We start from the raw sequence: 115343 nt of genomic DNA, 5'->3' as shown, positions 1-115343 counted from the left end.
TTAGTTATTGAAGCCATTTGCATATCATCAAGTTTCGCCTTTTTCTGCATTCTTACTAAAATTGGTTTCCACTCTTCTTTGCTAAATTGTTTTGGTTCGTACCATTTATGACATTTTGCACAATTGTTATCATACAATTGCTTTCCTTGTGCCAAAGCTGGATCTCCAAATACAAGATCTTTAGCAGATACTTCCTTTGAAGGAGGTGGTGGAGGTGGCGGAGGAGCTTCAGCCATTGATTGTTTAGCACCACACGCTACTAAAACTAAAACCGTTCCTGCCAAAATTAAAATTTTTCTCATTATAATGTTTTTTAGTAAATATAAAAAAAATCCCATACGCCACAGCGCATGGGATTATTATTTAAAACAATAGTAAATTGCTTCTAAAGTCTTATTTTACGTCCATTAATTCAACGTCAAAAATCAAGGTTGCGTTTGGCGGAATAACTCCTCCTGCACCTGATGGTCCGTATCCTAAATCAGATGGAATTACAAAACGAGCTTTGTCTCCAACTTGTAATAAAGCAATACCTTCGTCCCATCCTTCAATAACTTGTCCAATTCCTAATTTGAATTCGATTGGTTTTTTACGCGGGTAAGATGAATCAAAAACTTTTCCGTTTTCTAAAGATCCTTCGTAGTGAACAGAAACTGTTTTTCCAGCTTCAGCTCTCTTACCATCACCTTTTTGAATCATTTTGTAACGTAAACCGCTTTCTGTTTTATCAAAACCAGCAGCTAATTGTTCCATTTTTGCTTCAGATTCTGCTTTTAAAGCTGCTTCACGTTTTAGACGAGCACCTTTTAAACCAATAAAAGCTTCGATAGCATTCCATTTTTGAGCTTCTTCACCAACTCTGATGATTTCTACTGAATCCAGATTATCACCTTGAGCTACAGCGTCAACGATGTCTTGTCCTTCAACAACATAACCAAAAACACTGTGTTTTCCATCTAACCAAGGAGTTGGAACGTGAGTAATAAAAAATTGAGAACCATTGCTTCCAGGTCCAGAGTTTGCCATAGATAAAACTCCTGGGCGATCGTGTTTTAAAGTTGGGTGAAATTCATCATCAAATTTATAACCTGGATCTCCAGTTCCAGTTCCTTTAGGACATCCACCTTGAATCATGAAATCAGCAATTACTCTGTGGAATGTTAATCCGTCGTAGAATTTTTGTCCTTGAGGTTTAACTTTATTTTCCATATTACCTTCTGCAAGAGCTACAAAGTTCCCTACAGTTCCAGGTGTTAAATCGTGTGTTAGTTTTACTAAAATCGAACCTTTGCTAGTGTTGAATTTAGCGTATATTCCGTTTTCCATGTTGTTATTTTTAATTTGAACGCAAATTTACAAATTAATTTTTTAATCAATTTGTGCTTTTGCTTTTTTAGTCCCGACGTTTCGGGGTCGATTTATAAGTCAGTCCATAAACTGCCAATGAAATTAACGATAAAACCATACAGCCAATAGCGACAGCATGCCATCCTCCTAATTTCCATAATAATAATCCATATGCAGATCCTGCAGCAGTTCCTAAGAAACTGAAAGACATAAATACGGTATTCAATCTATTTCTAGCTTCTGGCAGAAGTGAATAAACTCTTGTTTGGTTTGAAATATGAACACCTTGGATTCCTATATCAATAAACACAATTCCAATCGCAATTCCGATTACACTTTCTATTGAAAAATAAAAAACCAAAAAGCTTATCAAGATCAGTAAACATCCATAACCCACTGCAATTCTTGAATTTCCTTTATCTCCAAGTTTACCAACCAAAGGCGCTGCCAATGCTCCAGATGCACCGACAATTCCGAATAATCCAATTGTCGCACTATTAAAGTGAAAAGGTTCTCCAGATAGCAGTAAAACCATTGTCGTCCAGAAAGCTCCAAACTGAGCAAAACTAAAAACATTAATTGCTGTTGCCTCACGCAAAACCGGCTGCGTTTTTATAAGTGTAAATAAGGATTTAATTAATTGGCCGTAAGTTCCTTGAAACTGTGGTTTATTAACTGGAAATTTACTTTGAATTACAAAAAAGATCAAAAGACAAATTCCTGCCGCGATATAAAACATTGATCTCCAACCTAGAACCTCTCCAATAAAACCGCTTAAAGTTCGCGAAAGCAAAATTCCAACCAAAAGACCACTCATAATTGTTCCAACAACTTTTCCGCGTTGTTCGGGAGCGCTCAAAGAAGCTGCTAAAGGCAGAATAAGCTGTGGTACAATAGATGTGATTCCGATTAGTAATGAAGCAATTTGTAAAATCAGAAAACTTTTTGCCGTTGCTGCAATCAATAATGCAATTACAGATGCAAAAGTGGTCATTAAAATTCTGCCTTTTTCTTTCTATTTTATCGCCAAGAGGAACCATAAAAAACAATCCAATAGCATAACCGGCCTGAGTTAAATAAGTTATGGTTCCGGCGCTGGCTTCTGGAATTTTAAATTCGTTGGCAATTAAAACAATCAAAGGCTGGCAGTAGTAAAGATTTGCAACTATAAGACCAGTGCAAACTGCCATAAAAAGTACATTTGTTTTAGATAAATTCATGCTGCAAAAATACCATCAATATTTATAATTAAAGTTATTTTTTGATAAAATCTGTCTAAATCTGCGTGTTCGCGATATCAAATCCGTTTAATCAGCGTCAATTTTTAAGACACAAATGATTCAGATTCACTATCGCGAAAACGCTCATACTTATTGATTTTCTATTTAATCTATTTCAAGAAATCTTCTCTCGCTGGGCCAAAAACATCGGTAAGCATACCGCTTTCCAAACAAACCACTCCATGCACTGCGTGAGGCGGAATGTAAAAACTATCGCCTTCTTTTAAAGTTTCTGTTACGCCATTTATTGTAACATCAAATTTACCGCTTGCCACATAAGTGACTTGTGTATGGTAATGATCATGCAAAACACCAATTCCTCCAGTTTCAAAATGCACATTTACGAGCATTACTCTATCATCATAAGCTAGGATTTTGCGTTTGATTCCTTCACCAACTACTTCCCATTCAATGTCATCTCCTTTTATAAATTCTTTGCTTGTTCCTATGTTCTGCATAACTTTAAAATTGATTTTTTACAAAAATAAGCATTTTAACGAGTTGTTTTAAAGCAATTTTTCGGAAATGAAATCACAGCTTTTCTTAATAGAATCAAAAGAATTTACGGCAAAATTATTTTCTTGTTCCACAAAAAAATGAACCATTCCAGATTGTTTTACTGCTGCAAACAATGGCTTAAAATCTATAGTTCCGTTACCAACTTCAGTATTTAAATCATTATTATTTTTATCCTTGTCTTTTACGTGCCACATTTTAAAACGTCCAGGATTTTCTTTAAATAACTTTAGAGGATCATTTCCAGAATGAATTACCCAGTATAAATCTAGTTCAAAATAAACTAAATCTTTATCGGTTTCATTTAATAAGATTTCAAAACCAGTAGCTCCATCATGTTTTTGAAATTCAAAATCATGGTTATGATAAGCCAGTTTCAAACCTTCTTTTTTGCACATTACAGCTGCTTCATTTACTCGGGCAGCGATCTTTTTATAATCTTTTATATTTCTTCTAAAAGGCTCATCGACCCATGGGATGGTTAAAAATTCACTTTTTAGATTTTTTGCAGCTTCTATTGAAGCTACTAGTTCTTCGGTATTTCCATCGTATAAAAAGCTCCCTAAATTATAATGGCCGCTTACTGCTTTCAGGCCGTTATCATCTAAAATCTTTTTCAATTCTTTTGGCGTTAATCCCCAAAACTGATCTTTAATAGAAAAACCATATGTTTCGACAGTTGTAAATCCTGCTTTCGCTACTTTTTCTAAAGTTGCTTTTACATCTTTCGGAAGCTCTTCACGAAGTGTATACAATTGTAAACCTATTTCTTTTTTATTCATAGAAAATGCGAATGACGGCGAAGCCAGAACTGCTGTTGCAGCCAGACCCGTATTAATTATAAAATTTCTTCTAGTAATCATTTTTTAGTAAATCCAAATAATTATAAATTGTTTTTTGTTGAAACAGCTTCAGCATCCTTTTTCATTGCCAAAAATTCGGGAGTCATATTATTTCGTTTAAAATAATCCTCTAAATCTGCCAGCCTCTTCCTGTCATCGTATTTTATACAAGAACTTAATTTTTGCTGACAGACAGAACATAATCGTATAGATTGTTTGTCTGTTTCGCTCATGCTGTTAGATCCATTCATTACACAATCGGCATTGATACAATGATGTAATCCAAACATATGACCTATTTCATGAGAACTTATTTTGAGTAATCGAGACAAACAAACATTAAAATTTTCAGAAGTCAGTTCTCCATCCTGCAGTCTGTAAATTGAACTCACACCAACTTTGTCGCGGTAAGAAGCCAAACCAAAAACATAGTTCCATTCTGGTTTAGGATATAGATCAAGTTCTGAAAGTCCCATTAACGCAATTCTATTTGCAGGTTTTTCTTTCTTTAATACATCATCTAAAAGATAACCAGCCAATAATTGTTCGTGCCCAAACATCATTCTTCTTGCAGAATTTGGCACTACATCATTTGAAATGGGTTCTAGAGTTTTTGTTTTTAATTGAAAGAATATTGCTAAATATTCATTTAATAATTCAATTTGTTTCTTTTGTAAAGAATTAAAATTCCCAATTGGTCGTATATAAATAATATTTTCATCCTTTGTCGGAACGATATGTTTAGATAAAAAGTATTGTTCAAAAGTTTGTCCTTTTTCTTTGCGGGAAAACAGCCAATCCCCATAAACAGGTTTTCCTAGTTTGACATCATTACCTTTGATCTGCGTAAAATATAATGCTGCTTTAGGAATATCTTTTCGGATCTCTTTTGCAGTATTTTTTAGTTTTTCCTTATTACAAGAACATAATAATATAAAAACAATAATAGCTATTTTTTTCATATACTTTTTGCTAAATATATTCAAAAAACAGCTACAATTTAAGTCAAATAAAAAATATTTTAACAATTTGATTCACCGTTAAAATATTTCAATTTTAGAATACCATCACTTCGAAGTTAACAATTTCATCCCTTCCATTTTTTGTGAGTCAAGAGCTTGAGGTGGGTAATTCTGTTTCTCTTGTCTTGTTGATGTAACTTTACCTTCTTTATTTACATATATATAATTGTAAGTCCAATAATTTTGACCAGCTCTTCTTGAACCGTCAGAATTATCTTCATTCGTAAAAACCTGGTCCGCATATACAAGAATTTGTCCATCTTGATTATCAGCCAAAGTCCGCACAGGAGTTCCCCAACTTTTTATCAATTTCGCTTTGGTTTCTCCAACAGAATTATTCATTGCGTTTTTCGAACTTGAGCATGAAAGCTGCAAAAGTATTGCGGTAAACAGTATTAATTTTTTCATATAGATACGTTTTTGGAATTTGTAAAACTTTAATTATATAATTAGGTAGTGTAATGGTACTTAAAATTACAAAATAAAAAATTACACAATTACATTTTAGTGTTATATAATTATTACATAACGAATTAAAAAGCAATAAGTTGTAGTATAAATATTTCTACTCAACACTAATAATGAGTTCATATTTAAAAACATTTCTAAGGATTTGAATTTTGTTTTTTTATTGCCAAATATTAACTTGTATCTTTGCAGTCTAGAATAACTACAGAAAAATGCGAATTGACATTATTACACTTTTACCAGAATTATTAAGAAGTCCATTTGAGGCTTCGATTATGAAACGTGCCATTGACAAAGGTTTAGTTGAAGTACATTTTCATAATCTGCGTGACTATAGCACGAATAAACAGAAAAGTGTAGACGATTATCCGTTTGGGGGCGGTGCTGGAATGGTAATGACAATTCAGCCAATTGATGATTGTATCACCCATTTAAAAAGTCAGCGTGAGTATGATGAAATAATTTATATGTCGCCTGATGGTGAAACTTTAAATCAAAAAATGGCCAATAAAATGTCTATGTACGAAAACATTATCATTTTATGCGGGCATTATAAAGGTGTTGACCAAAGAGTTAGAGATCATTTTATTACTAAAGAAATTTCGATTGGTGATTATGTTTTATCAGGAGGAGAATTAGGAGCTTTGGTTTTATCTGATGCTTTAATTCGATTAATTCCTGGTGTATTGAGCGACGAAACCTCAGCATTAACAGACAGCTTTCAAGATAATTTACTTTCTGGACCTATATATACAAGACCTGCTGATTATAAAGGATGGAAAGTTCCAGAAGTTTTAACTAGCGGCCATTTTGCCAAAATCGATAAATGGCGTGAAGATATGGCGTATGAACACACTAAAAACAGGCGACCAGATTTATTAGAATAAATTTGAAACTCAAAAAATCCCAAATCCCAAATAATCAGTTCGTTAAAAAATTTGAATTTGGAATTTTATTTCTTGGATTTTTATTTTTTTAATTTATCTTTGCACCCGAATTAGACTAACCTCTGGCGAAATCCGTGAATGTTACTCTATCTAAACTATAATAATAAAATTATCATGGCAGATTTATTAAAATTCGTTCAAAACGAATTCGTTGCTAAAAAAGATTTCCCTGAATTTGGAGCTGGAGACACAATCACAGTTTTCTACGAAATTAAAGAGGGTGAAAAAACTAGAACTCAGTTTTTTAAAGGAGTTGTAATTCAAAGAAGAGGTTCTGGTAACACAGAAACTTTTACTATTCGTAAAATGTCTGGAGCTATTGGAGTTGAGCGTATCTTCCCAGTAAACTTACCAGCTTTACAAAAAATCGAAATCAACAAGAAAGGTGCTGTACGTAGAGCTAGAATTTTCTACTTCAGACAACTTACTGGTAAAAAAGCTAAGATTAAAGATAAAAGAAGATAATCATTTATCGAATTGTTATAAAAAACTCGTTTCATATTATTTGAAACGAGTTTTTTTTATGTTCTATTTTCATCACTATCAAAACTGTAATTTTTTAATATCAAAATCATCAATTTAGCAATTTAAGGAGCTCGAATTAACAATCTGTTAATTTCTCCTTTTCTCAGGAAAACTCAACCGTTTTCGTTGTGATTTTATTATATTTGCTCCGCTCATTTTGAGCCGAATATATCTTTTACATCGTTAACTCCTGACGATACGATTATAAAAAAAAAAGAAAATGAATAAATCAAAAATTTTTTACACCTTAACTGATGAGGCGCCGTTATTGGCAACTTACTCTTTGTTACCAATTGTTCAAGCTTTTACAGCAACAGCTGGAATTGAAATCGAAACCAGAGATATTTCGCTGGCAGGAAGAATTTTATCAAACTTCCCAGATTCTTTGACAGATGCTCAAAAAACTGGAGATGCATTGGCAGAATTAGGCCAATTAGCAACTCAGCCAGAAGCAAACATTATTAAATTACCTAACATTTCAGCATCCGTACCTCAATTAAAAGCGGCTATTGCTGAATTACAATCTCACGGATATAATGTGCCAAATTTCCCAGAAGATCCTCAAAACGATGCTGAAAAGGAAATTAAAGCAAAATATGCAAAAGTTTTAGGTTCTGCTGTAAACCCAGTTTTACGTGAAGGAAACTCTGACCGTAGAGCTCCAAGAGCAGTTAAAAACTTCGCAAAAGCAAACCCTCATTCAATGGGTGCTTGGTCTGCTGACTCAAAAACTAAAGTTGCTTCTATGCCAAACGGTGATTTTTACGGAAGTGAAAAATCATTGACTGTTGCAGATGCAAATGATGTTAAAATCGAATTTGTTGCAAAAGACGGAACAACTACTGTTTTAAAAGCAATCACTCCGCTAAAAGCAGGCGAAATTATTGACAGCTCTGTTTTAAGTGTAAAAAAATTAAAAGAATTTGCTGCTAATGCAATTGCTGAAGCAAAAAAAGAAGGTGTTTTACTTTCTGTGCATTTAAAAGCTACAATGATGAAAGTTTCTGATCCAATTATCTTTGGCGCTATCGTTGAAGTATATTTTGCAGATCTTTTCAAAAAATACGAAACTTTATTTGCTGAGTTAAATGTGGATACTAAAAATGGTTTAGGTGATATCTATGCTAAAATTGCTGGAAGACCTGAGCAAGCTGAAGTTGAAGCTGACATTACTAAAGCGATCGAAAACGGACCAGCTTTGGCAATGGTTAATTCTGATAAAGGAATTACAAACTTACACGTTCCTTCTGATGTAATTGTTGATGCTTCTATGCCGGCAATGATTCGTACTTCTGGACAAATGTGGAACAAAGATGGTAAAGCGCAAGATACAATTGCTGTTATTCCAGACCGTTCTTACGCCGGAGTTTATACTGCAACAATCGATTTCTGTAAAAAACCACGGTGCTTTTGATCCTAAAACAATGGGAAGTGTTCCTAACGTCGGATTAATGGCTCAAAAAGCTGAAGAATACGGATCTCACGATAAAACTTTCCAAATGAAAGCTGACGGAGTTGTTCGTGTGGTAGATGCAAACGGAAATGTTTTAATGGAACAAAACGTTGAAACAAACGATATCTTCAGAATGTGTCAGGCAAAAGATGCTCCTATTCAGGACTGGGTTAAACTGGCTGTAAACAGAGCTCGTTTATCTAGTACGCCTGCTGTTTTTTGGTTAGACGAAAACAGAGCACATGATAGAGAATTGATCGTAAAAGTTCAAAAGTACCTTAAAGATTACGATACTACAAACTTAGATATCCGTATTTTAAACCCAGTTGCTGCCACTGAATTTACTTTAGACAGAATCATCAAAGGTTTAGATACTATTTCTGTAACAGGAAACGTGTTACGTGATTACTTAACAGATTTATTCCCAATTTTAGAATTAGGAACTTCAGCAAAAATGTTATCTATCGTTCCATTAATGAATGGCGGTGGATTGTTCGAAACTGGTGCTGGAGGTTCTGCTCCTAAACACGTTGAGCAATTTACAGAAGAAGGATATTTACGTTGGGATTCATTAGGAGAATTTTTAGCTCTTGGTGCTTCATTAGAGCATTTAGGACAAACTTTAGATAATTCTAAAGCAATTGTTTTAGCTGAAACTCTTGACGAAGCAAACGATAAGTTCTTAGCAAACGATAAATCTCCTGCTCGTAAAGTTGGACAAATTGACAACCGTGGTTCTCATTTCTATTTAGCATTCTATTGGGCTCAAGCTTTGGCTGCTCAAAACAAAGATGCTGAATTGAAAGCAATCTTTACTCCAATTGCTGCTGATTTTGAAGCTAACGAAGCAAAAATCGATGCAGAATTAATTGGTGCTCAAGGAAAACCTCAAACTCTTGGCGGTTATTACCAGCCAACTCCTGAGTTAGTAAGTAAAGCAATGCGTCCGAGCGAAACATTCAACGCTATTATTGCAAAAATTAAATAATTGTCAAAATGTACTAATAGTGCATTTTTCAATGATATTAAAAAGGACAACTCAAAAAGTTGTCCTTTTTTTATCTTAACTTATGTTTAACAAAAGTTCCGCTAGAATTTAAGTAAGAATTGTTAACTATGTATATCAAAATCAATGTAATGATTACAAAAAATACCGGCGCATTTTTTCTTTTTATTTTAACGATTTTCACATCCTTTTCACAGGAACGATTCACTTTAAGCGGTACTGTCAGCGACAGCAAAAACAACGAAACTTTAATTGGAGTAAATATTTATATTCCAACTCTTAAAATTGGAACCACAACAAACGAATACGGATTTTATTCTATTTCTATCCCAAAAGGAGAATACGAAATTGAGATTAGCTATGTTGGCTACCAAACCATTCAAAAAAATATCCTTTTAAATCAGAATACCAAAAATAACTTTTCTATCAGCGAAAACGGTGAAGAACTTCAAGAAGTTGTCATTACAGATAACAGAAGCAAAATCAACATCAAATCGCCAGAAATGAGCGCCAATAAACTTTCTATTGCCACTATAAAAAAAATGCCGGTTGTTTTAGGAGAAGTCGATGTACTTAAATCTATCTTATTACTTCCAGGCGTTACAAATGCCGGAGAAGGCGCTTCTGGATTTAATGTCCGCGGAGGCGGCGCAGATCAAAACTTGATTCTTTTAGACGAAGCCACAATATTTAATTCATCGCATGTTTTCGGCTTCTTTTCTGTTTTTAATCCCGATGCAATCAAAGATTTAAAATTGTATAAAGGGGGAATTCCTGCACGTTACGGCGGAAGAGCTTCTTCTGTTTTAGATATTTACCAAAAAGACGGAAGCAGTAAAGATTTCCACATGAACGGCGGTATCGGATTAATTTCAAGCCGTATACTTGCCGAAGGTCCCATTGTAAAAGACAAAGGCTCTTTTTTAATTGGAGGAAGAGCTTCTTATGCTCATTTATTTTTAAAACTTTCCGAAGATGACAAAAATAATGCTGCTTATTTTTACGATTTAAACACCAAATTAAGTTATAAACTCAACGATAATAACAGTTTATATTTATCAGGTTATTTTGGCCGTGATGTTTTCAGTTTGAATAAAAGTTTCACCAATATATACGGAAATTCGATCTTGAATTTAAGATGGAATCATTTATATTCTGATAAATTATTTTCAAATCTCTCTTTGATTTACAGCGATTACTACTACGGATTAGATCTTGATTTTGTAGGTTTTAAATGGGATTCTGGAATTAAAAATTATAACATCAAATACGATTTCAAACATTATCTTTCGGATAAATTAAAACTTAATTATGGCTTAAACGCAACTTATTATGAGTTTAATCCAGGAACCATAAAACCAAGCAGCACAGATTCTGGAATTAACCCCGATCAATTAGACAAAAAATATGCTTTTGAACCATCTGTTTATCTAGATGCGGAAAGTCAGCTTTCAAATAAAATTACTGTTGCTTACGGATTACGCTACAGCCTTTTTTTTAGATTAGGTTCCTCAACTATTAATTATTATGACAATGATCAAGCAGTCGTTTTTAATAGCGATATTCAGATTTACGAAAAAGGAACACCGACTTCTACACGATATTTTGGCAAAAATAAAGTGATAAAAGATTATAATAATTTTGAACCTAGATTTTCAGTTTCTTACCAATTAAACGATGATCAAGCCATAAAAGCAAGTTACAATCGTATGGCACAGTATCTTCAATTAATTTCAAATACCTCATCTCCTACTCCATTAGATGTATGGATGCCAAGTGACAAGTATATTAGACCTCAGCTTGCAGATCAAGTTGCATTAGGCTATTTTAGAAATATCAGCAGCGGAGCATATTCATTTGAAGTTGAAACCTATTACAAGGAAGTTAAAAATAGACTCGATTATATTGATGGAGCCGACTTAATTGCTAATGATGCTATTGAACAAGTAATTTTAAATGGCCGTATGAGGGCTTATGGTTTAGAAATTATGGTTAAGAAAAATACAGGCAAGTTTAATGGATGGGTTTCTTATACATTGTCAAAATCAGAACAGCAGACTCCTGGCAGAACACCAGAAGAAATTGGAATTAATAACGGAAAATGGTACGCTTCGGCTTATGACAAAACACATAACTTAGCTATTACGTCGGCTTATAATTTAAATGAAAAATGGTCATTTGGAGCTAATTTTGCATTGCAGTCTGGACAGCCGGTTACGTATCCGAATGGACAATACGAATATTTAGGAATTACCGTTCCAAGCTACGGATTACGTAACGAAAACCGACTTCCTGCTTATCATCATTTGGATATTTCTGCGACTTTAACTCCAAGAAAAAATAAGGATAGGAATTGGAAAGGCGAATGGGTTTTCAGTATTTACAATCTCTATAATCGTATGAATGCTGCGTCTATAAATTTTAGACAAAATGTAGACACTGGTGATAACGAAGCTGTTAAAACATCCATTTTTGGAATTGTACCAGCCGTTAGTTATAATTTTAAGTTCTAAAAATACTTTCTGTCAAAGAAATAAAAGATATATTATGAAAAAAGCAACCTTATTAATCGTGTTTTTTATATCATTCTTCTTCGCAAGTTGTGAAGAAGTGGTTGATGTTGATTTAGATACAGCGCCTCCAAAATTAGTAATAGAAGCTGCCATTAATTGGGAAAAAGGCACAACAGGAAATGAACAGACAATAAGATTGACCACAACAACTGGTTATTTTGAAAACACAATTCCAACGGTTTCTGGTGCAATTGTCTATATAACAAATAGTCATAACGAACAATTTAATTTTATAGAAGTTAAAAAAACCGGCCAATATGTATGTATTAATTTCAAGCCAGTTATCGACGAACAATACACGTTAACTGTAATTAGCAGAGGCAGTAGATATATCGCAAATGAAACCTTAAAATCAGTAGCCCCCATTACCCGAATAGATCAAAATAATGAAGGCGGTTTTACAGGAAAAGATATTGAAATAAAAGCGTTTTATAATGATCCTGCCGATGCAGATAATTATTATTTATACAAATATGTTTACCCTAATAAAGTCAAATCAACTTACTATGTAGATGAGGATAAATTTTTCAACGGTAATGAATTTTTCAGTCTTTCTGATGATGATGATTTAGAAATTGGAAATGAAATTGAAATCACACATTCTGGAATCTCAAAACAATACTTTAATTATATGAGTATTTTAGTAAGTATTGCTGGTAGTAATTTTGGAGGACCATTTCAATCTCCTCCGGCAACTGTAAAAGGAAATATTGTCAATGTAACTACTAAAGAAAATTATCCTTTAGGCTATTTTTCACTTTGCGAAACGTACACAGTCAAGTATAAAATAACTTCAAAATAAAAAATGGAAGTACAAATTAAAACCTTAGCCGAAAAAAAACTTATCGGTCATTCTATTGAAATGTCTTTCATAGAAAATAAAACATTTCAATTGTGGAGTGGTTTTATGCCCAAAAGAAAAGAAATAAAAAATGTAGTAAATTCTAATTTATATTCTTTAGAAGTTTATCCTAAAAATCATTTTGATAATTTTGATCCTAATGACAATTTTCAAAAATGGGCGGCTGTAGAAGTATCAGATTTTGATGATCATCCTACACCAATGAAAACACTAATTGTGCCAAGTGGGTTATATGCCGTTTTTCTTCATTTAGGACCAGCAGCAGAAGCGCATAAAACCTATCATTATATTTTCACAGAATGGCTTCCAAACTCCGAATATGTTGTAGACGAGAGACCTCATTTTGCTGTTATGGATGAAAAGTATAAAAAAGATGATCCCGATTCTGAAGAAAAAATCTGGATTCCCATAAAAAACAGAAATTGATATGCTAATCGAAACACTAAAAATACTTTTCAATAGAGATTTAAATAAACTCAAATTTGAAATTGAATCGTATGAATATGAAAATCAAATGTGGACTATTAATAACGACATTTCTAATTCTGGCGGTAATCTCTGTCTTCATTTAATTGGCAATTTGAATACTTACATTGGAGCAGAAATTGGAAAAACAGGATACATTAGAAATCGTCCTTTAGAATTTTCATTAAAAGACATTCCAAAATCAGAATTAATTCAGAAAATTGAAAATACTATCATAGTGGTAAATAATGCCCTTGAGGTTTTAACTGAAGAAGATTTGAATGCAATTTATCCACAAATTGTTTTTGAAAAAGAAATGACAACTGGTTTTTTCCTAGTGCATCTTGCTACACATTTAGCCTATCATTTAGGTCAAATTAATTACCATCGAAGATTGATTTGATTTTTATTTTTTTTGCCACAGATTAAAAGAATTAAAGAGATTAATCCTTTTAATCTATGAAATCTGTGGCAAAAAACTAGAAATCTAAAATTCTAAATGTAACTTTAGCACCACATTCAAAAAAAATCACATGTCATCACACCATATAGTTCGAGACGATCAGGAACCTGCTTTAATAATTGCAAATGGAGCCGCCTGCGACCCTGAATTATTAGGACAATTGTTAGAATGGTCTCCACTAGTTATCGTTTTAGATTCTGCTATCGAAAGAGTGATTGAATTGGGCATAAAAGTCGATGTTCTACTAGGCGATTTTGATCGTGGTTTTGATCCTGAGATTTATAAAACTTCTCAATTTCCTATCGAAATCGTTCATACGCCAGATCAAGACAAAACAGATTTGGAGAAAGCATTTGATTATCTTGTCGATAGAAAAATTCCTGCTGTAAATGTTGTTTGGGCAACTGGCAGACGTGCCGATCATACGATTACCAATCTTACCAATATCGTTCGTTACCGCAATTTACTTAAAATTGTAATTCTCGACGATCATTCGAAAATATTCCTTTTACCATCAAAATTCGAAAAATGGTATACGGCAAAAACTCCAATTTCCCTTATTCCAATTGGAGTTGTAAACGGAATTAATTCCAGCAATTTAAAATACGAATTAAACAACGACACCCTAACAATGGGTTATCGAACTGGGAGCAGTAATTCTGTCGAAAAAGACGGTATTGTAACCATAACACATCGCGAAGGTGATCTGCTTTTGATGGAATGTTTTGATTAGAAGCTGATCCTGCTGTCATTTTCATAATATCTTTTTGTAAAAATGTAATCCCTATCTTTGCATAGAAATAAAGAAAAATGAAAGCAGAAAACAATTCACAAAAAGACAATTTACATCCAAAAAACCTTCATCGTTCAAGATATGATTTTGAACTTCTTATTTCAAATTGTCCCGAATTAAAAGCTTTCGTTTCCATCAACAAGCATGGAATTGAAACTGTAGATTTCAGTAATCCGCTTGCTGTAAAAACTTTAAATAAAGCATTACTACAGACATATTACGATATTCAAAACTGGGATATTCCGAAAAATTACCTTTGTCCGCCAATTCCCGGACGCGCAGATTACATTCATTACATTGCTGATTTATTGGCAGAAACCCATAACAATCAAATCCCACAAACATCCAACATATTAGGTTTAGATATCGGAACAGGTGCAAATCTAATCTATCCGATATTAGGAAAATCGATTTACAATTGGAGTTTTGTAGCAACAGATATTGATCAAAAAGCTATCGAAAACTGCAGTAAAATCATTGAAGCAAATCCAAAACTAATTGAAGCTATAAGTCTGCAGCAGCAAACAGAATCTCGTTTTATATTTAAAAATATTATAACGCCAGAAGATCGATTTACATTTACAATGTGCAATCCGCCTTTTCATGCCTCTGCAGAAGAAGCCAATAAAAGTACCTCTAGAAAAGTTTCCAATCTAAATCCCAAAGAAAAAAGAAACACAAATCCTGTTTTAAATTTCGGAGGTCAAAATGCCGAATTATGGTGTAATGGCGGCGAAATTGGTTTTGTAACCCAAATGATTTACGAAAGTGCCAAATATGCATCGCAGGTTTTATGGTTTACAACCTTGGTTTCTAAAAAAGAAAATCTTTCTTCTATTTATAAAATTCTGAAAAAAGTAAATGCCGTTTCTGTAAAAACAATTGAAATGTCACAAGGGCAAAAAAACAGCCGTATTGTGGCGTGGAGTTTTATAACCGATGCAGATTATAGCACTTGGAAATTTTAAGAATTTCAAAACTCATATATCCTTTTTGTTTTGTAACTTCGATAAAATTATTCAATTATGAACACTCTTCAACTCAAAAATATTCTAATTTCTGAAATCGAAAAAATTGATGACGATACATTTTTATCTGCATTAAAAACAATCTTGGAAAGTCGTAAAACTTTACCTAAAAATTATTCTGAGCGATATAATGAAGATCTAAACACTGCAGAAGAGGAAATTCAAAGTGGAAATTTTTATTCCCACGATGAAATTAAAGATAAAATTGAACAATGGAAAAAGAAATAATTTGGTCAAGAACTGCTCAAAATCAGCTTGAAAAAATTTAATCTTATTTATACAAGAAACCAAAAGTAAAAATATACCTAACAAAGTAATTGACAGCATTTATAATTCCGCTGTTATCTTAAGTACTAATTGGGAAACTTATGAATTGGATGAAATGAAAATTCCTAATGACAAAAATTATCGTGCTTACGAAATTTATAATTATCGAATAACCTATAAAATTACCCCAAAAGAAATTCAGATTTTAAGAATTAGACACACTAGTCAAAATCCTAAAAAAATATAATTTACTTTTTACTTCAAACAAAAAAACATTTTAAACACCTGATTTCCAAAACAAAATCTTGATTATATAATTTGCTTTCGCTACATTTATTGTAAGCAATTTAAAATCAAGATCATGGCAGAATATATTGGTTATCTCGCATCAGTATTTATTGTTGGCGGTTTCATGCTGAAAAACCTTAGAACCATCCGTTTCATTAATATGTTTGGATGCATTTGTTTTGTAATCTATGGCATTTTTTTAATCGACTACCGTGATTTTAGCAAATGGCTTTTACCAGTTATTATTCCTAATGCCATTTTAGCATTTGTCCAAATTTATTATCTCACTTTGAAAGATGATAAATCGTAAAATTATGATACTTTAAAATAAAATTCTGATACACTATTCGCTTACCATACCCGTAACTTTAAGCTAAATTGAATTTTATAACTATGTTGAAACTATATTCTCGTTTGGTAATCGTACTATTTTTAATTACAAGTTGTGCTTCTAAAAAAGCAAAATTTGAAGATTATGTTTTTAAAACCAAAAGCGAAGAGCTGAAATATGAAACCGCTTACGATAAAGCTTTAAAACTCTGGAACATCCCTTATACAGAGGAAAACGTTAAAACAACTTTTGGAACAGCACACGTAGTTATTGCAGGCCCAAAAAACGGGAAAGATTTAGTTTTACTTCACGGAATGGATGCAAGCTCTACCATGTGGTATCCAAACATTCAGGCTTTAGCCAAAAACAACCGTATATATGCTATTGACTTTTTGATGGAACCCGGGAAATCTAACTTAACTGCAAAACCTCTTTCGTCTGAAGAAATTGCGATTTGGTATAACGAAATTTTCGATCATTATAAATTAAAGAAATTTGATATTATCGGAGCTTCTCGAGGCGGTTGGATTGCAACATTATTGGCTACACAAAAACCAAATTCGATTGATAAAATCGTTTTGTTAAGTCCAGCGCAAACTTTTAAATTTATTGATAAAGTTGGAAAAACAACGTCAGCTTTGATGCTGAAATTATTTCCAAGTGAAAAGAAATTTGGCAAAACATTGACCACATTTTCTACGCATCCAGAAAAAATAAGCCAAATCTATAAAAGGCAGTTTTATCTCGCCAACAAATATGCAAAATCAAATTCGAGCATGCTTAAAATGCATCCATTTTCAGATAAAGAATTACAATCAATTCAAAATCCTGTTTTGGTATTAATTGGTGATAGAGACGTAATTAACTCTGACGAAAGTCTAAAAAGAGCACAAAAATATTTAAAAAACAGCCAAACAAAAACTATAAAAGATGCTGGTCATTTTTTATCGATAGACCAATCTAAAATCACCAATGATGCAATCATTAATTTTTTAGAATAGCATTCAAACTTTGTATCTTTACAAAACCAAATTTTCAGCGTAAACACATGAAATTTCAAGTTTCCTCAGAATATAGTCCAAAAGGAGATCAGCCTCAAGCCATACAGAAACTGGCACAAGGTGTAATCGACGGAGAAAAATATCAAACTTTATTGGGAGTTACAGGATCTGGTAAAACATTTACTGTGGCTAATGTAATTGAAGAAGTACAAAGACCTACTCTGGTTTTGGCACATAACAAAACCTTGGCCGCACAATTGTACTCTGAATTCAAGCAGTTTTTCCCAAACAATGCCGTTGAATATTTCGTTTCGTACTACGACTATTATCAGCCGGAAGCTTTTATGCCGGTAACTGGTGTTTTTATTGAAAAAGATTTATCTATCAATGAAGAATTGGAAAAAATGCGTTTGAGCACTACTTCTTCCCTCCTTTCTGGTCGTCGAGATGTTTTAGTAGTTGCCTCAGTTTCTTGTTTGTATGGTATTGGAAACCCTGTCGAATTTAAAAAGAATGTAATTGAGGTAACCAGAGATCAGGTAATTTCGAGAACTAAACTGCTTCACAGTCTGGTACAAAGTTTATACGCCAGAACAGAAGCAGATTTTAATCCTGGAAATTTTAGAATAAAAGGTGACACGGTTGAAGTATATCCAAGTTATGCCGACGACGCTTACAGAATTCACTTTTTTGGAGATGAAATTGAGGAAATTGAATCTTTTGATGTTAAGACTTCACAAGTCATTGAAAAGTTTAAAAGACTGACTATTTACCCAGCTAACATGTTTGTGACTTCTCCAGAAGTACTGCAAGGTGCAATTTGGGAAATTCAGCAGGATTTGGTTAAACAAGTTGATTATTTTAAAGAAATAGGCAAACATTTAGAAGCCAAACGTCTGGAAGAAAGAACCAATTTCGACTTAGAAATGATTCGGGAACTAGGTTACTGTTCTGGAATTGAAAATTATTCTCGTTATCTAGACGGCAGACAGCCTGGAACAAGACCTTTCTGCTTATTGGATTATTTCCCAAGTGATTATTTAATGGTTGTTGACGAAAGTCACGTTACCGTTTCGCAGGTTCATGCGATGTACGGAGGTGACCGCTCGCGTAAGGAAAACTTAGTAGAATATGGTTTCCGTTTACCTGCCGCAATGGACAACCGTCCTTTGAAATTTGAAGAATTTGAAGCTCTTCAAAATCAGGTAATTTACGTTTCTGCAACTCCTGCTGATTATGAATTACAAAAATCAGATGGTATTTATGTTGAACAGATTATTCGCCCGACTGGATTAATAGATCCTGTTATCGAAGTTAGACCAAGTTTAAACCAGATTGATGATTTAATTGAAGAAATTCAGGTTCGATGCGAATTAGACGAAAGGGTTTTAGTAACTACTCTAACCAAAAGAATGGCTGAAGAATTAGCCAAATATTTGACAAAAGTAAGCATTCGCTGTCGTTACATCCACTCTGAAGTCGACACTTTAGAGCGTATCGAAATCATGCAGGATTTGCGTAAAGGTATTTTTGATGTTTTAATTGGAGTAAACTTACTTCGTGAAGGTTTAGATTTACCCGAAGTTTCGCTTGTTGCTATTTTAGATGCCGATAAAGAAGGTTTCTTAAGAAATCACAGATCTTTAACTCAGACTATTGGTCGTGCGGCAAGAAACTTAAACGGAAAAGCAATTTTGTATGCCGATAAAATTACTGCCAGCATGCAGAGAACAATTGACGAAACTGAATATCGAAGAACGAAACAGATTAATTTCAACGTTGAAAATAACATAACTCCTCAGGCTTTAAATAAAAAAATCGAAAGCGCTTTCACCAAAAATCCGTTGGTAGAATACGAATTAGGACATCCTATCCCTGTTGCTGCTGAACCTGAAACAGCTTATTTATCTAAAGGTGAATTGGAAAAAATGATTCGGGAAAAACGTAAAACGATGGAAAAAGCAGCTAAAGAATTAGACTTTTTACAAGCAGCTAAACTGAGAGACGAAATTAAAAAATTACAAGAACAGCTGGCTTAATTATGCTGTTCTTGAAAAACTTGTAAAACAACAGTTGGATTGATAACGGTTTTAGGGGCTTTTTTCATCATTTCCAAAACACGTTTTACAGCAGATGGATTTAGCCCCATTTCTAATGCAATCTGCTGAATTGCTTTGAATTCCCTTTCGTGTAAAACACCATCGCAATGCATTAATAAAGCAAATCTATAAAATTGGTTGATACGCTGCATTTCAGATTTGATAGGAATCGTTTTGGTTTCCTGATGAAATAAATCTTGAAATTCTTCTTCGCTAATACTCAATTCCAAAGCCACAAGTCTTAAAAATTCAAGCTCACGTTTATGCAAATGTCCATCGACAGTAGCGAACATAATCATTTCTAAAAGTAAACTTCTTTTTTCTGCTTCTGTATTCATCAATTTATTATTTTTAGCTAAAATATTGCTTTTAAACAAAAATACAAAACACAGAAAATGAAGAGGATTTTCCTAGCAGTTTTACTTCTATTTGCTCTTATCGGAAAAGCACAAAGTACAGCTTCAAAAAATGTATCGACTTTTACAATTGAGGCTCCTCAACTCCATACTTCAAAAAAAATCTGGATTTATCTTCCTGAAAACTATTCAAAAAATATTCAAAAAAAATACAGTGTTATTTACATGCACGATGCGCAGAATTTATTTGATGCTAAAACTTCTTTTTCTGGAGAATGGAATATCGATGAAAAATTAGACAGCTTAAAAGCTCCCGTAATTGTTGTGGGAATTGAACATGGAAATGAAAAACGCATCGATGAACTTACTCCGTTTAAAAACGAAAAATACGGCGGCGGAAACGCTGATAATTATCTGGAATTTATTGTAAAAACGCTAAAACCGCATATCGACAAGAATTACAGAACCAAAACAAAACCTAAAAACACCATTCTTTTCGGAAGTTCGTTGGGCGGTTTAGTTTCTTATTACGGTGCTTTGAAATATCCAGACGTTTTTGGCAAAGCAGGTGTTTTTTCTCCCTCTTTTTGGTTTTCTAATGATATTTATACTTTCACAGAAAAACAATCCAAAATCAAAACTAAAATTTATTTTCTGTCCGGTGATAAAGAAAGTGACGATATGGTAAAAGATTTAACTAAAATGAAACGTTTACTAGATACCAAACGTTGTTACTGCCTCCATCTGGACAAAACCAAAATTGTAAAAAATGGTGAACACAATGAAAAACTTTGGCGCGATCATTTTGCTGAAGCTTTAATTTGGCTGGGTTATTAATAAAAAAATACTTTTATAAAAATGAAATTAATTTTAAGAGAATACAATCTCAAACTAAAACATACTTTCACGATTTCAAGAGAATCAATTGATTTTCAGCCTTCGCTAATTGTAGAATTACAAAGCGATGGTTTTTCTGGTTTTGGAGAAGCAACTTCTAATCCGTATTACAATACAACGGTTCCGATGATGATGCAGGATTTAGAAAAAATTAGAAACATTATTGAAAGTACAGAAAATGAAACTCCGGAGGTATTTTGGGCAAAAATCCATCCATATTTAAAAGATGACATGTTTGCTTTGTGCGCTTTAGATTTGGCTTATAATGATTTGTATGCCAGAAAAAAAGGTAAAAAGTTATACGAATTATGGAACTACACAACCGAAAGAAACCCGATGACAGATTATACTATCGGAATTGCTTCTATCGACAAAATGGTTTCAAAAATGCAGGAACTTCCTTGGCCGATTTATAAAATTAAACTCGGAACAAAAGAAGATATTGAAATTGTAAAAGAACTACGAAAACATACCAATGCCGTTTTTAGAATTGATGCCAACTGCGGCTGGGGAGTTGAGGAAACAATCAACAATGCGGTTGAATTAAAAAAACTAGGGGTCGAATTTCTAGAACAGCCCATGAAAGCTGATAATTGGGAAGGACATAAAGAAGTTTTTAAACATTCTGTTCTTCCTGTAATTGCAGACGAAAGTTGTATTATTGAAGAAGATGTTGCAAAGTGCTTCAATCATTTTCATGGCGTGAACGTTAAATTGGTAAAATGCGGCGGCCTAACTCCTGGAAAACGCATGATCGAAGAAGCTAAAAAATTGGGATTAAAAACCATGGTAGGCTGCATGACCGAATCTACTGTTGGAATTTCTGCAATCGCACATTTACTGCCTCAATTGGATTATGTGGATATGGATGGCGCACTTCTTTTGGCTGAAGATATTGCAACCGGCGTCACTATAAAAGACGGTGTTGTAAGTTATTCTGATCTTAACGGAACTGGAGTTACACTTTTATAAAAATGATAGTCGAACAATTTCCAGATCGAATTATTGAAATTGACCAAGAACAATATTTGTACTTTGGCGGAACTGCCTATTTAGGATTACCAACAAACAAAGAATTTCAAGATTTAGTAATCCACAACATTCGCAATTGGGGAACTACATACGGAAGCTCCAGAACTGCCAATGTCAAATTAAGAGCTTATGATAGCGGTGAAAAGTTTCTAGCATCGCATATTGGATCAGAAAATGCTGTCACGGTTTCCTCAGGAATGCTGGCTGGAAAATTGGTCATAGATTTAATGAAAAAACAAACGGATTGTTTCTTTCATTTTAATGATACACATGCTGCAATTAGAATTGAAAACAGTCTTTCCTTATTTGAAAATGGTAAATTAAATGATCGATTACTGAATCCGAAATCTGAAAAAATAACGATTCTAACGGATGGAGTTCCTTCTTTTGAAACAAAACCTGTTGATTTCTCTTTCTTGAAAGAAATCCCCGATCACAAAGAAATCACACTAATTGTTGATGAATCCCATTCTTTCGGAATTATTGGAAAAAATGGCTCAGGAATTTTCAATTCAATTCAATATCCAATTAAAAGAAAAATCATGGTTTCTTCTTTGGGGAAAGCTTTTGGTTTAACCGGAGGTCTTATTGCAGCCGATGCTGCCACTATCAACCAAATAAAAGAAATGGAAGTTTTTACAAGCGCAGCGGGAATGAATCCTGCTTTTGTTCAGACTATTTCTGATGCTTCCGAAATTTATGCTAAGCAGCATCAAAAACTTAGAGATAACTTAAGTTACTTAGATTCGATTTTAAACGAAAGCATCAATATTAAATTTGATAAAAACTATCCTTTAATTTATCTTCTATCAAATGATTTAGTAGAAAAACTAAAACAGGAAAAGATAATTATTGCCAGTTTTAAATACACAAAAGATGCCGAACCTCTCAATCGTATTGTAGTTACCGCTAATCATCTTAAAGAAGATTTGGACAAATTGGCTGGCATTTTAAATGAATTTAATTCTCAATTTTAATCATTTTAAAAAAACTACCTTTGCAAAAAATAAATAATGAGTTTAACTTGGAGTAAAGATTGGAAAAACTTAAATCCTAAAACTTGAAACAAAAAAACCTGAAACAAAAATTATGACAAATAACGATATACTTAAAAAACTTCGCGTGGCTTTGATGCTCCGTGATGATCAAATAGTTGAAATTTTAGAATTGGTAGATTTTAGAATTACAAAATCAGAATTAGGTGCTTTTTTTAGAGCAGAAGATCACCCAAATTACATGGAATGCGGCGATCAGGTTTTGCGTAATTTCTTAAACGGATTGGTAATTCATTTAAGAGGAACGAAAGAAAACCCTAAAAACCCAAATGACGTTTTGGCGAAACATAAGGCTGAAATTCCGAAGAAGGAAACGTCTAAAGAAAGACCAGAATTTAAAGCAGCTCCAAAAGATTCAGAAAAATACAGAGGAGATCAAAGTTCTTCAAAGTCAGGTTCATCAGCTGGAAAACCTAAAAAGAAAGCATTCCCAAAAGGAAATGGAAAACCAGTTGTTGTAGAAAAAGTAGTTTTCAAAAACGGTAAGAATAAAAAATAATTAATAACTGTTAAAGTTTAACAGCAAAGGGCACAAGGATTTACGCTAAGTTCGCAAAGTTTTTATTGATAAAGCTTTGCGAACTTTGCGGTTATATTAAATCCTATAAATAAAAAAAACTTTGCGCTCATTGCGGTTAAATTACCCACAAAAAAATCCCTCCGAATATCGAAGGGATTTTCTATATAAATTGATTTCTTATTTGATTAAGAAAGTGCAGCTTTAACTTGATCAGCAGCTTCTTGGAATTGAACTGCAGATAAGATTGGCATACCAGAGTTGTCGATTAATTCTTTTGCAATTTCAGCATTTGTTCCTTGCAAACGAACAATAATTGGCACATTGATAGCGTCTCCCATGTTTTTGTAAGCATCAACAACACCTTGAGCAACACGGTCACAACGAACGATTCCTCCGAAGATGTTAATCAAAATAGCTTTTACGTTTGGATCTTTCAAGATAATTCTGAAAGCTGTTTCAACACGTTTAGCATCAGCAGTTCCACCAACGTCAAGGAAGTTAGCAGGCTCAAAGCCAGCGTATTTAATTAAGTCCATAGTTGCCATTGCAAGACCGGCTCCGTTTACCATACATCCTACAGTACCGTCAAGGTCAACATAGTTTAGACCAACTTCTTTAGCTTCAACTTCAATTGGATTCTCCTCACGGATATCTCTCATTTCAGCATATTTAGGTTGTCTGTATAAAGCGTTATCGTCGATATTTACTTTAGCATCAACAGCTAAGATTTTGTTATCAGAAGTTTTTAAAACTGGGTTGATTTCAAACATAGAAGCATCAGAACCAATGTAAGCATTGTATAATGCATCGATGAATTTCACCATTTCTTTGAAAGCATTTCCAGAAAGACCTAAGTTGAAAGCAACTCTTCTAGCTTGGAAACCTTGTAATCCAACAGCTGGATCGATTTCTTCAGTAAAGATTAAGTGCGGCGTGTGCTCAGCAACTTCTTCGATATCCATTCCACCTTCAGTAGAATACATAATCATGTTGCGTCCTGTACCTCTATTCAATAAAACAGAAACATAAAATTCAGAAGTTTCGCTTTCACCTGGATAGTAAACATCTTCTGCAACTAATATTTTGTTTACTTTTTTACCTTCAGGCGGAGTCTGAGGCGTGATCAATTGCATTCCGATGATTTGTTCTGCTAACTCTTCAACTTGTTGTAAGTTTTTTGCCAGCTTAACTCCACCACCTTTTCCACGACCACCTGCGTGAATTTGCGCTTTTATTACATGCCATCCTGTACCAGTTTCGGCAGTTAATTGTTTTGCAGCAGCTACAGCTTCAACCGCATTGTTAGCCACAATTCCGCGTTGTACGCGTACTCCGTAACTCGCTAAAATTTCTTTTCCTTGATATTCGTGTATGTTCATAATATAGAATTTGTCTGGTTCTGAATTTATTTCAGAATAAAAGTGCGACAAAAGTAACAAAATACAACTTAATAGTAAAATCTTTTTCAATTAAATAAATGTTACCCATAGGTATTAAACGTTGAAACTTTTTGAAAGCAAACAAATAGTTAACGAAACACTTTGTTAATGTTAACACAAAACCGCTAAAACGTTTGATATTTAACAAAAACTTCACTGAATTCAATACCTTAGAGACGATTTTTCTTAATATATTTTATTGTCAATTATGATTTTGATAATTCGCAATCGTTTATATAATAATATTATCATTTAAGAACCCTTTTTCTAATATTACTATAAAAATGAAAGCGAATACATAATTTCAATACATTATGTTTAACGAAATCTTTATTTTTGTAGAAAAAATATCAAGAATGAGAGTTAAAGAACAAGGGCTTTATCTGCCTGAATTTGAACACGACAATTGTGGTGCAGGATTTATTTGTAATTTGAATGGTATTAAGTCAAATGATATCATTCACAAAGCATTAGACATCTTAATTAAATTGGAACATCGTGGTGCAGTTAGTTCTGATGGACGAACTGGTGACGGGGCCGGAATTTTATTCGACATCCCTCATGATTTTTTTAAGAAAGTTTGTGACTTTGAAATCCCAGAAGCGCGTGAGTATGCAGTAGGAATGGTTTTTTTACCAAAAAGCAAAAACCAGGTTTCTTTTTGTATTAATGCATTTGAAGCAACTATTAAAGATCAAAACTTAAAGATCTTAGGTTGGAGAGATGTACCTGTTGACGTTGAAAATTTAGGGCAAATCGCCGCAGAAAAAGAACCAACAGTTAAACAAGTTTTCGTTTCTAAAAACGGACAAAACTTAACTGAACAAGAATTTAATGCAAAACTTTTTGCAGCTAGAAAAATTGCTGAACATGCCGTAAGAGGATCTAAAACCTCAGAAAGCCACATGTTTTATTTTACTAGTTTATCGACAACTACTATAATATATAAAGGTCTATTGATGCCGGAAGACATCAGCCGTTATTATATAGATTTGAAAGATCCAGACTTGGTGACTCGTTTAGCACTTGTACACCAGCGTTTCTCTACAAATACATTCCCTTCTTGGGACTTAGCTCAACCGTTTAGATACATGTGTCATAATGGTGAGATCAACACACTTCGTGGAAACGTTAGCCGTATGCGTGCTCGTGAAGAGCTTATGCAGAGTGCTGTTTTTGGCGATGATATCAAAAAATTATTCCCAATTATCTTAGAAGGAAAATCAGATTCTGCTTCTATGGATATGGTGGTTGAACTTTTATTAATGACAGGTCGTTCTCTTCCTGAGGCAATGATGATGGTTGTTCCAGAAGCTTGGGAAAAACACCAGACAATGTCTCCAGAAAAAAGAGCATTTTACGAGTTCAACGCTTGTATTATGGAGCCTTGGGATGGCCCTGCTTCTATTCCGTTTACAGATGGTAACGTTATTGGTGCGTTGTTAGACAGAAATGGTCTGCGTCCTTCTCGTTATACTTTAACAAAAAGCGGATTCGTAATTATGTCATCTGAAATTGGTGTACTAGATATTGATCCAGAAGATGTAATTCAGCACGGTCGTTTAGAGCCAGGAAAAATGTTCTTGGTTGATATGAACGAAGGTCGTATTATTGAAGACGAAGAAGTTAAAAAAGCAATTGTAACTAAACGTCCTTACCAAGAATGGTTAGATGCTAACTTATTGCCTTTAGCTAAAATTCCATACACAAATAACCCAACTCCCGTTGAGAAATTAGATTTCGTAACTAGACAAAAGTTATTTGGTTATACTATTGAAGATTTAAAAACAATCATCAACCCAATGGGAGGACAAGGAGCTGAAGCAATCAGTTCTATGGGTAACGATACGCCTTTGGCAGTATTGTCAGACCAGCCTCAATTGTTGTATAACTATTTCAAACAATTATTTGCTCAGGTTACTAACCCGCCTTTGGATGGTATTCGTGAAGAAATTATTACGGATATCAGTTTAGCAGTGGGCGGCGATTTCAATATTTTTGAAATTGAATCTAAGCAGTGTAAAAAACTAAAAATCCAAAATCCGGTTATTTCTAACGAGGATTTGGATAAAATCAGAAACATTGATCACCCAGATTTCAAATCGGCTACTATTTCTACTTTATACAAAATAGAAAAAGGAGTTAACGGTTTAGAGCGTGCGCTTGAAAAATGTGTTCAGGCAACTTACAAAGCTGTTTCTGAAGGATGTAATATCATTATTTTATCAGATAGAGGTGTAAGCGAAGAATTAGCTCCAATTCCTATGCTATTGGCTTGTTCATACATTCACCACTCTTTGAACATTTTACAGGTTCGTTCTAAATTCGGAATCATTATTGAATCTGCAGAGCCTCGCGAACCTCATCATTTTGCTTTACTGTTCGGATACGGTGCAAGCGCGATCAATCCATACATGGTAAACGAAATCATTTACGATCAAGTTGCTCAAGGATTTATTACAGGTGTAAAAGCTGATTATGCAATTGTAAATTACAATAAAGCAATTGCAAAAGGTATCGTAAAAATCATGAACAAAATTGGTATCTCTACTTTACATTCGTACAGAGCTGCCCAAATTTTCGAGATTTTAGGTTTAAACAAAACATTTACATCAAAATACTTCCCTTACACTCCATCTAGAATTGAAGGAATTGGTTTAATGGAAGTAGAGAAAGAAGTAAAAAAACGTTTCCAAAAAGCATTTCCAAATTCAAAAATTGCAAACTTGCTTTCTCTTGAAATTGGAGGTATTTACAGATGGAGACGTGGTGGTGAAAAACACATGTTTAACCCAACCACTATTTCTAAATTACAACAAGCGGTTCGTTTAAACAGCCCAGAAAGTTATAAGGAATACTCTAATGCCGTTAACGAGCAAAGCTCAAACTTAATGACTATTAGAGGTTTATTTGAATTCAACAATTTAGATCCAATTTCTATTGACGAGGTAGAACCTTGGACAGAAATTGTTAAGAAATTCAAAACCGGAGCAATGTCTTACGGCTCTATCAGTCAAGAAGCACATGAGAATTTAGCAATTGCCATGAACAGAATCGGTGGTAAAAGTAATTCTGGAGAAGGTGGAGAAGATCCAAGACGTTTCCAAAAAGAAATTAACGGAGATTCTAGAAACTCTGCAATTAAACAAGTTGCTTCGGGACGTTTTGGTGTTTCAATCAACTATTTAACAAACGCTAAAGAAATCCAGATTAAAATGGCTCAGGGAGCGAAACCTGGTGAAGGTGGTCAGCTTCCTGGAGAAAAAGTGGTGCCTTGGATTGCTGAGACGAGAAACTCTACACCTTATGTAGGTTTGATTTCGCCTCCTCCTCACCACGATATTTATTCTATTGAGGATTTATCTCAATTGATTTACGACTTGAAAAATGCCAATCGTGAAGCGCGCGTAAACGTAAAATTAGTTTCTGAGGTTGGAGTTGGAACTATTGCTGCCGGTGTTGCCAAAGCAAAAGCTGACGTTATCTTAATTTCTGGTTATGACGGAGGAACTGGAGCTGCTCCATTAACATCTTTACAGCACACAGGTATTCCTTGGGAACTTGGTTTAGCCGAAGCACAGCAGACTTTGATCTTAAACGATTTAAGAAGCCGTGTAGTTCTAGAATGTGACGGACAGTTAAAAACAGGCCGTGACGTAGCCATTGCTGCATTATTAGGAGCTGAAGAATTTGGTTTTGCAACTGCACCTCTTGTTGCTTCTGGATGTATCATGATGAGAGCTTGTCACTTAAATACTTGTCCAGTTGGTATCGCGACTCAGGATCCAGAATTGAGAAAAAATTTCAAAGGTACTCCAGAGCACGTAATCAACTTCATGTATTTTATTGCTGAAGAGCTGAGAGAAATCATGGCGCAGTTAGGTTTCAGAACTTTAAAAGAAATGGTAGGACAGTCACAAAAATTAAATGTGAACAAAGCCATCAAACATTATAAAGCAAATGGTTTAGACTTGTCTACAATTCTATACAAACCGGAAAAAGCCAAAACAGAGCCAAATCATAATACAACTACTCAAGATCACCAACTTGAAAACGTATTGGATTTTGACATCATCAAAGAAGCAATTCCGTCAATCTATAGAAAAGAGAAAACAAGAGTAACCTTTAAAATTAAAAATACAGACCGTTCTGTAGGTGCTATTTTGAGTAACGAAATCTCAAAAATATATGGCGCACAAGGTTTACCTGAAGACACTATTTTAGTTGATTTTGAAGGTTCTGCCGGACAAAGTTTTGGTGCTTTTGCAACAAACGGATTGTCGTTTAAAATTCACGGAAACTGTAATGATTACTTAGGAAAAGGTCTTTCTGGAGGGAAACTAATTGTAAAAGTACCTCCTACTGCAACTTTTAAACCTGAAGATAATATCATTATTGGAAACGTTGCCCTTTACGGAGCTATTACCGGAGAGGCTTATATTAATGGAATGGCCGGCGAGCGTTTCTGTGTGAGAAATTCTGGAGCAACAGCAGTTGTGGAAGGAATTGGAGATCACGGATGCGAGTACATGACCGGTGGTACAGTGGTGGTTTTAGGAAAAACAGGAAGAAACTTCGCAGCTGGTATGAGCGGTGGTGTTGCTTATGTTTACGATCCAAATAAAAAATTCGATTCGACAGTATGTAACATGGAAATGGTTGCATTCGATCCGATGGAAGAAGAGGACGTTACCAAACTAAGACGATTGATCAAAAATCATTCATTGTACACAAGCAGTCCATTAGCAAAAAGAATTTTAGCAGACTGGGAAAATGAACAAAAACACTTCGTAAAAGTAATGCCAACTGATTACAAAAAAGCATTACAAAGAATTGCAGAAGAGAAAAAAATAGAAGAATTAATAGCTGGATAAAAATCAATTTCAAAAAATAAAATTCCAAATTCCAATGGCAATTGTCAATGTCAATGAAAATGTCTTCCTGAGCGAAGTCGAAGGATTGGAATTTGGAATTTAAAGAAATTGGAATTTAATTTAAAATGTCATGGGTAAAATAGGCGGATTTAAAGAATATAATAGAGCCGACGAAAGTAATTTAGCAGTAGCAGAACGTGTTTCGAACTACAACGAATTTACTATTCCGTTAGCAAAAGATAAAATAAAAGAACAAGGTTCAAGATGTATGGATTGTGGTATTCCCTTTTGCCACAGCGGTTGTCCGTTAGGAAATTTAATTCCGGACTTCAACGATATGGTACATCAGGAAGAATGGCAGAGTGCATTAGAGATTTTACAGTCTACTAATAACTTTCCAGAATTTACAGGACGCTTATGCCCTGCTCCATGCGAAAAAGCATGCGTATTAGGAATCATTAAAGATCCTGTATCTATCGAAAACATCGAGAAAAACATTGTTGAAAGAGGTTTTGCTGAAGGATGGATAAAACCACAAGCTCCAAAAACAAGAACTGGTAAAACAGTTGCCGTTATTGGTTCTGGACCTGCAGGATTAGCAGCTGCACAGCAATTAAACAGAGCGGGTCATACCGTTACTGTTTTTGAAAGAGACAATGCTATTGGAGGTTTATTACGTTACGGGATTCCGAATTTCAAATTAGAAAAAGAAATTATCGACAGACGTGTAGTAATTCTTGAAGCAGAAGGAATCACTTTCAAAACAAACGTAAACGTTGGGGTTAACTTCAGCGTAGAAGAATTAAACGCATTTGATTCTATCGTTTTATGCGGAGGAGCAACAGAAAGAAGAAGCTTGCCAACTAAAGGAATCGAAAGCAAAGGCGTTGTTCAGGCAATGGATTTCTTAACGCAGCAAACTAAAGTTTTATTTGGAGAATCAATTCCAGATCAAATTAAAGCAACCGGTAAAGATGTAATCGTTATTGGTGGTGGAGATACTGGTTCTGACTGTATTGGAACTTCGAACAGACACGGAGCTAAATCGGTGACTAACTTTGAGATTTTACCAAAACCTCCAGTTGGAAGAAGCGAGTCAACTCCTTGGCCTTTCTGGCCGTTGCAGTTAAAAACATCTTCTTCTCACGAAGAAGGCTGTGACAGAAACTGGCTAATCAACACTAAAGAATTCATTTCTAACGATAAAGGAGAATTAACTGGACTAAAAACCGTTGAAGTACAATGGAAAATGACTCCAGGTCAGCGTCCTGAATTAATCGAAAAAGAAGGTTCTGAAAAAATCTGGCCTTGCGATTTAGCTTTATTGGCTCTTGGATTTACAGGTCCAGAGAAAACGTTAAGCGAGCAGTTAGGAATTGAAACTGATGCTAGAAGCAACTACAAAGCGCATAACTATCAGACAAACGTACCTCACATTTTCACTGCTGGTGATATGAGAAGAGGACAATCATTAATCGTGTGGGCTATTTCAGAAGGTCGCGAAGCAGCAAGAGAGGTAGATTTATTCCTTATGGGATCTACTAACCTGCCTACTAAAGGAAAAGGAGATTTACCGAGTCTTTAATTTTAAGGTTCTGAGGTTCTAAGATGCTAAGTTTTTTCCTTGCATTTTATTTAATCTTTATTCCTATAAACAACATAACTACTTACAAACCCTTGAACTTATATTCAGGGGTTTTGTTTTTTTTGCCACAGATAACATGGATTAAATGTTTTTTTGTTTGCCGCGAATTACACTAATTTCCACTAATTTATTTTTTTTTCAATTTAACTTAATTCTTAAAAAATAATCTGTTCTAATCAGTAAAATCTGTGGCAAAAATTCTCAGCAGCATTTAAGAATTAGTCAATTCGTGAATTCATTGAAAAAAAAACTTATTATCTTTATATCTCAGAACCTTAGCATCGTAAAAAAGGTTATAAAAATCCAAAACAACCAACTTTTTGTTTAAAAACAAACAATTTGTTATAATTTGTTATTTTTCTACAAATTATTTGTAAGTAGATAAAAGTGTAATAACTTTGCCCAAAATGATTTAAAAATGCAAGCAAAAGATTTACTGCAGTTAGCAGACCAATTTGGAAGTCCATTATATGTTTATGATGCCGAAAAAATCCAATCTCAGTACAATAGGTTAACTAAAGCTTTCTCTAAGGTAGAAAACTTAAGAGTTAATTATGCCATGAAGGCATTGTCAAACGTTGCGATTCTTCAGTTATTAAAGAACATGGGGTCTGGTTTAGATACTGTATCAATTCAAGAAGTTTTATTGGGACTTCATGCTGGCTATGATCCTGACAAAATTTTCTTTACACCAAACGGAGTTTCTCTAGAAGAAATCGAAGAAGTTGCCGCAATGGGTGTACAAATCAATATTGATAACTTATCTATTCTGGAGCAATTCGGAACAAAATATCCTCAGATTCCGGTATGTATTCGTATCAATCCGCACGTAATGGCGGGTGGAAATGCTAACATCTCTGTTGGACATATCGACAGTAAATTCGGAATCTCTGTTCACCAAATTCCTCATATCTTACGAATTGTGGAGAACACAAAAATGAGTATTGTTGGAATTCACATGCACACAGGATCTGATATTTTAGATATCGAAGTATTCTTGTATGCTGCTGAAATTTTGTTCGATACAGCGAAAAACTTCAAAGATCTAGAATTCTTAGATTTCGGAAGCGGATTTAAAGTTCCTTACAAAAAAGACGATATCGAAACAGACATCGAAGAATTAGGTAAAAAATTATCTAAAAGATTCAATGCTTTCTGTGCAGAATATGGTAGAGATTTAACTTTGATTTTCGAACCAGGAAAATTCTTGGTGAGCGAAGCAGGTCATTTCCTAGTAAAAGTAAACGTAGTAAAACAAACAACGTCAACGGTTTTCGCTGGAGTTGATAGTGGTTTCAACCACTTAATTCGCCCAATGTTATACGGATCTTCACACCATATTGAAAACATCTCAAATCCGAAAGGAAAAGAGCGTTTTTACTCAGTTGTAGGATACATTTGCGAAACGGATACTTTTGCCAACAACCGCAGAATTTCAGAAATCACAGAAGGAGACATTTTAGCGTTCAGAAACGCTGGAGCTTATTGTTTCTCAATGTCTTCGAACTACAATTCAAGATACAAACCAGCCGAAGTTCTTTGGATGAACGGACAAGGAATCTTGATTCGCCAAGCCGAAACTTTCGAAGATTTACTTAAAAATCAAATTCCGTTGCCAGAAGAAATTGCTGCAACAGTTTAAAATAAAAAAAAAAAGAGAATATCACCGAAATCCCGTTTCTTAATTGAAGCGGGATTTTTTATTTTAGATTTTAGTCCCGAAGCCTCGGGATAGATTTTAGATTATCTGCTGCGCTTTGTCCTGCTGAGCGAAGTCGAAGCTATCCCTTATTTTTGTCATTTCGATCCCGAGGCTTAGGGAAAGAAATCTTCGCTAGTAGCTCCACAAAGTACTTCTTTTGTCTTTTCAGTTTAAAAATACACCCAAAGTAATCACCAAGTTTGTCATTTCGACGAAGGAGAAATCTTCGCAAGAAACTCCACATAGCATATCAAATTCTTACAAAAAGAAAGAAAAATCTTAAATTAAGTTTTATCTTTAGCATCAAAAAAAATGCTACATCAAGAAGGCTATCATACCTATTACATATACATACTAACAAACAAATACAAAACTGTTTTCTACACAGGAGTGACAAATAATTTAAGAATCCGTTTGAGCCAACATAAAGAAAACAGTATAACTGGAAATAGAACCTTTACATCAAAATACAATGCAACTTACTTGTTATATTATGAAAAATTCACATGTATACAAGAAGCAATTACTCGTGAAAAAGAAATAAAAGACTGGCGAAGAGAGAAGAAAATTGAATTAATAAAAACTATTAATCCAGATTTGGATTTTTTGAATTATTTATTTGGATAATCTATAGTAAAATTTCCAATCTTTGTAGAGCTACTTGCGAAGATTTCTCCTTCGTCGAAATGACAAGATTGGGGATAATTGGAAATTGAAATTGAAACTTAGAATAATAAACTACCTCATAAAATCATATACTTACTCTTTAAAAAAAATCAAAAAAATTAAATACCTTTGAAATATGAGCGCAACAACAAAACCAAGACATATCGGTAGAAATATCAGCCGAATCAGAGAACTTCGAGGTATGAAGCAGGAAGCACTTGCGCAGGCAATTGGCACAAATCAACAGGCGATTTCTGGTATTGAAGGAAGCGAAACTATCGACGAAACAAAACTTACGAAAATTGCAGAAGCGCTAGGCGTTACAGTAGAAGCAATTGAAAGTTTTTCAGAAGAAAATGTATTTAATTATTTTAATACATTTAATGATTCCGTTTCAAACAGCAATTTTGGTCATAATAATATTTGTAATTTCAATCCGCTTGATAAAGTTATAGAACTTTACGAACGTTTAGTTCAGGCAGAAAAAGACAAAGTTGAATATTTAGAAAAATTACTAAAAGGGAAATAATTCCTTCAAAAATAAAATTTTGCAAAAGCACAAATATCTTATGATTTTGTGCTTTTTTTGTAAACTAAAAAACCAAAAAATGACCTCAGAACAAATTGCCACAAAACCCAATCTTAAAAAAAGAATCCTTGCCGGATTAATTGACTATTCGTTAATGTTTGGAGTAGTCCTCGTTATGTTTCTATACTTTGGAGAAAAAACCAAAAATGGATATGAATTACAAGGATTTCCCGCATTCTTCAATTTTTTAATATGGTTTGGCTACATGGTTGGATTTGAAGTAAAATTTGGAGCAACGCTGGGAAATCAGATGTTTGATTTACAAGTTATTTCTATAAAAGATAGCAAAACTACAAGTTTAACTTTAGGCCAATCTTTTGTGCGACATTTATTTGATATTCTTGATTTTTGGTTTTTCGGACTATTGGGAATATTGCTAATAAAAAACTCTACTTATAATCAAAGGTTAGGAGATTTATGCGCCAAAACAATTGTAATAGATACAAAAGACAGCGAACAGTTTTACAAACGATTTACTTAATTAAACTCAAATAAAAAATATTATTTTAGCCTTACCAAATCAATCCCCAAAACCAATGAAATTCACAATTACCCTGTCAACTCTATTCCTACTATTTACAACAAATTTATTCAGTCAAACCATTGCAGATTTAAAACTAAAACCAAAAGAAATTCCAAAAGGCGGTTATATGGTTAGTGACGGAAATATTTGTATTACGCCGCAAGCCTGCAATTTTTATAATGATATTGAAACCTACAGCAATATTGTTGGAACTGTAAAAAATAAAGCTATTCAAAGCTTTAAAAGTAAAGCAGACCGCGGTTCTATCATGTATTTTGAATTTGATCACGTTTTTAAAGGCGATCGATTCCTGCAAGGTTTGCTGTGGGGAAAAGCGGGCGAACCAACAGCTGAACATCCAGAAGAATATCTGGCAAAAGGAAAATTTCTAATTATTTGGAGTTTGCAGGCAAATAGTCCGCTAAAAGAAAAATCTGAAACTAAACTGGAAACACTTTTGCAATAAAATACTAATCACAGCTTCATTTTAAATGCTTAATTTTGCTTGATAAAAAAACACAAAATGAAACCACAAATACGAATTCTTCTTTACTCCATCTTATTCTTTTTATATCTGACTTCGACACCTTTCTTACTGTCGTTAAACGAAAAAATAAAAGGCGATCCGTTTGTAGTTTTAGGAGTTGGTTTTGGAGTTTTAAATCTCATCTATGCTTTTTTTGCCCTAAAATGGAAACCTTTGCTTAACGTACTTTGCGCTGTCGGGATTGCGGCTTTAGCTATGTTCCTAGCTCTACAGTTTACCAATCTGCATCTGCTTGTAAATTACGATCCATATCAGGTTAAAACGGCCATTTTTGCTAATGCGGTTCTTTCTATTATTTTTTGGGAGATTGTGTATCAGATAAAAATTAGAAAGCAATAATCTTTCAATTGCCTCCAGCTTTAGCTTGAGGTTCATATAGTAAGTCTAGAATAGGCTTTAACCAAATGAATAAATTTATTTTGGCTAAAGCCATTTTTTTTTTTTGCTATAGGTGACCTCCCGCTAAAGCTGCAGGCAATTCATTTTACTTTATCATTTAATAATTTTAAAGTCAAAATATTGATTATAAAACTTAAAAAATAATTCATAGTTTTACCCTTAAGTATTTAAAAATCAAAAACATGAAACGACAGCCATCGATAGACATTGTACGCGGAATTGTAATGATTGTTATGGCTCTTGACCATGTTCGGGATTTAATGCATGTCGATTCGATTACACAAAGCCCAACCGATTTGGCAACGACTTCTCCTTTGTTGTTTTGTACACGCTGGATTACACATTTGTGCGCGCCTATTTTTGTTTTCTTGGCGGGAACTTCGGTCTATCTTTCGCTTCAAAACAAAAACAATGCTGCCGAAACCAGACAGCTTTTATTGAAAAGAGGTCTTTGGTTAATCCTGCTTGAATTTACAGTTGTCAATTTTGGATTGTTTTTCGATATTGGTTTTCATACCCTTTTATTTGAAGTCATAGCCGCAATAGGCTTTGGGTTTGTCGTTTTGAGTTTATTATTAAAAGTCCGTTCTCAAACTTTGGGCATTGTGGGACTTGTAATTATCTTTTTCCATAATCTCCTGCCAATTATTCCGTTTGCAGAAAATTCAGTTTTAAAAACCATCTTAACTCCCCTCTTTGGACCAGCTGTTTTTCCATTTGCAGGAAAAGCATTTATTATGGGCTATCCGCCAATTCCGTGGCTTGGAATTATGCTCGTTGGTTTTGCAGCAGGAAAATTCTTTGAACTGGCACAAGGACAAAGAAAAAAACTATTCTTAAAAATCGGTTTGAGTGCTTTAGCTTTATTTACGGTAATTCGATTGGTAAATATTTATGGTGATCCCGCTTTATGGACTACACAAAAAGACTCAACTTTCACCTTTTTATCATTTATGAATGTAACCAAATATCCGCCTTCTCTCCTATTCTGTTTGGTTACTTTAGGCATTATGTTTTTACTGCTCGCTTTTGCAGAACAATTTCATAATACGGTTAAAAAAGCAACTATGGTTTACGGAAAAGTGCCCTTATTTTATTTTGTTGTTCACTTTTATGTTATTCATATTCTAACGCTTTTTATACTTTTGGCACAAGGCTTTAATTGGTCTCAATTGGAATTTGCTTCGGGAACTTTTGGCAGACCTAAAAGCATTGAAAGCGGTTTACATCTTTGGGCAATTTATTTAATTTGGATTTTTGTTGTTGCGCTGCTTTACAAACCTTGCCAATGGTTCGGAAAATATAAGACTGAAAATAATCATTGGTGGCTGAAATACATTTAAGTGATATGTGTTTACGACAAGATAAATTGTAGAATTTCGTACGTATTTTTTTATATTAGCATTTTGAAATTTCAAGCCAAAATCCTAATATGAAAACCAGAATTTTAATTCTCCTTTCTTTAATTGCTGTTTCTTGTAAAAAAGAAATCAAAGTCAAAACTTCTACAATTGTACAAAAAGATAGTATACAGAGTATTCCTGAATCTGAAACCGAAAAAACAGACACTATCGTAATTTCAAAAAAACATAAAACGAACCAAATTTTATGCGATCTCGATGGAGATGGAAAAAATGAAACCGTAGAAATTGTAAGAAGTACAAACAACAACAAAAGTGGGCTAAAAATTACTTATGGAAACGGGAAAAGAACAGATTATTTCGGTCTGGGAAATACAATTTTAGATCAAGGTTTTGACGAAATTGATTGGGCTGGAATATTTGAAAAAGCACCGAAAGGTGAAATTTATTGGAATAACGTAAATGACGACGGCGAAATTATAACCGACGAAGAAGTAAAAGAAGAAGATAAAATAAAATTGCCAAATGACGGAATCTTTATTCACGCCGAAGAAAGCTGCGGAGGCGGGATTATTTATCTAGATAACGGAAAATACAACTGGATTCAGCAGGAATAAAATTGTAATAAATTAACTTCTAAACTATTTTGATTATGAAAAACAATACAGAAATAGCGAATCGTTTTAGAGAAGTCATTTTAAACGGTACTTGGATTGCCAACACAAATTACAAAGACCAACTGCAGAACTTGAATTGGGAAATGGCAGTTACTCCAATTCAAAGCCTAAATACGATCGCGCTTTTAGCACAGCACATTCATTATTATATCAACGGAATAAACAATGTGTTTAAAGGCGGAACGCTGGATATTAAAGATAAATTCAGCTTCGACTTTCCTCCTATTCATTCACAGCAAGAATGGGAAAACTTTTTAATTAAATTTTGGAATGAAGCTGAAGAATTCGCTTCGCTGGTTGAGCAAATCCCTGACGAAAAATTAGATCAAGCTTTTGTTGATGAAAAATACGGAACTTACAAAAGAAATATCGAAGCTATGCTGGAACATAGTTATTATCATTTAGGACAAATCGTATTGATCAAAAAACTATTGACAAATTAAAAATATTTAAAAGCCAAAAACGATCCATGAAAAAAATTGCCATTTTGTTAGTGGGTTTTATTTTCTTTTCAAGTTGTAAAGATGAGAAGAAAGCAGAAACAAAAGAATTGACAAACCAAGAATTGAACAAAACTGAAAACGAAAACTTTGTTTTAACCGTAGAAAAAATCGACTCGACACAATTTCCAGCTTCAATAAAATATGAAGGTTTTGTAAAAAATGCTGTTCGATGGAAAGACAAATTGGGCGATAATATTGTTATTACTACCGAAACAGGATATCATATCAACAAAAAATTCGAGCATGAATCCGAAGACAGCTCTGATGCTGAATTGTTTGCGTATCATTTTATTGTTTCTGGAAATGAAGTAAAACAAACTTGGAAAGTTTACGATTTTATTGCAGACTGCCCAGTTGATATTGTGGCTTCGTTTGTAAAAAATACTTTTCAAGTAACTGATTTAAACAATAACGGAATCGCTGAAACTTGGCTGATGTACAAAACAACCTGCCACGGTGATGTGAGTCCGTGTGATATGAAGATTATTATGTACGAAAATAATCAGAAATATGCGGTGCGCGGTGAAAGCAGAGTTCAAGTTGGAGTTCTCGATAACGGCGAAAAACAATTTATTGGCGGTGAATATAAATTGGATGAGAATTTCAAAAAAGGTCCAAAAGTTTTTAAAGAATTTGCCCAAAAATTATGGAAAGATAACTTTATTGAAAATTGGGATAATTGAAAGATTTTATATAATTCAGAAATTCACTAAATTTATTCTTCAATTCTAATCTATTTAAAATGAGAAAATTAATTTTAGCTTTTGTTCTTTTAATTGGTTTATCAGCAAATGCACAGACTTCTAAAGAGCTTATTGGAAAATGGCAATTGGTAAAATGGACCAAAAACGGTAAGGACAAAAATATTCAGGAATATTATAAAACCGATCAGGTTTTTCAGGTTTTTAAAGAAAATGGTGATTTTGAAAGTTTGGTTGGCGACGAATCGCACAAAGCGAAATGGAAGTTGTCTAAAGACAATAAAGAGCTTACTATTATTGCAATCTTAATGCCTGTAAAATTTAGTATTGACTACTTTGATACTCAGAAAAGAATTATTACAACTCCACAAATTGGTACTTTTGAGTATAAAAAAGTAATCGAATAATCGAATTTAAAAAGGATTTTATGAAAACAAAATGTTCTATTCTAGCCCCGATAGAGCCGATATCCTCGTAATGAAATGGAGAGATAAAGGTGAAAGCGGGACTAAAAGTTCTTGTGAAAACCTGTATTTCTGCTTCTAAAAATAAATCAAAAAAAGGCATAGTTGTTGAAAGTTAAAAAAGATATATTTACACCTTCAAAAGAAATACTATGCAAAAAACTACTTTACTATTTTTTATATTCTTTTTGGCTCTTTCTTCCTGCGGCGTAAAAACGACTCAGGCATTGATAAGCGACGGAAATTATGATGGTGCTATTGACCGCGCTGTTGAAGCATTGAGAACTAATAAGGATTCGAAAGGAAAACAAGATTATGTGTATTTACTCGAAGAGGCTTTTGCAAAAGCGAAAGACCGAGATCTGCGTGATCTGGAAATACTGTCGAAAGATGCAAATCCTGCCAATGCAGAGCGTATTTATAATACTTATTTACAGCTGAATAGCCGTCAGGAAAAAATTAGTCCGATTTTGCCTTTGAAATTAATAAAGCAAGGCAGAAATGCGAATTTTGCATTTGACAATTATTCAAATGAGATCGTGAACAGTAAAAATGCACTTTCGAAATATTTGTATGAGAATGCTTCTGCACTTCTGAAATCGAATAACAAAATGGATTTTAGAAAGGCGTATGATGATTTTTCGTATTTGGAAAGTATTAATCCTGGGTATAAAAATACCAAAAAATTAATGGATGATGCACTTTTTAAAGGAACCGATTTTGTGGATGTTTATGCAAAAAACGAAACCAATATGGTAATTCCTAAAATGCTTCAGGATGATTTGCTGGATTTTAAAACTTACGGATTAAATGATAAATGGACAGTTTATCATAATGCAAGACAAAAAAATGTAAACTATGATTATAGTTTGATTATTAATTTTAGGGATATATATATTTCTCCAGAACAAATTAAAGAAAAAGAATTCAGCAAAGAGAGACAGATAAAAGATGGTGTAAAAACGCTTTTGGACAACCGCGGAAGACCTGTAAAAGATAGTTTGGGCAGAGAAATAAAAGTAGATAATTATAAAATTCTTCGTGCTACAGTTTATGAATTTAGACAATTTAAATCGTGTCAGGTAACGGCAAAAATCGATTATGTGGATTTAAAATCGAATCAGCTGGTGCAAACGTTTCCAATAAGCAGCGAATTTGTTTTTGAGAATATTTATTCGAAATATAAAGGGGATCGAAATGCTTGTGAAGACAATTATCAAACTTATTTTGCAAAACGACCAGTTCCGTTTCCTAATAACGAACAAATGGTTTTTGATACAGGTGAAGACCTGAAAGCTAAGCTAAAAGATATTATTGTTCGCAATAAATTTAGAAGATAATTATCTCATATTAAAATACATAAAAGGCGCTTTTTTAATGCGCCTTTTTTTTGTTTTCAAAATTAATCAATAAAAAAACAATATTTTTTATTGCGCAACCAAAAAGTTGCGTATATTTGCAACTAATTAGTTGCGCAAATATAAAAAAAATGAAACGAGATATTTTTCAGGCTATTGCCGATCCGACACGTAGAGCAATTTTAGTTTTGATTTCTTCGACTGCATTAACCCCAAATGCAATCGCAGAACAGTTTCAAACTACAAGACAAGCCGTTTCTAAACACATCAAAATATTGAATGAATGTGATTTATTGGAAGAAAAAAAATTAGGAAGAGAAATTTACTATCAACTTAAAATAGATAAAATGAAAGAAATAGATCACTGGCTGGAGCAATTCAAAAAGATTTGGGAACAGCGTTTTGATCAATTGGATCAGGTATTAATGAATTTAAAATCTAAAGAAAATGAAATCTAATCTCATAATGAATTTTTCTGTAGACAAGGAAAATAAAACTGTCAATGTAAAACGCGAATTTAATGCGTCATTATCAAACGTTTGGTCTGCTTGGACAGATGCCGCAATTTTAGATTTGTGGTGGGCGCCGGCTCCATTTAAATCTAAAACAAAGTTTATGGAGTTTAGAGAAGGCGGCAAAAGATTATACGCCATGGTAAGTCCAGAAGGAGAAGAACGCTGGGCTGTTTTTGAATATACTTCAATTTCTCCTAAAACAAATTTTAAACATTCATCTACTTTCTGCGATGCAGAAGGAGTTCCTAATTCTGATTTAGGCAGTTCTTACTGGGATATTAATTTCTCTGAAAATGGCGATTCTACAATTGTGGATATTGCTATTAAGCGCGGCAGTTTAGAAGAATTAGAAAAAATAATTGAAATGGGATTCAAAGAAGGCTTTACAAGCGCACTGCAAGGATTAGAAAAAATTCTGGAAGCAAAAAAATAAAATCTTTCTACAAAATAACTATTAATGAATTTAAAATCTAAAGAAAATGAAATCGAATCTATTAATGAATTTTACTGTAAATAAGGAAAATAACACCGTAAATGTAAAACGTGAGTTTAATGCCCCGTTGTCAAATGTATGGTCTGCTTGGACAGAAGCTGCTATTTTAGATCAATGGTGGGCGCCTGCTCCTTGGAAATCACGCACAAAAAGCATGGATTTTAAAGAAGGCGGAAGAAGATTATATGCAATGGTTGGTCCCGAAGGTGAAGAACATTGGGCAATTGCAGATTTTACTTCTATTAGTCCAAAAACTAATTTTAAATATAAGGATGCTTTTAGCGATAGTGAAGGAAATTTGAACACAGATTTTCCACGCTCAAATTGGGATGTGACTTTTTCGGAAGAAGGAGATCATACTTTTGTTGATATAGTAATCAAACACGACAAACTTTCTGATTTGGAAGCAATCATTCAAATGGGCTTTAAAGAAGGCTTTACTATTGCAATGGAAGGTTTGGATGAGATTTTTGCTGAGAATAAATAACTTCAAATTAACAAACAAAGCCAAGGAAAAAAGGGATTTCAGGTATAAAATTCGTATTTTCGTTTTTATACTTTTTACTTACTTCATGAACAAATTTTTTACCCTGGCTTTGTTTCTTTTTACTTTCACTTTAATATTCGGTCAAAAAAACAAAACTAAAGTTACAGCAATACAAAAACCTTTTATTCTAGGCGTCATTGATGAAATTCAATCGAAAGAATTAAACGAAAAAAGAATCCTAAACATCTACCTCCCTGCAGATTATAATCCTGCTGAAGACACCAAATATCCAGTTATCTATCTACTTGATGGTTCTGCTGATGAAGATTTTATACATATTTCTGGTTTAGTTCAATTTAATAGTTTTGAATGGATCAATCAGGTCCCGAAATCAATTGTAGTAGGAATTGCTACAGTAGACCGTAGAAGAGATTTTACATTTCCGACAACAATTCAAAATGACAAAACCCGATTTCCAACTACAGGTCATTCAGATCGATTTATTGCTTTTATCGAAAAAGAATTACAGCCTTTTATTGAGAAAAAATACAAAACAAACGATTCTAAAACCATTATCGGCCAGTCTTTAGGCGGATTATTAGAAACCGAAATGCTGTTAAAAAAACCTTTTCTGTTTAATAAATATGTGATTGTAAGTCCGAGTTTATGGTGGAATAACGGTTCTTTACTCGATTTAGATTCTGAAATATTAAAAGAAAATTTCAATCAAAAAACAGACATTTATATTGCTGTTGGAAAAGAAGGCTTAACGCCAACAGAAATCCCGAGAGTTATGGAAGTTGACGCAAATTTGCTGGCAGAAAAAATAAAAGAATCAAAAAGTAAAAACATCCACGTTTATTTCGATTATTTACCAGAAGAAAACCACGGAACTATTCTTCATCCAGCAGTATCGAACTCATTTAAATTTTTCTATCCTCAAACTAAAAAATAAAAATGAATAATATTGACGAAAATAAACTGGACAATCCTGTCTGGAATTCTTTATCTGAAGAACATGAAAAATTTTGCATTGATTATAATGGGGTTAAATTTTACAATCCCGATTATTGTCCGTTTGGTGGTTTTATAAACCTTGAAGAAACTGAAAAAGCAACCGGCGCTTACGCAGCGTTATCTGAAAATTTCTTTGTCGTTGGAGAAAAACCTAAAATTTCAAGTTCTTTAAAAATTGTTAGAGAATTGGTTTGTCTTCAAATGATTATTCATGAAAAAATTCAACTAAAAATCGACAATGAAATCATCAAACTGACGGATGATTATAAGCACGAATTATTGGATTTGGTCAATTTAGTGCAGCCTGGGTATTTTAAACCAAAAACAACTTCATTAGGAAATTATTACGGAATCTTTGTTGATCAAAAATTAGTTGCTGTCGCAGGTGAACGAATGAAAATGAATGATTTTACAGAAGTCAGCGCTATTATCACACATCCCGATTATACTGGAAAAGGATATGCCAAACAATTGACTGCGTATGTTGCCAATCAAATTTTTACAGAAAACAAAACTCCTTTTTTACATGTTGTTGAGAGTAATATTGGTGCAATCAAATTATATGAAAAACTTGGTTTTGTTACCAGAAGAAAAATGAGTTTCTGGAATATTACAAAATACGAAGATTGATACTTTAAAAGATATAGTCCTGATATTATTTATCAGGACTATACTAACTTATCCCAACCACCCTTCTCGATCTAAACTTCTATATTGAATTGCTTCTGCAATATGCGATGAAACTATATTGGGTGCATTATCTAAATCGGCAATTGTTCTGGAGACTTTTAGAATCCTGTCGTAAGCTCGCGCCGAAAGATTTAGTCTTTCCATTGCCGTTTTCAGTAATTCTTTTGAGGATTCGTCTAAAACACAATATTCTCTAATCAATTTACTGCTCATTTGTGCGTTGTAATGAACATTTTCAACAGATTCAAATCGCTTGGTTTGTATTTCCCTTGCTGCTGTTACACGTTTACGAATCTCTACACTGCTTTCTGCTTTTCTTTCATCTGCCAATTTCTCAAACGGCACTGGAGTAACCTCAATATGAATGTCTATTCTGTCTAATAATGGACCTGAAATTTTACTCATATAACGCTGCATTTCGTGTGGTGAAGAAGTATTAGGGACACTCGGATCATTAAAAAATCCGCTCGGACTTGGGTTCATACTGGCCACAAGCATAAATGACGAAGGATACGTAATAGTAAACTTAGCACGGGAAATCGTCACTTCTCGGTCTTCCAAAGGCTGACGCATTACCTCTAAAACATCTCGTTTAAATTCTGGCAATTCATCTAAAAACAAGACCCCATTATGTGCCATCGAAATTTCTCCCGGCTGTGGGTAACTGCCGCCGCCAACAAGCGCAACATTAGAAATAGTATGATGTGGACTTCGAAACGGACGCTGATTCATCAACCCAACCTCTTTTAATTTACCTGCAACACTATGAATTTTAGTAGTTTCAAGTGCCTCTCGCAAAGTCATTGGAGGCAGAATACTAGGAACACGCTTTGCTAACATTGTTTTTCCGGCGCCAGGAGGGCCAATCAAAATAATGTTATGTCCGCCGGCTGCCGCAATTTCCATACAGCGTTTTATACTTTCCTGTCCGCGAACATCTGAAAAATCAAATTCGGGAAAATCTAAAGTTTTGTAGAATTCAGCACGGGTATCAATAACTGTCGGCTTTAAAGTTCCTTTACCTGCAAAAAAGTCAATGATTTCTTTCAAGTTCTCTACGCCATAAACATCTAAATCTGCTACAATTGCAGCTTCTTTTACATTTTGAATAGGAAGAAAAAAACCTTTATAACCTTCTTCTTTTGCTTTAATGGCAATTGGTAAAGCACCGCGAATAGGCTGCAGACTTCCGTCTAAAGAAAGTTCACCCATTATAATATAACGTTCAATTTCGGGAGCTTTTATCTGATCTGAGCCTACCAAAATTCCCATAGCGAGTGTTAAATCATACGAAGAACCTTCTTTTCGAAGATCTGCAGGCGCCATATTGATGGTAATTTTTTTTCCTGGCAAACTGAAGCCATTATTTTTAAGCGCGGCTGCAATTCTATAACTGCTTTCTTTTATTGCATTGTCGGGAAGTCCAACTAAATGATAACCAATTCCTTTATCCATATGAACTTCAACAGTAATAGTTGTAGCTTCAACTCCAAAAACAGCACTTCCGTAAACTTTTGTCAACATAAATTAATCTTAAATGAAAAGGTAAAAATATTTAATTATAGACAAAAAATCATTATTTTTGTAAATATTTTATTACTTTTTACTAACTCTTTCAAAATTTATTATTTATATGAATGATCTCGAAAAAATAAAATCCAAACTTGCAAAAAGAGCATCAGGATTTATTACTGGAGGATTTAAGCCAACAAATTCAAATACAGAAAGTTGGATTGGAAGAGTTTATTTATATCTAGAAAATGAAGAAATTCCTGTCGATAATAACGGTGACTTAATGTTACCTTTATTTCAATTATGTTTAAATGAATTACCATTCGTCCCTGATATTCTAATAAACACTAAAATAATAACAGTATTCATTTCTAAAAATATTCCAATGGATCTAACTCCAAATGGAAATCATTGGGTTTTACGAGAATATAAAAATACTAATGAGATAATATATAAAGATTTAAAAAATGAAAGTTCTCACATTAAACCTTTTCCATTGTCAAATAAATTAATTGAAGAAGATTATCCGGTTTGGGAAGATCCTGAAATTCCAGAAGATATATCAGATAAAATACTTCAACTTGAAGACGAAGGAGTTATAGATTCTTATTATGAAATAATTGAAAACAATTACGGTCATAAACTTGGGGGATATGCTACTTATTGTCAATCAGGAATATATTTTGGAGATGATTACGAATTTGTTTTCCAAATATCTTCTGATGAAAAAGCTAATTTGAATATTGTAGATAATGGTAATATTTATTTAGCAAAAAATAGGAAAACCGAAGAATGGATGTACTATATTGATTTCTATTAAATTTTTAATGGAATATAATTATACGGAAATCGGATTAAGCAAAACTTAATCCGATTTGATTTTTAATTTCCTCCACAATCCTACTCAAATCCAAACTATTTTGATGCGACCAAAGTTTACTTTCAATTTGATTGTTTCGAATGCAATTGTGACATTCTATTATTTCGTGTGAATATCCTTTTCCTAAAGTTGGCAAAGTAAAAGCAGCTTCTTTTTCGTCATTTATAAATAAAGAATATCCGTCGGCAACAAACCAAGGCGAGTTCAATTCAATTCTTCCTATTGATCCGCTTATAGATGCTTTCATATCAGATTCTGAAACTATCGAAGCATGCAAAACCGATTGAGCCGATTCATATTGCAATAGCATAGAAGTCTGTAGATCAATATCATTTTTGTGTTTGATGGCTTTTGCAATTATCTCTTTTGGATTTCCTAATAGTATATAAGAGAGAAATAACGGATAAACTCCAATATCAAATAAAGCTCCGCCACCCAATTCTTTGTCAAAAAGTCTTTTGTTTTCAGTTTCATTGCCGTGAAAAGCAAAATCGGCTTTTATGTAATTTACATCTCCAATTATTCCATTATTTACTTTTTGTAATATATCTTGAATAGACGGAATAAAACGTGTCCAAAACGCTTCCATAAAAAATCTGTTATTTTTCTTAGACGCTTCAATCATTCTTTCTGCATCATTATAAGATAGCGACATTGGTTTTTCGCATATCACATGTTTGCCGTTTTCAAGTGCTTTTATACATAATGCTGCATGCGAGTTATGTGGTGTTGCAATGTAAATAATTTCAACTTCACTGTCCTCAAAAAGTAGATCATAAGAATTATACATTCTTAAAGCACCAAATTTTTCTGCAAATAACTCTGCTTTAGAAATATCTCTTGAAGCAACTGCCGTTAGCTCAGCATCATCTATGAATAATAAATCTGACGCAAACTGGCTTGCAATATTACCCAGCCCAACTATTCCCCATTTAATTTTTCTATCAGCCATTGTATTTTAATCATCAAAATTGTTAAAAAACATTAAAAAACTATTTCGTTTAAAAAACATCAGACGTTTTTAAACAACAAATATCCAATATATCGTAAAAAGTAACAATCAATTAACCCAAAAATTATTAAAAGTCTTAATAAGACGAAAATAAATGTTGATGAATTACAAATTTTAAGTCTGTTTTAACAAATTCATGCAAAATTTAAGGGGTCAAATTTTAAATTTAACAAAAATTAAACATTGAACCCTATTTTTTTAGGGGGTATGAAATCATTTTATACTTTTATAAAAAATTTTAAAACTAAATAACTATGCGAAAAATTATTTTAACTGTGATTCTTATCACTATTTTGGTACTAACCTTTATATCAAACTTTATCATTGCAGATAACCCAATTCCTGCTGAAGCGGTTAAGTTTGACACAGGAGATACAGCTTGGATGATCGTGGCAACTGCATTTGTATTGTTAATGACTCCTGGTTTAGGATTTTTCTACGGAGGAATGGTAGGTAAGAAAAACGTAATTAGTACTATGCTTCAGAGTTTTATGGCAATGGTAATTGTTACTATTTTATGGACTGTCGTTGCTTTCGGATTAGCTTTTGGACCAACTATTGGAGGAATTATTGGAGATCCATCTCATAATTTATTCTTTGAAGGTGTTGGAACCAATACTGCATGGAGCCTTGCACCAACAATTCCTTTTATGTTATTCGCATTATTTCAAGCAAAATTTGCCATCATTACTCCTGCTTTAATTACAGGTGCTTTTGCAGAACGTGTACGTTTCTGGGCTTATTTGTTATTCATGGTTTTATTTATATTATTGATATATGCTCCTTTGGCTCACATGACTTGGCATCCTGATGGAGTTTTCTTCAAAATGGGAGTTCTTGATTTCGCTGGTGGAACGGTAGTACACATGAGCGCTGGATGGGCTGCATTGGCTGGAGCAATCTTCTTAGGAAAAAGAAAAGTACAAAAAGTTAATCCTGCTAGAATTACTTACGTATTATTAGGTACGGGTTTACTTTGGTTTGGATGGTTTGGTTTCAATGCTGGATCTGCATTAGGAGCAAATGGTTTAGCTGTACAAGCTTTAGGAACAACTACTGTTGCTGCTGCAGCTGCTGCAATGGCATGGGTTTTCCTTGATAAAATTTTAGGACACAAATTATCTGCTCTTGGTGCTTGTATTGGTGCTGTTGTAGGTCTTGTAGCTATTACGCCTGCTGCTGGTTTCGTTAGTATACCTCACGCAATTTTCATTGGTTTATTCTCTGCAATTGTAAGTAACCTTGTAGTTAGTAAATTCCCTAAAGGAAAAATTGATGATGCTTTAGATGTATTTGCTTGTCACGGTGTTGGTGGTATGGTAGGTATGTTATTAACGGGAGTTTTTGCTTCAAAAGCAATTAACCCAGCTGTTGGAGATAATCAAGGTTTAATCTTTGGAACTCCAACTTTATTCATCAACCAATTAACTGCTCTTGTTGTGGTATCAATCTTTGCTTTTGTTGGCTCTTATATTTTATTCTTTATTGTAAATAAAATTACACCTCTAAGAGTTACTGAAGAAAAAGAAGAATTAGGTTTAGATATTTCTCAACACGGAGAATTCCTATAAGAAATTAATTTTCAACTTTCAATCTTGATAAAAAAAACGCTCTAAGTAATTAGAGCGTTTTTTGTTTGAATTAATTTTTAAGCAATCTAAGAAGTCCTTTAAAGATTTAATTTCACATACATCTTGAGTAAACAAACCCATATGTATGGAACTTTATTTATCTGAATTAATTTCACTACAGGCTAGCAAATTAACAACCTTAATTATTCAACAAAAAAACTCCTTTAAAAAACTTTAATCCGCTTAAATCTTGATCATAAAAAAACGCTCTAATTACTTAGAGCGCTTTTTGTTTTGAATTAATTTCAACCCCAATATATTTTAAATTTTAGTCCCGAAGCCTCGGGATAGATTTGAAATTTTAAAGTCTAAAATCTATTTAAAATTAGAAATACCTTCTTTTAACCATTTTAAATATTCTTCTGTACTAACGTAGCTGATAGTTGGTTTAGTATTATTTAAATTATTTCCTTCTAAATCTGTAATCACATATAGAGGCTGTGTATTGGTTTTATATTTAGAAATCATAAAATCTGTCCATTTATCTCCCGCTGTAATAATTTTATCTCCAGAGGCAGTTGTAAATTGTTCTTCTTTTGGAAGTTCACGTTTGTCATCAACATAAAGTGAAATCAAAACAACATCATTTTTTAGAATTGGTAAAACCGTAGGATCAGACCACACATTGTTTTCCATTTTTCGGCAGTTTACACAAGCGTAACCCGTAAAATCCAGCATTATAGGTTTATTGATTTCTTTCGCGTAAGCTACACCATCCTCATAATCGTGAAAAACCATAATTCCGTGAGGGCCTAATTCTGCTCCTTCTGGCAGCCCTTTTATTGGCTCTCCTGAAACGGCTCCATTTCCTGATCCTCCTACTCCAAATGGACTTTCACTGTATTGCGGCGGCGGCGGGAATGCACTAATTAATTTTAATGGAGCTCCCCAAAGTCCAGGAATTAAATACATTGTAAACACTAAAGTAAGTAGTCCTAAATATAATCTCCCAACAGAAATATGATTCATTGGGCTATCATGAGGCAATGTAATTTTTCCGAATAAATATAAAGTCAAAGCTCCAAAAATTGCAATCCAGATTGCGATGAAAACTTCTCTTTCTAAGAAATGTAATTGTAAAACTAAATCTGCATTTGATAAAAATTTGAATGCCAAAGCCAATTCTAAAAATCCAAGAACCACTTTTACAGTATTTAACCATCCACCAGATTTTGGTAATGAGTTTAACCATCCTGGGAACATTGCAAATAACATAAACGGTAAAGCTAATGCAGATGAAAATCCTAACATTCCAACAACTGGAGCGATTCCTCCATTTGAAGCTGCTTCAACTAATAAAGTTCCAACAATTGGTCCTGTACAAGAAAAAGATACAATTGCCAAAGCCAAAGCCATGAATAATATTCCGATTATTCCTCCCTTATCCGCCTGCTGATCAGCCTTGTTTGCCCATGAATTTGGAAGCATAATTTCAAAAGCTCCCAAAAATGAAGTTGCAAAAATAACTAAGATCACAAAGAAAATTAGGTTAAACCAGACATCGGTAGACAAAGCATTTAAAGCATCTGCACCAAATATTTTAGTAACGATAAGACCTAAAATTACATAAATAGCAATAATTGAGAGTCCGTAAATCACAGCGTTTCTAATTCCTTTAGCTCTGCTTTTACTTTGCTTAGTAAAGAAACTTACTGTCATTGGGATCATTGGGAAAACACAAGGCGTTAACAATGCTGCAAACCCTGATAAAAACGCAATAAAAAAGATTGACCACAAACTTCTTGCAGGTGTTGGAGCAGGAATTTCTACTGCTTTAACTTCTTTTTCTGCTTTTACAGTTTGATCTTTAGCAGCATTAGTTTCTTTTTGAATAGTATCAACTGCTAAACCAACTACTTTAGTTTCATCTTTTTGAGCTTCTGCCACAACTGGAACTTGATCCATTTTAAAAGTTGATGGAACTGCAATTGAGAACTTTTTGCTCGAATTGATACAAACTTCTTTACAAACCTGAAAATCGAAATCCACATCAACCGTTTTTAAGTTCGGGTTAATGATTTTTATTTCTTGTTCAATATGTGCTTTTCCTTCAAAATAGGTTTCATCTACACCAAATACATCATTAAAAGAAGTTTTCGTTTTTCCTTCTTTTGCTTTTCCTACTAATTCGTAATTACCTTTTTGATTTTTAAAAGCAATTTCCAGAGCAAGAGGTCCGCCTTCTGGAGTAAACTGCGAATACATATGCCAGTCTTTTTCGATAACAGCATCAAAAATTAAGACGGCGTTATTCCCTTTTTTTTCAATTTTTGAAGTCCATTTTACAGGCTCTAGAATTTGAGCGTTACCTTTTGCAAAAGCAAAGAAAAACAACAGCAGTAAAATAGTTTTAGTCCAAATATTTTTTGACAAGCTTGTCTGAAGATTTTGAGTAAAGTTCATTATTGTAGTTCTATTTTTAGTATTTTGTTTGTGGCTTTTTCAATTTTAAAACGTTCATCTTGCCTTATTCCGATAACCCAGACTATTTGGTCATTAGAACATAAAATCCATGTTTTTTCTTTTTCGATCAATGATAACTTTTCATCTTTAAAAAGTTTACTGACTTTTTTTGACTTACCATGCATGCCAAAAGGCTGAAAAACATCGCCTTCTTTCCATTTACGTAATATCAAAGGAAACTGGATTTTATCGACGTCCACAAATATAACTCTATTTGAATCGAATGTTGTGTGACCTACGTTACAAAGGCTTAATTTTATGGGAAAATTAACTTCTGTATCGTTTGAATTAATTTCATATTCTTCTTTTTCTGACAACTCAGAAAGCGGACTCAAAATTAACGTTTCTCTGTTTTTTAGTAATCTGTATTCCTCTGCAAAAACTTGTTTTCCCGATTGTCCTTCGACCAAATCGTAAATATCATTCCAAGCAGAAAAACCAAATTCATTCAGCCATTGATACAAATATGATTTATAATTGGGAAGTTTTTTTAACTGATTTAAATCAAAATGAATATCATCGCCTGCTTCTTTTGCAACTTGCTGATAAATCATAATCGAAGCATCTTCAACCATTTCTTTTGATTCCTGAAGATAGGATTGTGTCTTTTGAAATACATCCAAAAAATTAGGATTGATTTCTTTTAAAACAGGAATTAAATCGTGACGAATTTTATTTCGCAAATATTTAGTTGAAGCATTACTGCTGTCTTCGCGCCATTCTATATTATTTTCTTTCGCATATTTCAGAATTTCTGGTCTGGAAAATGGCAAAAGCGGACGAATGATTTTATCGTTCTGTTCTGGAATTCCCGTTAAACCTTCTAAACCTGTTCCGCGCGTCAAGTTGATTATAAAAGTTTCTAAATTGTCATCTGCGTGATGCGCCGTTAAAATAAAATCAAAGTTTTCTTCTTCCAAAAGTTCATAAAACCAGCTGTATCTAAGTTCCCTTGCTGCAACCTGCGTAGATAATTTATAATCTTTAGCAAAAGCTTCGGTATCAAAGTGAGTCGTAAAAAACGGAATATTATTTTGATCGCAATAGTTTTGAATAAATTCCTGATCGCCAAAACTTTCTAAACCCCGAAGTTGAAAATTACAATGTAAAACTGCGATTTCATAAGGCAATTGATTGAACAAATGCAGTAAAACCATACTGTCTAAGCCACCGCTGACAGCCAGAAAAAGTTTTTTTTCTGCTAAAAAAGGAAACTTGGAAATTATATGATTTTGAAATTTTGAAAACATTTGATAAATGTAAAAAATTAAATTCGTTCTATTTTTAAATGAAATGTTAAGCGGGTATTTTTTCTGCCACGAATTACACAAATTTCCACTAGTTGATTTGCAAACTTTAAAAAATAAAGCCACAGATTAAAGGATTAAAATGATTCTAAATCTGTGTAAATCTTAATAATCTGTGGCAAAAAAAATTTCGTGCAAATTCGGCTAATTCGCGACAATTCCACTTTATTGTAAAACTTCGTGCATTGCCTTAGCTTTTAATAAACATTCTTCATATTCTTTTTCAGGATCGGATAATGATGTAATGGCACTTCCAACCGAAAATGAAATGTATTTATTTTCCTGATTATACAATATACTTCTAATGACCACATTAAAATCAAAATCTCCTGCAGGCGTAAAATATCCAATTGCACCACTGTACAATCCTCTTTTTGTTTCTTCCAGATTTTCAATAATTTCCATGACAGAAATTTTTGGCGCTCCGGTCATGCTTCCCATTGGAAAAGTAGTTTTTAAAACATCTACAGCCGAATATTGAGCATCTAATTTTGAAGTAATCGTAGAAATCATTTGATGTACCTGCAAAAAGGAATAAATACCGCAAAGCTCTTCAACCTCAACCGAACCTTTCTGTGCAGTATGCGACAAATCATTTCTAACCAAATCGGTTATCATGATATTTTCTGCACGTTCTTTTGCATCTGATTCCAAAATAGCTTTGGATTTTTCATCTTCGATCGAATCCAAAAAACGTTTAGAAGTTCCTTTAATAGGCTGAGAAATAATTTTATCTCCCACTTTTTTAATATAACGCTCTGGCGAAGCAGAAAGCAGATAGTGTTTGTAATTTTTAAAGAAAACTGAAAAAGGCGCTTTAGAAATTTCATTCAACTTTTGAAATTTTTCTAACGGATTTATAACGGCATTTTCAGCGTAAAATTCCATACAGAAATTTGCCTCATACATATCTCCAATATGAATATGTTCGAGCATTTTATTTATTTTCTGAATATATAATTCTTTAGAAATACGTTGTTGAATATTCAATTTTTCGTCACTTTCGACTTTCGACTTTCGACTTTGTACTATTCCATCAAAATCTTCTTCAACTTCGTCATCACAAAGCATTAAATATTGAATTTCAAGCTGATTACCTTTTAGGATAAAAAGTTTTTTAGGCTGAAAGAAAAACAAATCAGGAAAATTCAATCCGTCAAAATTCTGGGAATGAAGATTTTCTATATCATTTTTTAGATCATAAGAAAGATAACCAAAAAGCCAGTCTTTAGTATTCTGCTGATATTGTTTTAAATCTTCAAAAGCGTTGTAGTAGTCCGTTTTTAAAGAGGTAAAAGCATCTACCGCCAATAAACAATCAAAATTAGAATATTGCTGCGGATAGGAATTGCTGTCTAAAAAAATAACTTCGCGAAACTGCTGCGCCCAACTTAATAGCTGTTCTTTAAACAGTTCTGGATTTGCAATATTTTTATGAATGGAAACTCTCAAAAATGGGTAAATTTTAAACTTCAAAATTACGACAAAATTCCTTTACTACTAGAACGCAAAAGAAATAATGAAACGATAATAAAAGCAAAGCAAAAGTGTTAAAAAGACTTACTTTTTATAAGAAAAAATTCGTTATATTTGATATACTCTTAGATTAATCCCAAAATTGAATTAGTTTGACTGTAAAATTCTTAAAAAAGAACCACAAAAAATGATTTGTGCTTTTAATTTTTGAGACCTTAGATTGTATCTTTTCCAATAACTTAATTATATTTTTTAACCTTAAAAAATCCTAAGTATTATGAAAATTGCCACAATTATTGTCCGCGTTTTAATTGGTCTTTTGTTACTTTTTGCCTCTATCAGTTACTTTTTTCATTTAATGCCTGAACCAGAAACTACAGGAAATTTTAAAGCTTTTAATGTAGGTTTGATGGCTTCAACTTATTTAATGCCACTTGCTAAATCAATTGAATTGCTGTGTGGAATTGCATTTATAACTGGGCGATATGTAACACTTGCTAATATTTTGATCCTGCCTATTACGGTAAATATTTTGTTTATCAATTATTTTCTTGCTCCAGAAGGTCTGCCAATTGCAGTGTTATTATTCTTAGCCAATTTATTTTTGATTTACAGATATTGGGGTAATTATAAAAGTATTTTCACACCATAAATTATTTTTTAAACTAAAAATAAAACCCGACAGCTATTTAAACTGTCGGGTTCTTTTTTAATTCATTCTATCATGCTTAACCCAAACGAGATCGGTTACTTTGTATCCAATTTCTTGAGCTTTAATTAAATAGTCTGCCTTTATACTTTCTGGAATAGTTTTCTCACGCGAAAGGATCCACATGTATTTTAAACTTTCACCAGCAACAAGCGCATACTTATAGTCGGGGTCAATAGCTACAACATTGTACCCTGAATAAAAAGGACCAAAAAATGAGACTTTCAGCATACCAATATTGTCTTTTTTGACAAATTTAGCTTTCCCGATACTTTGTTCCCATTTGTCTTTTTTGACATTATAGCCCTTATTATCGACTTTTATAGTTTTATCTTCGTTTAAAGAATACTCAGCAGTTACATTGTCCAGATCTCTTTCCCATTTGTAATCTAATCTAGCGATTTCATACCATTTTCCGAGATACTTTTTGCTGTCAAAATTGGTTACAGCTTGTGCTTTTTTCGGAATACCTCCTCCACAAGATGTAAGGGCAATTCCTATTCCTGCTCCAATCAAAATCGGAACTATATATTTACTTTTCATAATGTTATCTTTTAATAATCATAAAGATAGCACCTGAAATACACATCTAATTTACAAAATTATTTTCAATTATTATATTATTACTAAGCGAAAAATAACACATAAAAAAACCGCCAGATTGCTCTGACGGTTTAGTAATATGTTTAACGTAAATTATACGTGTAAAGCTCTATTTTCGGTAGCTGCCAATGCTGCTTCTTTTACCGCTTCCGCGAAAGTTGGGTGCGCATGGCTCATTCTTGAAATATCTTCAGCAGAAGCTTTGAATTCCATTGCAGTAACCGCTTCAGCAATTAAATCTGCTGTACGAGCACCAATCATATGAACTCCTAAAACCTCATCTGTTTTTTCGTCAGCAAGGATTTTTACGAATCCGTCTAAGTCAGCACTTGCTCTTGCACGTCCTAACGCTTTGAAAGGGAAACTTCCAGATTTATATTTCACTCCCGCAGCTTTCAATTGCTCTTCAGTTTGTCCCACTGCTGCAACTTCCGGCCAAGTGTAAACCACACCAGGAATTAAATTGTAATCGATATGCGGTTTCTGACCTGCTAAAATTTCAGCAACCACTACTCCTTCTTCTTCCGCTTTATGCGCTAACATTGCTCCACGAACAACGTCACCAATTGCATAGATATTTGGAACATTTGTCTGTAAATGATCGTTTACTTCAACTTGCCCTCTGTCTGAAATTTTCACTCCAGCTTTGTCAGCATTTAATCCGTCTGTGTAAGGACGACGACCAACAGAAACTAATGAATAATCTCCTTCAAGAGTGATTGTTTCTCCTTTTGCATTTTCAGCCTGAACTACAACAGCATCGCCGTTTCTTTCAACTGATTTTACTTTGTGAGAAACGTAGAATTTCATTCCTTGTTTTTTCAATACTTTAGTCAATTCTTTAGAAAGAGAACCGTCCATTCCAGGAATAATTCTGTCCATGAATTCTACTACAGAAACCTGAGCTCCTAAACGCAAGTAAACTTGTCCCAGCTCGATTCCGATAACTCCTCCACCAATAATTACTAAGTGTTTTGGAACTTCTTTTAAAGCTAAAGCCTCAGTAGAAGTGATGATTCTTTCTTTATCAATTTTGATAAATGGTAAAGAAGATGGTTTTGAACCTGTAGCGATTACAGTATATTTTGCTTCGATAGTTTCTGATGTCCCGTCAGCTTTTGCAATTGCGATATGCGTTGCGTCTACGAAAGAACCTAAACCAGTGAAAACAGTAATTTTATTTTTATCCATTAAGTAGTTGATTCCACCTACGGTTTGATCTACAACTGCTTGTTTGCGCGCGATCATTTTCTCTAAATTGATTTTTACATCTCCAGAAACTTCGATTCCGTGATCTGCAAAATGAGCAATTTCAGCATAATGATGAGAAGACGACAATAATGCTTTTGAAGGAATACAACCTACGTTAAGGCAAGTTCCGCCTAATGAATTATATTTTTCTATAATGGCAGTTTTGAAACCTAATTGTGCGCAACGAATTGCTGATACATATCCGCCAGGACCTGAACCTATAATGACTACGTCAAATGAACTCATAGTTTGTCTATTTTTAATTTTAGCGTCACAAATTTAAGGAATAAAGTTTTGTTTAAAGTTTAAATCTCAATGTTTTTTGTGTGAAATTTTGGAGGAAGGTTTTATCGCAAAGGGCGCTAAGAATTACGCGAAGATTCGCAAAGTTTTTTTTAAATTAAAATGAATTGCATCCAGCTTTAGCTGGATGACAAAAAAATTACAAACTCTTAGGCTTTAGCCAAACTTTGCTTTTTGGCTAAAGCCTTTTCTATATCAAATCTTAATTCCTCCAGCTAAAGCTGGAGGCAATTCAAAGTAACTTTGCGAGATTAAAAACTTAGAACCTTTGAACCATTGTCTCTCTGAACCTTTGAACCTCCTAAAAAGAAATTACCGTCGAGTTCTTCACCTCACTAATCATAAACATACTTTGCGTACTGCCAATATGTTGAAGCGAAGTCAATTTGGTAACCAAAAATTCACGATACGCTTCCATATCTTTTACTAAAACTTTCAAGATATAATCGTAATCACCGCTTACATGATGGCATTCTAAAACTTCGTTTAGTTTGATGACTTCACTTTCGAATTTGGTTAGGAATTCTTTGGTATGCTGAATGAGTTTTAAGTGACAAAAAACCACAAATCCTTTTTCGATTTTGGATTTATCTACTAATGCTACATAGTTTTTAATGATACCTTCTCGTTCTAGTTTTTTGATTCGTTCGTAAACTGCGGTTACAGAAAGATCAAGTTTTAAAGATAATTCTTTGGTTGTTTTTTTACTGTCGGTTTGAAGTAAAACCAGAAGTTTTTTATCTGTAGCGTCTAGAGTCATAGTTACGTAATTGCGAGGAACGAAGCAATCTCATCCTCTGATTAATATTTATTCTTTTTTTTACTAGAAAGAAAATCTACTGGATTACATCTTTAACACCAAATTTAGATTAAAAATCATTAAAAATAAGTTTTTATAGTTTTAAAATCTAATTATTCAATTTATGATTGATTAATACTCTAAATAGATCTTATTTTGGATAGAATTTCTTAGAAATGAGCTTCCTAGCTCTCAACTTGAAACAAAACAAACAAAAAACTAACTATAATGAAAAACTTTAATCCAGCAGATAAAATTCAAGATTTACAATATTTCGGTGAATTTGGCGGTGTGAATCCGTCGATTTCTGATTCTTCTACTTATACTTTTCTTTCGGCTAAAACGATGTTTGATACTTTTGAAGGCAATATGGAAGGCTGTTATTTATACTCGCGTCATTCGTCGCCAAGCAATTTGTATTTGGATCAGGCTTTGGCGGCAATGGAAGGAACGGAAACAGCAAATGTATCGGCTTCAGGAATGGGTGCGATTACGCCTACTCTATTACAGCTGTGCGGTGCGGGCGATCACATTGTTTCGAGCCGAACTATTTATGGCGGAACATACGCTTTTCTAAAAAACTTTACTCCAAGATTCGGAATTGAAACAAGCTTTGTTGACATTACTAAGTTGGACGTTGTACAAGCAGCAATTACATCAAAAACGAAAGTTTTATATTGCGAAACGGTTAGTAATCCACTTCTGGAAGTTGCCGATATTGCGGGTCTGTCTAAAATTGCTAAAAAGCATAATTTGAAATTGGTTGTTGATAATACATTTTCACCCTTATCTGTTTCTCCTGCAAAATTAGGTGCCGATATTGTCATTCATAGTTTGACAAAATACATTAACGGAAGCAGTGATACTGTCGGAGGTGTGACTTGTGCATCAAAAGAATTTATTAATTCGCTAAAAAATGTAAATTCTGGTGCAAGTATGCTGTTAGGGCCAACGATGGATAGTTTGCGTTCGGCTTCTGTAATGAAAAATCTTCGCACGCTTCACATCCGAATCAAACAGCACAGTCATAATGCGCATTTTCTTGCCGATCAATTTGAGAAAGACGGTTTAAAAACGGTTTATCCCGGATTAAAAAGTCATCCGAGTCACGAATTGTACAAAACGATGATTAATCCAGAATATGGTTTTGGAGGAATGCTGACGATTGATGTTGGCACTTTAGCGAAAGCCAATGAATTAATGGAATTGATGCAGGAAAGAAACTTAGGTTATTTAGCTGTTAGTTTAGGTTTTTATAAAACATTATTCAGCGCACCAGGAACTTCGACTTCTAGTGAAATTCCCTTAGAAGAGCAGAATGAAATGGGATTAACAGACGGTTTGATTCGCTTTTCTATTGGATTGGATAATGATATTGAACGCACTTACCAAATGATGAAAGCTTGTATGGTTGAGCTTGGTATTTTGAATTCCCCAGAGATTAGTAAAGAAGTTTACACAGAGGTTCACTAAGATTTCTCTCTCGCAGATTTGGCTGATCATGCTTATTGTTGTAGAAATCTATAAAAAAATCTGCTAGACCTGCACAATCTGCGCGAGAAAATTTGAGTGAATTTTATATGAAAAAAGCCGTTCTGAAATTATTCTCAGAACGGCTTTTCACATATAACGTTTTACTTCTAACTCACAACTTGAGTATTTAGTTTACTATTTTTTCTACTATAAGTAAAGTAAATAAACAATCCGATTAGTAACCAAATGGTGAAGTAAATCCAGTTCCAAACGCTTAATTCGGCCATCATGTAAAGGCAGCAAATTAATCCTAAAAGCGGAATTAAAGAAAGGTTTTTTCTAAATGCCCAAACGGCTAATCCAACTAAAACAAATAGGAAAATCCACATTGGAATTTTGTGCTTGAACAAACTGAATCCTGATTCGTATTTTAAAGAATCGTTAATTGGTAATCCTTTTACAACCTCAGCATATTTTGCGTCATCGTCTTGGTATTGACTTAGCAAATGCTCTAAATCTGATGTTTCTGCAGTTTTATTTTGAACGTCAATGCTTTCCAAATAATTAAAAACTTTTGCCGATTCTTCTTTATCTAAAGAAGTAATAATTGTTGTCGCATCATTCGTTTGCGCCTCATTATTTATAAAAGCCATTGTAGCTTTATTGTTGAACGTAAAAGCATAGTACAATCCAGCAATCATTAAAACTGGTAAAATATATTTTGAATTTACATATGGCGTTTTGAATTTTCCTCTTGGAATTTCAGGTTTGTTTTGTAACACTAAAACCCCTGCACAAACTAATACAAAGGCAAACAAAGTTCCAATACTGCATAAATCAGTAACCATTGTAAGGTTTAGAAACAAAGCTGGAACTGCTACCACAAAACCTGTTACGATTGTAGCAAATGATGGTGTTTTATATTTTGGGTGAACGGTAGAAAATTTCTTTGGCAATAAACCATCACGGCTCATGCTCATCCAGATACGAGGCTGTCCCATTTGGAAAACCAATAAAACGCTTGCCATGGCTACTACAGCACTTACAGCAATAATTCCCGACATCCATTTTAGGTCTAATTTATCGAAAACAAATGCAAGAGGATCTCCAACATTTAGTTCGTGGTATTTTACCATTCCGGTCAAAACTAAGGCAATAGCGATATATAAAATCGTACAAATGATAATTGCCCACATCATACCTCGTGGTAAATCACGCTGCGGATTTTTACATTCTTCGGCAGTTGTCGAAATCGCATCAAAACCAATATAAGCAAAGAAAACAGCAGAAACACCTTTTAAAACCCCGCCAACTCCATTTGGAGCAAACGGATCCCAGTTTGCTGTATCTACGTAAAATACACCCACAGCAATTACTAGAAGAACTACACAAAGTTTAACAACAACCATTAAATTACTGGCGTTACGAGATTCTTTCATTCCTCTGTAAACCAAAGCTGTAATCAAAATAATGATAAATAGAGCTGGTAAATCGGTAACAAAATGGAAAGATCCTATTGTTGGCGCTGTTGTCCAAGCTGTATGGGCCTGCTGTAAAGCTGTACTTAAATTTTCGAATGATTTTCCGCCTCGCATTAAAGCTTCGGCATCTTTAAATCCGTTTGATGCCGTTAAATAATCCATCTGAATCCATTGTGGAAGATGTATACCGCCGCTCTGGAGCAGTCCTGTAAAATAATCACTCCACGATATGGCAACGGTTATATTTCCGACAGCATATTCCATAATCAGTGCCCAGCCGATTATCCAGGCGATTAATTCTCCAAAAGCAACATACGAATAGGTATAAGCACTTCCTGAAACTGGAACCATCGAAGCAAATTCCGCGTAAGCGAAAGCAGCAAAACTACATGCTAAAGCTGTAAACAAAAATAGGAAAATAACAGCTGGTCCGCCGTCTGCACTGGCTTTTCCGATAGTACTAAAAATACCAGCTCCAACAATAGCAGCTATTCCGAATGCAGTTAAGTCTCTTGTAGTCAAATGTTTTCCAAGTGCATTATGACCATCTGATTCGTTCTGAGCAACTTGCTTCAGAATATCCTGTACTGTTTTCTTTCGGAATAAACTTGAAAATGCCATATATGTTTTGCTATTATAAAATTAATTTACTTGGGACTTTATGGTTTTATTTTGCAAATAATGCAAAAATTATCCTGATTTCAAATATATAAAACGATTTTGTTTTACTTGGAATTATTTTTTGCCACTAAGGAACTAGGACACGAAGTTTTTTTGCTAAATAATTTCTCAATTATCCCGAATTTATTTTTTGAATGAATTTATTATATCAGTTCTTATTTATAGCAAAACAAAATAAGTTCATCATTTTGATCTGTCATTTCGAATACTCCAATTTTATTTATAATTTCTTTGATTTCAATCAAGTCTTGTTCTTGATATGAATTTTCATTTTGAAATTTTGCAGGGAATTTTAGAAATTCTATTTCTTTATAAAGTAGCCAACCTCCAAATGAATTTACACCTTCAAATCCAATATTCCAATAATCAAACTCATATTGTAAATTTTCTGAAATGAAAATTAGCCCAATTTTCTCCTCTAGCACTTTTTTGATCTCACCTCTCTTAATCAATTCAGCATTTTCAACAAAAGTATCAATTAGTTTTACCCATTTTTTATTAGACATATAACCTGATGAAAACTTTTGCTTAATAGTCTGATCAAGTTTTTGATCTATTTCTTCTATTGATGGTTGATATTTTTTCATCGTTAATTAATTATTTCATTTGAGTAATTATAATAAACACAAATGTAACATTTATCAAAAACAGCTTACTAATAAATTGCTATTTAACTTAAAAGATAAATTATATGGAAAAAATTTCAAGAAGATCGTTTGTGAATAAATTTGGAATTGGCGTTGGCGCGTCTGTTGTGATGACAGCTCTTCCTTCTTTTTTATCTGCGCCGGAAACTAATAAAAAGCCTTATACGGGAAAAAAACTAAATATCGCGCTTTGCGGCTTAGGAAATTACGCTTCACTTCTGGCGGAAGGTCTTCAAGTTTCTGAATACTGCCAGCTTGCGGGAATCGTGACAGGAACTCCCTCTAAAGCCGAAAATTGGAAAAAGAAATATAATATACCAGAGAAGAACATTTACAATTATGAGAATTTCGATTCCATCGTAAAAAACAAAGATATTGATTTAGTTTATGTCGTAACTGCCAATTCACTGCACAAAGAACTTACCGTTAGGGCAGCAAAAGCAGGAAAACATGTTATTGTTGAAAAACCGATGGCGATTACTATTGAAGACTGCGAAGAAATGATTAAAACCTGCAAGGAAAACAATGTACAACTCGCAATGGGTTATCGTCTGCATTACGAACCTAATCATCTGGAAGTAAAGCGACTTGGACAGGAAAAAGTTTTGGGGCAGGTACGTTTTATTGAAGCCTCTCTTGGCTATAGTACGTATGATTTTCGTAATATTAATACACCCGTAGATTTAAATGCGCGTAACCAATGGAGATTGAATAAAAAACTAGCGGGAGGCGGTACTTTAATCAATTTAGGCGTTTATTGTATTCAGGTTTCGCGTTATGTTTTAGGTGAAGAACCAATTGCTGTAACGGCACAATTTGGAACTGTAAACAATAAAAATATGTTTGCTCAGGTGGAAGAAAATATTACTTGGCAAATGGAATTTCCAAGTGGTGCTGTGGCTAATTGCAGCAGTTCCTATGGTTTTGGCATTGATAGATTTTTTGCTTCCGCAGATGAAGGTACATTTGAAATGAGTCCTGCTGTTAGTTATGGCCCATTTGTAGGTAAAAGATCTGATGGAAAAGCATTTAATTTTCCTGTGATAAACCAACAGCAAACCCAAATGGATGAAATTTGCAAAGTGATTTTAGCAAACAAAAAACTCCCAAATCATATTACTGGAGAAGAAGGCATGAAAGACGTTAGAATCATTAATGCTATTTATAAAGCAGCTGAAACTGGTAAAAAAGTTATTTTGAAATAGTTTTTTTGCCACAGATTAAAAGAATTAAAATGATTTTAAAATACTCTTTTAAATAAAACTTATAACCAAAGTTTGTCATTTCGATCCCGAGGCTTCGGGAGAGAAATCTCTACGAGAAGCTCTACAAAGATTGGATTTTCGTTGCGGAGTTACTTGTGAAGATTTCTCTCCCGAAGCCTCGGGATCGAAATGACATAAAATGAGAAATAATCATTTAATCTGTGCCAAAAAAATTCGGGCTATACGTGTAATTCGTGGCAAACTTTTATTTTAAGCAGCTTCTCAAAATACTAACTGGATGCTGCGCTTCACGTTTTGTACCGTCATAAATTTGATGACGACAGCTCGTTCCCGCAGCGGCAATTTTTACGTTTTCAGCAGTATTTCTAACTTTTGGGAAAAGTGTATCCTCTCCCATTTGCATACTTACTTTGTAATGTTCTTTTTCATATCCAAAAGAACCTGCCATTCCGCAGCAACCCGAATTGTAAATCGTAACGGTATTATTTTTAGGGAGATTCAGCATGGCGAAAGTCGCTTCAACAGAACTCAACGATTTTTGATGACAATGTCCGTGGATTTTGATTTCTTTGGTTTCTTCAGAAAATGAATCTGGAGTTATTTTCCCATCGATGATTTCTTTTTTAAAGAATTCTTCAACAGTAAAAGCATTTTGCGAAATTCTCTCCGCATTTTCTTTGTCCGATGCCAATCGCAGATATTCATCTCTAAAAGTCAAAATTGCTGACGGTTCTATTCCGATTAAAGGCGCATTACTTGAAATTAAATCTTTGAAAATATTGATATTGATATCCGTGATCTTTTTGGCCTCTTCCAAAAATCCTTTCGATAAATACGTTCTGCCGCTTTCTTCGTGATCTACGATTAAAACCTGATATCCTAACTTCGTTAATAATTCAAAAGCGTCAATCCCGATATTTACATCGTAATAATTGGTAAATTCATCCACAAACAAATACAATTGTCCGTTTGGAAAATCGATATTTTTGGGTTTGTTATTTTCATACCATTTTCTGAAAGTCTTTTTCGCCAAAAGCGGCACTTGTCTTTCGGGCGCAATTCCCATTGATTTTTTAACTAGCGACTGATTCGAAATAAAATTAGTAATCGATGGAAACAAACTTCCCATTTTGTTCAATTTTGCGTTATTGGCAAAAATTTTACTTCGGGTCGAAAATCCGTTTGCTTTTTGATATTGGTATAAAAATTCGGCTTTTAGCGTTGCGACATCCACGTTACTCGGACATTCGCTGGCACAGGCTTTACAGCTTACACACAACTCAAAAACTTCGTATAATTCTTTCTGGTCAAATTTATTTTCTTTTTCAGAATATGTCAAATATTCTCTTAAAGCATTTGCTCTGGCTCTAGTGGTTTCTTTTTCATTTCTGGTCGCACGATAACTCGGACACATCGCTCCTCCCGCCGACGGCATTTTCCTGCAATCGCCGGAACCGTTGCATTTTTCGGCTGCACGAAGAATTCCTAAACTGTCTGAGAAATCCTGAAACGTCTTAATATCCGGCTCTACTCTTCCCGAAATTACACGATGATTTTCATCCATTTTCAAGGCGTTGACGATCTTCCCGATATTAAAAACCGAATTCGGGTCAAACGCCAATTTGATTCTTTTCAGCAATTCGTAATTTTTCTCGCCAATCATAAACGGAATAAACTCCCCGCGCACAATTCCGTCGCCGTGTTCACCGCTCAATGAACCTTTATATTTTTTCACCAAATGCGCCACATCTGTCGCAATGGTTCTGAATAATTTTAAATCTTCCGTTTTTTTCAAATTCAAGACCGGACGCAAATGCAGTTCTCCCGCACCAGCATGCGCATAGTAAATCGCTTCTTGTCCGTGGCTTAACATCATTGCCGAAAACTCTGCAATATATGCGGGTAAATCGCTTAATTCAACTGCAGTATCTTCAATAGAATCGGCTGCTTTATTGTCGCCAACAATACTTCCCAAAAGTCCAAGACCAGCTTTTCTCAGTTCGTTGGCTTTATCAATATCCGGACCGTAAATCTTTACTCGGGCATAACCAAAATTATGTTTTTCTAAATCGGCAATTAAATCATTTGCTTGTTTCTCAGCATCTTCTAGGGAATGAGAAGCTACTTCAAACAACATAATTGCTTTGGGTTCTCCAACTAAAAAGAATCTGTTTTTTATATGTTCGCGATTGGTTTTCGTACAATCCAAAATGGTATCGTCGATCATTTCGCAGGTGTACAAATGATGTTTCATAGCCACAACAACTGATTCAAGAGATTCCTGAATTGTATGATAATGTCCAACTACCATAATATTATGTACAGGCGGTAAATCGTCAGCTTTTAAAGTGATTTCGGTTGTAAAGGCTAGAGTCCCTTCGCTTCCGCAAAGTAATTTTCCAACGTTAATTGTTGGTTCTGTTCCGCCAAATAAATCGGATCGTAATAGGATATCAACGGCATAACCTGTATTTCTTCTGTGAATTTCTGGTTTCGGAAACTCTTTTATAATCTCTTCCTGATTTTCCTTTTCCGAAAGTTCATCGTAAAGTCGTTTGTATATTTTATTTTCTAAAGAATCTCCTTTGGTTTTCTCCATAAATTCTGCCGAAGTCAGTTCTCCAAAAGCTACTTCAGAACCGTCGCTCAAAATTGCTTTAACCTCAACAATCTTATCGCGCGTAACACCATAACGAATCGAAGTTGTTCCAGATGAATTATTCCCAACCATTCCGCCAATCATAGCTCGATTTGAGGTTGATGTAATTGGCGCGAAAAATACCCCGTGAGGTTTCAAGAATAAATTCAGTTCATCTCGAATAACACCAGGCTGTACCGTAACGGTTTTCTTTTCGGCATTGTACGAAATAATTTTGGTGAAATTTTTCGAAACATCCACCACAAGTCCGTCCCCTACCGCTTGTCCGGCCAGTGAAGTTCCAGCAGTTCTTGGCGTAATCGAAATATTATGTTGTGCTGCGAAGCGAATTAATTTGCTGATATCTTCTACCGTCTTAGGCACAGCCACTGCATTTGGCCGAATCCGATACACTGATGCATCTGTAGAATAAAGTGTTTTATGAAGATCATCGTATAAAAGTTTGCCTTCGAGAGTATCGGCTAATTGCTCTAAATGAGATTGGGTCAACATGTAAGTGGTGCTTTTTGATAAAATAGTTCTGAAAAAACTCAGACAGCAAATATAAAAATATAGCAGATTAAATTGATATAATTTGTGATTTTATCTGATTCCTCCATTAGATTTTATAAAATTCTAAGAGAATCCTGTAAAGTGTTCCACTTTCTAAATCTCTACTTTTAGAATTTAACTTTTTTATGCCAATTACTTATTTATTATGGAAGACTTTCTGCAAGACGTTGTCAAACATTTAGAAGGATATTATTATAGTATTGTCGATCTTACGCCAAAATTTATTCTGGCAGTTCTGGTCATTTTGGTTTCATGGTTTATTGCAAGCCGTGTCGGAATTTTTGCAGGCAACCGACTAAAAGTCAGAATGCACGATCGTCTTCTGGCAACTTTTATCGCTCGTTTAATTAAGTCTGTTCTTATTATTATCGGCATTCTTATTATGTTCCGAATTATTGGCCTTGACGGAATCGCTCAAAGCATGCTTGCCGGTGCCGGAATCTCTGCTTTTGTAATTGGTTTTGCGCTTAAGGATATTGGCGAAAATTTCCTTGCCGGAATTCTGCTGGCTTTCAAAAGACCTTTTAACATTGGAGATATTATTGAAAGTAACGGCGTGAAAGGCGAAGTCATTAACCTCAACCTGCGCGATACCGAAGTAAAAAGCGACTCGAAAATCATTTATATTCCAAACGCACTTTTAATAAAAAACACACTTATCAATTATAACAGCGAAGGTTTCTTACTTCAGACGTTCACCGTTGGACTCGAATATGGTTCTGATTACACCCGTGCTATCGAACTTGTAAAAGAGGTTCTCGGAAACAGCGAAGACGTCACCGAAAAAGACCACGAAAACGCAGCCGTAATTACTGATGTTGCCGGTGCGGGTGTCATTCAACTCAATATCCGCTATTGGGTAAAAACGGCATCAACAACTGAAAATTCAGAATGCCGTTCTAAAATTATTGCTGCTGTTTTGAAGAAGTTAAAAGAAAATGAGTTTGTTTTGAAGTAATGGGACAAAGGTCCAAAGTGGCAAAGGTTCAGAGATTTTTTCCAAACACAATTGTCGCCCTGAGCGTAGTCGAAGGATTATGACAATTTAAACTTCCATTTTTTTGGAATTTGGAATTTAAAAAATTGGAATTTAAATAAAAAGATATCTTCGCACTAAGATTCTTACCCCTTTCCCCAAATCCTAGTATTCAAATCCAGTTCATGAACAATATCCTGCATAAACTGAACTATCGAAAGATCATCAGTAAGTAAATCAGGAACTAATAACGAAGAATGAATAGGTGCCTCAAAGTAGTTATGAGACAGCGGAAAAGCAATATACATTTTAGAATCTATAAATGAGAGCGAAATAGTATCCTCTGATTTTTTGTTTAATTCTAAAATTCTTTCCATCATGGCTGGAGTTAAAATATATCTTGCCTCAATTTGATTTCTAGAATAGGTAACAAAAATCTCATCAAAAATGGTATTTTCTAAATGCACTAACTCGCTGTTTCCAAAGCTAAAAACGTTTTTAGAAAACCACGCACCAATAGCATCTCCAACACCTTTTGGCCGCACGACAGTCGACACTTCAAACTTTTTATTGAAATCGGCTACGAAAATAATTCCTTTAAAAATTGTATGCCAAGTTGTTTTCGTTCCGTTTTTGGTGTGGGTTTCGGTTTTATATTCAGCGTGAACTTCGGCAAACCAAAAAGCAGTTTTATCGGCAGTTCCGCTTATTAAATCTTGGGTCTTATAACGATCTGGTTCGGTTGTAAAAAGTTCAGAGCTTACAAACTCATATTCGGGAAGTCCGCTTTGAGGCGTAATCGAAAAAGTTTCATTAATCTCTTTTAATGCTGATGAAACAACATTGGTTTTATAAACAAATTTGTATTTTTTGACTTCATCTTGTATTTGAAAATACATTACAACACCAATAACCAGAGGAACTAAAGCTCCAAAAAAGGCTAACATTGGAAACCTAATTAATAAACCAATAGCTAAAATTAATGCCGCAAGACCAAACAAGATATAGCAGGTTTTATAGGTTTCTGCTATTTTTTTTCGGTCAATTTCTAATGTATTTAAAACCTCCTGTAAAGCTTTATAAGTAGTATTTTCTGAATCCATTAATTATTAAAAAGCTCTTTTGCACTAATGTTTTTACGTTCTTCTGCTGGTGTTTCCAGAACATCAATTTTAGTATAATTGAGCATTCCCGCAAACATATTGCCTGGGAACATCATAATAGCATTATTGTAACTAGTAACCGAAGCATTATAAGTTCTTCTCGCAGCTGCGATTTGTTCTTCACTTTCTGTCCAAGTCGATTGTAAATTCAGGAAATTAGTATTGGCTTTTAAGTCTGGGTAGTTTTCAACGGTAACCATTAAACCTTTTACAGCTGTACTTAATTCCGTATCTAAACTTGCTTTTTCGGTTTCTGTAAGTGAACCTGAACCTGCTTTTGCGCGAAGTTCTACGATTTTAGTTAATGTACTTTGTTCGTAATTGGTGTATTGTTTAACCACCTCAACAAGATTGGGAATCAAATCAAAACGTTTTTTAAGCATAACATCAATTGCCGAAAAAGCATTTGTAACCTGATTTCTTCTTTCGATAAGGGAATTATAAATAAAAACGCCAACTGCTAAAAAAACAACAAGGATTATAACTATAATCATAACTTAAAAAATTTAATTGGTTTGAAAGCAAATATATAGAAAAGCAAATAAGTTTTATACTTTATTTGTAGGATATACCATATTTTTTTAAAACCGCATAAAAATGCATTTTTAAGTAATTCTACAATACTTTGATTCCAGAATCGACAAAATTCTTTATTTTCGGACTTGCAACATTTAGGTCTGTTACAACGGCGTAAAGTTTATCAAGATCACAAACTTTATGTGGCATTTTGCTGTTCATTTTTTCAGAGGTAAAAAGCGCAATTACCTTGTCTGATGCCCTAATCATCTCTTTTTTAATAACCGAAACTTCATAACCTATTTCGGTAAGTCCTTGATTTACATCGATACTGCTGACACCCATAAAACAAATGTCGGCTTTAATTTTGGAAAGCACCTGAACCACATCAATACCAACGGTTACCATTGCCTGCTTTTGCAATTTCCCGCCAATAAAAATCAATTCGATATTCGGGTGCTGCGATAACTGCATCGCAATTGGAAGACTGTAGGTATAAATCGTAGCGGTAAAATTTAGCGGAATAAGTTTGCAGAGAGTCAAATTTGTTGTTCCTCCGCTCATAATAATCACTTGACCTTCATTCAAAAAAGAAAGCGCTTTTTTAGCCACGCTTATTTTCTTATCCTCATTAATAATAGTAATGTCGAAAACATTTTTATGATTGTTTTTGGCTAAAAATGCGCCTCCATACACCTTATTTATTAATCCTTTATCATTTAACTCAATAAAATCCCTGCGAATAGTATCCTCAGAAATATTCAATTCTAAAGCTAAGTCGATCGTATTTATTTTTTCGACTTGTTGAAATTTATTCATAATGAATTGATGTCTTTCCTTTTTGAGCATAAGATCTTCTTTTTTACAAATTTAGAAAAACATCGCAGTTTTGAAAATCCTCAAAATAAAACTTTTTACGATTTCCATAATTCCAATTAATTCAAAGTTATTTATGCGTTTTTATGCATTATTGAATAGAATTGATAAAAATACGACATAAAGTTGCAATTTTTTAAAAATATTTTATACATTTCGCATCTCTAACCATAAATTAACCCTTATGAAAAAAAAGCATTTAATTCTTTTACTTTTCATTTTTGGAATACTAACCAGTTATTCGCAAAACAATCTAGTAAAAGGTGTCGTTACAGATGGCAGCGGTAACACATTGCCAGGCGCAAACATTCTAGTACAGGGAACCAAAGATCAAACTTCGACTGGAGTTGATGGAACCTTTTCGATCAAAGCAAACCAAGGAGCAGTACTTCTTGTTTCTTACATTGGTTTTAATACCAAAGAAGTTATTGTAAATGGCAGCAATCTTAAAATTGTTATTTCAGAAAGTGCTCAAACGCTGAACAATGTAACTATTGTGGGTTCTATGGGTATTGTTAGAAACAAATCGTCTTTAGGATATGCGGTTCAGGAAGTAAAAGGAAAAGAAATCGCAGACACTCAGCGCCCAAACTTTGCTACGGCTTTGCAAGGTCGTGTTGCGGGTCTTACCGTAACGAGTACTTCTGGAGCACCGGGAGCCTCTGCTGCGATTCAGTTAAGAGGTGTAAATTCGCTTAGCGGGAGCAACTCTCCTTTGTATGTAGTTGACGGATTACCAGTGAGTAATGAAACAATGGACCAAGGTGTAACAATTTCTAATGCTCCAAACAGAACGCAGGATTACACCAACAGAGGTGCGGATATTAACCCAGACGATATTGAATCTGTGGTTATCTTAAAAGGACCTGAGGCGGCAGCGCTTTACGGAATGCAGGCTGGAAATGGTGCGATCGTTATTACAACTAAAAAAGGTAAAAAAGGAGTTGGAAGACTTACTTATTCTACTAATACAAGATTTGACAATTTATATCGTTTCCCAGAAATTCAAAAAGTATATCAAAGAGGTTCTGATGGTGTAAACAATCCAGATTACAGAAGACAATTTGGAACGGCTTACGAACCAGGAACTAAATTTTATAATAATGTTGAAAATTTCTTTAAAACTGGAGTTTCAACCAATCATAATTTGTCATTTGAGGCGGGTACAGAAACCACTTCTTACCGTTTGTCTATTGCCAACTTAGATCAGGAAGGTGTTGTGCCAAATACAGGATACAGCCGTTTAACTGCTAATTTGAATGCTTCTGCAAAATTATCTTCAAAATTAAGATCAGAAGCTAGTTTTAATTTTACAAAATCAGACAATCAAAAAGCAGCAAAGGGAGCTGGATCTGCCATACAGATTCCAGGAGTAACAAATGCAGGTTATCTGCTTTCATTATTAACTTGGCCGGCAAATGATGATGCAAGTGTTTATCTAAATCCTGACGGAACGAGAAGAAAAATCACCAGCGGTGCTTTGGATAACGAAACCGATAATCCGTATTGGGAGGTAAACAAAAATTTATCGGAGGATTTCAATAATCGTTTTATTACGAATGTTGGATTAATCTACGATCCAACTTCTTGGTTAAACTTAACGGGCCGTGTGGGCTGGGATGTCAATTCTGCTCAAGGTTACAGAGCCATTCATCCAGAATCTGCTGCGGGTATTGCTTCTGGTGGTTATATCGAATCTTACTATTCAAATACGAGTAATTTAAACACGACTTTATTAGTTACAGCTAAAAAATCTTTCGGAAAATTCAATACCAAACTGATGGTGGGTAATTCGGTTAACGATAATGATTATAAAATTTTATCTACAACAGGAAGCAAATTTTTCGATCCTAACTTCTACTCTATCAACAATACAGATGCTACAACGCAAAGATCACAAGAGAGAATTATCCAAAGCAGAATCATTGGTTTCTTTTCTGAGCTGAGTTTAGATTACGATAAAATTGTTTATCTGACTTTGACTGGACGTGAAGACTGGACTTCTGTATTACCTGATCCATTTTTCTATCCTTCTGTTTCAACGAGTTTTGTTTTCACAAACTTAAACGGATTGAAAGACAAAGAAATTCTTTCTTACGGAAAATTAAGAGCTTCGTATGCGGAAGCTGCTAATATTCCATCGCCTTATTCTGCAGAGCCGGTTTTCACACCGCAATTGACTACAGACGGAGGTTATGCATATGGAGTTACAGGTGCGAATCCGAATTTGAAACCTGAATTTCGTAAATCTTTTGAGTTCGGTACAGAATTAAAATTCTTTAAAAACCGCGTTGGATTAGACGTTGCTGTTTACAGTACTAAAACGATCGATCCTATTTTGAAAAATATGCGTTTAAGCTACGGAACTGGATTCGTAGTAACTTCTGCAAACTTTGGAGATTTACAAAACCAAGGTTTAGAGATTACTTTAAGCGGAAGTCCAATTCAAAAAGATAATTTTTCTTGGAATGTAAGTGCGAACTTCAGCAAAACGCGTTCAGAATTATTAAATCTTCCTTCTGTAGTTTCTGAATATTATGTTTCAGATACTTGGCTTTACGGAAATGTTCGCGGCGGGGTAACAGTTGGAAATCCGTTAACAACTTTAACTGGAAATGATTATTTAAGAAATAATGCCGGAGAACCTTTAATTGATCCAAATACTGGTTTCCCTTTAAAAGATCCAAACTTTAAAATTGTTGGAGACAGAAATCCAGATTTTATGCTTGGTTTACAAAATACATTTACCTACAAAAACCTTAGTTTATCATTCATGTTAGACATTAGAAAAGGCGGCGATATTTACAATGCAACAGAGTTCTATTTATACCAAAACGGATTGTCTACGAAAACTTTAGATCGCGATCAAACCCGAATTGTAAAAGGTGTGCTGAGAGATGGCTTAGAAAATTCAGATACTCCAACACAAAATAATATTCCGGTAAGACCAAGTGTTCAAAACGAATATTATAGAACTGGAGCTATCGATGCCGATTTTATTGAAAAAGACATTAATTGGCTGCGAATGAGAGATATCACTTTAAGCTATCAAATGCCTTCAGAAATCTTGAAAAAAACATTCATCAACAATCTTTCGCTTTATTTAACAATGACCGATGTTTTCATCATCACTAATTACACTGGAGCAGATCCTTCTGTTAACGGAACTAATGCTTCGACTGGAGGTGCTGGAGGAACAGGTTTTGACTTTGGAGTAGTTTCTACGCCAAGAGGTGTAAACTTAGGATTGAAAATCGGACTTTAATTAATTGACCATGAAAAATATAAAAACATATATAGCCGCATTAGGTCTTGTAACCACAATGATTTCTTGCAATGATTTAGAGGATATAAACGTGAATCCTAGTTTTCCTGTTGATGTTTCTGCTCCAGCTTTACTGCCGCCAATCGAACAGCAAATGGCTGTTGGACTGCAATTTGACAACCGTTGTTTAGGACGATACATTCAAAATTTCAGTATTGCTACAGTTGGTGCAGTAGGAAGCGAATGGGATCGTTTTGGATATCAGGCAAACAGCGATACAGGCGGTGAAATCTGGAAAATGGCGTATTTTGCTATTGGTTTAAACTTAACCAAATTACAAGAAAAGGCCGTTGCAGAGCAGCGTCATGATATTACTGGAATTTCAAAAGTTATCAGAGCTTGGTCTTGGCAGGTTGCAACAGATTATCATTCAGAATTAATTGATTTTGATCAGGTTTTCACTTCACGTCTTTCTTTTGACTATGTTTCTCAGGATAAAGTTTATGCTGAAGTTGTTCGTTTATTAAACGAAGGTTTAGTCGATTTAGATCGTACAGATGGAAATGTTTCGCAGACTTACACGGCTTCAGGCGACAAAATGTACGGCGGCGACCGCTCTAAATGGGTGAAATTTGCGTACGGAGTTTTGGCTAGAAACCTAAATAATCAAATTAATAAAGCTTCTTACAATCCAGATAAAGTTATCGAATACTGCGATAAATCATTGGCTTCAAACGCAGACAATGCTTTAATTCGATACAACGGAACAGTAGCTGCCGATATCAATTTTTACGGTCCTGGAAGAAACAATTTCAATACTTACCGTCAAACTGATTTTGCAGTACGAACAATGGACGGAACTCTTTTTGGAAATGTAAAAGATCCTAGAATTTCTAGAGTTTTAGCGCCATCTGTAGGTCTTTCTGAAACTGCTCCGGCTTCTGCTGCAAATCCAGATCCGAGCAAGTATACTTTTAATGGAAATCCACTGAATACTACGGCTTCAACTGTTGCAACAAACGTAAGCAGAATCCCAAATATTTACGGAACCTATGCTGCAGGAACTATTACAACTCCAGGTAGATATCTTTTTAGAGATAAAGCGAATTTTCCTTTGATGACGTATTCTGAAATTCAATTTATTAAAGCAGAAGCTGCATTTATTAAAGGAGACAAAGCGATGGCTTTAGACGCTTACAGAAAAGCAATTGACGCTAATATCGATTTTGTAAATGCAAATACTGTTGTAAGCACAACTTTCCCTATTACCTCAACAATTACAGCTGCTGAAAAAACAGCATTTTTAACGAACGTAAATATTGTTCCAGCGGCTGCAGACTTGACTATCAGCCAGATTATGCTTCAAAAATATGTAGCTTTATTTGGTTATGGAATGTTGGAAACTTGGACAGATTTACGTAAATATCACTATAATACTGACATTTACAAATCAATGAATTTAACACCAAACGGAGGAATATTTGTTGACAACAATGGAAAATTACCATATAGAGTTCGTCCGAGATTTAACTCAGAATATGTTTGGAATTTTGATGCTTTAAAAGCGATCGGAGCCGATAAAGTAGATTATCACACACAAGAAATGTGGTTTTCTCAACCGTAATTTTAAACTAAAAATCGAATCAGATGAAAAATATATTTAACCATTTTAAAAAGTTAATCATTCCCGTTTTTGGAGTACTTGCGTTTACATCCTGCGGTGACGAGAACGATCAAACTCCTTATCAAACTAAGGATGGAATAGCAAATGCTTCTAACGTAAAATTTGTTCATGCGGCTGTAGGTCCAAACGGAACTAATTTTCAAATCAATTACTTTACAGGAGCAGAAAAAATCTCTGCTGTCGGTGTTTCAACTGGAGTTCCAATTGGCATGAGTTATGGTGCGCAGTATCCAGTTCCAATCAATTATGTTTTGATGAAACCTGGAACACAGCCTTTGAGTATTGTAACTCCTGCAACTCCAGCAGTTACTATTTATGACGGAAATATTGTTACCGAAACAGGAAAATATTATACTAGTTTCCTGCTGTCAACTCCGCCTTCTGTTACGCCTCCAGTATATTCTCTTTATCAGTTAAATGACGATTTATCGGTAGCAGATTTAGACCCAACTAAGGCTTACATTCGTTTTATAAATGTCATCAGCAATTCTGCTCCAGCAGGTTATGATTTAGGATTACTAAAAGAAACTTCAATCTCTGGCGCAACACCTGTGACTACAAAAGAAGTTTACACTTATAGAAATGTGACTTTTAAAGGCGGTGACGAAAAATACATCCCGATTGAGCCTCAAGATCCAAAAGATACAAGAGGATATCAATTGCAGGTTCGTGTGGCTGGTTCACCAACAAATGTTCCAGGAACAACAACTGGAACAACAATTGCCAATCTTGCGAATTCACCGGCAAGTACCGCTTTTATTCCTAGAGCAGGTAGAGTTTACACGATTTATTGCAGAGGAATTATCGGTGGACTGCCAACGGCGACATCAAACGCTCCGTCTGTTACTTTTATAACAAATAAATAAGCTAAAAAATCGAACCACTTTCTGATTAAAGTGGTTCGATTTAATTACCCAATTTAGTTTTTTGTCCTTTATTAAACGTAATTTTAATTGTAATTTAAACTTTTGTCTTATGTTTCAATCCTTTAAAAAAATCACTTTTATTTTATTTTTAATCATTTCAAATGCATCGAATGCCAATTCATCAACCGAAATAATTGAAAATAAAATCAATGATAGCAGTAATGAAATTAAAACAGGAGCTGATAATTTCGAGAAATATATTCCTTTACTAAAAGACAAAAAAGTTGGGATTGTCACCAATCAAACTGGAATTTTATCCAATAAAAAACATTTGGTTGATTTTTTATTAGAGAAAAAAATCAACATTAAAACCATTTTTGCACCAGAACACGGCTTTAGAGGAACTGCCGATGCAGGCGAGCATGTTATTGATGGAAAAGATGCCAAAACTGGACTTTCGATTGTTTCACTTTATGGAGAAAACAGAAAACCAAAAAAAGAACAATTAGCTGCAATTGATGTTTTAGTTTTTGACTTACAAGATGTTGGAGCTAGATTTTACACCTACATTTCTTCACTTCATTATGTAATGGAAGCCTGTGCAGAAAACAATATTCCGTTAATTATTTTAGATCGTCCAAACCCAAACGGAAGCATTGTTGACGGACCTATTTTGGAAAAAGAATTTACCAGTTTTGTGGGTATGCACGCAATTCCAATTTTACACGGAATGACAATTGGCGAATACGGCCAAATGATTAATGGTGAAAAATGGCTTAAAAACGGCATACAATGTAAACTAACTGTAATTTCGTGTACCAATTACAAAAGAGACATGCCGTACAGTCTACCTGTAAAGCCTTCACCAAATCTTCCAAACGATCAGGCAATAAATTTATATGCCAGTTTATGTTTGTTTGAAGGAACAAATGTGAGCCTCGGACGCGGAACAGAAAAGCAATTCCAGATTTATGGTTCTCCTTATTTAACCAAAACCAATTTTAAATTTACGCCAAAACCAAATTTTGGAGCCAAAGATCCAGTTTATAACGGAAAAGAATGTTATGGCGAAGATCTTTCTAAAGCACCAAAAGTGAATCAACTAGAATTAAAATGGCTTTTAAAAGCATATCAAAACACCACTGATAAATCGAAATTTTTTATTCCGTTTTTTACCAAATTGGCCGGCACAAAAAAACTGCAGCAACAAATCGAAGCTGGAGTTTCTGAAAAGGATATTCGGGACAGCTGGAAAAAAGGTTTAGAAGATTTTAAAACGATGAGAAAAGCATATCTGCTTTATTAAAAACCATTTTTACATCCCTAAATTTCCCCCAAATCAAACTATTTTTTAATAAAATAGAGACTACTAATGCAAAATATTGAAGCTTGAAATTAGAAAAAAGAAGGGCTTCAAAATCAAAAAAAAAGAAAAATGAAAAATAAAAATCCTGAAACTGAACAAGAATCTTTATACAAAGATTTGGATCAAATGAGCGTGAAAGAACTTTTGACGAACATTAATACAGAAGACAAAAAAGTACCGCATATCATTGAAGGACAAATTCCTAAAATTGAAAAACTGGTTAAAGCAATCGTAAAAAAAATGCAGCTTGGCGGACGATTATTTTATATCGGTGCTGGAACTTCTGGTCGTATCGGAATTTTAGATGCATCGGAATGTCCGCCAACATTTGGTGTTCCGCACGATATGATTATCGGAATTATCGCAGGCGGCGACACTGCGATTAGAAAAGCGGTAGAAAATGCCGAAGATGATACGGAACAAGCATGGAAAGATTTAGCTAAATTTGAGATTTCAAGTCTGGATTTTATTATCGGAATTGCGGCTTCTGGAAATACGCCTTATGTTTTGGGCGCTTTGAAAAAAGCTAAAGAACATAACATTAAAACTGGAAGTATTTCCTGCATTAGTAATGGACTTATAGCGCAGGAAGCAGATCATCCAATTGAATTAATTGTAGGACCTGAATTTTTAACTGGAAGTACCAGAATGAAAGCCGGAACGGCACAAAAACTGACGCTGAATATGATCTCAACTTCGGTTATGATTAAGCTTGGAAAAGTAAAAGGCAACAAAATGGTTGACATGCAATTATCGAATGAAAAACTGGTTAAACGAGGCATCAAAATGATTATGGAAGAACTGGAAATTGAATACGATTTAGCCGAAGAATTACTGCATAAACATAAAAGTGTACGCGCTGTGCTGCTGGATCATAACAGCAAAAAATAATATAATTTCTAAATCCAAAACCAAATGTCTTCTACCACCATTCTCATTTTCATCTTTGTTTACTTTGGTCTTTTGCTTTTTATTTCAAACATAATCAGCAAGAAAGGACAGGACAACGATTCTTTTTTCAAAGCAAATAAAAATTCTAAATGGTATTTAGTTGCTTTTGGTATGATTGGAACAGCGCTTTCAGGCGTAACATTTATTTCTGTACCCGGAGAAGTTGGTTCACCAAACGGAGAACAATTCAAATATTTTCAATTTGTTTTAGGAAACGCGATAGGATTTATCATTATTGCAAAAGTCCTCCTACCGCTCTATTACAGAATGAATCTGACTTCGATTTACAGTTATATCGAGCAAAGAATGGGAGTTCGAAGTTACAAAACTGCAGCTTCTATATTTTTAGTCAGCAGAACCATTAGTTCCGCTTTTAGATTGTATTTGGTTGTTATTGTTTTACAGCGTTATGTTTTTAATGATTTTAATATTCCGTTTCCGGTTACTGTGCTTTTAGCGCTGGCACTTATATTTTTATATACGTTTAGAAGCGGTTTAAAAACCATTATTATTACAGATACCTTACAGACGTTTTTTTTAGTTAGTTCCGTGTTTATAACCATTTATTTTGTTTGTGACAGTCTTAACCTGACTGTTCTTGAGTCTGTTTCAACCATTCAAAAAAGCAATTATTCAAAGATTTTTTTCTTTGATGATTTCTTTACGAGCAAATATCACTTCGTAAAACAAATTTTAGGAGGAATGTTTGTTACGATTGCAATGGTTGGACTAGATCAGGATTTAATGCAAAAAAACCTGAGCTGTAAAAACATCGGCGAAGCGCAAAAAAACATGTTCACTTTTACAGGAATTTTCGTTTTAATCAATATTATATTTTTGAGTTTAGGCGCTTTACTTTATATCTATGCCGATAAAAATGGCGTTGCGATTCCGCTAGATTTAGCAACAGGAAAACCAAGAACCGATTTACTTTTTCCAGAAATTGCTTTAAATCATTTGTCAATTATTCCAGCGTTTGTTTTCCTGTTAGGAATTATCGCCGCGACTTTTGCTACAACCGATTCTGCGTTAACGGCACTTACAACTTCTTTTTGTGTGGACTTTCTCGGAATGGATAAATCTGAAAATTTAGGAAATAACAAAAATGTAAAAACAAGACATTGGGTACATTTCGGATTTTCCATATTACTTTTTCTCGTAATTATTGTGCTGAATTCCTTTAACGATGCCTCTGTTGTGGCTTTGATTTTCCGAGCCGCATCTTACACTTACGGCCCGTTATTAGGATTATATGCTTTTGGATTATTACAAAAATCAAGATTAGTAAACGACAAATTGATCCCGATAATCTGTATTATTTCGCCGATACTGACATATTTTTTAAGCGAAAATTCGGCTCAATTATTCGGTTATACATTTGATAATGAATTAATCATAATCAACGGCTTATTCACTTATATCGGAATTTATTTTACCAGTAAACGCACCTCAGAAAGAATCTCTTTTTAATTGCCCAAAAACTATTTCATGAAAAATGCTATTATCAAAATAGGCTTGTTTACAATAATGCTTTTTTTTATCATCAATTGCGGTGTTTCTAAAAAAAGTAAAGCTGCGGTTGAAACAAATAAGCCAGTTTCTATTGAAAATAAAGAAGTTTACATACCCAAAACTCAAGCCGAGAAAAAACATTTCCTTCAAGATTCTGATGCCGAAAATCACTGGACAGACAGCATTTACAGCAAAATGACTTTGGACGAAAAATTAGGGCAGTTGTTTTTTGTTTCGGCTTATTCCAATAAAGATTCTGTTCACGTAAATAAAATAAAAGATTTAGTTGCTAATTATAAAGTCGGCGGTCTTATTTTCTTTCAAGGCGGACCGGTTCGTCAAGCGAAATTGACTAACGAATATCAGGCGAAAGCTAAAATTCCTTTATTCATAGGACTTGATGCCGAATGGGGATTAAGCATGCGTTTGGATTCGACTTACGCTTATCCTTGGAACATGACTTTGGGCGCCATTCAGGATTTGGATTTAATCGAAAAAGTCGGCCGAAATATGGGAATCGAATGCAAAAGAATGGGAATTCATTTCAATTTTGCTCCCGTTTTAGACATCAATACCAATCCGCTGAACCCTATTATCGGAAATCGTTCTTTCGGCGAAAGCAAAACAAACGTTGCCAACCGCGCGACTGCATTAATGAAAGGCATTCAAAGTCAAGGTGTTTTGTGCACGGGAAAACATTTTCCGGGTCACGGCGATACAGCTGTCGATTCTCATAAAGCACTTCCAACTGTTTCTTTTACCAAAGAACATATGGATGAAGTCGAATTGTATCCGTACAAACAGCTTTTTGATGAAGGTCTAGCTTCGGTTATGGTCGCGCATCTTAATATTCCAAGTTTAGAACCGAAAGAAAATATTCCTTCCTCTGCTTCTTATAATGTGGTTACAGACCTGCTTCAACAAACAATTAGGCTTTGAAGGTCTGATTTTTACGGATGGTTTAGGCATGAAAGGCGCGAGTAATTTTAAAGGTGTAGGCGATCTGGAATTGGCCGTTTTAGAAGCTGGAAATGATATTTTCCTTTGTCCCGATGATGTTCCCGCGGCTTTAGAAAAATTAAAAACTTTTTTTACTGAAGGAAAAATAACAGAGGAGCGTTTGGCACATTCGGTTAAAAAAATACTGCATTATAAATTCAAAGCTGGTTTAAATAAATACAAACCAATTGATTTGAATAATTTACAAAAAGATTTGAACAGCCCTGACAAAGACGCGCTTCAATATACCTTGTATGAAAATGCCGTTACGGTTTTAAAAAATGAAAAAGACATTCTTCCCATTAAGGATCTGGAACAAAAAATCGCTTACGTAAAATTGGGAGAAGATGTAAACAGTGATTTTATTACGACTTTAAAAAAGTATACCAATATTACAGAGGTTTCCAATACCGATATTGATGCTTTAAACGAAGAATTAAAAAAATACGATTTGGTAATTGTGAGTTATCACAAAGTGAATAAAGCTTGGGAAAAACAAGATTTCAGTTCAAACGAGTTGTTTTTTCTAAATAAAATCGCAGAAAACAATAAAGTGATTCTGGACATTTTTGCAAAACCGTACACCTTAATTCCAATCCAGAATTTTGATGGAATGGAAGGATTGGTTGTTTCGTATCAAAATTCAAACATTTCTCAGATTATTTCTGCCGAAATTTTGTTTGGAGCAAAAGAGGCAAAGGGAAAACTGCCAGTTTCTATCAACGAAAATTTCAAAGTTAATGCTGGAATTAATACGGAAAAAATAGATCGTTTAGGTTTTGATACACCAGAAAATCTCGGAATGAGTTCTGCTATTCTTTCTAAAATTGATGCCATTGCCCAAAAAGCAATTGACGGCAAAATGGCACCGGGAATGCAGGTTTTGGTGGCCAGAAAAGGAAATGTTGTTTTTCAGAAATCATACGGATATCATACATATAATAATGAGGTAAAAGTTTCAAATACCGATTTGTACGATGTTGCTTCGATTTCAAAAATGATTTCGACACTGCCAAATGTGATGCAGTTGTATGATAAAAACAAAGTTACTTTAGAAACAAAACTAGGTACAATGCTGCCGTTGTTTGCGAAATCTAACAAAAAAGATATTTCGTTTAAAGATCTTTTAAATCATTATGCGGGACTTATTGCTTGGAGTCCGTTTTACAAATCGACAATTGATGCAAAAAGTTATCCTTTGGAGAAATATTACAGAAAAATTCCAGAGAAAAATTTCACGACCAAAGTAGCCGACAGTCTTTTTATTCGAAATGATTACCACGACACGATCATGAAATTTATAGCCGACTCTCCTATTTCGCTTAAAAAAGAATACAAATACAGCGATTTTACTTTTATCATTTTAAAAGAATATCTAGAAAGAGTGACGCATCAAAAATTGGAAGATTTAAGCCAAAAGAACTTTTTCAATTCTATCGGAATGAATTACACTACATACAATCCGCTGCTGCGATTTGATAAAAATGAAATTGCTCCAACCGAAATCGATACGTATTTCAGACATCAGCTTATTCAGGGTTATGTGCATGATATGGCGGCCGCAATGGAAGGCGGTGTTGCTGGTCACGCAGGTGTTTTTTCGAATGCAATGGACGTTGCTAAAATGATGCAGCTTTTTCTCCAAAAAGGAAGTTACGGCGGCGAACGTTATTTTTCTGAATCAACATTTGACACTTTTAATACTTGCTTTTACTGTGCTCAAGGCGTGGAAAGAGGTTTAGGTTTCGACAAAAGATTAGGAAAAGACGGCCCGACTTGTCAATGCGCTTCTGCGTCAAGTTTTGGACACACGGGTTTTACAGGAAATATGGCTTGGGTTGATCCTGAAAATGAAACGGTTTATGTTTTTTTATCAAACAGAACTTATCCAGAAATTGGCGAAGAAGGAAATAAATTAGCCAAAGAAAAAATTAGAGAAGATATTCAGAAAATAATTTATGAATCTATACTAAAATAACTTAGATTCTATTAAACACATAGAAACATAGCTTTTATATTCTGCTATGTTTGTTTAAAACAAGTGAAACGCCTTTTTGCGGGTCCTAAATCTATGCTTCTATGTGTTAGAATAATGCTCACAAGTCTTTAACTTTAGCATTTTAATTGAACTTTTATGAACAAAAATATTAAAGCACTTTATCAAATTGCCGAAAAAGAAACGAGACGAATTATTGGGCTGATGTCGGGAACTTCTCTCGACGGACTTGATATTGCCTTGTGTGAAATTTCGGGATCTGGTGTTAAAACAGAAGTTAAACTGATTGAATTTGAAACGGTTGATTACTCAGACGAAATCAAAACAGAAATTCGTAAAGTTTTTGCTCAAAAAAATATTGATTTTCAGCATTTGGTTTTACTCAACGAATGGATCGGAATTCTTCATGCAAAAATGATTAATACTAGTTTAAAGAAATGGAATATTTCATCGGATGAAGTTGATTTAATTGCTTCGCACGGCCAAACCGTTTTACATGCTCCTAAATTTTTGCATCAGCAGGAAAAATTTCCTAATGCTACTTTGCAAATTGGCGACGGCGATCATATTGCCGTAAAAACAGGCATTATAACATTATCTGATTTTAGGCAGAAACACGTTGCTGCAGGAGGGGAAGGCGCTCCGTTGTCTGTTTATGGCGATTATTTTTTATTTGGAAAAGAAGGCGAAAACCGAATTATGCTCAATATCGGCGGTATTGCCAATTTCACTTATTTACCAGCTGCCATAACTACAGAAGACACTTTTGTAACCGATACAGGACCAGGAAATACTTTAATTGATCTTTTTGTAAAGCGTCATTTTCCAGAAAAAAGTTATGATAAAGATGCGGAGACAGCCAAAAAAGGAATTGTAAACCAATCGCTTTTGGAGCATTTAAAAGATAATGATTTCTTCAAAAAAGATTTCCCAAAAACAATTGGTCAGGAACTTTTTGGGTACGAATATGTCAATAATAGTCTAGAAAAAAGCGGGAATACAACTATTTCAATTGAAGATTTATTAGCAACCTTAACGAGATTTAGCGCCGAAACTATTGCCGAAGCGATTCAATTTGCTGTCAAAAATAGTTCTTATAAAATTGAGGATTTTAAAATTTATATGTCAGGCGGCGGTGCGAATAATCCTTTATTGGTGCAGTGGTTAAAAGAACTACTGCCCTGTTCATTCTTCAAAAGCAATGACTTAGGAATTAACAGCGATGCAAAAGAAGCAATTTTGTTTGCCATTTTAGCCAACGAAACGGTTGCGGGTGGAGATTTCAAATTTAATTCTTTAAAAATTCCATCAGTAACTATGGGGAAAATTTCAATGCCCAATTAAAAATACTAACAACCAAATCTAACCACAAAACCACAAACAATGAAAGACCGCATAATTTCAGTTGATGTTTTAAGAGGACTGACTGTTTTATTAATGACTTTAGTGAACAATCCCGGAAGCTGGAGTTACGTTTACCCGATTTTAGACCACGCAAAATGGAATGGCTGTACCCTTGCAGATTTAGTATTTCCGTTTTTCATTTTTATTGTGGGGATCGCAGTTCCTTTGGCTATGCCAGTTAAAAAAGACAATGCTGAAAATATCACTAAAGTAATCACGCGATCTTTACGCATTTTTTGTTTAGGACTATTTTTAAGCTATTTCTATTCGATTCATTTCATGGGATTACAGCCTGGAATTACACTTTTATGCATTCGTTTATTTTTCACTTTTTTAGTTGGTTATGCATTAATTGGCGATTTCAATCCTAAAACAAAAAATATTCTTGCAGTTATCATTTTTGTGATTTTGATAGGTCTGGCCTACAGTGGACATGAAAATTTTGCCAAAATTAGATTACTCGGTGTTTTACAGCGAATTGGTATTGTGTACTTTTTTGTTTCTTTTATTTATTTAAAAACCAGTATAAAAACCCAGGCAATTTTAAGTGTCTCCATTTTATTGGGTTATTGGGCTTTAATGACACTTGTTCCAGTTCCGGGTATTGGATATCCGAATTTAGAAGTTGGAACAAATTTAGCTTCTTGGTTAGACAGCGTTTTACTCGAAAACCATATGTACATCGAAACCAAAACTTGGGATCCAGAAGGTTTATTGAGCACTTTGCCAGTAATTGGAAACGGTTTAATTGGGTTGTTAGTCGGTCAGCTTTTAATTCAGCCTATGCCGAAAATAAAAGTCAATAAAATTATGGCTGGAATTAGCTTGGCATTAATTCTTCTCGGCTTGCTGTGGTCATTGGCTTTTCCTATAAACAAATCTATCTGGACAAGTTCTTATGTTTTATTCACTGCAGGTTTGGCCTTATTATTGCTTTCACTAATTTATTACATAATAGATGTTCGCGGTTATAAAAAATGGACGACTTTTTTACTGACTTGGGGCGTGAATCCGATGATTGTGTTTTTTGTTTCCGGAATTTTACCGCGTGCCTTAACGATGATTAAAATTCAAGACCCAGAAAATATTTCCGAACAAATAAACGTTAGAGATTATGCTTATAATTTTTGGATTAGTCCGCTGTTTGAGAATCAAATGCTTTCGTCCTTAACGTATTCTATAATTTACATCTTATTATGGAGTTGCGTATTGTGGTATTTTTATAAAAAGAAGATTATTTTTAAAGTCTAATTTCTAAAGAAAAACCGTAATTATTATTGCAAAATTTAAATTTCTTATATCACCTAAAAAAACTATTTTTGGTTTCTGTTAAAAAACATTGAAATGCATAAAAATCAGTATTTAATATTCTCTATCCTATCTATATTTTTCTTTTCGACGATTTCTCAAGCGCAGGAAAACACAATGCACCCAAAAAATGAATTTAGAGGTGTATGGATCGCAACCGTTGTAAATATCGATTGGCCAAAAACAAGTATAGATAACGTAGAAAAAGAAAAAGCTGATTATCTTGAAATTTTAGAGGCTTACAAAAAACTGAACTACAATGCTGTAATTGTTCAGGTTAGAAGTGTTGGTGATGCCATTTATCCTTCAGAACTGGCGCCGTGGTCTCGTTTTTTAACAGGAAAAGAAGGTCTTGCTCCAAACCCTTATTACGATGCATTGGCGTGGATGATTGAGCAGGCGCACGCCAGAGGATTTGAATTTCACGCTTGGTTAAATCCATACCGTGCCACTTTCGATTTAAATAAAAATCTTTTAAGTCCAGTACATGATGTTTTTAAACACCCAGAATGGATGATCGAATATGGCGGGAAATATTACTATGATCCTGCTTTGCCTGAAGTTCAAGAACATTTGACTAAAGTGGTAAAAGAAGTTGTTGATAAATATGATATTGACGCGATTCATTTTGATGATTATTTTTATCCGTATGCCGTTCCTGGAAAAGTTTTTAACGACACGGCTTCTTATAAAAAATACGGTGCAGGTTTAAGCCTTGCCGATTGGCGCCGCGCAAATGTGAGCAACTTTGTACATACCATTTCAACTACTATAAAAGCCAGCAAACCTTGGGTTCAATTCGGAATTAGTCCGTTTGGAGTTTGGCGAAATAAATCGCAGGATCCTAGAGGCTCTGAGACACAATCAACATCAAATTACGACGATTTATACGCTGATCCGCTTTTGTGGATGGATCAAAAATGGATCGACTACATCCTGCCTCAATTGTATTGGAGTATGAATAATCCGAGAGCATCTTATTCAAAATTAGTAAAATGGTGGGCAGAAAATTCTAATAACACTGCCGTATACATCGGACATGCCTCATACAAAATTAGGGCTGACGGCGACAAAAACTGGAATTTTATGAACGAAATTCCAACGCAGATTGACTTTGCGAGAAGTTTCAAAAATGTTTCGGGAAGTGCCTATTTTAGTTCAAAATGGTTCATCAATAAGAATTTTGATGTCGTTCGTCATTTAGAAGAAAATCAATATAAATATCCAGCGCTTCCTGCTGCTGTTCCTAATTTACGACATGTAATTATTGACACACCAAGAGCAATTGAATACAACAAAGACAGTATTCGTTATACTTTTACCTTCAAAAGTCCGCTGAATACCAAAGTCCGTTACATGGTAGTTTATGGAGGCGAACATGTTTCGAAAATCGATATTAATGATGCCACAAAAATTATCGAAAAAGTAACCGTAAAAGAAGTTGAAGGAACAATTACTTTCTCAATTGCTGCGGGAAAACTAAATCTTTTCAAAGCATGTGCAGTCACTTTTATTGATTATTACGCTAACGAAAGTACACCAACAGCAATAGATCTAAAAAAACCATTTAAAAACTATATACCAGCTCAGCCAAATGAAAATAGATAATAAACCGTGGTTTTGGATTCCGCTTCTTAATTTTGCTTCTGGATTACCGTACGCCATAATTATTTCGGTTTCGGTAATTATGTACAAAAATCTGGGAATTTCAAATGAAGACATTGGAGTTTACACCAGTTTATTATATCTTCCTTGGGTAATAAAACCACTTTGGAGTCCACTAATTGAATTAGTTGGAACCAAAAGAAAATGGTTTTTAGCAATGCAGTTTTTAATTTCAATCGCATTTTTGCTGGTCGGATTTATAATTCCGCTTAACGGTTTTTTCATAATGTCATTGTCTATATTTTGGGTAGCTGCTTTTGCTTCTGCCTCAAACGATATTGCGAGCGACGGCTTTTATCTATTAGTTTTACCAGAAGACAAACAATCGTTTTTTATCGGAATCAGAAGTACTTTTTACAGACTTTCTATGCTAGCAGGAAATGGTTTGGTTGTATTATTTGCTGGATATTTGGAGCACAAATACGGCGACAATACAAAAGCTTGGTCCTATACTATGATTGCAGTTGGTTTACTAATGACATTTATAACTGTTTATAATTTCATCTTTACTCCAAAAAACGAAATTAATACAACTCAAAATAAGGAAACTCATAACCATCAAAACTTTGCAACTGTATTTACCAGCTTCTTCAAGAAAAAACAAATCGGATTGATCTTGGCTTTTATTTTGGTTTTCAGATTAGGAGAATCACAATTACTAAAGATGTTAAGCCCATTTTTATTGGACGGTAAAGAATTAGGCGGAATGGGATTGGATACTGAAGCTGTTGGAATAATTTACGGAACCTTTGGCGTCGGCGCTTTGACTTTAGGAGGAATTCTGGGAGGAATCGCAATCTCAAAACAAGGTCTTACGAAATGGATGCTTCCCATGTTTTTAGCAATGCATTTACCAATAATTGGATTTATTTTATTAGCATTTTTTCACCCATCATCTATTTACTATATTTATGCCGTTGTTATTGTAGAGCAATTTGGTTACGGTTTCGGATTTACAGCTTTCATGATGTTTTTGATTAATGTTGCCGAAGGAGAATCAAAAACCGCACACTATGCAATTGCAACTGGTTTTATGGCATTAGGAATGATGCTTCCAGGAATGTTAAGCGGTTTTATACAACAATATTTAGGCTATCAAAACTTCTTTATTTGGGTTTTCATTGCCACAATTCCAGGTCTTATTTTATCACGTTTTTTAATTTTCCCGAAAGATTTTGGGAAGAAAACAAAAGAAGTTTAATCCCAAATCAAACTTTTATATATGGAAATCAATGAAAATTTGCAGGCCGAACGCAATCTGAAAGGAGCTGAGTTCGAAAAAACCGGAGATCTTGACAAAGCAATTGAGTTGTATGAACAAAATGCTGCAGAAGGTTTTAAAGGAAATCACCCGTACGATCGATTAGCAACAATCTACAAGAACCAAAATGATCTGGAAAATGAAATTCGAGTTTTAGAAAAAGCCATTATCGTTTACGAAGAAATTACCATTGAAGACCGACTTGAAGGACTGCCAAAGCTTTTCCGTTTTAAAAATAGATTGGAAAAAGCTCTTGAAACCCAAAAACAATTGGCTAAACAAAAGAAAGCAAAATTGAAATAAAATTACTTTTTTACACAAAATCATGATTACCTTAAAACGAACAAACTCAGACGATATTGATTTTATAAATCTGGTTGTTTTATTAGATCAGGATTTAGCGATTAGAGACGGAGAAGATCATGCGTTTTACAATCAGTTTAATAAAACCGATAAAATAAAACATACGATTGTTTATTACGAAAACGGAATTCCTGTTGGCTGTGGGGCTTTTCGAGAAAAAGAACCAGGAACAACAGAAATCAAAAGAATGTACGTTCGTCCTGATCACAGAAAAAAAGGAATTGCATCTGCTGTTTTGGCAGCATTAGAAATCTGGGCAAAAGAAGTTGGTTACACTTATACCATTCTCGAAACTGGCAAAAATCAGCCGGAAGCCATTAACTTATATCAAAAATTAAATTACAGCATAATTCCAAATTATCCTCCTTATGAAAAGATGGATAACAGCGTCTGTATGAAAAAGACTTTATAATAATGAAAATGACAGCTCAAGCATTACGACAAAAAGTGGGACAATTCTTTTTTCCTGCTGTTTTTATCAACGACACAGAAGAAAACATTCAGGAAACCGAACGCCTTATTAAAGAACACAATATTGGCGGATTAACCTTTTTTCACAGTCGTGCGAGCGCTGCAACCAATTATGAAAGCAAAAAGAAAGTTGTATTTAACGATGACAGCTACGAAAAAATTAAAGCCTTAATTGTTCGTTATCAAAAAGCTGCTTCTACCCCACTTTTAATCAGTATTGATGCAGAATGGGGATTGGCAATGCGAATTGAAAAAACACCACAATATCCGTATGCCATTACGCTTGGTGCATTGCCTGAAAGTAAATCAAATTTAGTTTACGAAGTTGGAAAACAAATTGGTTTAGATTTAAAAGCTGCTGGAATTCAATATAATTTATCGCCTTTGGCAGACATCAATAATAATCCAAATAATCCTGTTATTGGTTATCGTTCTTTTGGTGAAAACAAAGAAAAAGTAGCCAATTTTGCAGTTGAATATTTAAAGGGAATGTCAGAAGTTGGCGTTCTAGGTTGCCTTAAACATTTTCCTGGACACGGAAACACCAATGTTGATTCGCATTTAGGACTTCCGGTTTTAAAAGAAACCTTGGAAGAATTATTAGAAAACGAATTGTATCCATTCATTAAGGGAATTGAAAATAATGTTGATTCGATTATGATTGGTCATTTGGCGGTTCCGAGTTTAAATGACGGAAAAGATACTTCCGCAACATTATCAAAAGCTGTTATTCAAGATCTTTTGCGTGATAAATTAGGCTATGATGGTTTGGTAATTTCTGATGCTCTAAACATGCACAGCGTTTCAAAATTATATGAAACAAAAGGACATTTAGAATGGGAAGCTTTTAACGCTGGAAATGATGTTTTATGCTTCGCCGAAAATGTTCCAGAAGGAATTGAAGAAATCTTAAAAAATGCTTCGCCAGAAAGAATCGAAGAAAGCTTCAACCGAATCATGAAAGCAAAAGAAAAGGCAGGAATTCTTTCTGAAAACAATTTTACTGCTGGTGAGTTAAATTTCGAAAGTGCATCAAAATTAAATCTTGAAATTGCAGCAAACTCAATTACAAAAATTATAGATAATTCAAATACAGAATTAGCATTTGACGCACTTAAAAACAATCAATTAGCAAAACTAAGTTTATATAAAAATACTGAAAATACCTTTTTCAAAACATTAAATTCAAAGCTGCCTTCACCACAATTTGCTTTTGAAAATTTAGAAGTTTCTGATATTTCATCAATCAAAAATGAACTGAAAAATTTCGAGACGATTATTATTTCATTATTTGTTCCAAAGGCAAAACCTATGAACAATTTTGAAATTGACGATGAAGTTTTAGCGCTGCTTTCAGATTTGCTTCAAACCAAAAAATGTATCGTTTATGTTTTCGGAAATCCCTACGTTTTGCCCATAATTCCGAATCTAAAAAAGGCTTCAGGGCTGATTCAGGCGTATCAGGATTTTAACGAATTTCAAAAAACAGCAGGAAATCAATTTTTAGAAAATATTCCTTGCAATGGGACTCTTCCTGTAAATATTGATATCCAATAACTTACAGCTATTGATAATCAAATACTATCAACTTATAAATATTAATAATCACATCTTATTGTAAGTACCTGTACTTATGCCCTACTTTTGCACCAGAAATAAATTTTTAACGTAAAACGAAAAATATGTCTTTAGTAGGAAAAAAATTCCCAAGTATTGCAGTAGATGCTATCTCAGAAATGGGTGACAATTTAAAAATCAACATTTTTGAAGAAGCAGTAAACAACAATAAAAAAGTACTTTTATTTTGGTACCCAAAAGATTTTACTTTTGTATGTCCAACTGAATTACACGCCTTTCAAGCTGCATTACCAGAATTTGAGCAAAGAAATACTATCGTAATTGGTGCTTCTTGTGACACAAACGAAGTTCACTTTGCTTGGTTAAATACTCCAAAAAACAATGGTGGAATCGAAGGTGTTACTTACCCAATTTTAGCTGATACAAACCGTAATTTAGCTAACATTTTAGGTATTCTTGATATCGAATCTACAAGCTACAGCGAAGATACTGATTCAGTTATCATCGAAGGTTCAAACGTAACTTACAGAGCTACTTACCTTATTGACGAAACTGGAAAAATCTTCCACGAAAGTGTAAACGATATGCCATTAGGACGTAACGTAAACGAATACTTAAGAATGGTTGACGCTTACACACACATTCAAACTAAAGGTGAAGTTTGTCCTGCAAACTGGGAAGCTGGTAAAGAAGCTATGTCTGCAGACAGAGTTAGTACTGCTGAATACTTAAGCGCTAATTAAGCTGCTAAGATACTAAGGTTCTAAGATGCTAAGTTTTTTAACTTAACTTTTGAATCTTAAATACAATTCTACAATAAAAGTCAAGAGATTCTAAGATTAAACTTAGATCTTAGAATCTCAACGACTTAAAAAAAATCAAATAAATCCACACAAAGTTATTCGGTTCGAGAGCAAACTTAGCCTCTTAGAACCTTAGCAACTTAGTGTCTTAAAATAAAAAACTATGTTAATCGACTTAAACGAAGATACGTTAGCAGATTTAGTTGCTAAAAACGAAAAAGTAGTAGTACAATATTCAGCTTCATGGTGTGGAAATTGCCGTATTATGAAACCAAAATTCAAAAAATTAGCAACAGAAAATGAAGCTATCACTTTTGTTTTGGTTGATGCAGAAAACTCTCCAGAATCAAGAAAATTAGCTAATGTGAGCAACCTGCCTACATTTGCAACTTTCGTAAACGGACAATTAGTTGGCGAAACTCAAACCAACAAACAAGAAGTTTTAATCGATTTAGTTAACGCAATTGCTTAAATTTAGATTAGTTAGACTGGCTTAGATTTTTAGACTTCTTAGAAGTTGTCTACAAACTTTAAAAAAGTCTAAGGAGTCTAAGAATGTCTAAAAATCTAAGAAGTCTAAAATTATGAAATTACCCGTAATAAAGCATTTAACGCAATTTATCGAAGAAAACGATCAAGATTATATTATCGAAACGATCGAAGTTTTGGAAGCGATGACTGAAATTCCTTCTCTTAAAGACGAAGAATTGGATGTAATCGGCGAATTGATTTCGAATATGTACGGTGCCCTTGAAGTACAAAAATTGGTTGCTCAAGGAACAGATAAAAAAGAAGCTCTAAATACGTTCATGAAACGTGTTTTAGGTTCTATCGATAAATAAATCGGCCTCTATATCTCAAAAAACAAAAAAAAACATGACTGAGAAAGCGTTTCTATTTTAGAGACGCTTTTTTTTTGGTTGTGTCAAATGGCACGCGGATGACACGGATTCACTTCGTAAAGTCACGGATCTAAACGAATTTTGTTGTTTCCTACTTAATAGTAAAAAGAAAAAAATCCGTTTAGATCCGCGTTTTTGCGTAAGCAAATCCGTGTCATCGGCGTTCAATCTATGCGAAAAGCAAGATAAAAATTCACCTCCTTAATCTCTCCTTAAACCCCTAACAAATACTTTTAGATTCAAATATTAATCCTTACTTTTGAGCCTCATTAATTTTAAACAAAAATCATGGCATCTATCACATTAGGAGGAAATCCAGTTCATACATCAGGCGAGTTACCAACAGTTGGATCACAATTAGCTGACTTCAAATTAGTTCAAAATGACTTATCTGTTGCTTCATTAAGTAACTTCGCTGGTAAAAAATTAGTTTTAAACATTTTTCCAAGTGTTGACACAGGAACTTGTGCTGCATCTGTTAGAAAATTCAACGAAAGTGCAAGCGGATTAGAGAACACTACTGTTTTATGTATTTCTAGAGATTTACCTTTCGCTCAAAAACGTTTTTGTGGTGCTGAAGGTTTAGAAAATGTTGTAAACTTATCTGATTTTAAAACTGGTGATTTTGGAAAAGCAAATGGTTTAGAAATCGTTGACGGACCTTTAGCTGGTTTACATTCAAGAGCAATTATTGTTGTTGATGCTGATGGAAAAATCGTTCACACAGAACAAGTTGCTGAAATTGCAAACGAACCTAATTACGAAGCAGCTTTAGCAGCACTATAATATTTTCCCTTAAATGGAGTTTCAAAAAGATAATACTTTTGTTACAGGTCGATTAAAGAGCGTAACTTATGCTTTTAAAGGAGCTGTAAAATTGATTAAAACAGAACACAGCGTTATGGTTCAATTCTCATTGGGAATTATTATGACCATTGCGGGGTTCTATTTTCATATTTCACAAACCGAATGGCTTTGTCAAACAATGGCAATTGGTTTGGTTTTAAGTGTTGAAGGATTAAATACGGCAGTTGAAAAAATTGCCGATTTTATTCATCCCGATTACAGTAAAAGGATCGGTTTTATCAAAGATATTGCTGCAGGGGCAGTATTTTTTGCTGCAATGACTGCAATAGCAATAGGCTTGATTATTTATATTCCAAAATTTATTTAGGCAAAGGGAAACGCAAGAATGGCAAAAACTAGCAAAAAAGAAACTGTAGATAAAAAAAACGACAAACAGGAAGGAAATAAAAGATCTTTTAAGATATCTAAACAACAAAAATTTGTTTTAGGATGTCTTTTGGTTCTTTTTTCTATTGCACTATTAGTGGCATTTATTTCTTTTTATGTTAATGGACAATGGCAGAATGATCAAAGTGTTGTAGACCAGCTTGGCGACCGTACAGAAGTTGCTGAGAACTGGCTCGGAAAATTTGGAGCTTTTTTAGCAGATTTGATTATTTACAAAGGTTTCGGAATCGCCTCTTTCATTCTTGTACGTTTATTTTTCCTTACTGGAATGTTTTTAGCATTAGAACTTTCTACCCAAAAACTAAAAAATACTTGGTTTTGGGATATTTTTGCTATCATAGTTGTTTCTATTTTATTTGGTTTCTTTGCTACTTCTGCACCAGAATTAGGCGGTACAATTGGTTACGAACTAAATTTATTCCTGCAAGATTATATCGGGAAAACTGGTACTTTGCTTACACTCCTTTTTGGGTTAATTGTATATTTGATTTTCAAAATCAAATTATCTCCAGAAAAAATTCAATCGTATTTTGATTCTACTAAAAAAGAATTCAAATCAGAATTAGATGCTTTAAAACCTGCTGTTCAACAGCCAGAAAGCGCTTATAATTTAGAAGAATTTGCCGTTGAAGAACCAGAAAAAGATCCTGATTTAGATGATATTCATATCAAAACTGTCGATTCTCAATTTGAAATCAATAAAGAAGCATTAAAACCAACTATTTCTCATTCTTCTGAAATTGAATTGAATCCGATTTTAAAACCAATTACTCCAAAACAAGAATTACCTTTAGTTTCTCCCGATGAAGCGTTTGTAATTGAAAAAGCGGAAGAAGAAGATATTATTGAAGAAAACTTAGCTTCTCGCCTAGTTGCCGATTTTGGATTATTTGACCCAACTTTGGATTTATCCAATTACAAATTCCCAACCATCGATTTATTAAAAGAATATTCGACTGGCGGAATTACAATTAATCAAGAGGAATTAGAAGAAAATAAAAACAAAATTGTAGATACACTTCGTAACTACAAAATTGAAATTGCGCAGATTAAAGCAACCGTTGGACCATCGGTAACTTTATACGAAATTGTACCCGAAGCAGGAATTAGAATTTCTAAAATTAAGAGTTTAGAAGATGATATTGCCTTGTCCTTATCTGCATTAGGAATTCGTATTATTGCGCCAATTCCAGGAAAAGGAACGATTGGTATTGAGGTTCCAAACAAGAATCCAACTATGGTTTCTATGAAAAGTGTTATTGGAGCTGCTAAGTTCCAAGAAGCTGAAATGGAACTGCCAATTGCTTTAGGAAAAACCATTTCGAATGAAACTTTTGTTGTCGATTTAGCCAAAATGCCCCACTTATTGATGGCCGGAGCAACTGGACAAGGGAAATCTGTTGGATTAAATGCGGTTTTTAACTTCATTATTATACAAAAAACATCCAGCAGAAGTAAAATTTGTTTTGGTCGATCCGAAAAAAGTAGAGCTTACTCTTTTCAATAAAATAGAAAGACATTATCTAGCCAAACTTCCAGACACAGAAGATGCTATCATTACAGATAATGCAAAAGTTGTAAATACTTTAAATTCACTTTGTGTGGAAATGGACAATCGTTACTCTTTACTAAAAGATGCGATGGTTCGTAATATTAAAGAATACAACGAAAAATTCAAATCCAGAAAATTGAATCCAGAGGCTGGCCACCGATTTTTACCTTACATCGTTCTGGTTGTCGATGAGTTCGCCGATTTGATTATGACAGCAGGAAAAGAAGTCGAAATTCCTATTGCCCGTTTAGCACAATTAGCCCGTGCGATTGGAATTCACTTAATTATTGCAACACAAAGACCATCTGTAAACGTTATTACAGGTTTAATTAAAGCCAATTTCCCAGCGAGAATTGCTTTTAGGGTAACTTCTAAAATTGACTCGCGAACAATTCTTGATACCCAAGGAGCCGATCAGTTAATTGGACGTGGAGATTTATTATATACCAATGGAAATGATGTAGTACGTGTACAATGTGCCTTTATAGATACTCCAGAAGTTGAAAAAATTACAGATTTTATTGGAGGCCAGAAAGCATATGCTACAGCTTATTTGCTTCCTGAGTTTGTTGGAGAAGAAAGTGGCATTAATCTTGATATAGATATTTCTGAAAGAGATACTTTATTTAGAGAAGCGGCAGAGATTATTGTCAATGCACAGCAGGGTTCTGCTTCTTTATTGCAGCGAAAATTAAAATTAGGATACAACAGAGCCGGTCGTTTGATCGATCAACTGGAAGCAGCAGGAATCGTTGGTCCGTTCGAAGGCAGTAAAGCACGCAGTGTAAACATCTTAGATTTAAATGCTCTTGATCAATTTTTTAACAATGAACAAAATTAATCCAATCATGAAAGCAAAAATTCAAGAAATCAACAACAATTCTATCACAAACATGACCAAAAGATGTTTTCAAATGGCAGTTATATTGCTTTTGAGCTTCACTTCTGTTCAGGCTCAAGATAAAAAAGCTAAAGATTTATTGAACGAAGTAACTTCTAAAATAAAAAGCTACAATAATATTGTTATTGATTTTAAATACTCTTTGAACAATGCCAAAGAAAATATCAATCAAGACAGTAAAGGAAATGTTACCATGAAAGGCAACCAATATGTATTAAATTTCATGGGGGTTACTAAAATTTTTGACGGACAAAAAACATACACTATTGTTCCTGAAGACGAAGAAGTTACAGTTTCTAAAGTGAACGAGAAAGATGATAATGCTATCACTCCTTCAAAAATGCTTACTTTCTTTAATTCTGGCTATAAATACAATATGGATATTGTACAAAACGTAAAAGGAAGAAAAATTCAATACATTAAACTAGTACCAACTACTGGAAAAGACCAAAGAAAAGAAATTCTTTTAGGTATTGATGTTCAGACAAAACACATCTATAATTTGATTGAAACTGGAAAAAACGGAACAAAAACAACTTTAACCGTTAATTCTTTTAAAACCAATCAGCCTTTATCAAAAAATCAATTTACCTTTGTAGCGAGTAAATATCCGAAATACTACATCAATAAATTAGATTAATCAGAAGGTTGAAAATTCTAGACAAATACTTATTAAAAACATTCTTACTTACATTTACTACGGTATTTGTAATCTTATTTTTCATATTCATACTTCAAACAGTATGGCTATTTATATCAGAACTAGCAGGTAAAGATCTCGACTTAATATTGGTTGTGAAATTCCTGCTTTTTTCTATGCCGCGTATTATACCTCTGGTTTTACCCTTATCAGTTTTATTGGCCTCTATTATGACTTTCGGAAACTTAGCCGAAAATTATGAGTTTGCTGCAATGAAATCATCTGGGATTTCGCTGCAGAGAGCGATGCGAGTCTTAATTATTTTTATTTTCGTTTTAAGTATTGTTGCATTTTGGTTTGCTAACAATGTTATTCCTTACGCTGAATATAAATTTGTCAACTTTAGAAAAAATATAGCACAAGCTAAACCTGCAATGGCGATTGCTGAGGGTCAGTTTAACGATGTTGGCTTCTATAATATTAAAGTTAATAAAAAAACAGGCGAAAACGGAAATCATCTTACAGGAGTAACCATTCATGAAAAGCCTAATAATATGGGCGAAAACAAAACAGTTATAAAATCTAAAACAGGCGAACTGGTAAGCAGCGAGCAATCTAGCATTTTAAAACTGATTTTGAATGATGGTTATTATTACCAGGATGTCACTCCAAAGAAATATGAGGATCGCGCAAAACTTCCTTTTATAAAAGGAAAGTTCAAAAAACAGATCATCAACATTGATTTATCAGAATTAAACAAAGTGGATGACAGCAAAGAAAGTATTGCTGGTACAAATGCAATGTTGAATGTTAATGAATTACGATATACATTAGATTCATTAAACAAAAACTTAGATAACGAAATTATTTCTTTTTCTGAGAATATTAATCAGCGTGTCGGAATTAGAAAAGCTCCTCCAGTAGCAGTAAAAAAAGATTTTAAGAAAAAACAACTTCCTAACAATCTTATGTCAATGTATTCTAACAAAGACCAAGTAGACATTTTAAAAATGGCTGCAAGCACTGTTACAAGTAATATTTATTCGATAGAAACTACTCAAAAAGATTTAAAGGACAAACAACGTGAAATCAACAAACATTTAAGTGCTTTTTACGAAAAGTTTGTTATTGCCTTTGCCTGTTTTTTAATGTTTTTTATTGGAGCTCCCCTCGGTGCTATTATTAGAAAAGGCGGACTTGGGCTTCCAATTGTTTTTGCCGTTTTAATCTTTATTACTTTTCACTTTATCAATACTTTCGGAAAAAGATTATCACAAGAGGGCGGTATGACTCCTTTTATGGGATCATGGATGTCGTCATTTATTTTTATTGCCGTTAGCAGTTCTTTTGACTTATAGAGCAACAAACGACAACGGATTAATTAATTTTGATGCGATTACAACTCCAATTTCACAACTATTTCAGAAAATTTCTGAGCGGTTCTCACCCGCTCAAAAGCAACAATAATTATGTCAACAACAAAAATACAACTGAATACCATTGAAGAAGCTATAGAAGATATTCGTCAAGGTAAAGTAATCATTGTAGTCGATGATGAAGATCGTGAAAACGAAGGTGATTTTTTAGCAGCAGCTGAAAAAATAACTCCAGAAATGATCAATTTTATGGCTACCCACGGACGCGGTTTAATCTGTACACCATTAACAGAAAGCCGTTGTAAAGAATTAGATCTACGTGCCATGGTTACGAACAATACAGATCATATGGAAACCGCTTTTACAGTTTCTGTTGATTTAAAAGGTAATGGAGTAACAACTGGAATTTCGGCTGCCGACCGTTCTAAAACAGTTGAAGCTTTGGTTGATCCTAACACAAAACCTCACGATTTAGCTCGTCCTGGTCATATTTTCCCTTTAATCGCTAAACAAGGTGGCGTTTTAAGAAGAACCGGCCATACTGAAGCCGCAATTGATTTTGCCCGTCTAGCAGGATTTAAACCAGCTGGTGTAATCTGTGAAATCTTAAACGAAGACGGAACAATGTCTCGCTTACCTGAATTGATAAAAGTGGCGCAGAAATTTAATTTGAAATTAGTTTCGATTGAAGATTTGGTTGCTTACAGAATGCAGCACGATAGTTTGATCGTTAAAAAAGAAGATTTTGATATTGAAACTCGTTTTGGAACTTTTCGTTTGAGAGCTTACGAGCAGACTACCAATAAACAAATTCATATTGCATTAACAAAAGGAACATGGAGTTCTGGAGAACCTATATTAACTAGAATCCACTCTTCTCAGGTAAATAATGATTTATTAGGAACATTGACTAATAATGCAGAACAGCAATTAGACGACATGTTTAAAGTGATTAATGAAAACGGAAAAGGTGCTGTTATTTTTATCAATCAAGATATGACCGCCGTAAATCTTTTAAACAGAATTTCAGAACTTAAATCACTCCAATCGCAAGGAACATTAAAAGCTCCAAAAGTTATTATTGACAGCAAAGACTACGGAATTGGCGCTCAAATCCTTCATGATATTGATATTTCTAAAATTAGATTAGTTTCGAATACAGAGCAAACAAAACGTGTTGGTATGATTGGTTACGGACTTGAAATTACAGAATACGTTAATTACTAATATGGGAACAATAGAAGAAAGAATTCAGAAATCTGAGACACGTATATTCAAAGCCGTTTTTCCAAGCACAACTAACCATTATGATACTTTATTTGGAGGAACTGCACTTCATTTAATGGATGAAGTTGCTTTCATTTGCGCAACACGCTTTAGCCGTAAAAAAGTTGTTACAATATCTACAGGACAAATTGACTTTAAAAAAGCAATTCCGGCCGGTACTTTAATCGAATTAGTTGCAAAAGTAGACAGCGTTGGAAGAACCAGCTGTAAAATCCATGTTGATATTTTTATGGAACAAATGTATTCTGAGCTTCGCGAAACGGTAGTTTCGGGAACTTTTTCTTTTGTTGCAGTTGATGAGAACAAAAAACCGACCCCGATTTTGGACGATTTGGATTAATTTACAAAAAAATCGTGTTTCGGAAATACTGATAATTAGATACTTGAAAATTATATTAAAAAAACTCAGAAAAAAGTTTTTATAATCGGAAAAGCGCACTATATTTGCACTCGCAATCACGAAATGATAGCGACATACTGGAGAAATGGCAGAGCGGTCGAATGCGGCAGTCTTGAAAACTGTTGACTGTAACAGGTCCGGGGGTTCGAATCCCTCTTTCTCCGCTGAAATTTAAACCCTTAACTTTGTTAAGGGTTTTCTTTTTAATATAACATCCTTAAAAAAGCATTTTAAATTTTCAATGCTCATCAATACATACATGTTTTAAGTGGAGCTCTCCTATCCTAAAAATGGTTTGTTCAAAAAACTTTAGAAACGAAAAAAAAAAAAAAAACAATTAATCACCTATTTTTCATCGCTTTTATTAATCTCGCATTACGTCTGTCCGCTCTCGAATTCTGAAGCGAAATTACAGCCCATATGGCAGCAGGCAACCAGCCAATTAAAGTAAGCTGTAAAATTAAACAAAGTAAAGCCGTCAAAATTTTACCTCTTAATAGAAAGGAGATACACGGGAAAAATATTGCTATAAGTGTCATCATTTTATATGGTTTGATTATATGTCGTAAATCTTGTAATTTGTTACTTAGTATCTCACCGTAATGTAAAATTATCTGAATCTCAGAAAAACAAAATATTATCAAAACAACACAATACTCTAATCACTCTTTCTACGTTTCTAATTCAGTTATAAATCTTTAGCTTAATCAATGATTTTACTTTTTTTATGGGTAAATTATTTTCTTTGCAAATAGTTCCAAAAAAATTTTCACAATTCAAAAAACACCTTATCTTTGCACTCGCAATCAGAAAATGGTAGCAGCATACTGGAGAAATGGCAGAGCGGTCGAATGCGGCAGTCTTGAAAACTGTTGACTGTAACAGGTCCGGGGGTTCGAATCCCTCTTTCTCCGCCAGATGAAGTTTCAAAAGGAAACTTTAAAAGTTAAAACCCTTTAAATACTTGTATTTAAAGGGTTTTTCACTTTTTGGCAATTGTCAAAAATCACATGTTATTGCAAAGCGTGGTACACTTATTAGTACACTTTTATTTTGGTGGGTTTTGACCATAAAAAAAGTGTACTAGATTAAAGAGAATTCTCGTGGGATTCCCTGAAAACAAAGGTGTGTTTCGAAATTTTTAAATCAATTTGAGTATTAATTTAAAAACTAGAAAGCATGTTAAAAGTAATTTTTTACCTGAAATCAGAAAAGGCAGATAAAAACGGAGAGTTTTCAATATTTGCACGCATCACATTCAACCAAAAAAGAATTTCATTAAGTACCGGAAAGACCATATCCAAGGAAAGATGGGACTACACAAACAAATTAAGAATTCTTCTGAGGACAGAAAAAGAAAAAGTTCTTAAAAACTATCTGGATATTTACCGTCTAACTGTCGACAAGAAATTCAATAAGCTTTTTAACGTCGACCCAGATGTTCCTCTAGAAGTACTGAAGGCAGAACTTTCAGGAAAATCAAAAGTACAGACAAACAGAACGACCCTGCTTCAAATCATGCAGCGTCATAATAAATTCTTTACAAAAAAAGTAGAAGCAGGTGAAAGAGCTTCAGCATCACTTCAAAAATATAAGAGGAGTACTGAACTTATCTCCAACTTCATGATCAGAAAATACAATTTAGCTGATATCCCTGCTGACGAAATATCAAGTTCTTTTATATACAATCTTGAAGAATTCCTCAAATATGAGAGCAATTTTAAAGGCCATTTAGGGATAAAAAACAACTCGGTGGTAAAATACATAAAGATGTATAAAACTGCTTTTAATTATGCCATCAGAATGGATCTAATCCAAAAAAATCCGTTTAATGTATATGACGGAAAACTCAGTGTTAAAGATGCTGTATTTCTGACGCAGTCAGAACTTGATGCCATCGAGAAAAAAGTCTTCTTTACTGAAAGACTTGACAGGGTCAAAGATATCTTTCTATTCAGCTGTTACACGGGGTATGCTCCAACTGATGCTTTAAAACTTTCGCAAAAAAATATATCAAAAGACAATGACGGGAACCAGTGGATTATATCAAATAGAACAAAGACATCCATAAAGGAAAACGTTCCAGTCATGCCGCCAGTAGAAAAAATCATTCAGAAATACAAAGGAAAACAACTGGGATTACTGCCGAGCATTTCAAATCAGAAAATGAATGCTTATTTAAAGGAAATCGCCGATGTCTGTGGAATTAACAAGTACCTCACCTGGTATGTGTCAAGACATACTTTTGCAACGACAGTAACTCTTGGCAACGGAGTCAGACTTGAAAATGTTTCAGCTATGATGGGTCACACTAACATCAAACAAACGCAGCATTATGCAAAGGTTCTTGATGTAAATATAATGGAGGATATGAACATGGTTAAATCTAGATATGAAGAAAAAGTTTCCTAAAAAAAGGGCGGAGAATTTCAAATTTGAAATTCTCCGCCTTTTTAAATTATTTTCCAGTTTCCTTACTCGTTTTAAAAGAAGGAGTTTTCCAGGTGTGTCTTTATTATCGCGCTGTCTCCTCTCAGGTTTATCTGTAGATTCGGCAATTCACTTTAGTCCACTTATTAAAGCCAGAATATTAGTTATTCTCCAAAAAAAAATATTCAGTATTTACAACCAATTTCAGTTATTAACTTTGATTTTCTTGAAGAATTTTTTCTATTAACATGGAATCGTACAGGAAAATTTCGCCAAGTTTTGAGTAAGGCAAAATTCCAGTCTGTCTATATTTTATTATTGTGTTTGGTGAGAGACCGAATATATTTTTTAGGTCTTCATTCCTATAATAAGCAGGTCTGCTGTCATATCCTTTTGCTTTTATTTTAGAATCAATAGTATCAAGTTTTACAACTAGAGGATCAATCATTTCTTTGACTCTCATTATTAGAGAGAGTTTCTTCTTTTTCAAATCTTTTTTCATTTATAAAGTATGTTAATTATTAATAATAAAATTTCTCGCAGTTTACCAATTTTCAATTCTCAACTTTCTTTGATGCAGTTTAAAAATCAACAAATTCAAAAATTCAATTTGTTTTTCTCTGTAGGTATACCCCTTACTTTCAGCAAATTCTTTACTGATATTTTTGATTTCACATTGTTTGTCATTTTTTCCGGAATAGGTAAAATAGCTTTCTAAAAACTTTTGAAATTCAATCCTGTTGTTTTTTTTATCACATTTTTGGAAGAACAATATTTCTTCGTCCATGAGGATGTAAAAAAGATTAGCAAATTCAATCTTATTATATGAGCTTTTGCATTTAGCTGAATTAGAAACAGAATTGGATATTTTATTAATATCACCATTTAAATTCTTATGCTTCAAAATTCTTTCAACCAAACTTAATCTTGATTCATGATTTAAAAGTTTCTCTAAGCACTCCGAAATTTTTGTTTTTTTCATAATTAACATTTTTTAAGCTCATTCCAAATGAAAATAAATCCTGCTTTTTTGTTTTCTTTTTTTTACCGGCACGTATTGTAAATAGCCATATTTATCCAGCTCGCTTACACATTTTAGATAAACTTTTGAAGAAGAAAGCTTGGCAATATGCTTTATATCGTCAGCTGATGCCGCAATAGGATTAATAAAACCCATATCTGATCTGAATTTAAGAAGAGCCGCATAAATGGCAATATGCGTGGAGCTGATACGAAAATCCTTTTCAATAGCTGTGAAAAAATCAGATAGGGGTTTTAAATTTTCCATCATTACATCGAATGCGATTTACTCTTTCTATTATTTTTTGTCATTTCAGAATCTGAAGAGTCAACATTACCGACACTACTTTTTTTTTGTTCTTTCGAAACAGATTGATTTTCAAGTATTGATTTCTTCTCATCTTTACTTTCACGGTGATTAATTCTCTGCATGTTTTCATCAAAAACCTTTACAGTCTTAAATTGTGGATTTGCTTCGATATACATCTTGTTTTCAACACCACCAACTACAAAGGTTACTGATTGAAGATTTCCTTTCTTAAGAGAATTCAACAAATCCTCTTTATACTTGGGGGTTTCCAATTCCTTAATTGAGTGCTTAGCAACACTGGCTTCTAGATCGTAGCCGTAATTTTGATGATAGTGATTAAGTTTGAAGTTGCCACCGTCATCACTATTTTTAAAGTCTATTTGAATCCAACAATTATAAAGTTCTCCGTCCTTATTCTTTAGATCTTTATTTACAGAACGGCCTTCCATTAAATTGTAAGCCTCTTTGAGCGTAATATTACCACCGTTGCTATTTATATAAAAGGTTTGTTCTAAAGATTCTTTTGAATTTTCTTTTTGAAGATTTACATGATACGAATTAAAAAAATACATATCACTCTGATCTGACTTTTTAAAATTCAGCGTTGCATTCATGGAATCCGTCCCGTACACTCCTTCTCTGTTAATCTTAAATTCTTTCTCACCCCGCATCATCTTTTCTTTCAGGTCGTGATCGAACGTCTCTCCAAATCCAGTATATTTTAACTGGTCTTTCAGGTATTCTAAATTTTTCTGATTCATCATATTTGTATTTAAGTTATTTTCTAATAATTCTTTTCTATCCCTTTCCCGATTGGCAAAACCAGTAAGATCAAAGGCTTCATTCTGCGAAACATCTATACCGCTTTCAAGAACCAATCTTAAATCGTTTATAAGTGATTCTGTCGTTACACTCTTAAAATAGTCTGCATCATTAGTCATAATAAAGCAGTATTCTTGTGCATCCCAAGTGTTTCTGAAAAACTCGATATTATCGGCATCGCAAATTCGATCCACTTCAAACGCAGTAAAGTTGTAGCCCACTTCAGCAAATTCCTCTGCTAGGCTCAAGAGAATTTCAACATCATTAATATTTATTGTCATGATATTCTTGTGATATTTAAGGCACAATTACCTAATTCTTACAACGGAAATATTTTATCGGTCAGGTTATTTTTAATATCTACTTCCAGCTGCCTTTCTCCGTTCTTTTCAATAAGCTGTATTGTCAAATATTTTTTATCGGGGATTGTAAACTTTGGCAGGGCATAAACAGCGGTTACTTCAGATTTATCAGCAATTACATTTCGGCTGTTAGCAGCATACAGGGGAAGTATTTCAATTTCCTGAGATGCTGTGCGTTTTGATTTCTTCTTGTCGCGGATAAAAAAACGAAGCTGGTCAATGTCATAATTAATTTTCGAAGCATTATCTATTACAATTCTCAAATACATGATATCTTCATGAATAAAAATACCGCTGACTGTAAGTTTTATTTCAAATTTTGAACGCTGCAGTCCGTTTATCTTTTTCTTTTTAGCTAAAGCGAGCGTCGCATATTGTTCAATTTTCTTTTGATTTTCATTTTCGATTGAAAACAAAATATCTTCATTTACTACCCCCAGATTATCGGCCCTTATATTTAAATCAGCGCAGTTTTCGTCATAGTTCAGTACAAATACATAAAGACGGCTGTCAGCTGTAACAACGGTCAGATTAGTCTGGGTGAAATTCTCCTTTCCTGCCTTAAGCAATAGAATGTTTTCAACACCTTTAGCTTTCTGCATCAGCACATCAGCACTTCCTTTATCCATGCTCTTGATCGGATAGGGAAAAACGATGCTTGTCGTTTTTGAATACCCAATCTGAATATTTTTAAGCTGGTCCGCATTATAGCTCGTTTTTTTATTAACTGATTGTGCAAATCCTGATACCGCTGTTATAATAAAACACAGCAGATAAATCCAATTTTTATTTTTCATTTTTAAATCTTTTAGTTATTTCAAATTCTATCGTTTCTCATCGTATAGCAGTACCTGATACCCTGCCTTTACCACAACTTTTATCAGCTTGACCTTTTTACTCATAAGACTTTTGGCAGCTTCAATTCCCATTCCAGCAGCCTGCGCACCCCATGAATCAGTCAGACCCGTGAGTCCCAATGTCTGAATAGAGCGGTCAGCGGAGGCTTTCGCAACATCCCTGTTTATAGCGCCCGGGATATAAATGCCGTCAATTCCGTCAAGATCATAAACCGTTAGTTCAACTGGATAGATGGAGTTTCTATACTGGATGTTATTCACTTTAACTTCCAGCCGCTCTCCTTTCAAAGAAGCAATTCCATATAAGAATGTATTTTTAGGGATTACCATACCCTGCAGCGTAATTTCACTGCAAAGCCTTAGTTTCACAATAGATCCGTTTACAATAGTCTGTGTCTCGTGTATTACTGCTTCAATTGAATTAGGCTGATAATCGGCTTGTAAACTCTCTTCTGCTGCATAGAAGGAATTTCGTTTTGAGGTATCTAAAATGCCAGATCGCTGCTCCAGCAAAGTGGAATTATCAATTTCTTTTTTACGATTAACACTAAAGATTTTCCCCTTTTTATTATCAGAGGACTGTTTTAATCTTTCCTGTACTCGGGAAGGGTGCTGGATATCTAAGATATTTTCCAGCATTCCTCCAAGCTGCTGGAGTTCCGGGTCAGGTTCCTGAACAGCTCCCATGGAAGACATCATCTGTTCCAGGTCTTTTATCTCTTTCGATGTTTCATTTGATGCCCCGTAGTTTTCAAACTCTCTCATATCCTGACCGTATTTATCCGCAGCTACAGGTTGGTTAATTACCTTTTGCAGCGCCTTTATTTTCTCAAACACTTTCTTTTCATTTCCCTGCTGAAGCGCAGCGGAATTAAATCCAGTTTGTCCTTTTGGATAAATCTGTCTTTCAAAATCTTCCTCGGTAAATTTTCCCCCAAAATCCTTCAACAATTCAGCATTAGAGTAATTGGGATCTTTTTTAATCTGTTCCAGCAGTTTTAACGAGTCTGATGATGCCTGATCATAGTAGCTCATTTTATCAAGAGCAGAATCTTCTTTAAATTTTGGTACTGGAAGATTAAAATTGAAGCCTTTTTTTTGTTCACTTAAGCCTGCTGCTGTTTCCATTATTCCGCCACCCAAAATATAGAATAGTACGGTAATAAAAGGAAGTGTAATTAAAGGCAGCACTAAAAGCATTTTTCTTTTTTTTGATTCTTTGATTGATATTGTTTTTGTTTCCATAATTGAATTACTTTTTTAGATTGATTGCTTTCACCTTAGAAATTGCAGCTGTATTTTTAAAAAGCGGATCATCTGCTGACATTGTTACACAGATATTATAAATGAAGTAACTGCCCGTTAAAACGATAAATAGAATCAGCATACAGATAAGTTTTGTCTTTGATAGACCTGAAGTGACTTCACTCATTCTGCCAGCCCACCAGTTCTGCAGCTGCAGGTAATAATCAGGATAAACAAAAGGCTGATCCCGTTTTTTAAATAGCATTTTCATCATCTCTCATTTCCTGTTTTCAACACCGATGTCCTTGTTTTCGATTGTCTCCCAGCGTTCAATAAGAAAACCGTGCGGATTATTATCACTTCTTGATACATTACGCAGGCTTCCCTGGGTTATGAGGTTTCTTTTCAAAATACTGGTTGTCCTGATAATATTCTGTTTTGCATAGCAGTTAAACCGATAAGGATATACTTTTATGTCTATTGTAATGCTATCAATTTGAATGGTCTGGCTTATATTTCCCGAAATAATTCCGGAATAAAAACCATTTTCTTTCAGATCGTCATAAATCCGTTTAGCACTGTCATCAGCCAGATAAAGGGCTTTGGTAATATTTGTTTTAATTACTTTATCATCCGGATCAAGAGTGAAGAAAAACTTGTGGAATGTTTTCACATGATCCCTTGCTTCCACCGGGACATTATCCCTGCGGTCTGAAGAGTAGGCTTCTAGCGCTTTGCCGTTAGCCAGGATATATACTTTGTCCTGCATAAGAGTTACAGATTCAAAACTTTTATACAGGGTGTAGCAGCAGATAATGATGCATCCCACGATTATCAGCATGGTAAACCCTCTTACATATCGGAATGCCGTATCGATATTTTTCATTTTGGTAAACATGAGCACTTCTTTTAAGTTTATTTTGAATTTCCTTGAAGCTTATCGCCCATATAACTGCTTTTTTCAGCAAAATAGGGACTGCTTCCCGCCGAAGAAGACATGCTCCGTGTCATTCTGGTATCAGCATCACCCATTGCATCGAGAACCATTCCAGCTCCCTGCGTTGTTCTGGTAACAATTGTATTTGATGAACTGCCGAATAAACTGGTAACTTTCTGCCCTAAAGCCCCTCCTCCAGCAGCATGCACAATATAGTTAGCCACTGAGGGGACAGTAAAATAGCCTATAATACCGATGATCATAAAAATTAAATAGGCAATGTCAGTTCTGCTGAAAAAGGTATCACCTGTAGCCTCTACCTGCGAGAGATCAAGCTTCAGCATGAGTTCCTGAATCTTTCCTATTATGGCTCCAAAAATGTTGGCTACAGGAAGCCAGAGGTAGATATTGATATAACGTGCTAGCCATACCGTAAGGGTATGCTGAAACCCTTCAAAAACAGCTATTCCAAATACAAGAGGTCCTAAAATCGACAGTACAACGAGTTGAAATGTCCTGAGTGTATCAATGCATAGAGCAGCAGATTCAAATAACACCCTAAGCACCTCACTAAGCCACTCCTTAACAGAATTGCGAAAGCTATAGGATGCTTTTTCCATGGCAAATTTGACATCGTTTCCAATTCCTGCCAGCATGCTTTCATCTGATGGATCTTCCTCGTGGGTATATTTATACCATTTATCACGGTCTCCGGCACCTGTCGCACCAACATACATTTTCCAAGGGTCGGTTTCCTTGATTGCTTTTTCCTTTTCTTTCAAAAGAACAGCAACCGCATTATTTGAACCCGCCACCATTGCAGCGGTGGCAGTAACAGTCGGTTTCATAACCCCGTTGATAAGTGCCAGGACTGAAGGAAAAATCATAATACAAAAGCCGATCGCAAAAGGCCTGAAAAGGGGATAAAAATCAATTGGTTCCGCATTTGCAATATGTCGCCATACACGCGAAGCTATATACCAGACCGCTCCAAATCCTGCAATCCCCTGCCCCACAGCCAACAAATTACTGCATAAGGGCATCATCTCATCATAGAGCTGGTCCAATACCGAGTGCAGGCTCTGCATATCGTCTCCAAGTCCCTGCGACTTAACAGCGCAAGGCATAAACACAATTGCGATTATCAGAAACATTCTTTTAAAGCTTTTTAAAACATTCATCATCTTAGTTTTTTAATTCATGAAGTTCCTTAGAGGAAAAAACATCCTTTGATTCTCTTGCTCGCTGCAGCAGCAGGACGTTTGACGATGCATTAAAATTTCGAAGAAATGCTATCTTATCCTGCATCTCCAGATAAACACTATCCACTGCATCAAGTCTTTCGTCATCTGACATCCTGAGCTTATCGGCTGTGATCACCATAGTGAGTTCATCCAAGTTTCTCAGGCTTTGCTTTAACAGATTTCCATAGACTTTTTCAAAGTAGCTGAGTTCCTTCTGGCTGAAACTTCCGCTTTGTGCAAAACGAGCTAGACCTTTTTTACTTTCCCTGACCAGCTGAATTTGCAGATTTACAATATCCCCCACCCTTTTATAGTTCTTGACTGCGGGGCTGACCTGCAGGAGCGCATCTAAAAAAGTTTTATGAAGGCTGAAATTTCCTTCCGACATATCTTTTACCGTCTTATATCCTTCCGACAGCAGCTCGTATCCTTTTTTCATGTCGCTTAAAATCTTTTTGAACTGCGAAAGCTTTTCGATATTTAAGATCAGCTGCTGGATTTCTGCCGACTGTGCCTCGGCTTTAAAAGGAACAGACAGGATAAATAAGGTAATTATTGTAAATGATATTTTTTTCATGATTCTTTGTTTTATAGGTCGTACATGCCTCGCACCGCCTTTGTATCTTTTTCACTTTTTGCTTTTGATAAAGACAAAATCTCTGCCTCACGACTAAAAGAAATACAGAAGTTATAATCTTCAAGCATCGTTTTATGAAGCGTATCAATACGCTCTATACGCTGGTCATCGGTGAGTTCTAGTTTTGAATCAGTGGTAAGTGTAATTAGTTGATCCAAAGTATCACTGCAGTTTCCAAGAAGGCGTCTAAAAGAGCGCTCAACATAATCGAGTTCATTTCCATGAAACAGATCAGCTCCCTTAAGATTACTGCAAGTCTTTCTGTAAATTTTAATAATTTTCAGCTGTATAGAAATAATTTCGGCTGTCTTATAATAGTTCCTGACTTTGGGATTAACTTTTAAAAGTGAAGCAAAATAATCCCCGTGCAGGTTCAATTCCCCTTTCTTTAAATCCCCAAATAAAATTCAGGCCTTTGGAAACGGCAGAATATCCTTTTTTTGCATAATCAATGTAAACCTGAAGCGCTGCAATCTGCAGCAGCAGCTCCTTTCTCTGCTTTGCCTGCGCGTGGAGTCCCTGAAATAATACCAGTACCATGGCTGCTGTTAAAATGATTTTTTTCATAATTATCTTGCTTAATTATGGAATTCCGTAAAATTGTTTCACCTGATTAACATCAGCTTCTGTTTTAGCTCTTTGAAGACTCAGCATTATATTCTGCTGGTTAAACAGGGTAAGGTCATCGTAATTGGAGTCAATTTCATCAGCAGCCCTATTTATGATTTCAAGTCGCTGCAGATCACTCATCTGTGTTGTAAAAGAATCCAGTATTAGAAATATCTGGTCGATTTTCTTGACGCTTTCCTCCAGAATACCCGTATAGACACGTTCCATATACTCTATTTCACTTTCTTTAAAATGAGCATCCTGTTTGAAAAGTTTCCATACCTTTTCATATTCCTGAACCAGTCTGGTCTGTTTTTTAGTGATTTCTTTTATCCGCTGGTAATACGTGATTACAGATTTCACTTTGGCGAGTTCTTCATAATATTCCTTATAGAGTTCTTTCTGCTTTTTGGTCCAATCGGATATCTCATCTAGTTTTAATTTCGACAGGACATTTTCAACTTTTTTCTGGGCGTTCTGAAGCCAGATGGTTTTGTTCTGCAGTTTCTGAATCCTCAGGTCAATTGCTTTGATAACTTTTTTAGTCACTGCTTTTACAATTTCAAGTATCGGCAGTACAGCTATTTTTTCTGCAGGTCTGGCGGGAGTGCTTATTAAAAGCAGACAGATTATGCAGGTAATTATTCTTGCTTTCATTTTTCTTTTTTTTAATTGCCGTTTCTAATCTCATTGGCCAGTGCTGCAATTCCTTTTTTGATGTCACCTCCAAACTTTGCAGCATACCGGCTCACTTTTACCTTCTCGCTTTCCTCAGTTGTATAGGCAAGATATTCCTCAAGGGAAACCTCTGTTCTATAGACTTTGGAAGACATGCTGCCCAATGATATAAATACCTCTTTATATTTCTTTGAAGGATCATTGGCTTTATTCACTGACAGCACCAGTGCTTTCTCCTTTTCCGTAAGCCCCAGCAGTTCCTGTATCTGGTCAAATTTGTTTTGATATTTGCTCTGATCGAGAAGTATTTTACAGTCACTATTATTGATAATTGCCTGTTTGACAACAGGGGAAGAAATAATGTCTTCTACCTCCTGGGTTACCACAATGGCTTCTCCAAAGAACTTGCGCACAGTCTTAAATAAATACTTAATGTATTCGGACATTCCTTCTTTCGCGATTGCTTTCCAAGCCTCTTCAATCAAGATCATTTTACGGATGCCTTTGAGCTTTCTCATCTTACTGATAAAAACCTCCATGATAATGATTGTCACAACAGGGAAAAGTATCGGATGATCTTTAATGTTATCGAGCTCAAATACAATAAATCTTTCTTTTAATAAATCAAGGTTCTCCGTTGCATTGAGCAGGTAATCAAACTCTCCTCCTATATAATAAGGTCTTAACACATAGAGAAAATTAGTAATGTCAAAATCTTTCTCCTTTACCTTATCACTCTCCAAAATTTTGACAAACTCATTTTTTAGAAAATCATAGAAGCTGTTAAAACAGGGGAAAATTTCTTTCTCGCTATCGAGTTTTTCATAATACAGCTGCAAGGCATTTGAAAGGGCTACATACTCACTTCTGTTGAAGGTTTCATCATCTTTTTTCCAAAGTGCCAGCAGCAGTGTTTTGATGCTTTCTTTTTTCTCGGTGTCCAGAATATCCCCTTCCGAGATATAAAAAGGATTAAAACGGATTGGGTTCTTTTCATCGTAAGTAAAATAATAACCATTCACCATATCACATAATCCTTTGTAACTGTGGCCTACATCGACCAGCACCACATGGGTTCCCTGTTCGTAATAACTTCTGACCATATGATTGGTAAAAAATGACTTGCCGCTTCCAGAGGGTCCGAGAATGAATTTGTTTCGGTTGGTGCAGATTCCAATTTTGACAGGTTCATCGCTGATGTCCACATGAACCGGTTTTCCTGTCAATCGGTCGCCTAACCTGATTCCCATAGGGCTTAATGAGGATCGATATCCCGTTTCCATATTTAAAAAACAGACTGCCTGTTCCGAGAAAGTGTCAAACGTATCATTCATTGGAAAATCAGCCGCGTTGCCAGGCATTCCTGCCCAGTAAATCTGAGGTGCTCCGACTGTTTCCTGCTTTGCCGCCGCATCCATCTGCGCGAGGGCTGATGAAACCTTGTTTTTCACTTCCTTAAGACTTTCTTCATTGTCAGTCCATGCCAATACATTAAAATGTGCTTTTACAGGAAGCCTCTGCTGTGCAATGGCTTCATTCAGAAAATCATTGGTCGCATCACGGGCAATCATATTTTCCCTGCTGTAGGCTGACAACGACTGCAGTCTTAGTCTTTTACTTTCCAGCTTCTGAATGGTCTTCTGAGAATCCTCAATAAAAATATACTGATTGTAAATGTGGTTACATGATAAAAGCTGTCCTAGTGTTGAAGCAAAACCGATGCTGAACTTGGTCTTATCGGTAGAGTAACGATCAAAATTAATTCTTGATCCGCATAAACCCGGAAGATCAGCCGCATCCCCAAGGGTAAAAAGCTGGCAGTGCTTATCCCCTATTCTCAGCCCGTCTTTAAAATAAACATCATTAAATATAAATTCATTTTCCTTCTCCGATAAAAAGCAGTACTGCTCTATAAGCCCTTTTTTTCTGCTCTGGCTTTTAAGCTCTTCATTTCTAAGCTGGTTCAACTTTACAAATCCGCTGTCTTCTAAAATCCTTTTAAACTGACCTGCCGAATCCAGAAAATCCTGAAGCAGCTGAGGCTTTAAAGTTTCCTCAGGGACAGGAGAGCTTCTGATCAGTGTCGAAAACAAGGAACTGGAATTCTTTCTCCCTGCTGGCTTTTTCGTCAGCATAATATAACAGCTGTGATCCAAAAATGGTCGTTCATTAAAGAAGCGCTCACTGCTTCTGCTTAAAAAACTGGTATCATCGATTGTAAAATCAGCTTTGTAAGCTTTTTCTAAAAACCAGTCCTGCTTATGAAAGACACAAAATTTCGGCAGAATCTTTACCGCTTTAATCCATGACTGATGGAAAGCCTCATACTCCTGATCAGACATCGTAAAAATCTCTGGAAGTTCTGCTTTAAATACAATGGTAACATCTCCTTGTTTTGATAAAATACAGTTGTGCTCAACATCCAGTATCGGTAAAATTCCTTCTATCATCTTTTCCATTTCTCACTTCTTTTATCTTTTAACTATCTACAGCTATCATATCATAAAAACACGCCTGCTGTTTACTTTGATAAATTTCGGAAGCTGTTTCCTCGCAATTGCTTTCATCATACCATGTTCGCCATAAGTATTGCTCATTTTGTAGATTTTTAAAACCAGAATAGTTCCTGATATTCCAATAAATCCAATGCAGATCAATGACGGAATCCCAATGATGTAGAGCACGGCAAAAACAATCATAAGCAATACAACTCCTCCACCCAAATACCATATATATTGCGCTTTAAGACCTTTAAATTCAATACTCTGATTGATACCTTTATTTATCTGGTAAACACTCACTGCCATTACACACCGAAAAAAGATTTGATAACTGTGGCCACCACCACTAAAAAAACACAGCTTCCAAACCAGGCAGCGGCTACTTTACCGGTATCAGGATCTCCGGCGTTCCATTTTTGGTAAACTTTCACAGCTCCAATTAGACCGAGGATTGCACCGACTGCATACATTAACTCTGTTCCGGCATCAAAATAACTTCTCACCTTTTGATTGGCCTCGTTAATACCCGCTACTCCATCTTGGGCGTATACCCCTGCATTTATAATTAATAGAATAATAAATGTTATTACCCTCTTAATCCTAAACTTCAAACTCTTTAATTTCCATCTCCACTTTTTCATCATTCATCATTTAAAGGTTATATTAACTGTAATAAAACAGAGGAATTCCGCCGTCACATCAGCTATTCTCATTGTCACATTTTACCATACCGCACAAGCACGGACGGGGAATATTCCTCTGTAAATTTTTATTAAATGGCCTCATCCCACAACCCATCCATTTCCGGGTAAGTTATAACCAGCTGTGGGTGCTTTTCGCATTCTGAGACCATAAGAGAATTGATTTTTTCTCGAAGAGAGGATTTCTTAACATATGGATATCCTTCAAGTATAAATCTTATATAGTTTTTGAATTCAGTTACCGAAAGATTGGCTTGACTCGACTCTGCAACTGCTTTTTCAAGTTTAGTAAAGAGCTCTCTGGCATCTTCCAGAGTATCAAAAGGTTCTTTGAATTCTGAAAACATATCGATACTCAGATTGTTTTCCTTTTTGGAATTATTTTTAAACAGCTTAATTTTTTGTTTACCGTTGAGCAATTCTTTGAGCCAACCAGAATAAAATTTACGTATTATAAAAATGTACCAAAAAACTAATACTACAATAACTATTAGCGCATATTTACTCCATGAAATATTTGAAAGCATAATCATCTTCATTTATCGTTAGACATCATCTCCTGCCTTAAATCACATTTGGATCGTTGCGATTTTAATTGCAGGTCAAAGGAACGATTAGAATAAATTTTCTACAAGTACAACTTTGTTGTACCCTTTTGTACCCCTAGTGTTTACGGGCGCTACAACAAAAAAAGCTCGCAAGAAATAATGGGTTTCATTATTTCTTGCAAGCTTTGACTTATTTAAAATTTGGCCTTTTACTTTTTCATAGCCTTAATTAATTTGTTGTTACGACTGTCGGCTCTTGAATTCTGCAATGAAACTACTGCCCATATTGCAGCAGGAATCCAGCCGATTAAAGTAATCTGCAGAATCAAACAGAGCAGTGCAGTTAAAAGTTTACC

104 protein-coding genes, 2 tRNA genes and 6 pseudogenes (2 of these 112 running past the window's edge) are annotated in these 115343 nt (G+C 34.3%); 70 read left to right on the top strand and 42 right to left on the bottom strand.

Going from position 1 to position 115343, the window contains the following annotated elements:
• The 7 genes and pseudogenes from QE431_RS05495 to QE431_RS05465 all read right to left on the bottom strand — a co-directional run.
• On the bottom strand, positions 1–302 hold the 5' portion of the coding sequence (locus tag QE431_RS05495) for a c-type cytochrome (protein ID WP_057119869.1). Its footprint begins 22 nt before the window's first position; 302 of the gene's 324 nt are visible here — the first part of the coding sequence; it begins with the start codon at positions 300–302; its stop codon lies beyond the left edge, outside the window.
• A gap of 91 nt (positions 303–393) precedes the next feature.
• Entirely contained in the window at positions 394–1326 is a 933-nt protein-coding gene (locus QE431_RS05490) for a peptidylprolyl isomerase (RefSeq protein WP_057119186.1), read from the bottom strand.
• 67 nt (positions 1327–1393) lie between these two features.
• Positions 1394–2567: pseudogene (locus QE431_RS05485) on the bottom strand (MFS transporter).
• 170 nt (positions 2568–2737) lie between these two features.
• Positions 2738–3085: a cupin domain-containing protein gene (locus tag QE431_RS05480; RefSeq protein WP_307293559.1), complete on the bottom strand. Its 348-nt coding sequence runs from the start codon at positions 3083–3085 to the stop codon at positions 2738–2740.
• A gap of 48 nt (positions 3086–3133) precedes the next feature.
• Positions 3134–4006 (bottom strand): sugar phosphate isomerase/epimerase, encoded by an 873-nt coding sequence (locus QE431_RS05475; protein ID WP_307293556.1) that lies wholly within the window; start codon positions 4004–4006, stop codon positions 3134–3136.
• A 20-nt stretch (positions 4007–4026) separates the two neighbouring features.
• Positions 4027–4947 carry an archaemetzincin gene (locus QE431_RS05470; protein ID WP_307293552.1) on the bottom strand — a complete coding sequence of 307 codons (921 nt, stop codon included), beginning with the start codon at positions 4945–4947 and terminating at the stop codon, positions 4027–4029.
• A gap of 105 nt (positions 4948–5052) precedes the next feature.
• Positions 5053–5415, bottom strand: coding sequence for a hypothetical protein (locus QE431_RS05465; RefSeq protein WP_307293549.1), 363 nt, complete (start codon positions 5413–5415; stop codon positions 5053–5055).
• Positions 5416–5687: 272 nt separating this feature from the next.
• Between QE431_RS05465 and trmD the strand changes: the two genes are divergently transcribed.
• From trmD to uvrB, 14 genes and pseudogenes are all read left to right on the top strand, one after another.
• A complete protein-coding gene (gene trmD / locus QE431_RS05460; protein ID WP_281867786.1) occupies positions 5688–6362 on the top strand; it encodes a tRNA (guanosine(37)-N1)-methyltransferase TrmD in 675 nt (224 codons plus the stop codon).
• Positions 6363–6536: 174 nt separating this feature from the next.
• The gene (gene rplS / locus QE431_RS05455) at positions 6537–6887 is read left to right on the top strand and encodes a 50S ribosomal protein L19 (protein WP_057119870.1); all 351 of its coding nucleotides are present in this window, start codon (positions 6537–6539) and stop codon (positions 6885–6887) included.
• Between the two features lie 280 nt (positions 6888–7167).
• Positions 7168–9388, top strand: a pseudogene (locus tag QE431_RS05450) (NADP-dependent isocitrate dehydrogenase).
• Between the two features lie 149 nt (positions 9389–9537).
• Complete coding sequence (locus QE431_RS05445) at positions 9538–11919, top strand: TonB-dependent receptor (protein WP_307293543.1); 2382 nt, start codon at positions 9538–9540, stop codon at positions 11917–11919.
• A gap of 34 nt (positions 11920–11953) precedes the next feature.
• Positions 11954–12781: a DUF4249 domain-containing protein gene (locus QE431_RS05440; protein ID WP_134140647.1), complete on the top strand. Its 828-nt coding sequence runs from the start codon at positions 11954–11956 to the stop codon at positions 12779–12781.
• Positions 12782–12784: 3 nt separating this feature from the next.
• Positions 12785–13267, top strand: coding sequence for a GyrI-like domain-containing protein (locus tag QE431_RS05435; RefSeq protein ID WP_307293538.1), 483 nt, complete (start codon positions 12785–12787; stop codon positions 13265–13267).
• 1 nt (position 13268) lies between these two features.
• Positions 13269–13709 (top strand): DinB family protein, encoded by a 441-nt coding sequence (locus QE431_RS05430; RefSeq protein WP_307293535.1) that lies wholly within the window; start codon positions 13269–13271, stop codon positions 13707–13709.
• Between the two features lie 130 nt (positions 13710–13839).
• Positions 13840–14502 (top strand): thiamine diphosphokinase, encoded by a 663-nt coding sequence (locus QE431_RS05425; RefSeq protein ID WP_057119210.1) that lies wholly within the window; start codon positions 13840–13842, stop codon positions 14500–14502.
• Positions 14503–14579: 77 nt separating this feature from the next.
• A complete protein-coding gene (rlmF, locus tag QE431_RS05420; RefSeq protein ID WP_307293533.1) occupies positions 14580–15530 on the top strand; it encodes a 23S rRNA (adenine(1618)-N(6))-methyltransferase RlmF in 951 nt (316 codons plus the stop codon).
• A gap of 57 nt (positions 15531–15587) precedes the next feature.
• A complete protein-coding gene (locus tag QE431_RS05415) occupies positions 15588–15818 on the top strand; it encodes a hypothetical protein (protein ID WP_057119215.1) in 231 nt (76 codons plus the stop codon).
• Between the two features lie 40 nt (positions 15819–15858).
• On the top strand, positions 15859–16104 hold the full coding sequence (locus QE431_RS22505) for a type II toxin-antitoxin system RelE/ParE family toxin (protein ID WP_373428951.1): 246 nt from the start codon (positions 15859–15861) through the stop codon (positions 16102–16104).
• Positions 16105–16218: 114 nt separating this feature from the next.
• The gene (locus QE431_RS05410; RefSeq protein WP_134140639.1) at positions 16219–16455 is read left to right on the top strand and encodes a uroporphyrinogen decarboxylase; all 237 of its coding nucleotides are present in this window, start codon (positions 16219–16221) and stop codon (positions 16453–16455) included.
• An 83-nt stretch (positions 16456–16538) separates the two neighbouring features.
• Positions 16539–17477, top strand: coding sequence for an alpha/beta fold hydrolase (locus tag QE431_RS05405; protein ID WP_307293531.1), 939 nt, complete (start codon positions 16539–16541; stop codon positions 17475–17477).
• Between the two features lie 47 nt (positions 17478–17524).
• On the top strand, positions 17525–19516 hold the full coding sequence (gene uvrB / locus QE431_RS05400; RefSeq protein ID WP_307293529.1) for an excinuclease ABC subunit UvrB: 1992 nt from the start codon (positions 17525–17527) through the stop codon (positions 19514–19516).
• On the opposite strand, the gene QE431_RS05395 is transcribed toward uvrB, so the two are convergent.
• Positions 19513–19914, bottom strand: a complete 402-nt coding sequence (locus QE431_RS05395) for a TerB family tellurite resistance protein (protein WP_307293526.1) — start codon at positions 19912–19914, stop codon at positions 19513–19515. The two genes, uvrB and QE431_RS05395, sit on opposite strands and share 4 nt — an antisense overlap.
• Positions 19915–19971: 57 nt before the next feature.
• Between QE431_RS05395 and QE431_RS05390 the strand changes: the two genes are divergently transcribed.
• The 4 genes from QE431_RS05390 (at position 19972) to QE431_RS05375 (ending at position 23415) form a co-directional block, all read left to right on the top strand.
• Entirely contained in the window at positions 19972–20769 is a 798-nt protein-coding gene (locus QE431_RS05390) for an alpha/beta hydrolase (protein ID WP_307293523.1), read from the top strand.
• A 21-nt stretch (positions 20770–20790) separates the two neighbouring features.
• Positions 20791–21801 (top strand): dipeptide epimerase, encoded by a 1011-nt coding sequence (locus QE431_RS05385; RefSeq protein WP_307293520.1) that lies wholly within the window; start codon positions 20791–20793, stop codon positions 21799–21801.
• A gap of 2 nt (positions 21802–21803) precedes the next feature.
• Positions 21804–22838, top strand: coding sequence for an aminotransferase class I/II-fold pyridoxal phosphate-dependent enzyme (locus QE431_RS05380; RefSeq protein WP_307293519.1), 1035 nt, complete (start codon positions 21804–21806; stop codon positions 22836–22838).
• 112 nt (positions 22839–22950) lie between these two features.
• A complete protein-coding gene (locus tag QE431_RS05375; RefSeq protein WP_307293517.1) occupies positions 22951–23415 on the top strand; it encodes a DUF1456 family protein in 465 nt (154 codons plus the stop codon).
• 206 nt (positions 23416–23621) lie between these two features.
• On the opposite strand, the gene sucC is transcribed toward QE431_RS05375, so the two are convergent.
• The gene (gene sucC, locus QE431_RS05370) at positions 23622–24815 is read right to left on the bottom strand and encodes an ADP-forming succinate--CoA ligase subunit beta (protein ID WP_057119874.1); all 1194 of its coding nucleotides are present in this window, start codon (positions 24813–24815) and stop codon (positions 23622–23624) included.
• 416 nt (positions 24816–25231) lie between these two features.
• Here sucC and gltB point away from each other — a divergent pair, with 416 nt between their 5' ends.
• The 19 genes and pseudogenes from gltB (at position 25232) to QE431_RS05275 (ending at position 44026) form a co-directional block, all read left to right on the top strand.
• Entirely contained in the window at positions 25232–29749 is a 4518-nt protein-coding gene (gene gltB / locus QE431_RS05365; RefSeq protein ID WP_057119232.1) for a glutamate synthase large subunit, read from the top strand.
• 130 nt (positions 29750–29879) lie between these two features.
• Positions 29880–31334: a glutamate synthase subunit beta gene (locus QE431_RS05360; protein ID WP_057119234.1), complete on the top strand. Its 1455-nt coding sequence runs from the start codon at positions 29880–29882 to the stop codon at positions 31332–31334.
• Positions 31335–31809: 475 nt separating this feature from the next.
• Positions 31810–33036, top strand: a pseudogene (gene lysA, locus QE431_RS05355) (diaminopimelate decarboxylase); the annotation flags it as partial.
• Between the two features lie 372 nt (positions 33037–33408).
• Positions 33409–33723 (top strand): GIY-YIG nuclease family protein, encoded by a 315-nt coding sequence (locus QE431_RS05350; protein ID WP_307293509.1) that lies wholly within the window; start codon positions 33409–33411, stop codon positions 33721–33723.
• Between the two features lie 175 nt (positions 33724–33898).
• On the top strand, positions 33899–34291 hold the full coding sequence (locus QE431_RS05345; protein ID WP_307293506.1) for a helix-turn-helix domain-containing protein: 393 nt from the start codon (positions 33899–33901) through the stop codon (positions 34289–34291).
• Between the two features lie 79 nt (positions 34292–34370).
• Complete coding sequence (locus QE431_RS05340) at positions 34371–34832, top strand: RDD family protein (RefSeq protein ID WP_307293503.1); 462 nt, start codon at positions 34371–34373, stop codon at positions 34830–34832.
• 55 nt (positions 34833–34887) lie between these two features.
• Entirely contained in the window at positions 34888–35340 is a 453-nt protein-coding gene (locus QE431_RS05335; protein WP_307293500.1) for a hypothetical protein, read from the top strand.
• Positions 35341–35397: 57 nt separating this feature from the next.
• Positions 35398–35760, top strand: coding sequence for a hypothetical protein (locus QE431_RS05330; protein ID WP_134140623.1), 363 nt, complete (start codon positions 35398–35400; stop codon positions 35758–35760).
• A gap of 242 nt (positions 35761–36002) precedes the next feature.
• Positions 36003–37163 (top strand): DUF1624 domain-containing protein, encoded by a 1161-nt coding sequence (locus QE431_RS05325; protein ID WP_307293495.1) that lies wholly within the window; start codon positions 36003–36005, stop codon positions 37161–37163.
• An 89-nt stretch (positions 37164–37252) separates the two neighbouring features.
• Positions 37253–37798 carry a hypothetical protein gene (locus QE431_RS05320; RefSeq protein ID WP_307293492.1) on the top strand — a complete coding sequence of 182 codons (546 nt, stop codon included), beginning with the start codon at positions 37253–37255 and terminating at the stop codon, positions 37796–37798.
• A gap of 35 nt (positions 37799–37833) precedes the next feature.
• Positions 37834–38301 (top strand): DUF1572 domain-containing protein, encoded by a 468-nt coding sequence (locus QE431_RS05315; RefSeq protein WP_307293489.1) that lies wholly within the window; start codon positions 37834–37836, stop codon positions 38299–38301.
• Positions 38302–38327: 26 nt separating this feature from the next.
• On the top strand, positions 38328–39044 hold the full coding sequence (locus QE431_RS05310) for a M949_RS01915 family surface polysaccharide biosynthesis protein (protein ID WP_307293486.1): 717 nt from the start codon (positions 38328–38330) through the stop codon (positions 39042–39044).
• A 59-nt stretch (positions 39045–39103) separates the two neighbouring features.
• Positions 39104–39469, top strand: coding sequence for a hypothetical protein (locus QE431_RS05305; RefSeq protein WP_307293483.1), 366 nt, complete (start codon positions 39104–39106; stop codon positions 39467–39469).
• Positions 39470–39678: 209 nt separating this feature from the next.
• Positions 39679–40866: a hypothetical protein gene (locus tag QE431_RS05300; protein ID WP_307293481.1), complete on the top strand. Its 1188-nt coding sequence runs from the start codon at positions 39679–39681 to the stop codon at positions 40864–40866.
• Positions 40867–41015: 149 nt separating this feature from the next.
• The gene (locus QE431_RS05295; protein ID WP_095955027.1) at positions 41016–41342 is read left to right on the top strand and encodes a helix-turn-helix transcriptional regulator; all 327 of its coding nucleotides are present in this window, start codon (positions 41016–41018) and stop codon (positions 41340–41342) included.
• Positions 41332–41832, top strand: coding sequence for an SRPBCC domain-containing protein (locus tag QE431_RS05290; RefSeq protein ID WP_307293477.1), 501 nt, complete (start codon positions 41332–41334; stop codon positions 41830–41832). Before QE431_RS05295 ends, QE431_RS05290 begins: the two co-directional genes overlap by 11 nt.
• 46 nt (positions 41833–41878) lie before the next feature.
• Complete coding sequence (locus QE431_RS05285) at positions 41879–42379, top strand: SRPBCC domain-containing protein (RefSeq protein WP_307293474.1); 501 nt, start codon at positions 41879–41881, stop codon at positions 42377–42379.
• A gap of 85 nt (positions 42380–42464) precedes the next feature.
• Positions 42465–43334, top strand: coding sequence for an alpha/beta hydrolase (locus QE431_RS05280; protein WP_307293471.1), 870 nt, complete (start codon positions 42465–42467; stop codon positions 43332–43334).
• A 2-nt stretch (positions 43335–43336) separates the two neighbouring features.
• The gene (locus tag QE431_RS05275) at positions 43337–44026 is read left to right on the top strand and encodes a GNAT family N-acetyltransferase (protein ID WP_307293468.1); all 690 of its coding nucleotides are present in this window, start codon (positions 43337–43339) and stop codon (positions 44024–44026) included.
• Between the two features lie 48 nt (positions 44027–44074).
• Here the strand turns inward: QE431_RS05275 and QE431_RS05270 are convergent, their stop codons facing one another.
• Complete coding sequence (locus tag QE431_RS05270) at positions 44075–45610, bottom strand: YifB family Mg chelatase-like AAA ATPase (RefSeq protein WP_307293466.1); 1536 nt, start codon at positions 45608–45610, stop codon at positions 44075–44077.
• A gap of 109 nt (positions 45611–45719) precedes the next feature.
• Here QE431_RS05270 and QE431_RS05265 point away from each other — a divergent pair, with 109 nt between their 5' ends.
• The gene (locus QE431_RS05265; protein WP_307293463.1) at positions 45720–46418 is read left to right on the top strand and encodes a DUF1963 domain-containing protein; all 699 of its coding nucleotides are present in this window, start codon (positions 45720–45722) and stop codon (positions 46416–46418) included.
• Positions 46419–46452: 34 nt separating this feature from the next.
• Here QE431_RS05265 and QE431_RS05260 read toward each other — a convergent pair whose 3' ends face one another.
• On the bottom strand, positions 46453–47430 hold the full coding sequence (locus QE431_RS05260) for a Gfo/Idh/MocA family protein (RefSeq protein ID WP_307293460.1): 978 nt from the start codon (positions 47428–47430) through the stop codon (positions 46453–46455).
• A 314-nt stretch (positions 47431–47744) separates the two neighbouring features.
• Between QE431_RS05260 and QE431_RS05255 the strand changes: the two genes are divergently transcribed.
• Positions 47745–49061: an ammonium transporter gene (locus tag QE431_RS05255; RefSeq protein ID WP_057119271.1), complete on the top strand. Its 1317-nt coding sequence runs from the start codon at positions 47745–47747 to the stop codon at positions 49059–49061.
• 375 nt (positions 49062–49436) lie between these two features.
• On the opposite strand, the gene QE431_RS05250 is transcribed toward QE431_RS05255, so the two are convergent.
• The 3 genes from QE431_RS05250 to QE431_RS05240 form a co-directional block, all read right to left on the bottom strand.
• Complete coding sequence (locus tag QE431_RS05250) at positions 49437–51524, bottom strand: thioredoxin family protein (protein WP_307293457.1); 2088 nt, start codon at positions 51522–51524, stop codon at positions 49437–49439.
• Positions 51524–52834: a tRNA lysidine(34) synthetase TilS gene (gene tilS / locus QE431_RS05245; protein WP_307293455.1), complete on the bottom strand. Its 1311-nt coding sequence runs from the start codon at positions 52832–52834 to the stop codon at positions 51524–51526. Before tilS ends, QE431_RS05250 begins: the two co-directional genes overlap by 1 nt.
• A 222-nt stretch (positions 52835–53056) precedes the next feature.
• Positions 53057–54343 carry an anthranilate synthase component I family protein gene (locus QE431_RS05240; protein WP_307293452.1) on the bottom strand — a complete coding sequence of 429 codons (1287 nt, stop codon included), beginning with the start codon at positions 54341–54343 and terminating at the stop codon, positions 53057–53059.
• Between the two features lie 301 nt (positions 54344–54644).
• On the opposite strand from QE431_RS05240, the gene QE431_RS05235 reads away from it, so the two are divergent.
• Entirely contained in the window at positions 54645–55019 is a 375-nt protein-coding gene (locus QE431_RS05235) for a DoxX family membrane protein (protein WP_134140564.1), read from the top strand.
• A gap of 57 nt (positions 55020–55076) precedes the next feature.
• On the opposite strand, the gene QE431_RS05230 is transcribed toward QE431_RS05235, so the two are convergent.
• From QE431_RS05230 to QE431_RS05220, 3 genes are all read right to left on the bottom strand, one after another.
• Positions 55077–55619, bottom strand: a complete 543-nt coding sequence (locus tag QE431_RS05230) for a lipocalin family protein (protein ID WP_307293449.1) — start codon at positions 55617–55619, stop codon at positions 55077–55079.
• A 153-nt stretch (positions 55620–55772) separates the two neighbouring features.
• Entirely contained in the window at positions 55773–57176 is a 1404-nt protein-coding gene (lpdA, locus tag QE431_RS05225) for a dihydrolipoyl dehydrogenase (protein ID WP_307293447.1), read from the bottom strand.
• A 358-nt stretch (positions 57177–57534) separates the two neighbouring features.
• Entirely contained in the window at positions 57535–57993 is a 459-nt protein-coding gene (locus QE431_RS05220; RefSeq protein WP_012024199.1) for an Lrp/AsnC family transcriptional regulator, read from the bottom strand.
• Positions 57994–58260: 267 nt separating this feature from the next.
• Between QE431_RS05220 and QE431_RS05215 the strand changes: the two genes are divergently transcribed.
• Entirely contained in the window at positions 58261–59505 is a 1245-nt protein-coding gene (locus tag QE431_RS05215; RefSeq protein ID WP_307293436.1) for an aminotransferase class I/II-fold pyridoxal phosphate-dependent enzyme, read from the top strand.
• Between the two features lie 167 nt (positions 59506–59672).
• On the opposite strand, the gene QE431_RS05210 is transcribed toward QE431_RS05215, so the two are convergent.
• Positions 59673–61607: an amino acid permease gene (locus QE431_RS05210; protein ID WP_307293433.1), complete on the bottom strand. Its 1935-nt coding sequence runs from the start codon at positions 61605–61607 to the stop codon at positions 59673–59675.
• 215 nt (positions 61608–61822) lie between these two features.
• Complete coding sequence (locus QE431_RS05205; protein WP_307293430.1) at positions 61823–62254, bottom strand: hypothetical protein; 432 nt, start codon at positions 62252–62254, stop codon at positions 61823–61825.
• 104 nt (positions 62255–62358) lie between these two features.
• Here QE431_RS05205 and QE431_RS05200 point away from each other — a divergent pair, with 104 nt between their 5' ends.
• Entirely contained in the window at positions 62359–63519 is a 1161-nt protein-coding gene (locus QE431_RS05200; protein WP_307293427.1) for a Gfo/Idh/MocA family protein, read from the top strand.
• Positions 63520–63784: 265 nt separating this feature from the next.
• On the opposite strand, the gene QE431_RS05195 is transcribed toward QE431_RS05200, so the two are convergent.
• Positions 63785–66691 (bottom strand): FAD-binding and (Fe-S)-binding domain-containing protein, encoded by a 2907-nt coding sequence (locus tag QE431_RS05195; RefSeq protein ID WP_307293425.1) that lies wholly within the window; start codon positions 66689–66691, stop codon positions 63785–63787.
• Positions 66692–66896: 205 nt separating this feature from the next.
• Between QE431_RS05195 and QE431_RS05190 the strand changes: the two genes are divergently transcribed.
• On the top strand, positions 66897–67709 hold the full coding sequence (locus QE431_RS05190) for a mechanosensitive ion channel family protein (RefSeq protein WP_057119292.1): 813 nt from the start codon (positions 66897–66899) through the stop codon (positions 67707–67709).
• A gap of 164 nt (positions 67710–67873) precedes the next feature.
• On the opposite strand, the gene QE431_RS05185 is transcribed toward QE431_RS05190, so the two are convergent.
• The 3 genes from QE431_RS05185 to QE431_RS05175 all read right to left on the bottom strand — a co-directional run bounded on the left by QE431_RS05185 (position 67874) and on the right by QE431_RS05175 (position 70255).
• Positions 67874–68830, bottom strand: a complete 957-nt coding sequence (locus QE431_RS05185; protein WP_307293423.1) for a DUF3137 domain-containing protein — start codon at positions 68828–68830, stop codon at positions 67874–67876.
• Entirely contained in the window at positions 68830–69384 is a 555-nt protein-coding gene (locus QE431_RS05180; protein ID WP_057119298.1) for a LemA family protein, read from the bottom strand. Before QE431_RS05180 ends, QE431_RS05185 begins: the two co-directional genes overlap by 1 nt.
• Before the next feature lie 121 nt (positions 69385–69505).
• Positions 69506–70255 carry a DeoR/GlpR family DNA-binding transcription regulator gene (locus QE431_RS05175; protein WP_057119300.1) on the bottom strand — a complete coding sequence of 250 codons (750 nt, stop codon included), beginning with the start codon at positions 70253–70255 and terminating at the stop codon, positions 69506–69508.
• A gap of 211 nt (positions 70256–70466) precedes the next feature.
• On the opposite strand from QE431_RS05175, the gene QE431_RS05170 reads away from it, so the two are divergent.
• The 25 genes and pseudogenes from QE431_RS05170 to QE431_RS05045 all read left to right on the top strand — a co-directional run bounded on the left by QE431_RS05170 (position 70467) and on the right by QE431_RS05045 (position 100250).
• Positions 70467–73547, top strand: coding sequence for a SusC/RagA family TonB-linked outer membrane protein (locus QE431_RS05170; protein ID WP_307293420.1), 3081 nt, complete (start codon positions 70467–70469; stop codon positions 73545–73547).
• Positions 73548–73557: 10 nt separating this feature from the next.
• A complete protein-coding gene (locus QE431_RS05165; RefSeq protein WP_057119305.1) occupies positions 73558–75171 on the top strand; it encodes a SusD/RagB family nutrient-binding outer membrane lipoprotein in 1614 nt (537 codons plus the stop codon).
• Between the two features lie 23 nt (positions 75172–75194).
• Positions 75195–76097, top strand: coding sequence for a DUF4397 domain-containing protein (locus QE431_RS05160; RefSeq protein WP_057119307.1), 903 nt, complete (start codon positions 75195–75197; stop codon positions 76095–76097).
• A 109-nt stretch (positions 76098–76206) separates the two neighbouring features.
• Positions 76207–77403, top strand: a complete 1197-nt coding sequence (locus QE431_RS05155) for a DUF1343 domain-containing protein (RefSeq protein WP_307293415.1) — start codon at positions 76207–76209, stop codon at positions 77401–77403.
• Positions 77404–77532: 129 nt separating this feature from the next.
• The gene (murQ, locus tag QE431_RS05150) at positions 77533–78354 is read left to right on the top strand and encodes an N-acetylmuramic acid 6-phosphate etherase (protein ID WP_057119877.1); all 822 of its coding nucleotides are present in this window, start codon (positions 77533–77535) and stop codon (positions 78352–78354) included.
• A gap of 24 nt (positions 78355–78378) precedes the next feature.
• On the top strand, positions 78379–79884 hold the full coding sequence (locus QE431_RS05145) for a sodium:solute symporter (protein WP_307293412.1): 1506 nt from the start codon (positions 78379–78381) through the stop codon (positions 79882–79884).
• Positions 79885–79902: 18 nt separating this feature from the next.
• Positions 79903–82903 (top strand): annotated as a pseudogene (locus QE431_RS05135) (glycoside hydrolase family 3 N-terminal domain-containing protein).
• 156 nt (positions 82904–83059) lie between these two features.
• Complete coding sequence (locus QE431_RS05130) at positions 83060–84265, top strand: anhydro-N-acetylmuramic acid kinase (protein ID WP_307293402.1); 1206 nt, start codon at positions 83060–83062, stop codon at positions 84263–84265.
• A gap of 39 nt (positions 84266–84304) precedes the next feature.
• Positions 84305–85576, top strand: a complete 1272-nt coding sequence (locus tag QE431_RS05125) for an acyltransferase family protein (protein WP_307293399.1) — start codon at positions 84305–84307, stop codon at positions 85574–85576.
• A 93-nt stretch (positions 85577–85669) separates the two neighbouring features.
• Positions 85670–87241, top strand: coding sequence for a glycoside hydrolase family 10 protein (locus tag QE431_RS05120; protein ID WP_307293396.1), 1572 nt, complete (start codon positions 85670–85672; stop codon positions 87239–87241).
• Complete coding sequence (locus QE431_RS05115; protein WP_307293394.1) at positions 87228–88499, top strand: MFS transporter; 1272 nt, start codon at positions 87228–87230, stop codon at positions 88497–88499. Before QE431_RS05120 ends, QE431_RS05115 begins: the two co-directional genes overlap by 14 nt.
• A 21-nt stretch (positions 88500–88520) precedes the next feature.
• The gene (locus QE431_RS05110; RefSeq protein ID WP_134140541.1) at positions 88521–88862 is read left to right on the top strand and encodes a hypothetical protein; all 342 of its coding nucleotides are present in this window, start codon (positions 88521–88523) and stop codon (positions 88860–88862) included.
• Positions 88863–88884: 22 nt separating this feature from the next.
• Entirely contained in the window at positions 88885–89334 is a 450-nt protein-coding gene (locus QE431_RS05105; RefSeq protein ID WP_057119322.1) for a GNAT family N-acetyltransferase, read from the top strand.
• Between the two features lie 2 nt (positions 89335–89336).
• Positions 89337–90950, top strand: a complete 1614-nt coding sequence (locus QE431_RS05100; RefSeq protein ID WP_307293389.1) for a glycoside hydrolase family 3 protein — start codon at positions 89337–89339, stop codon at positions 90948–90950.
• Between the two features lie 125 nt (positions 90951–91075).
• Positions 91076–91714: a peroxiredoxin gene (locus QE431_RS05095; RefSeq protein WP_057119327.1), complete on the top strand. Its 639-nt coding sequence runs from the start codon at positions 91076–91078 to the stop codon at positions 91712–91714.
• 223 nt (positions 91715–91937) lie between these two features.
• Positions 91938–92246: a co-chaperone YbbN gene (locus QE431_RS05090; RefSeq protein WP_007805605.1), complete on the top strand. Its 309-nt coding sequence runs from the start codon at positions 91938–91940 to the stop codon at positions 92244–92246.
• A 112-nt stretch (positions 92247–92358) separates the two neighbouring features.
• Positions 92359–92616 (top strand): hypothetical protein, encoded by a 258-nt coding sequence (locus QE431_RS05085; protein WP_008462029.1) that lies wholly within the window; start codon positions 92359–92361, stop codon positions 92614–92616.
• A 348-nt stretch (positions 92617–92964) separates the two neighbouring features.
• Complete coding sequence (gene tpx, locus QE431_RS05080; protein ID WP_307293292.1) at positions 92965–93462, top strand: thiol peroxidase; 498 nt, start codon at positions 92965–92967, stop codon at positions 93460–93462.
• A gap of 13 nt (positions 93463–93475) precedes the next feature.
• Positions 93476–93850 (top strand): diacylglycerol kinase, encoded by a 375-nt coding sequence (locus QE431_RS05075; RefSeq protein WP_095955157.1) that lies wholly within the window; start codon positions 93476–93478, stop codon positions 93848–93850.
• Positions 93851–93868: 18 nt separating this feature from the next.
• A pseudogene (locus QE431_RS05070) lies at positions 93869–96323 on the top strand (DNA translocase FtsK 4TM domain-containing protein).
• A 7-nt stretch (positions 96324–96330) separates the two neighbouring features.
• Positions 96331–97023 carry an outer membrane lipoprotein carrier protein LolA gene (locus QE431_RS05065; RefSeq protein WP_082586858.1) on the top strand — a complete coding sequence of 231 codons (693 nt, stop codon included), beginning with the start codon at positions 96331–96333 and terminating at the stop codon, positions 97021–97023.
• An 8-nt stretch (positions 97024–97031) separates the two neighbouring features.
• Positions 97032–98490: pseudogene (locus QE431_RS05060) on the top strand (LptF/LptG family permease).
• A gap of 2 nt (positions 98491–98492) precedes the next feature.
• Complete coding sequence (ribB, locus tag QE431_RS05055; RefSeq protein WP_057119336.1) at positions 98493–99626, top strand: 3,4-dihydroxy-2-butanone-4-phosphate synthase; 1134 nt, start codon at positions 98493–98495, stop codon at positions 99624–99626.
• A 1-nt stretch (position 99627) separates the two neighbouring features.
• Positions 99628–100026 carry an acyl-CoA thioesterase gene (locus QE431_RS05050; RefSeq protein WP_057119338.1) on the top strand — a complete coding sequence of 133 codons (399 nt, stop codon included), beginning with the start codon at positions 99628–99630 and terminating at the stop codon, positions 100024–100026.
• A 139-nt stretch (positions 100027–100165) separates the two neighbouring features.
• Positions 100166–100250 (top strand) — tRNA-Ser (locus tag QE431_RS05045).
• A gap of 177 nt (positions 100251–100427) precedes the next feature.
• On the opposite strand, the gene QE431_RS05040 is transcribed toward QE431_RS05045, so the two are convergent.
• Positions 100428–100625 (bottom strand): YqaE/Pmp3 family membrane protein, encoded by a 198-nt coding sequence (locus QE431_RS05040; RefSeq protein WP_307300514.1) that lies wholly within the window; start codon positions 100623–100625, stop codon positions 100428–100430.
• 290 nt (positions 100626–100915) lie between these two features.
• Between QE431_RS05040 and QE431_RS05035 the strand changes: the two genes are divergently transcribed.
• Together QE431_RS05035 and QE431_RS05030 are read left to right on the top strand one after the other, a co-directional pair.
• A tRNA-Ser gene (locus QE431_RS05035) sits at positions 100916–101003 on the top strand.
• A 262-nt stretch (positions 101004–101265) separates the two neighbouring features.
• Positions 101266–102498: a site-specific integrase gene (locus QE431_RS05030; protein ID WP_307293282.1), complete on the top strand. Its 1233-nt coding sequence runs from the start codon at positions 101266–101268 to the stop codon at positions 102496–102498.
• 229 nt (positions 102499–102727) lie between these two features.
• Here the strand turns inward: QE431_RS05030 and QE431_RS05025 are convergent, their stop codons facing one another.
• The 18 genes from QE431_RS05025 to QE431_RS04940 all read right to left on the bottom strand — a co-directional run.
• Positions 102728–103018, bottom strand: a complete 291-nt coding sequence (locus QE431_RS05025) for a helix-turn-helix domain-containing protein (protein WP_307293279.1) — start codon at positions 103016–103018, stop codon at positions 102728–102730.
• Between the two features lie 42 nt (positions 103019–103060).
• A complete protein-coding gene (locus QE431_RS05020; RefSeq protein WP_307293276.1) occupies positions 103061–103498 on the bottom strand; it encodes a hypothetical protein in 438 nt (145 codons plus the stop codon).
• 18 nt (positions 103499–103516) lie between these two features.
• Complete coding sequence (locus QE431_RS05015) at positions 103517–103807, bottom strand: hypothetical protein (RefSeq protein ID WP_373428842.1); 291 nt, start codon at positions 103805–103807, stop codon at positions 103517–103519.
• On the bottom strand, positions 103807–104949 hold the full coding sequence (locus tag QE431_RS05010) for a hypothetical protein (RefSeq protein ID WP_307293273.1): 1143 nt from the start codon (positions 104947–104949) through the stop codon (positions 103807–103809). Before QE431_RS05010 ends, QE431_RS05015 begins: the two co-directional genes overlap by 1 nt.
• Positions 104950–104987: 38 nt before the next feature.
• Positions 104988–105827 (bottom strand): conjugative transposon protein TraN, encoded by an 840-nt coding sequence (gene traN, locus QE431_RS05005; protein WP_307293271.1) that lies wholly within the window; start codon positions 105825–105827, stop codon positions 104988–104990.
• A 27-nt stretch (positions 105828–105854) separates the two neighbouring features.
• Positions 105855–107132, bottom strand: a complete 1278-nt coding sequence (traM, locus tag QE431_RS05000) for a conjugative transposon protein TraM (protein ID WP_307293269.1) — start codon at positions 107130–107132, stop codon at positions 105855–105857.
• Positions 107133–107139: 7 nt separating this feature from the next.
• Positions 107140–107406, bottom strand: coding sequence for a hypothetical protein (locus tag QE431_RS04995; RefSeq protein WP_307293266.1), 267 nt, complete (start codon positions 107404–107406; stop codon positions 107140–107142).
• 3 nt (positions 107407–107409) lie between these two features.
• Positions 107410–108030 carry a conjugative transposon protein TraK gene (gene traK / locus QE431_RS04990; RefSeq protein ID WP_307293264.1) on the bottom strand — a complete coding sequence of 207 codons (621 nt, stop codon included), beginning with the start codon at positions 108028–108030 and terminating at the stop codon, positions 107410–107412.
• 17 nt (positions 108031–108047) lie between these two features.
• On the bottom strand, positions 108048–109223 hold the full coding sequence (gene traJ / locus QE431_RS04985; protein ID WP_373428950.1) for a conjugative transposon protein TraJ: 1176 nt from the start codon (positions 109221–109223) through the stop codon (positions 108048–108050).
• Positions 109224–109254: 31 nt separating this feature from the next.
• Positions 109255–109890 carry a TerB family tellurite resistance protein gene (locus tag QE431_RS04980; RefSeq protein ID WP_307293261.1) on the bottom strand — a complete coding sequence of 212 codons (636 nt, stop codon included), beginning with the start codon at positions 109888–109890 and terminating at the stop codon, positions 109255–109257.
• 11 nt (positions 109891–109901) lie between these two features.
• Positions 109902–110327 (bottom strand): hypothetical protein, encoded by a 426-nt coding sequence (locus QE431_RS04975; protein ID WP_307293258.1) that lies wholly within the window; start codon positions 110325–110327, stop codon positions 109902–109904.
• Positions 110284–110517, bottom strand: coding sequence for a hypothetical protein (locus QE431_RS04970; RefSeq protein WP_307293256.1), 234 nt, complete (start codon positions 110515–110517; stop codon positions 110284–110286). Before QE431_RS04970 ends, QE431_RS04975 begins: the two co-directional genes overlap by 44 nt.
• 15 nt (positions 110518–110532) lie before the next feature.
• The gene (locus tag QE431_RS04965) at positions 110533–111216 is read right to left on the bottom strand and encodes a conjugal transfer protein TraI (protein ID WP_307293253.1); all 684 of its coding nucleotides are present in this window, start codon (positions 111214–111216) and stop codon (positions 110533–110535) included.
• 11 nt (positions 111217–111227) lie between these two features.
• Entirely contained in the window at positions 111228–113696 is a 2469-nt protein-coding gene (locus QE431_RS04960; RefSeq protein WP_307293250.1) for a TraG family conjugative transposon ATPase, read from the bottom strand.
• 36 nt (positions 113697–113732) lie between these two features.
• On the bottom strand, positions 113733–114044 hold the full coding sequence (locus tag QE431_RS04955) for a DUF4133 domain-containing protein (RefSeq protein ID WP_307293247.1): 312 nt from the start codon (positions 114042–114044) through the stop codon (positions 113733–113735).
• A complete protein-coding gene (locus tag QE431_RS04950) occupies positions 114044–114379 on the bottom strand; it encodes a DUF4134 domain-containing protein (RefSeq protein ID WP_307293246.1) in 336 nt (111 codons plus the stop codon). The genes QE431_RS04955 and QE431_RS04950 overlap by 1 nt, the downstream gene beginning before the upstream one ends.
• Positions 114380–114510: 131 nt before the next feature.
• Positions 114511–114966: a hypothetical protein gene (locus tag QE431_RS04945; RefSeq protein ID WP_307293243.1), complete on the bottom strand. Its 456-nt coding sequence runs from the start codon at positions 114964–114966 to the stop codon at positions 114511–114513.
• Positions 114967–115196: 230 nt separating this feature from the next.
• Positions 115197–115343: the 3' portion of a YqaE/Pmp3 family membrane protein gene (locus QE431_RS04940; protein ID WP_307293241.1), read on the bottom strand. 48 nt of this gene lie beyond the right edge of the window; only the last 147 of its 195 coding nucleotides appear in the window; its start codon lies beyond the right edge, outside the window; its stop codon occupies positions 115197–115199.

This window comes from Flavobacterium sp. SORGH_AS_0622 (genome assembly GCF_030818825.1).
In the GTDB taxonomy this organism is placed as follows: Bacteria; Bacteroidota; Bacteroidia; order Flavobacteriales; family Flavobacteriaceae; genus Flavobacterium.
Note: the sequence above shows the minus strand (reverse complement) of the source record. Positions and strands in the feature narration are given on the sequence as shown.

Bases quoted from the DNA above. Each gene is read 5' to 3' on its own strand.
- QE431_RS04970 (WP_307293256.1), bottom strand. From the start codon at position 110,517: ATGAAAAAAATCATTTTAACAGCAGCCATGGTACTGGTATTATTTCAG.
- QE431_RS05345 (WP_307293506.1), top strand. From the start codon at position 33,899: ATGAGCGCAACAACAAAACCAAGACATATCGGTAGAAATATCAGCCGA.
- QE431_RS05275 (WP_307293468.1), top strand. From the start codon at position 43,337: ATGAATAATATTGACGAAAATAAACTGGACAATCCTGTCTGGAATTCT.
- QE431_RS05375 (WP_307293517.1), top strand. From the start codon at position 22,951: ATGACAAATAACGATATACTTAAAAAACTTCGCGTGGCTTTGATGCTC.
- QE431_RS05295 (WP_095955027.1), top strand. From the start codon at position 41,016: ATGAAACGAGATATTTTTCAGGCTATTGCCGATCCGACACGTAGAGCA.
- ribB (WP_057119336.1), top strand. From the start codon at position 98,493: ATGTCAACAACAAAAATACAACTGAATACCATTGAAGAAGCTATAGAA.
- QE431_RS05445 (WP_307293543.1), top strand. From the start codon at position 9,538: ATGATTACAAAAAATACCGGCGCATTTTTTCTTTTTATTTTAACGATT.
- QE431_RS05200 (WP_307293427.1), top strand. From the start codon at position 62,359: ATGGAAAAAATTTCAAGAAGATCGTTTGTGAATAAATTTGGAATTGGC.
- QE431_RS05015 (WP_373428842.1), bottom strand. From the start codon at position 103,807: ATGATGGAAAATTTAAAACCCCTATCTGATTTTTTCACAGCTATTGAA.
- traM (WP_307293269.1), bottom strand. From the start codon at position 107,132: ATGGAAACAAAAACAATATCAATCAAAGAATCAAAAAAAAGAAAAATG.
- QE431_RS05335 (WP_307293500.1), top strand. From the start codon at position 34,888: ATGAAATTCACAATTACCCTGTCAACTCTATTCCTACTATTTACAACA.
- QE431_RS05125 (WP_307293399.1), top strand. From the start codon at position 84,305: ATGAAAGACCGCATAATTTCAGTTGATGTTTTAAGAGGACTGACTGTT.
- QE431_RS04950 (WP_307293246.1), bottom strand. From the start codon at position 114,379: ATGAAAAAGTGGAGATGGAAATTAAAGAGTTTGAAGTTTAGGATTAAG.
- QE431_RS05425 (WP_057119210.1), top strand. From the start codon at position 13,840: ATGTCATCACACCATATAGTTCGAGACGATCAGGAACCTGCTTTAATA.
- QE431_RS05430 (WP_307293535.1), top strand. From the start codon at position 13,269: ATGCTAATCGAAACACTAAAAATACTTTTCAATAGAGATTTAAATAAA.
- QE431_RS05160 (WP_057119307.1), top strand. From the start codon at position 75,195: ATGAAAAATATATTTAACCATTTTAAAAAGTTAATCATTCCCGTTTTT.
- QE431_RS05265 (WP_307293463.1), top strand. From the start codon at position 45,720: ATGAATGATCTCGAAAAAATAAAATCCAAACTTGCAAAAAGAGCATCA.
- QE431_RS05465 (WP_307293549.1), bottom strand. From the start codon at position 5,415: ATGAAAAAATTAATACTGTTTACCGCAATACTTTTGCAGCTTTCATGC.
- QE431_RS05020 (WP_307293276.1), bottom strand. From the start codon at position 103,498: ATGAAAAAAACAAAAATTTCGGAGTGCTTAGAGAAACTTTTAAATCAT.
- QE431_RS05100 (WP_307293389.1), top strand. From the start codon at position 89,337: ATGAAAATGACAGCTCAAGCATTACGACAAAAAGTGGGACAATTCTTT.
- QE431_RS05330 (WP_134140623.1), top strand. From the start codon at position 35,398: ATGAAACCACAAATACGAATTCTTCTTTACTCCATCTTATTCTTTTTA.
- QE431_RS05025 (WP_307293279.1), bottom strand. From the start codon at position 103,018: ATGAAAAAAGATTTGAAAAAGAAGAAACTCTCTCTAATAATGAGAGTC.
- QE431_RS05470 (WP_307293552.1), bottom strand. From the start codon at position 4,947: ATGAAAAAAATAGCTATTATTGTTTTTATATTATTATGTTCTTGTAAT.
- sucC (WP_057119874.1), bottom strand. From the start codon at position 24,815: ATGAACATACACGAATATCAAGGAAAAGAAATTTTAGCGAGTTACGGA.
- QE431_RS05075 (WP_095955157.1), top strand. From the start codon at position 93,476: ATGGAGTTTCAAAAAGATAATACTTTTGTTACAGGTCGATTAAAGAGC.
- QE431_RS05180 (WP_057119298.1), bottom strand. From the start codon at position 69,384: ATGATTATAGTTATAATCCTTGTTGTTTTTTTAGCAGTTGGCGTTTTT.
- QE431_RS05030 (WP_307293282.1), top strand. From the start codon at position 101,266: ATGTTAAAAGTAATTTTTTACCTGAAATCAGAAAAGGCAGATAAAAAC.
- QE431_RS05215 (WP_307293436.1), top strand. From the start codon at position 58,261: ATGAAAAACTTTAATCCAGCAGATAAAATTCAAGATTTACAATATTTC.
- rlmF (WP_307293533.1), top strand. From the start codon at position 14,580: ATGAAAGCAGAAAACAATTCACAAAAAGACAATTTACATCCAAAAAAC.
- tpx (WP_307293292.1), top strand. From the start codon at position 92,965: ATGGCATCTATCACATTAGGAGGAAATCCAGTTCATACATCAGGCGAG.
- QE431_RS05410 (WP_134140639.1), top strand. From the start codon at position 16,219: ATGGCAGAATATATTGGTTATCTCGCATCAGTATTTATTGTTGGCGGT.
- QE431_RS05475 (WP_307293556.1), bottom strand. From the start codon at position 4,006: ATGATTACTAGAAGAAATTTTATAATTAATACGGGTCTGGCTGCAACA.
- QE431_RS05440 (WP_134140647.1), top strand. From the start codon at position 11,954: ATGAAAAAAGCAACCTTATTAATCGTGTTTTTTATATCATTCTTCTTC.
- gltB (WP_057119232.1), top strand. From the start codon at position 25,232: ATGAGAGTTAAAGAACAAGGGCTTTATCTGCCTGAATTTGAACACGAC.
- QE431_RS05320 (WP_307293492.1), top strand. From the start codon at position 37,253: ATGAAAACCAGAATTTTAATTCTCCTTTCTTTAATTGCTGTTTCTTGT.
- QE431_RS05270 (WP_307293466.1), bottom strand. From the start codon at position 45,610: ATGTTGACAAAAGTTTACGGAAGTGCTGTTTTTGGAGTTGAAGCTACA.
- QE431_RS05315 (WP_307293489.1), top strand. From the start codon at position 37,834: ATGAAAAACAATACAGAAATAGCGAATCGTTTTAGAGAAGTCATTTTA.
- QE431_RS05130 (WP_307293402.1), top strand. From the start codon at position 83,060: ATGAACAAAAATATTAAAGCACTTTATCAAATTGCCGAAAAAGAAACG.
- QE431_RS05405 (WP_307293531.1), top strand. From the start codon at position 16,539: ATGTTGAAACTATATTCTCGTTTGGTAATCGTACTATTTTTAATTACA.
- QE431_RS05095 (WP_057119327.1), top strand. From the start codon at position 91,076: ATGTCTTTAGTAGGAAAAAAATTCCCAAGTATTGCAGTAGATGCTATC.
- QE431_RS05120 (WP_307293396.1), top strand. From the start codon at position 85,670: ATGCATAAAAATCAGTATTTAATATTCTCTATCCTATCTATATTTTTC.
- QE431_RS05260 (WP_307293460.1), bottom strand. From the start codon at position 47,430: ATGGCTGATAGAAAAATTAAATGGGGAATAGTTGGGCTGGGTAATATT.
- QE431_RS05415 (WP_057119215.1), top strand. From the start codon at position 15,588: ATGAACACTCTTCAACTCAAAAATATTCTAATTTCTGAAATCGAAAAA.
- QE431_RS04980 (WP_307293261.1), bottom strand. From the start codon at position 109,890: ATGAAAAAAATATCATTTACAATAATTACCTTATTTATCCTGTCTGTT.
- murQ (WP_057119877.1), top strand. From the start codon at position 77,533: ATGAAAAATAAAAATCCTGAAACTGAACAAGAATCTTTATACAAAGAT.
- QE431_RS04965 (WP_307293253.1), bottom strand. From the start codon at position 111,216: ATGAAAGCAAGAATAATTACCTGCATAATCTGTCTGCTTTTAATAAGC.
- traJ (WP_373428950.1), bottom strand. From the start codon at position 109,223: ATGTTTCTGATAATCGCAATTGTGTTTATGCCTTGCGCTGTTAAGTCG.
- QE431_RS05285 (WP_307293474.1), top strand. From the start codon at position 41,879: ATGAAATCGAATCTATTAATGAATTTTACTGTAAATAAGGAAAATAAC.
- QE431_RS05350 (WP_307293509.1), top strand. From the start codon at position 33,409: ATGCTACATCAAGAAGGCTATCATACCTATTACATATACATACTAACA.
- QE431_RS05395 (WP_307293526.1), bottom strand. From the start codon at position 19,914: ATGAATACAGAAGCAGAAAAAAGAAGTTTACTTTTAGAAATGATTATG.
- QE431_RS05040 (WP_307300514.1), bottom strand. From the start codon at position 100,625: ATGACACTTATAGCAATATTTTTCCCGTGTATCTCCTTTCTATTAAGA.
- QE431_RS05300 (WP_307293481.1), top strand. From the start codon at position 39,679: ATGCAAAAAACTACTTTACTATTTTTTATATTCTTTTTGGCTCTTTCT.
- QE431_RS05480 (WP_307293559.1), bottom strand. From the start codon at position 3,085: ATGCAGAACATAGGAACAAGCAAAGAATTTATAAAAGGAGATGACATT.
- QE431_RS05105 (WP_057119322.1), top strand. From the start codon at position 88,885: ATGATTACCTTAAAACGAACAAACTCAGACGATATTGATTTTATAAAT.
- QE431_RS05290 (WP_307293477.1), top strand. From the start codon at position 41,332: ATGAAATCTAATCTCATAATGAATTTTTCTGTAGACAAGGAAAATAAA.
- QE431_RS05390 (WP_307293523.1), top strand. From the start codon at position 19,972: ATGAAGAGGATTTTCCTAGCAGTTTTACTTCTATTTGCTCTTATCGGA.
- QE431_RS05195 (WP_307293425.1), bottom strand. From the start codon at position 66,691: ATGTTGACCCAATCTCATTTAGAGCAATTAGCCGATACTCTCGAAGGC.
- QE431_RS05340 (WP_307293503.1), top strand. From the start codon at position 34,371: ATGACCTCAGAACAAATTGCCACAAAACCCAATCTTAAAAAAAGAATC.
- QE431_RS05325 (WP_307293495.1), top strand. From the start codon at position 36,003: ATGAAACGACAGCCATCGATAGACATTGTACGCGGAATTGTAATGATT.
- uvrB (WP_307293529.1), top strand. From the start codon at position 17,525: ATGAAATTTCAAGTTTCCTCAGAATATAGTCCAAAAGGAGATCAGCCT.
- QE431_RS05175 (WP_057119300.1), bottom strand. From the start codon at position 70,255: ATGCTCAAAAAGGAAAGACATCAATTCATTATGAATAAATTTCAACAA.
- QE431_RS04960 (WP_307293250.1), bottom strand. From the start codon at position 113,696: ATGGAAAAGATGATAGAAGGAATTTTACCGATACTGGATGTTGAGCAC.
- QE431_RS05145 (WP_307293412.1), top strand. From the start codon at position 78,379: ATGTCTTCTACCACCATTCTCATTTTCATCTTTGTTTACTTTGGTCTT.
- QE431_RS05230 (WP_307293449.1), bottom strand. From the start codon at position 55,619: ATGAAAAGTAAATATATAGTTCCGATTTTGATTGGAGCAGGAATAGGA.
- QE431_RS04945 (WP_307293243.1), bottom strand. From the start codon at position 114,966: ATGCTTTCAAATATTTCATGGAGTAAATATGCGCTAATAGTTATTGTA.
- trmD (WP_281867786.1), top strand. From the start codon at position 5,688: ATGCGAATTGACATTATTACACTTTTACCAGAATTATTAAGAAGTCCA.
- QE431_RS05155 (WP_307293415.1), top strand. From the start codon at position 76,207: ATGTTTCAATCCTTTAAAAAAATCACTTTTATTTTATTTTTAATCATT.
- QE431_RS05310 (WP_307293486.1), top strand. From the start codon at position 38,328: ATGAAAAAAATTGCCATTTTGTTAGTGGGTTTTATTTTCTTTTCAAGT.
- QE431_RS05210 (WP_307293433.1), bottom strand. From the start codon at position 61,607: ATGGCATTTTCAAGTTTATTCCGAAAGAAAACAGTACAGGATATTCTG.
- QE431_RS04955 (WP_307293247.1), bottom strand. From the start codon at position 114,044: ATGGCAGTGAGTGTTTACCAGATAAATAAAGGTATCAATCAGAGTATT.
- QE431_RS05165 (WP_057119305.1), top strand. From the start codon at position 73,558: ATGAAAAATATAAAAACATATATAGCCGCATTAGGTCTTGTAACCACA.
- QE431_RS05220 (WP_012024199.1), bottom strand. From the start codon at position 57,993: ATGACTCTAGACGCTACAGATAAAAAACTTCTGGTTTTACTTCAAACC.
- QE431_RS05385 (WP_307293520.1), top strand. From the start codon at position 20,791: ATGAAATTAATTTTAAGAGAATACAATCTCAAACTAAAACATACTTTC.
- QE431_RS05280 (WP_307293471.1), top strand. From the start codon at position 42,465: ATGAACAAATTTTTTACCCTGGCTTTGTTTCTTTTTACTTTCACTTTA.
- QE431_RS05360 (WP_057119234.1), top strand. From the start codon at position 29,880: ATGGGTAAAATAGGCGGATTTAAAGAATATAATAGAGCCGACGAAAGT.
- lpdA (WP_307293447.1), bottom strand. From the start codon at position 57,176: ATGAGTTCATTTGACGTAGTCATTATAGGTTCAGGTCCTGGCGGATAT.
- QE431_RS04995 (WP_307293266.1), bottom strand. From the start codon at position 107,406: ATGATGAAAATGCTATTTAAAAAACGGGATCAGCCTTTTGTTTATCCT.
- QE431_RS05090 (WP_007805605.1), top strand. From the start codon at position 91,938: ATGTTAATCGACTTAAACGAAGATACGTTAGCAGATTTAGTTGCTAAA.
- QE431_RS05305 (WP_307293483.1), top strand. From the start codon at position 39,104: ATGAGAAAATTAATTTTAGCTTTTGTTCTTTTAATTGGTTTATCAGCA.
- rplS (WP_057119870.1), top strand. From the start codon at position 6,537: ATGGCAGATTTATTAAAATTCGTTCAAAACGAATTCGTTGCTAAAAAA.
- QE431_RS05085 (WP_008462029.1), top strand. From the start codon at position 92,359: ATGAAATTACCCGTAATAAAGCATTTAACGCAATTTATCGAAGAAAAC.
- QE431_RS05010 (WP_307293273.1), bottom strand. From the start codon at position 104,949: ATGACAATAAATATTAATGATGTTGAAATTCTCTTGAGCCTAGCAGAG.
- QE431_RS05170 (WP_307293420.1), top strand. From the start codon at position 70,467: ATGAAAAAAAAGCATTTAATTCTTTTACTTTTCATTTTTGGAATACTA.
- tilS (WP_307293455.1), bottom strand. From the start codon at position 52,834: ATGTTTTCAAAATTTCAAAATCATATAATTTCCAAGTTTCCTTTTTTA.
- QE431_RS05490 (WP_057119186.1), bottom strand. From the start codon at position 1,326: ATGGAAAACGGAATATACGCTAAATTCAACACTAGCAAAGGTTCGATT.
- QE431_RS05205 (WP_307293430.1), bottom strand. From the start codon at position 62,254: ATGAAAAAATATCAACCATCAATAGAAGAAATAGATCAAAAACTTGAT.
- QE431_RS05115 (WP_307293394.1), top strand. From the start codon at position 87,228: ATGAAAATAGATAATAAACCGTGGTTTTGGATTCCGCTTCTTAATTTT.
- QE431_RS05435 (WP_307293538.1), top strand. From the start codon at position 12,785: ATGGAAGTACAAATTAAAACCTTAGCCGAAAAAAAACTTATCGGTCAT.
- QE431_RS05110 (WP_134140541.1), top strand. From the start codon at position 88,521: ATGGAAATCAATGAAAATTTGCAGGCCGAACGCAATCTGAAAGGAGCT.
- traK (WP_307293264.1), bottom strand. From the start codon at position 108,030: ATGTTTACCAAAATGAAAAATATCGATACGGCATTCCGATATGTAAGA.
- QE431_RS05250 (WP_307293457.1), bottom strand. From the start codon at position 51,524: ATGAACTTTACTCAAAATCTTCAGACAAGCTTGTCAAAAAATATTTGG.
- QE431_RS05380 (WP_307293519.1), top strand. From the start codon at position 21,804: ATGATAGTCGAACAATTTCCAGATCGAATTATTGAAATTGACCAAGAA.
- QE431_RS05255 (WP_057119271.1), top strand. From the start codon at position 47,745: ATGCGAAAAATTATTTTAACTGTGATTCTTATCACTATTTTGGTACTA.
- QE431_RS05235 (WP_134140564.1), top strand. From the start codon at position 54,645: ATGAAAATTGCCACAATTATTGTCCGCGTTTTAATTGGTCTTTTGTTA.
- QE431_RS05185 (WP_307293423.1), bottom strand. From the start codon at position 68,830: ATGGATTCAGAAAATACTACTTATAAAGCTTTACAGGAGGTTTTAAAT.
- traN (WP_307293271.1), bottom strand. From the start codon at position 105,827: ATGAAAAATAAAAATTGGATTTATCTGCTGTGTTTTATTATAACAGCG.
- QE431_RS05050 (WP_057119338.1), top strand. From the start codon at position 99,628: ATGGGAACAATAGAAGAAAGAATTCAGAAATCTGAGACACGTATATTC.
- QE431_RS05065 (WP_082586858.1), top strand. From the start codon at position 96,331: ATGAAAGCAAAAATTCAAGAAATCAACAACAATTCTATCACAAACATG.
- QE431_RS05190 (WP_057119292.1), top strand. From the start codon at position 66,897: ATGGAAGACTTTCTGCAAGACGTTGTCAAACATTTAGAAGGATATTAT.